Origin of the sequence: Budvicia aquatica DSM 5075 = ATCC 35567, assembly GCF_000427805.1 — a bacterium.
In the GTDB taxonomy this organism is placed as follows: Bacteria; Pseudomonadota; Gammaproteobacteria; order Enterobacterales; family Enterobacteriaceae; genus Budvicia; species Budvicia aquatica.
In genome coordinates, this window is sequence record NZ_ATYS01000005.1 from 57,672 (window position 1) to 173,014 (window position 115,343).

At 47.2% G+C, this 115,343-nt stretch carries 88 protein-coding genes and 1 pseudogene (2 of these 89 cut by a window edge); 39 read left to right on the forward strand and 50 right to left on the reverse strand.

Features of this window, described 5'->3' with window-relative positions; genetic code table 11:
* Positions 1 to 241 carry the 3' end of an HTH-type transcriptional activator RhaR gene (gene rhaR, locus YWE_RS0103560; RefSeq protein ID WP_099044315.1) on the forward strand. The gene continues 593 nt to the left of window position 1, outside the view, so the window shows 241 of its 834 coding nt (coding positions 594-834); its start codon lies beyond the left edge, outside the window; the stop codon is at positions 239 to 241.
* Positions 242 to 392: 151 nt separating this feature from the next.
* Positions 393 to 815, forward strand: a complete 423-nt coding sequence (locus tag YWE_RS0103565) for a hypothetical protein (RefSeq protein ID WP_029093287.1) — start codon at positions 393 to 395, stop codon at positions 813 to 815.
* A 300-nt stretch (positions 816 to 1,115) separates the two neighbouring features.
* Here YWE_RS0103565 and YWE_RS0103570 read toward each other — a convergent pair whose 3' ends face one another.
* From YWE_RS0103570 to pdxR, 6 genes are all read right to left on the reverse strand, one after another.
* Complete coding sequence (locus YWE_RS0103570) at positions 1,116 to 1,586, reverse strand: hypothetical protein (protein WP_029093288.1); 471 nt, start codon at positions 1,584 to 1,586, stop codon at positions 1,116 to 1,118.
* 53 nt (positions 1,587 to 1,639) lie between these two features.
* On the reverse strand, positions 1,640 to 2,002 hold the full coding sequence (locus tag YWE_RS26465) for a copper-binding protein (protein ID WP_051323166.1): 363 nt from the start codon (positions 2,000 to 2,002) through the stop codon (positions 1,640 to 1,642).
* A 248-nt stretch (positions 2,003 to 2,250) separates the two neighbouring features.
* Positions 2,251 to 2,562, reverse strand: a complete 312-nt coding sequence (locus YWE_RS0103580) for an HdeA/HdeB family chaperone (protein ID WP_029093289.1) — start codon at positions 2,560 to 2,562, stop codon at positions 2,251 to 2,253.
* Positions 2,563 to 2,733: 171 nt separating this feature from the next.
* Positions 2,734 to 3,129: a fluoride efflux transporter CrcB gene (crcB, locus tag YWE_RS0103585; RefSeq protein ID WP_029093290.1), complete on the reverse strand. Its 396-nt coding sequence runs from the start codon at positions 3,127 to 3,129 to the stop codon at positions 2,734 to 2,736.
* Positions 3,130 to 3,140: 11 nt separating this feature from the next.
* The gene (locus tag YWE_RS0103590) at positions 3,141 to 3,524 is read right to left on the reverse strand and encodes a fluoride efflux transporter FluC (protein WP_029093291.1); all 384 of its coding nucleotides are present in this window, start codon (positions 3,522 to 3,524) and stop codon (positions 3,141 to 3,143) included.
* A gap of 309 nt (positions 3,525 to 3,833) precedes the next feature.
* A complete protein-coding gene (gene pdxR, locus YWE_RS0103595) occupies positions 3,834 to 5,306 on the reverse strand; it encodes a MocR-like pyridoxine biosynthesis transcription factor PdxR (protein ID WP_029093292.1) in 1,473 nt (490 codons plus the stop codon).
* A gap of 101 nt (positions 5,307 to 5,407) precedes the next feature.
* Between pdxR and YWE_RS0103600 the strand changes: the two genes are divergently transcribed.
* Both YWE_RS0103600 and YWE_RS26470 read left to right on the forward strand, forming a co-directional pair.
* Complete coding sequence (locus YWE_RS0103600) at positions 5,408 to 5,866, forward strand: GNAT family N-acetyltransferase (RefSeq protein WP_029093293.1); 459 nt, start codon at positions 5,408 to 5,410, stop codon at positions 5,864 to 5,866.
* 628 nt (positions 5,867 to 6,494) lie between these two features.
* Positions 6,495 to 12,566 carry an autotransporter outer membrane beta-barrel domain-containing protein gene (locus tag YWE_RS26470; protein WP_036014964.1) on the forward strand — a complete coding sequence of 2,024 codons (6,072 nt, stop codon included), beginning with the start codon at positions 6,495 to 6,497 and terminating at the stop codon, positions 12,564 to 12,566.
* A 195-nt stretch (positions 12,567 to 12,761) separates the two neighbouring features.
* Here YWE_RS26470 and YWE_RS0103610 read toward each other — a convergent pair whose 3' ends face one another.
* Positions 12,762 to 13,625, reverse strand: a complete 864-nt coding sequence (locus YWE_RS0103610) for a helix-turn-helix domain-containing protein (RefSeq protein WP_029093294.1) — start codon at positions 13,623 to 13,625, stop codon at positions 12,762 to 12,764.
* A gap of 257 nt (positions 13,626 to 13,882) precedes the next feature.
* Here YWE_RS0103610 and deoC point away from each other — a divergent pair, with 257 nt between their 5' ends.
* From deoC to YWE_RS0103660, 10 genes are all read left to right on the forward strand, one after another.
* Complete coding sequence (deoC, locus tag YWE_RS0103615) at positions 13,883 to 14,584, forward strand: deoxyribose-phosphate aldolase (RefSeq protein ID WP_029093295.1); 702 nt, start codon at positions 13,883 to 13,885, stop codon at positions 14,582 to 14,584.
* Between the two features lie 73 nt (positions 14,585 to 14,657).
* The gene (locus tag YWE_RS0103620; RefSeq protein WP_029093296.1) at positions 14,658 to 15,587 is read left to right on the forward strand and encodes a ribokinase; all 930 of its coding nucleotides are present in this window, start codon (positions 14,658 to 14,660) and stop codon (positions 15,585 to 15,587) included.
* 5 nt (positions 15,588 to 15,592) lie between these two features.
* Positions 15,593 to 16,093, forward strand: a complete 501-nt coding sequence (locus YWE_RS0103625; protein ID WP_029093297.1) for an RbsD/FucU domain-containing protein — start codon at positions 15,593 to 15,595, stop codon at positions 16,091 to 16,093.
* Positions 16,094 to 16,105: 12 nt separating this feature from the next.
* Positions 16,106 to 17,167, forward strand: coding sequence for an alcohol dehydrogenase AdhP (gene adhP / locus YWE_RS26475; protein ID WP_051323167.1), 1,062 nt, complete (start codon positions 16,106 to 16,108; stop codon positions 17,165 to 17,167).
* Positions 17,164 to 18,318: a mandelate racemase/muconate lactonizing enzyme family protein gene (locus tag YWE_RS0103635; RefSeq protein ID WP_029093298.1), complete on the forward strand. Its 1,155-nt coding sequence runs from the start codon at positions 17,164 to 17,166 to the stop codon at positions 18,316 to 18,318. Before adhP ends, YWE_RS0103635 begins: the two co-directional genes overlap by 4 nt.
* Before the next feature lie 16 nt (positions 18,319 to 18,334).
* On the forward strand, positions 18,335 to 19,285 hold the full coding sequence (locus YWE_RS0103640; protein WP_029093299.1) for an aldo/keto reductase: 951 nt from the start codon (positions 18,335 to 18,337) through the stop codon (positions 19,283 to 19,285).
* Entirely contained in the window at positions 19,282 to 20,145 is an 864-nt protein-coding gene (locus YWE_RS0103645; protein ID WP_029093300.1) for an amidohydrolase family protein, read from the forward strand. The genes YWE_RS0103640 and YWE_RS0103645 overlap by 4 nt, the downstream gene beginning before the upstream one ends.
* A gap of 73 nt (positions 20,146 to 20,218) precedes the next feature.
* Complete coding sequence (locus YWE_RS0103650; RefSeq protein ID WP_051323168.1) at positions 20,219 to 21,523, forward strand: MFS transporter; 1,305 nt, start codon at positions 20,219 to 20,221, stop codon at positions 21,521 to 21,523.
* Between the two features lie 83 nt (positions 21,524 to 21,606).
* A complete protein-coding gene (locus YWE_RS0103655) occupies positions 21,607 to 21,939 on the forward strand; it encodes an L-rhamnose mutarotase (protein WP_174768715.1) in 333 nt (110 codons plus the stop codon).
* Between the two features lie 100 nt (positions 21,940 to 22,039).
* Positions 22,040 to 23,554 carry a carbohydrate porin gene (locus tag YWE_RS0103660; protein WP_407641190.1) on the forward strand — a complete coding sequence of 505 codons (1,515 nt, stop codon included), beginning with the start codon at positions 22,040 to 22,042 and terminating at the stop codon, positions 23,552 to 23,554.
* 217 nt (positions 23,555 to 23,771) lie between these two features.
* On the opposite strand, the gene YWE_RS0103665 is transcribed toward YWE_RS0103660, so the two are convergent.
* Both YWE_RS0103665 and YWE_RS0103670 read right to left on the reverse strand, forming a co-directional pair.
* Positions 23,772 to 24,536: an SGNH/GDSL hydrolase family protein gene (locus YWE_RS0103665; RefSeq protein ID WP_029093304.1), complete on the reverse strand. Its 765-nt coding sequence runs from the start codon at positions 24,534 to 24,536 to the stop codon at positions 23,772 to 23,774.
* Between the two features lie 11 nt (positions 24,537 to 24,547).
* Positions 24,548 to 25,594: a porin gene (locus YWE_RS0103670; RefSeq protein WP_029093305.1), complete on the reverse strand. Its 1,047-nt coding sequence runs from the start codon at positions 25,592 to 25,594 to the stop codon at positions 24,548 to 24,550.
* A gap of 842 nt (positions 25,595 to 26,436) precedes the next feature.
* Here YWE_RS0103670 and YWE_RS0103675 point away from each other — a divergent pair.
* The 11 genes from YWE_RS0103675 (at position 26,437) to YWE_RS0103725 (ending at position 39,719) form a co-directional block, all read left to right on the forward strand.
* Positions 26,437 to 27,978, forward strand: coding sequence for a gluconokinase (locus tag YWE_RS0103675; RefSeq protein ID WP_029093306.1), 1,542 nt, complete (start codon positions 26,437 to 26,439; stop codon positions 27,976 to 27,978).
* 38 nt (positions 27,979 to 28,016) lie between these two features.
* A complete protein-coding gene (locus YWE_RS0103680) occupies positions 28,017 to 28,970 on the forward strand; it encodes a phosphoglycerate dehydrogenase (RefSeq protein WP_029093307.1) in 954 nt (317 codons plus the stop codon).
* Positions 28,971 to 29,010: 40 nt separating this feature from the next.
* Positions 29,011 to 30,012, forward strand: coding sequence for a zinc-dependent alcohol dehydrogenase (locus YWE_RS0103685; RefSeq protein ID WP_029093308.1), 1,002 nt, complete (start codon positions 29,011 to 29,013; stop codon positions 30,010 to 30,012).
* A gap of 38 nt (positions 30,013 to 30,050) precedes the next feature.
* Positions 30,051 to 30,809 carry a 2-dehydro-3-deoxy-D-gluconate 5-dehydrogenase KduD gene (gene kduD, locus YWE_RS0103690; protein WP_029093309.1) on the forward strand — a complete coding sequence of 253 codons (759 nt, stop codon included), beginning with the start codon at positions 30,051 to 30,053 and terminating at the stop codon, positions 30,807 to 30,809.
* 115 nt (positions 30,810 to 30,924) lie between these two features.
* Positions 30,925 to 32,244 carry a gluconate:H+ symporter gene (locus YWE_RS0103695; RefSeq protein WP_029093310.1) on the forward strand — a complete coding sequence of 440 codons (1,320 nt, stop codon included), beginning with the start codon at positions 30,925 to 30,927 and terminating at the stop codon, positions 32,242 to 32,244.
* Positions 32,245 to 32,263: 19 nt separating this feature from the next.
* Complete coding sequence (locus YWE_RS0103700) at positions 32,264 to 32,902, forward strand: bifunctional 4-hydroxy-2-oxoglutarate aldolase/2-dehydro-3-deoxy-phosphogluconate aldolase (protein ID WP_029093311.1); 639 nt, start codon at positions 32,264 to 32,266, stop codon at positions 32,900 to 32,902.
* Between the two features lie 393 nt (positions 32,903 to 33,295).
* Positions 33,296 to 34,033 carry a GntR family transcriptional regulator gene (locus YWE_RS0103705; RefSeq protein ID WP_029093312.1) on the forward strand — a complete coding sequence of 246 codons (738 nt, stop codon included), beginning with the start codon at positions 33,296 to 33,298 and terminating at the stop codon, positions 34,031 to 34,033.
* A 387-nt stretch (positions 34,034 to 34,420) separates the two neighbouring features.
* Positions 34,421 to 35,611 (forward strand): mandelate racemase/muconate lactonizing enzyme family protein, encoded by a 1,191-nt coding sequence (locus YWE_RS0103710; protein ID WP_029093313.1) that lies wholly within the window; start codon positions 34,421 to 34,423, stop codon positions 35,609 to 35,611.
* Between the two features lie 307 nt (positions 35,612 to 35,918).
* On the forward strand, positions 35,919 to 37,310 hold the full coding sequence (gene dcuC / locus YWE_RS0103715; RefSeq protein WP_036014968.1) for a C4-dicarboxylate transporter DcuC: 1,392 nt from the start codon (positions 35,919 to 35,921) through the stop codon (positions 37,308 to 37,310).
* 75 nt (positions 37,311 to 37,385) lie between these two features.
* Entirely contained in the window at positions 37,386 to 38,723 is a 1,338-nt protein-coding gene (locus tag YWE_RS0103720) for an MmgE/PrpD family protein (RefSeq protein ID WP_029093315.1), read from the forward strand.
* A gap of 327 nt (positions 38,724 to 39,050) precedes the next feature.
* Positions 39,051 to 39,719: a GntR family transcriptional regulator gene (locus tag YWE_RS0103725; protein WP_029093316.1), complete on the forward strand. Its 669-nt coding sequence runs from the start codon at positions 39,051 to 39,053 to the stop codon at positions 39,717 to 39,719.
* A gap of 82 nt (positions 39,720 to 39,801) precedes the next feature.
* Here YWE_RS0103725 and YWE_RS0103730 read toward each other — a convergent pair whose 3' ends face one another.
* Complete coding sequence (locus YWE_RS0103730; RefSeq protein ID WP_029093317.1) at positions 39,802 to 40,404, reverse strand: FumA C-terminus/TtdB family hydratase beta subunit; 603 nt, start codon at positions 40,402 to 40,404, stop codon at positions 39,802 to 39,804.
* A 2-nt stretch (positions 40,405 to 40,406) separates the two neighbouring features.
* Positions 40,407 to 41,300, reverse strand: coding sequence for a fumarate hydratase (locus YWE_RS0103735; RefSeq protein ID WP_029093318.1), 894 nt, complete (start codon positions 41,298 to 41,300; stop codon positions 40,407 to 40,409).
* A gap of 510 nt (positions 41,301 to 41,810) precedes the next feature.
* Between YWE_RS0103735 and YWE_RS0103745 the strand changes: the two genes are divergently transcribed.
* Positions 41,811 to 43,181, forward strand: a complete 1,371-nt coding sequence (locus tag YWE_RS0103745) for a class-II fumarase/aspartase family protein (RefSeq protein WP_029093319.1) — start codon at positions 41,811 to 41,813, stop codon at positions 43,179 to 43,181.
* A 71-nt stretch (positions 43,182 to 43,252) separates the two neighbouring features.
* Here the strand turns inward: YWE_RS0103745 and YWE_RS0103750 are convergent, their stop codons facing one another.
* A complete protein-coding gene (locus tag YWE_RS0103750) occupies positions 43,253 to 44,140 on the reverse strand; it encodes a MurR/RpiR family transcriptional regulator (RefSeq protein ID WP_029093320.1) in 888 nt (295 codons plus the stop codon).
* Positions 44,141 to 44,461: 321 nt separating this feature from the next.
* Here YWE_RS0103750 and dcuC (YWE_RS0103755) point away from each other — a divergent pair, with 321 nt between their 5' ends.
* Both dcuC (YWE_RS0103755) and YWE_RS0103760 read left to right on the forward strand, forming a co-directional pair.
* Positions 44,462 to 45,832, forward strand: coding sequence for a C4-dicarboxylate transporter DcuC (gene dcuC / locus YWE_RS0103755; RefSeq protein ID WP_029093321.1), 1,371 nt, complete (start codon positions 44,462 to 44,464; stop codon positions 45,830 to 45,832).
* A gap of 115 nt (positions 45,833 to 45,947) precedes the next feature.
* Positions 45,948 to 47,642, forward strand: a complete 1,695-nt coding sequence (locus YWE_RS0103760) for an NAD-dependent malic enzyme (protein WP_029093322.1) — start codon at positions 45,948 to 45,950, stop codon at positions 47,640 to 47,642.
* A gap of 549 nt (positions 47,643 to 48,191) precedes the next feature.
* Here the strand turns inward: YWE_RS0103760 and YWE_RS26480 are convergent.
* The 5 genes and pseudogenes from YWE_RS26480 to YWE_RS0103780 all read right to left on the reverse strand — a co-directional run bounded on the left by YWE_RS26480 (position 48,192) and on the right by YWE_RS0103780 (position 55,200).
* On the reverse strand, positions 48,192 to 51,365 hold the full coding sequence (locus tag YWE_RS26480) for an autotransporter family protein (protein WP_051323170.1): 3,174 nt from the start codon (positions 51,363 to 51,365) through the stop codon (positions 48,192 to 48,194).
* Positions 51,366 to 52,128: 763 nt separating this feature from the next.
* A pseudogene (locus YWE_RS30310) lies at positions 52,129 to 52,251 on the reverse strand (helix-turn-helix domain-containing protein); the annotation flags it as partial.
* Between the two features lie 311 nt (positions 52,252 to 52,562).
* Positions 52,563 to 53,147 (reverse strand): cytochrome c3 family protein, encoded by a 585-nt coding sequence (locus YWE_RS26485; protein ID WP_051323171.1) that lies wholly within the window; start codon positions 53,145 to 53,147, stop codon positions 52,563 to 52,565.
* A 14-nt stretch (positions 53,148 to 53,161) separates the two neighbouring features.
* The gene (locus tag YWE_RS0103775; protein ID WP_029093323.1) at positions 53,162 to 53,581 is read right to left on the reverse strand and encodes a cytochrome c3 family protein; all 420 of its coding nucleotides are present in this window, start codon (positions 53,579 to 53,581) and stop codon (positions 53,162 to 53,164) included.
* A gap of 23 nt (positions 53,582 to 53,604) precedes the next feature.
* Positions 53,605 to 55,200 carry an FAD-binding protein gene (locus YWE_RS0103780; RefSeq protein WP_029093324.1) on the reverse strand — a complete coding sequence of 532 codons (1,596 nt, stop codon included), beginning with the start codon at positions 55,198 to 55,200 and terminating at the stop codon, positions 53,605 to 53,607.
* 163 nt (positions 55,201 to 55,363) lie between these two features.
* Between YWE_RS0103780 and YWE_RS26490 the strand changes: the two genes are divergently transcribed.
* Positions 55,364 to 57,166 (forward strand): sensor histidine kinase, encoded by a 1,803-nt coding sequence (locus YWE_RS26490; RefSeq protein ID WP_248595840.1) that lies wholly within the window; start codon positions 55,364 to 55,366, stop codon positions 57,164 to 57,166.
* On the forward strand, positions 57,153 to 57,776 hold the full coding sequence (locus YWE_RS0103790; RefSeq protein WP_029093325.1) for a response regulator transcription factor: 624 nt from the start codon (positions 57,153 to 57,155) through the stop codon (positions 57,774 to 57,776). Before YWE_RS26490 ends, YWE_RS0103790 begins: the two co-directional genes overlap by 14 nt.
* A 272-nt stretch (positions 57,777 to 58,048) precedes the next feature.
* Here the strand turns inward: YWE_RS0103790 and YWE_RS31830 are convergent, their stop codons facing one another.
* The 17 genes from YWE_RS31830 to YWE_RS0103875 all read right to left on the reverse strand — a co-directional run bounded on the left by YWE_RS31830 (position 58,049) and on the right by YWE_RS0103875 (position 80,876).
* The gene (locus YWE_RS31830) at positions 58,049 to 58,297 is read right to left on the reverse strand and encodes an IS1/IS1595 family N-terminal zinc-binding domain-containing protein (RefSeq protein ID WP_428829258.1); all 249 of its coding nucleotides are present in this window, start codon (positions 58,295 to 58,297) and stop codon (positions 58,049 to 58,051) included.
* Between the two features lie 62 nt (positions 58,298 to 58,359).
* Positions 58,360 to 60,834 (reverse strand): autotransporter outer membrane beta-barrel domain-containing protein, encoded by a 2,475-nt coding sequence (locus YWE_RS26495; RefSeq protein ID WP_161628760.1) that lies wholly within the window; start codon positions 60,832 to 60,834, stop codon positions 58,360 to 58,362.
* Positions 60,835 to 62,252: 1,418 nt separating this feature from the next.
* Positions 62,253 to 62,447, reverse strand: coding sequence for an IS1/IS1595 family N-terminal zinc-binding domain-containing protein (locus YWE_RS31835; RefSeq protein WP_071605818.1), 195 nt, complete (start codon positions 62,445 to 62,447; stop codon positions 62,253 to 62,255).
* A 119-nt stretch (positions 62,448 to 62,566) separates the two neighbouring features.
* Positions 62,567 to 65,395 (reverse strand): autotransporter outer membrane beta-barrel domain-containing protein, encoded by a 2,829-nt coding sequence (locus tag YWE_RS26500; protein ID WP_084166961.1) that lies wholly within the window; start codon positions 65,393 to 65,395, stop codon positions 62,567 to 62,569.
* A gap of 742 nt (positions 65,396 to 66,137) precedes the next feature.
* Positions 66,138 to 67,688: a TolC family protein gene (locus YWE_RS26505; RefSeq protein ID WP_051323174.1), complete on the reverse strand. Its 1,551-nt coding sequence runs from the start codon at positions 67,686 to 67,688 to the stop codon at positions 66,138 to 66,140.
* A gap of 1 nt (position 67,689) precedes the next feature.
* Entirely contained in the window at positions 67,690 to 69,663 is a 1,974-nt protein-coding gene (locus tag YWE_RS0103815) for an FUSC family protein (RefSeq protein WP_029093326.1), read from the reverse strand.
* Positions 69,647 to 70,696, reverse strand: coding sequence for a multidrug transporter subunit MdtN (gene mdtN / locus YWE_RS0103820; protein ID WP_029093327.1), 1,050 nt, complete (start codon positions 70,694 to 70,696; stop codon positions 69,647 to 69,649). Before mdtN ends, YWE_RS0103815 begins: the two co-directional genes overlap by 17 nt.
* A gap of 12 nt (positions 70,697 to 70,708) precedes the next feature.
* Positions 70,709 to 71,041, reverse strand: coding sequence for a YtcA family lipoprotein (locus tag YWE_RS26510; protein ID WP_029093328.1), 333 nt, complete (start codon positions 71,039 to 71,041; stop codon positions 70,709 to 70,711).
* A gap of 95 nt (positions 71,042 to 71,136) precedes the next feature.
* A complete protein-coding gene (locus tag YWE_RS0103830) occupies positions 71,137 to 72,597 on the reverse strand; it encodes a metal-dependent hydrolase family protein (RefSeq protein WP_029093329.1) in 1,461 nt (486 codons plus the stop codon).
* Between the two features lie 507 nt (positions 72,598 to 73,104).
* Entirely contained in the window at positions 73,105 to 74,229 is a 1,125-nt protein-coding gene (locus YWE_RS0103840; RefSeq protein WP_029093330.1) for a fimbrial protein, read from the reverse strand.
* 35 nt (positions 74,230 to 74,264) lie between these two features.
* Positions 74,265 to 76,877, reverse strand: coding sequence for a fimbria/pilus outer membrane usher protein (locus tag YWE_RS0103845; RefSeq protein ID WP_211230990.1), 2,613 nt, complete (start codon positions 76,875 to 76,877; stop codon positions 74,265 to 74,267).
* 30 nt (positions 76,878 to 76,907) lie between these two features.
* Complete coding sequence (locus tag YWE_RS0103850; protein ID WP_029093332.1) at positions 76,908 to 77,651, reverse strand: fimbrial biogenesis chaperone; 744 nt, start codon at positions 77,649 to 77,651, stop codon at positions 76,908 to 76,910.
* Positions 77,633 to 78,385, reverse strand: coding sequence for a fimbrial biogenesis chaperone (locus YWE_RS26515; protein WP_071605824.1), 753 nt, complete (start codon positions 78,383 to 78,385; stop codon positions 77,633 to 77,635). The genes YWE_RS0103850 and YWE_RS26515 overlap by 19 nt, the downstream gene beginning before the upstream one ends.
* Before the next feature lie 21 nt (positions 78,386 to 78,406).
* Positions 78,407 to 78,958 (reverse strand): fimbrial protein, encoded by a 552-nt coding sequence (locus tag YWE_RS0103860; protein ID WP_051323176.1) that lies wholly within the window; start codon positions 78,956 to 78,958, stop codon positions 78,407 to 78,409.
* A gap of 10 nt (positions 78,959 to 78,968) precedes the next feature.
* A complete protein-coding gene (locus tag YWE_RS26520) occupies positions 78,969 to 79,517 on the reverse strand; it encodes a fimbrial protein (RefSeq protein ID WP_051323177.1) in 549 nt (182 codons plus the stop codon).
* The gene (locus YWE_RS0103870) at positions 79,495 to 80,211 is read right to left on the reverse strand and encodes a fimbrial biogenesis chaperone (protein ID WP_029093334.1); all 717 of its coding nucleotides are present in this window, start codon (positions 80,209 to 80,211) and stop codon (positions 79,495 to 79,497) included. Before YWE_RS0103870 ends, YWE_RS26520 begins: the two co-directional genes overlap by 23 nt.
* 128 nt (positions 80,212 to 80,339) lie before the next feature.
* Positions 80,340 to 80,876 (reverse strand): fimbrial protein, encoded by a 537-nt coding sequence (locus YWE_RS0103875; RefSeq protein WP_029093335.1) that lies wholly within the window; start codon positions 80,874 to 80,876, stop codon positions 80,340 to 80,342.
* A gap of 855 nt (positions 80,877 to 81,731) precedes the next feature.
* Here YWE_RS0103875 and YWE_RS0103880 point away from each other — a divergent pair.
* Complete coding sequence (locus YWE_RS0103880; protein ID WP_036014973.1) at positions 81,732 to 82,172, forward strand: hypothetical protein; 441 nt, start codon at positions 81,732 to 81,734, stop codon at positions 82,170 to 82,172.
* Between the two features lie 185 nt (positions 82,173 to 82,357).
* Here YWE_RS0103880 and YWE_RS31840 read toward each other — a convergent pair whose 3' ends face one another.
* Positions 82,358 to 82,570, reverse strand: coding sequence for an IS1/IS1595 family N-terminal zinc-binding domain-containing protein (locus tag YWE_RS31840; protein WP_428829259.1), 213 nt, complete (start codon positions 82,568 to 82,570; stop codon positions 82,358 to 82,360).
* Positions 82,571 to 82,741: 171 nt separating this feature from the next.
* Positions 82,742 to 86,131 carry an autotransporter outer membrane beta-barrel domain-containing protein gene (locus tag YWE_RS30045; RefSeq protein WP_161628762.1) on the reverse strand — a complete coding sequence of 1,130 codons (3,390 nt, stop codon included), beginning with the start codon at positions 86,129 to 86,131 and terminating at the stop codon, positions 82,742 to 82,744.
* Between the two features lie 1,287 nt (positions 86,132 to 87,418).
* Here YWE_RS30045 and YWE_RS28895 point away from each other — a divergent pair.
* The 4 genes from YWE_RS28895 to YWE_RS26535 all read left to right on the forward strand — a co-directional run bounded on the left by YWE_RS28895 (position 87,419) and on the right by YWE_RS26535 (position 92,525).
* Positions 87,419 to 89,872, forward strand: a complete 2,454-nt coding sequence (locus YWE_RS28895; protein WP_051323178.1) for an autotransporter outer membrane beta-barrel domain-containing protein — start codon at positions 87,419 to 87,421, stop codon at positions 89,870 to 89,872.
* 159 nt (positions 89,873 to 90,031) lie between these two features.
* On the forward strand, positions 90,032 to 90,409 hold the full coding sequence (locus YWE_RS30315) for a hypothetical protein (RefSeq protein WP_154661401.1): 378 nt from the start codon (positions 90,032 to 90,034) through the stop codon (positions 90,407 to 90,409).
* 141 nt (positions 90,410 to 90,550) lie between these two features.
* Positions 90,551 to 91,825, forward strand: coding sequence for a winged helix-turn-helix domain-containing protein (locus YWE_RS26530; protein WP_051323179.1), 1,275 nt, complete (start codon positions 90,551 to 90,553; stop codon positions 91,823 to 91,825).
* 46 nt (positions 91,826 to 91,871) lie between these two features.
* Complete coding sequence (locus YWE_RS26535) at positions 91,872 to 92,525, forward strand: endonuclease III domain-containing protein (RefSeq protein WP_036014976.1); 654 nt, start codon at positions 91,872 to 91,874, stop codon at positions 92,523 to 92,525.
* A gap of 154 nt (positions 92,526 to 92,679) precedes the next feature.
* Here YWE_RS26535 and YWE_RS0103905 read toward each other — a convergent pair whose 3' ends face one another.
* From YWE_RS0103905 to YWE_RS0103965, 12 genes are all read right to left on the reverse strand, one after another.
* Entirely contained in the window at positions 92,680 to 93,477 is a 798-nt protein-coding gene (locus YWE_RS0103905; RefSeq protein ID WP_029093338.1) for a MetQ/NlpA family ABC transporter substrate-binding protein, read from the reverse strand.
* Positions 93,478 to 93,503: 26 nt separating this feature from the next.
* Complete coding sequence (locus YWE_RS26540) at positions 93,504 to 94,346, reverse strand: DUF169 domain-containing protein (RefSeq protein WP_051323180.1); 843 nt, start codon at positions 94,344 to 94,346, stop codon at positions 93,504 to 93,506.
* A 28-nt stretch (positions 94,347 to 94,374) separates the two neighbouring features.
* Positions 94,375 to 95,049 carry a methionine ABC transporter permease gene (locus tag YWE_RS0103915; protein ID WP_036014978.1) on the reverse strand — a complete coding sequence of 225 codons (675 nt, stop codon included), beginning with the start codon at positions 95,047 to 95,049 and terminating at the stop codon, positions 94,375 to 94,377.
* Between the two features lie 20 nt (positions 95,050 to 95,069).
* Complete coding sequence (locus YWE_RS0103920; RefSeq protein ID WP_029093340.1) at positions 95,070 to 96,062, reverse strand: methionine ABC transporter ATP-binding protein; 993 nt, start codon at positions 96,060 to 96,062, stop codon at positions 95,070 to 95,072.
* Positions 96,063 to 96,316: 254 nt separating this feature from the next.
* Positions 96,317 to 96,916 carry a desulfoferrodoxin family protein gene (locus tag YWE_RS29450; RefSeq protein WP_071605819.1) on the reverse strand — a complete coding sequence of 200 codons (600 nt, stop codon included), beginning with the start codon at positions 96,914 to 96,916 and terminating at the stop codon, positions 96,317 to 96,319.
* Between the two features lie 3 nt (positions 96,917 to 96,919).
* Positions 96,920 to 98,623 carry a medium-chain fatty-acid--CoA ligase gene (gene fadK / locus YWE_RS26550; protein ID WP_084166981.1) on the reverse strand — a complete coding sequence of 568 codons (1,704 nt, stop codon included), beginning with the start codon at positions 98,621 to 98,623 and terminating at the stop codon, positions 96,920 to 96,922.
* Between the two features lie 16 nt (positions 98,624 to 98,639).
* Positions 98,640 to 99,986 carry an MFS transporter gene (locus tag YWE_RS0103940; RefSeq protein WP_029093342.1) on the reverse strand — a complete coding sequence of 449 codons (1,347 nt, stop codon included), beginning with the start codon at positions 99,984 to 99,986 and terminating at the stop codon, positions 98,640 to 98,642.
* A gap of 20 nt (positions 99,987 to 100,006) precedes the next feature.
* The gene (locus YWE_RS0103945) at positions 100,007 to 100,291 is read right to left on the reverse strand and encodes a ferredoxin family protein (RefSeq protein ID WP_029093343.1); all 285 of its coding nucleotides are present in this window, start codon (positions 100,289 to 100,291) and stop codon (positions 100,007 to 100,009) included.
* Positions 100,288 to 101,577 carry an FAD-dependent oxidoreductase gene (locus YWE_RS0103950; RefSeq protein WP_029093344.1) on the reverse strand — a complete coding sequence of 430 codons (1,290 nt, stop codon included), beginning with the start codon at positions 101,575 to 101,577 and terminating at the stop codon, positions 100,288 to 100,290. Before YWE_RS0103950 ends, YWE_RS0103945 begins: the two co-directional genes overlap by 4 nt.
* Before the next feature lie 230 nt (positions 101,578 to 101,807).
* Positions 101,808 to 102,752, reverse strand: a complete 945-nt coding sequence (locus YWE_RS0103955) for an FAD-binding protein (RefSeq protein ID WP_029093345.1) — start codon at positions 102,750 to 102,752, stop codon at positions 101,808 to 101,810.
* A gap of 28 nt (positions 102,753 to 102,780) precedes the next feature.
* Positions 102,781 to 103,545 carry an electron transfer flavoprotein gene (locus tag YWE_RS0103960; RefSeq protein ID WP_029093346.1) on the reverse strand — a complete coding sequence of 255 codons (765 nt, stop codon included), beginning with the start codon at positions 103,543 to 103,545 and terminating at the stop codon, positions 102,781 to 102,783.
* An 8-nt stretch (positions 103,546 to 103,553) separates the two neighbouring features.
* Positions 103,554 to 104,702 carry an acyl-CoA dehydrogenase gene (locus YWE_RS0103965; protein WP_029093347.1) on the reverse strand — a complete coding sequence of 383 codons (1,149 nt, stop codon included), beginning with the start codon at positions 104,700 to 104,702 and terminating at the stop codon, positions 103,554 to 103,556.
* A gap of 610 nt (positions 104,703 to 105,312) precedes the next feature.
* Between YWE_RS0103965 and YWE_RS0103970 the strand changes: the two genes are divergently transcribed.
* From YWE_RS0103970 to YWE_RS26560, 4 genes are all read left to right on the forward strand, one after another.
* Positions 105,313 to 106,479, forward strand: a complete 1,167-nt coding sequence (locus tag YWE_RS0103970) for an acyl-CoA dehydrogenase family protein (RefSeq protein ID WP_029093348.1) — start codon at positions 105,313 to 105,315, stop codon at positions 106,477 to 106,479.
* 94 nt (positions 106,480 to 106,573) lie between these two features.
* Complete coding sequence (locus YWE_RS26555) at positions 106,574 to 107,884, forward strand: MFS transporter (RefSeq protein ID WP_036014981.1); 1,311 nt, start codon at positions 106,574 to 106,576, stop codon at positions 107,882 to 107,884.
* Positions 107,885 to 108,086: 202 nt separating this feature from the next.
* The gene (locus tag YWE_RS0103980; RefSeq protein WP_029093349.1) at positions 108,087 to 109,301 is read left to right on the forward strand and encodes a CaiB/BaiF CoA transferase family protein; all 1,215 of its coding nucleotides are present in this window, start codon (positions 108,087 to 108,089) and stop codon (positions 109,299 to 109,301) included.
* Between the two features lie 231 nt (positions 109,302 to 109,532).
* A complete protein-coding gene (locus YWE_RS26560; protein WP_071605820.1) occupies positions 109,533 to 110,480 on the forward strand; it encodes a helix-turn-helix domain-containing protein in 948 nt (315 codons plus the stop codon).
* A gap of 102 nt (positions 110,481 to 110,582) precedes the next feature.
* Here the strand turns inward: YWE_RS26560 and YWE_RS0103990 are convergent, their stop codons facing one another.
* Both YWE_RS0103990 and YWE_RS0103995 read right to left on the reverse strand, forming a co-directional pair.
* The gene (locus YWE_RS0103990) at positions 110,583 to 110,804 is read right to left on the reverse strand and encodes a hypothetical protein (protein ID WP_029093350.1); all 222 of its coding nucleotides are present in this window, start codon (positions 110,802 to 110,804) and stop codon (positions 110,583 to 110,585) included.
* A gap of 211 nt (positions 110,805 to 111,015) precedes the next feature.
* Positions 111,016 to 115,343, reverse strand: partial view of an autotransporter outer membrane beta-barrel domain-containing protein gene (locus tag YWE_RS0103995; RefSeq protein ID WP_029093351.1) — the end only. Its footprint extends 5,395 nt past the window's final position; 4,328 of the gene's 9,723 nt are visible here — the last part of the coding sequence; the start codon falls outside the window, past its right edge; the stop codon is at positions 111,016 to 111,018.

Sequence of the window (115,343 nt, forward strand, 5' to 3'; positions counted from 1 at the left end):
ACAGCATAGCCTTTCGCCAAGAAGCATTCAGGCGCTGTTTAAGCAACATACCGGCGTCAGCGTTAGCCATTATCTTCGCCAACTCCGGCTGTGTAAGGCCATGGCGATGCTCAGGCAAAAAACGTCGCATATCAGTGAAATTTCATCCGAATGTGGCTTTGAAGACAGTAACTACTTTTCTGCGGTATTTAGCCGGGCAACGGGCGTATCACCCAGTGAATACCGCCAGCGGTTCAGGTAAATGCCTTAAGCGTATCGCCCATCACGACGATAGATCTGGGGCAATAAATAATAGGTGTCATTATTCTGATATCTAATAGCATTTATCCTGTGAACCACATAATATCGACGGGCTATTACTCATCTAAGGCTCACTTTTACAGGGATTGAAAATGAAAAGTTTTAACGTCATCTTTATCGCCATATTTACGCTGATAGCCAGCCTGAATGTGGCTGCGGCCGGAAAGAGTCTGACCCTTTCCGGAGAGTACACCTATTACACTGATGAAATGAGTCTGGAGATGATGGGGCAGAATATCTGCATGTTTCCCGATGCCAATACCGCTAAATTAGTGCCGCGCCCAAAAGGCGATGCCCGCGATGTGTGGTTCTGTTTTACTGATTTTGAACAGGCCAGAGTTGCATTAGATATCCCTGAAGCTGCGCCAGAGAAAGGCTGTGGCTTTAAAGCAAATATCACGGCTGAAGTGAAAGACTATAGCGTTAACCAAGCAGAAAATGATGATTTTGACGTGGCAACTCTGGTTAAGGTGATTAGCCATGAAAAGCCGGTTGTTATTGAGTGTCAGCCTTAGGTCGATATTATTAGATAGCTTGGCGGCTTAATGCTTATCAGCTAAGCATGTCTAATACCTTGTGACTCCCCTCAATTATCCCCTCCCCTCATCCCCGTAAAAACGGGGATGAGGGGATAGTAGGCTTATATGATGCAAAAATGCTTAGCTGACAAGCGTTAGCACTGAGGCTGGCTCTTTATCAACCTAACCGGTTAACCCGCAGTAAAATTCAGCCACGAAACCGGAACCCATCTGAAGCGGCAGTTCTGACTTTCTTTATAGTTTGTGCGTTTACTATCCGATCGTTCGGTCAATCATCTATACAGAAAAAAGCGTCAACCCGACCTCTCCATTTCGACTATCAGAGACTGTCTGAAAAGCAGGTGATGTAACAACCTTATCTATAAATACCTCCAGACCGTTCAAATCTGAGCACCAAAGATTATCGCCCGGTATTTCAGTTAATCGTTCTTCAACCGGGAATTTAAACTGGAGCTTAAACTGCCACATTTTTGCCCGCGGATTGGCGGAGGATAATTGGCGGGTGAATGAGAGATAAAAGCTTTCTCCATCGCCCCAGTCATACACCCCATATTCAAATAACAGCATATCTTCATCTTTTTGAATATCGTATGTTTTGACTCTTTTTGTTTGATAAAACTTAAGAAACAGAGTGAAACCATCATTTACGCTTAAATCTGATAAAAGGCATCCTTCATCGACAACAAAGGTTTTAAAGTCAGCGTCTATTGTTTTTAATTTCACTTCGTTGTTATTTCTAAAAAACACGGGTTATCCTTTATTACACTACCCCGCCGTACTATTCGGCAGGGAAGGTTTGATTAATCCTTAACAACCTCAATTTTACTGATGGTCGCAACGTCATCCGGCATCGTCAAATCGAGTTTCACTTTATCGCCGACCTTGATGCCGTTCAACATGGTCTTATCCACAATCGGAAACGGCATAGTCATCTCTTCCCATTCAAGGCTTTCTATCGGTGGGTGGTGGATAATAATTTGGCCACGAGAAGCATCCACCTGAGTCACCGTACCGGTGGTATGGTGCATTTCAGGCACCCCTGAACTGAGCTGACTGGCACCTTTTTCATTATGATGGTGATCGCTGGTATGGGCCTGAAGATTAAAGGAAATAGCTAAAAAAGTGGCAAAGATAATGCTCGTTAACGCCTTTTTGTTATTCATTCTGATGTTCTCAACGCGATAGAAATCAAGGTACCGATATTAAAACCCATACCCACAGTCAGGACAATATTTTATTGAGAAAGATTATCATTTAAATTATGTAACGCGAAGAACCCTTAGCTGACTGGCATCAAACGACGATAAAGATTATTTAAATGGCGAGGTAGATAGGTGCGGATTCTAAATGCAACAACAGGCTACGGTTGGTTAAAAAGAACCCCCACCGGCCTGATGGGGGCTACAATGACTTATTTCTTTTTCGACAGGTTTAAAATGTCTTGCTTCATATCCGTCAGCTTTTTATCCGGATTCTCTTTACACAGCTTAATAAGCTGAGGAGTCAACATGGTATCAACCTCATTCAACGCCACATAATCCCCCCCTTTATATTCGGAATAGCTATTCAGCACCCAAAAAGCCACCGGCGTCGCTGCCTGAGGATCAAGATTAATAAACTGTTTACAGGTCATTCCATCAGGCGTTGTTGCAGCAAAAGAAGTTCCTGCCACAGCAAGTAATATTCCCGCCATCGCCATATTACGAATTGATTTATAAAGCATACCTTCTCCTTATTTACCGATTAAATATGAAAAATTAAAACTTATATCCAATTGACGTACACACATGACTTGTTATGGTTGTTTAAAACAAATCACACCTTTTTGCTTTAGCAATTTTAGTATGGACAGCAAAACTCATTCTGCCAATAATCGAGCATTAGCCTAAAACCATCATGTTTGTTGGGGGCTCGGTTTTACTTTATTTCCCAACATCAAACCTAACTCAACGGCAATAAAACCAACAATCAGGCTAATAACCAAATAGCCGACGGCTACCAATAGCTTAGTCGGATCTTTCATAATCTCTGTTGCTCCAAAAATAAAGCTGGAGAAGGTCGAAAGCCCGCCCATAATGCCGGTACCCACCATCAGGTAGACATATTGATTTATTTTATTTTTCTTGGATAACGAAGTGGCTAACCCTAACAAGAAGGCAGCGACAATATTGGCAATAAAAATATCCATCGGAAAGCCATCGGACAAGCTCGGGGTAGAGGCCATAATGAGCTCTCTGCACATCGCACCAAAAGCCCCGCCGATAAAAACTAAAATAATAAAATTCAGCATAATCTCTATCCTTACAAATAAGCTAGCCAGGCGCCAAATGCTGCCGCGAGCAAGCCGGTTAATACCGAAAGAATAAGGTAACCGCCCGCCATCATGCGTGCTCCGGCGCTAGCCAGTTTTGCGGCGTCGAGTTGCATACTACTGAACGTGGTGTATCCGCCTAAAACGCCGGTAATAACCGCAGAATTGAGAAAGCTCCCATAGCGGTGGTGCCACTCGATATTAAAGAGGGTGCTAAGATAACCAATAAGCAGTGCGCCGCTGATATTGATAAGAAAAGTTCCCAGCGGGAAGTTCCCCTTATAAACCTTGCCAACCGCTAAGCCAATCCACCAACGTAGCAGTGAGCCTAATCCACCACCGAGTCCTACCCACAGCACATCTATTGCCACCATAAGACACCTTCAATATTTGCAGGCCTTTAGACTTATTAGTTTAGTACAAATAGAAAAGTTGCCTTAGAATCAGGCCAAAAAGTAACCGGTTATAGGTATATTCAGAATATCGTCAGCACTAAAACAATGTTCAAACTATATCGTTCGGCCATTTGGCGTGGAATATCGGATTATTTCCATCACGTCGATATCATTAATCGATATGTGCTGGACAGTGAGTGGCTGAGTCACATTGAATTCTATTTTGTCCTGAAATGAGCAACAGCCCGAATTAGCCGCTATTTTGTCGAAAAGCCTTTTTTATAAAGTTTAATCCATTATCACAGCCAGCTTCCGCACGCCTTCAACCAGTTCAGAAGCGGGATGATCTGCAAAACCCAGCAGAACAGCCTGCCCGGTAGATTCTGTCTGACAATAGCGGGACAAAGGCTGTGCACCTAGCCCGACTTCACGGCACTTATCGATAATGTCCTGCTCCTGTAAATGGCCTGCCAACCAGCAAACAAGGTGAATACCGGAATCAGAAGGTTCAACCCGAAAGCTATTCGGCAAGTACAGTCGGATAGCCTCAATAAGTGCCTGCTGGCGCTCATAACAGGCCTTTCTGACTCGCCTGACGTGGCGGGCATAATGACCGTCGGCAATAAAGGCGGCAAGCGTGGCCTGTTCTAAATAGGAAGTGCGCGTGTCTGCGTAGTATTTTGCCAGCTTAAAAGATTCAATCAGATTGTTAGGTACCACCAAAAAGCCTAAACGGAATTCAGGGAACATCATTTTTGAGAAGGTTCCGGCATAAATAACCCGCCGCTGTTGATCTAACCCTTGAAGTGCCTGTATCGGCTGAGCGGTATACCTGAACTCACTGTTGTAATCATCTTCAAAAATCCACGCCTTATTTTCAGCGGCCCAATCAAGTAACGCCATCCGCCTGGATAAGCTTAGGGTTCCGCCGAGCGGAAATTGATGAGAGGGAGCGGTAAAAATCATTTTTGCCTGCGGCCAGCGTTGAATACCGTAGGCGATATCCATGCCCTGCTTATCACTGACAATCGGGCGAACTTTAGCGCCAATCGCGGTAAATGCCCCTAAAGCACCATCATAGCCGGGCTCATCGAGCCAAACTTCGTCGCCGGCTTGCAAAAGAACCTGTGCGGCCAGATTCATCGCCTGCTGAGTGCCGTTCACAATCACAATTTGGTCTTGGGTACAATTTAGCCCGCGCGTTGTCCGAATATAGTCGGATATCGCCAGCCTCAGAGGCTTAAACCCCAAGGGATCGTTTAACTGGCCCATTTGCTTGCGAAATTGCCGCCAGGTTCGCCCCAGCAGGCGTCCCCAAAGTTCATGAGGAAATAAATCGGTACAGCCAACCCCGATATTAAACATTCGGTTTTGCGTCATATAGGGTGCGGTTTTATCCCAGACCTCAAACATAGCCTGCATATGCGGGCTGATATTGAGGCTTGAGCCGTCGTCACCGCGATGCTCAGAATGAGCAACGGCCGGAATATGGATCATTTCATCAGGAATGATCGGGGAAACATAAGTCCCGGAGCCTTTTTTGCTAATCAGGTAACCTTCATCAATCAAACGCTCAAAGCCGGCAATCACCGAGTTTCTGGAAATCGACATCGTTTCGCAAAGCGTTCTGCTGGAAGGAAGCTTAGCGCCGGGTTTTAATTGCCCGTTAAGAATCACCGCCTTCAGAGCATGATGAAACTGCTCTTTAATCTTCCCGTTCTTAAGTAATAGACTGGGGAAATTAGCATCATGCTTTTTCATAAGAAAAGTGGCTCCATTAAAAATAAAAAAAGTGTATCTTATTAAGAACCACTATAAAAACTATCATTCAGCTTCTTAAACATTTAGCTACAGAGGTTGATATGAATAATAACAAACTGGCTGTTTCAGTAAGCCCGGTAAAGGAAGACGACTACGCCCAGTGGCTGCCTCATTGGTTAAGCTACCAGCAGTTCTACAAAGTCCAGCTTTCCGAAGAGATAACCTTAACCACTTGGAAACGCTTCTTTGAAGCTGGTACCCCGGTGTATTGCGCCGTTGCCAGAGAAGGTCAGAAAATAGTAGGTTTCGTTCACTATCTTTTCCATGCCTCAACCTGGGCTATCAATGATTACTGCTATCTGGAAGATCTGTTTGTTACCCCTGAAATCCGGGGCAAAAATATCGGTAAGCAGCTTATTGAATATGTACAACAGCAGGCTCAGCAGCATCAATCAGCCCGACTATACTGGCACACTCAGGAAACCAATTTAACCGCTCAGCGCCTGTATAATTGGATTGGCGAAAAACCGGGCATGATTGAGTACAGAATGCCTCTTTGAGTACTCAGCATGTTGGTAATGACTTAGGGATATTCTATCTGGTAAAAAAGAACCCCCTTACGCTAAAATAAAACCACTTGATCAACAGCCTAATAATGGTCGGTTTTTTCGACCATTTTTTTGCCATTATAAAAATAACCAACCCTTACATGGTCCCGATAGATATAAGTCCACCATGCTAATTCGGCACCTTTTCCGCATTCAGTTTTTCAATAGTATAAATATAGTAATATCAATAACCGGTAATTATTCTATCACCTGATAGGGGAAGTGTTCGCTGGCCTTTTTACTGGCTGAGTGGTTAACGCTTCGGCAGGATAGCCGTTATCAAGATAGGTCATCATATCAAAATCCATTATGTTATAACGATTAAGTTTATCACTAACATATTAATGTAATGTAAAAAGCTATATTTTCAATTAACATTTAAATTTTATTTTTACTTCTACATTAGTTAGCTATATATTACTTAGCTATATTAGTTTTTTATAATGCATTGGTGGACAACAAATTCCATCATTTGTAACACTTAAGTTTTCAATGCAAAATTTCTAACTGTAAATATAGCGTATTATATAATTAATAATCTGTTCTTCAGCTACAGCCTATTATTTCATGGAAGGGAATAATGAATAGAATTTTTAGGACGATATGGAACACGTCACTGGGTGTATGGGTGGCGGTGTCAGAAATAGCCAATGCTTCAAAAAATAACGTTTCTTCGAAGCATACGTTATCTTTATCAAAAAAATCATTCATTAACGCTTTCCCTGTATTACCACGGCAATTTAAGTTACATACTCTGGCTGTTTTATTCGGCGCAAGTTTTATCTTCCCTGCCTATGGGCAAATTACCACTCAACAGCGGGCCAATGCTAACAACATCGTGCTCGATCAGGATGTTAATATCTCGCTGGCGGCCAGCGGCACGCCCGGCTATGGATTATGGGCGCAAAACGGCGGCCAAATTAGCGCAAGTACCAATCAAATATCGGTGGCATCGGCACTGAGTTCGGCCCTTTATGCTGAATCAGGCGGCCAAATTGTACTGAATGGAACCGGTGGTGTCTTAGACCTTTCAAATCAAAACAGCGGCTCATCAGTGCCGATTATTGTGGCAACCGGAAACGGGACTAGCGTGGATTTAACCGGGGCAACCATTCACGGTAACACCAGCTCAGTCAATAATTTCACCCAAAGTGTGGTTGCACTGGCAGGCGCCAGCCTGAACCTGACTGACTCAACCATTTCTGTGGTTGGCGGAACTCAAGATAGTCAGAGTGGACCTGTGGGCATCTATATATCTGGTGTAGGTACCACAGCTAACCTGGACCAGGTAGAGCTTAATTTATCGACGGTATCCACCCGCGGCGGCGGGATGAGTGGCCTGATGGTTAATGGGCAGGCTACGGTAGTGGGCCATGATTTAACCATCAACCTAAGCTCGGGTACTGCCGGGCCGCAGGTAGCTATTGCCAGCTCTGGTAGCGGAACCAATGTGACTTTAAACAATACCACCCTGATTGGTACCGCAACCGCAACGGCTAATCAGATTATTACCGCTATGCAGGCGATATCCGGTGGAGCACTGACCCTTAACGGCGGCAGCATTAGCGGCAACGGGATCACCTCCGGATTAAGCAGCAACGGTAATAATTCCGTTCTGAACGCAAATAATTTTAATGTTTCAACCGCCAAATCTAATGGTAGCCAATTAGTCAGTGCGGCTAATGGCGGGGTGCTTAACTTTACCGGTGGTACAATAAGCAGTACCCCAACGCAAGGAATGACATTGGTATATGCTGCCGTGCTTAATTCCCGAGTCAACCTCAAAGATGCCACCGTTGTTATGCAAAAAGGGGGAGCAACTTCAAACATTAATGGCGTGGGGCTTTATATTCATGGAGCCGCATCAATTATTGCAGATAATACGCTTATTGATATCAACGCATTATCCGGTAATCTTCGAGTAATCGGCGCTACAGCAGCCCAGGGAAACACCGGCTCGCAAATTCAGTTGCTAAACGGCAGTAAAATTAACGTGGTTGGTGGATATTCGGCTAATTACGGGGGTTCTTATGGGGTACTGCTTAGCGGTACCGGCAATAATTTTACCGGTAGCGATAGTTCGGTAACGGTATCGCGCAGTAGTCCGACAGTCGGCCAAGGCGTGACTGGGATTCAGATTCAAAATGGCGCCACAGCCAGCCTAACCAATATGACGATTCAGGCCACCGGCGACGGCTCTCAGGCGGTAGTCGGCTCAGGCAGTGGCACACAGATTAACCTTAATGCCGGAAATACCATTACCACTAACGGTGCGAACGGGCATGGTTTAGCGGTGCTAAACGGCGCCACCCTCAATGGTTTAACTGCCAGCGGCACCACCATTACCACTCAGGGTTCTGGTGCAAACGCGCTTTATTTAGCCGGACCCGCCACCGCCAATAGCGTCAATCTGAATAATGTGTCACTCAGCAGCGCGCAAGCCAGTGCGATTAATATCGCCAGCGGTTCTGCAAATATTGAACTTAGCGGTGGTTCAGTAACTGCCGGAACCCGTCCATGGCTTAACGTTGCTGCCGGAGCTAGTGCTCAGGTTACCCTCAAGGATAGTCAACGGGTCACAGGCTCTACCCAGATGCTTGCCACGGGCACCAGCGATCTGTTACTGAATAGCGGTGCCACATGGGAGCTGACTGCCAATTCCCAGCTCAGCAGCCTGGCCTTTAATGACGGAAAATTGATTTTTTCCGCCAATGCGGCGATTACCACCAATAGCCCGGTAACACTGAGCGGAAACGGCGGCGAATTTGATTCTAACGGGCTGAACGTTAGCTTTGCTAATCAGCTACAGGGTAATGGCCAACTGCTCAAAAGCGGTGCCGGTACATTAACCTTAACCAGTACAGGCAGTTCTATAGGTAGCGTGGATGTTCAAAGCGGCGTGCTGAACTTCGGCCAAAGCGGTACTTTCTCTACTTCCGGCGATTTTATTACCCGTAACGGTGCGACCACCCAACTCGGGTTTATTCCGACTCAGATCAATGTCGGCGGCACCTTCACTCAAGAATCCGGTTCAACCTTAGATGTGACGGTTGGCGCCCGTCCCGATATTGTGGCGGACCATGCCATTCTCGATGGCGAACTGGTGATTAGCGGCTTTCAACGTGACACATATCCGGTTAAGGCCAGCGAGGTTGAAGCTAATCCTTACACCATAATCCACACTACCGGCCCGCTGGGTATTAGCGGTAACTTCACCAACCAGGTTGGATCCGATCTCGGTATTGATTATCTGCTTGAGCAAGGATATATCAGCGCTGATAACCAAGATTATAATATTGGTTTTCGTATGGCCTGGACTGATGGCGGGCAATCCCAAGGTAGCGGCGACTTTACGCTTAATGATGTCAACGACGCTTTTAATGTTGATTTAGCGTTACACAATCAAAGTGTACCATCCGGTGGTTTTGACAGCGGTTGGAGTGGTACCACTTTAACTAAAAAAGGTGCCGGTTTACTGGTCCTTTCTGCATTGAATACCTACAGCGGAAAGACTGATGTGATGGGCGGAAGTCTTTCTTTGGCTGGCAACGGAGATATTGGTGCCAGCAGCCAGCTTTTGTTATCCGGCAGCGATAGTCGGTTTGATATCAGCTATCTGACGGGTTCTTCAACCACCATCAATAATCTTGCCGGCGTTTCCGGTTCCCGAGTGACGCTTTCAGGCGGTAACCCTGCCAATCTTTCGGCCAAAACGTTGGTTATCCATAACGTCGCAAATGCCGACAGCAATGGTAATACCGAGTTTTCCGGCGTGATTGACGATGCGGGTTTGGGCAGTAATCTGACCAAAACCGGAGCCGGTTCGCTGACGCTATCGGGTGATAATACCTATACCGGTATGACTGCGGTTGATGAAGGATCGCTTTTTATTGGCTCGGGCGGGACCAGCGGTAGTTTGATGAGCGCTCAACTGACCATTGCCGATAACAGCACCGTTATTTTTAACCGCGCTGATAACAGTGAGTATGCCGGTTTAATTACCGGAAGTGCTGACAGCACCTTGATAAAACGTGGCAACGGCATACTGACGTTAAGCATGGCTGATTCACTGTTCGGGAGTAGTACGGTAGAAGCCGGTACGCTGCGGTTAAACCAAGTTGGCGTTATAACAAGCATTGGTGACTTTACCCTGATGGGCGGAGCAGCGCTCGATCTTGGCAATCCTGGTAGCTACTTAACCGTTGATAGCAATTTCAATATGCAGGATGGCTCAACGTTGAACGTATTTATCGATCCGAAGGTGGGCGTTCAGTATACCGACATTTATGCTCAGCAAGCACAGATAGGTTCAGATACCACGCTGAATATCGCTGGTTTCTCTGCTACCTATGGTTTACCTAACAGCAGTGATTACCATCTGACCGATATCACGGTACTTCACACCCTTAATGGACTGAACTTTACTCACGGCGCTACTGATTTTGCCACGCTGGGCGTAGGCGGTGCAGGTTCCTCGGTAGATTATTTAGTGGTTGAAGGTAAGCAAATTGGCGGAACCGACTATAACATCGGAGTGGGTTTATCCTGGTATGGCGCTCACTTCAATTTACCGGCCGGGTACCTGCCAACCGGTAACTTCACGTTGACCAATGTCAATGAGGTTTTTCAGGTTGATGCTGCACTGAATAACGAATCGAGCTATGGTCAGTCAGGAGATGCTGATTATTGGGACGGCCAGAGCCTGACTAAAAAAGGGCAAGGTACTCTGCTGCTCTCTGAAGCCAATACTTATACCGGCGATACGGTTATTGAGCAAGGCGGACTCTCACTATTAGGCAACGGTGATATTTCTTATAGTCGTCAGCTCAGCCTGAACGGCGCTGATGCTAATTTTAATATTAGTCAGGTTAATAGCGCCGCCCGCACGATACACAACCTGACCGGCGTAGCCGGCAGTCAGATTATCCTTGGTGACAAAACGTTGACGGTCAATAATGCGACGGATACGTTATTTAGCGGTGATTTTATTACGGCCGAAGGAAGCCTGAGTAAGACCGGAAATGGTGAACTGATTCTGGCTGGCTATACCGGCTGGACCGGTAATACCGAGCTACAGGCAGGTACCCTCACGCTCGACGGCAGTAACGGCGGGGCCCAGCTGGTTAGTGATATTATTGGCAGCAGCGGCAGCACGCTGAACCTTATTCACGGGGCAAGCCTGACCGGGGCTATCGATCCTGCCGATGTGAATATTGATCGCGACAGCCTGTGGAATATGACCGCCAGCTCTCAGGTTAATCATCTTACGTTGGCAGGTACTGTTAATTTTTCCCAGCCGGAAGGCCCGCTAAATGCCGGGCGAACGCTCAATGTGGCGAACTGGGCCGGGGACGGTGGCAGCATCAGTTTGTACAGTGCACTCGGCGGCGATGATGCCATCACGGATAAATTAGTGATTGATGGCGATACCTCCGGTTCAACCTTGGTTAAAGTGACCAATGCCGGCGGCAGCGGAGCCCAAACCTTAAAAGGCATTGAGCTGATTGAAGTAAAAGGCGCGTCGAACGGTGAGTTTGTTCAGAACGGGCGTATTGTGGCCGGTGCCTACGACTACTCGCTGGTACGCGGAACCGAAGACAGAGCCAATAACTGGTACCTGACGTCATTAGCGCCAAAACCCAATCCCAGCCCGGAGCCGCTACCGGAGATTAAACGTCCGGAAGCGGGCAGCTATATTGCCAATCTTGCCGCAGCCAATACGCTGTTTATCACCAGCCTGCACGATCGGCTAGGTGAAACCCAGTATATTGATGCACTGAGCGGCGAGAAAAAAGTCACCAGTATGTGGTTACGCAGTATCGGCGGACATAACCGCTGGCGTGACGGCAGCGACCAGATAAAAACCCAGAGCGACCGCTATGTTATCCAGATGGGCGGTGATATTGCCCAGTGGAGCACTGACGGCCTTGATCGTTGGCATTTAGGACTGATGGCCGGTTACGGTAATAGCCAGAGTAACAGCGGCTCCCGCCTGTCAGGTTATAGTTCTGACGGTTCCGTTGATGGCTATAGCCTAGGCATTTACGGCACATGGTATGCCAACCAGCAGGATAAATCCGGCCTGTACCTTGATAGCTGGGCACAGTACGGTTGGTTTGATAATCAGGTCAACGGCCAGGACATCGGTCAGGAAAATTATCATTCCAGCGGTATCACAGCATCGGTTGAAAGCGGCTATACCTTTAAGATGGGTGAAACGATTAACAGCGATAGCAATCGTGAGAGCTATTTTATTCAGCCCAAATTACAGGTGATTTGGATGGGCGTCAGTGCCGATGATCATCATGAAGCCAACGGAACCCGTGTCAGTGGAAAAGGCGATGGTAATGTTATGACCCGTTTAGGCCTGCGGGCTTATATGCAGGGTCATAGCGCAATTGACGATGGTAAAGATCGTCAGTTCCAGCCGTTTATTGAAGCCAATTGGATCCATAATAGCGACGATTTTGGCACCACCATGAACGGTGTCACCGTGACACAGGCCGGTGCTAAAAACAGAGGCGAACTTAAGTTAGGCGTCGAAGGTCAATGGAGCCCGAGATTAAATCTATGGGGTAACGTAGGCCAGCAGCTAGGTGATAAGGGATACAGTGATACCGCGATAGTCCTAGGGGTAAAATATAACTTCTAATGGCATCAGGTAAAACCTTGCCTCGCGCCGCCGGAAGAAAGTCATATATCGATACTTTTTTGCCGACGAAAGCAACGAGCGGCTTAAATCACGCAGCCGGGTATTCAAATGATTGTTGTAATGCATATATGAATTCCCGTAGAGCGCAACCGTCTTGTTCTTTACTGTATAGGAAACCAAAACCCGAGTTCATCCTCAATCCATTCGTTGTTCCCGGCGGCGAAACTCACTGGGCGATAACCCAACCGCACGATGAAAATCGCGGGAAAAATGGAGCGGATCATTATACCCCACCTGCCCTGAAATTCGGCCTATCGATTCCTGCGTCTCCACCAGCAAGCGGCGAGCCTGCGACAGGCGGTAATTTTTTAACCAGCGTAATGGGCTTTGGTTAAACGTCTTTTGAAATAAACGAAATAGTTGCGACTTACTGACCTGGCAATACTGCATAAACTTATCAATATCCCAGTCATCGCTGTAATGACTATGTATCTGATAAATGAGCCGACCAAGCCCGCGGTGAGTAATGACTGGAGACTTAGTCAGCTCGGAACTGCGATTCTCCAGCAAGGTAAAAATAAGTCTGGAACAAAGTTCGTCACAGTGCGCATCAGTCACTAAAGTGTGGCTTTTCATCAAGCTAAAAATATGGTGATAAATGTCAGTGACCTTTTCAGGATTGTCGAACTGGAAAACCGGGTTTTGCAGAACATCCAATATCTGCATGATATTACTTAGTTTTTCGCTATCAATGCGTAACCACAACATTTCCCATGGCTCATCTTTATGGGGGAAATGCTCATGTGGCCAACGAACGGGTAACCACACCAGACACCCTTCCTTCACTTCATAGAGGCTATGTTCTAACCGGACGAAACCGCTTCCCTTCAGGCAGAAAATCAGCTCATGCCCAACAACCGACTGCCGCCGCACATGAAAATTTTCTGCTGTCCGGATATGACCCGCGCGCAGAATTTGGTAATTCATCAAGGTTGAAAACTTATCTGACTCCCGATACCAGTTCGCCAGGACCTGTGTTTGTTGCGCGAGCTTTCCCATTCCAGATTTCCATTTTAAACAAGAAAATACTGCAGACACCTTAGCTTATCGTGGCATGAACTCGTGTCAAAAACATGTTATGTCGTCAGAGCACTGATAGATTTTTGAACAAGCTCACAACTTTGTTGATATGGAAATTCTGTCCATATTGCAGGGAATTCCAACTATCACGCTTGCTGCCAAAGCTGCCTAAAGTAAACGTCAGATTCACCGCATAACTAGCCGTGCGTTAACTTAGCCAACAGGAGTAGAAGTAAATGATTGATTTTAACGATCCCCGTCAGGTAGCCAAGGCCATCCAGTTCACTAACGTCAACCCAGATTTGACTCGTGAAGGACTCACCCAGCATCTGAATATTTGCCTGGAGTATCAGTTTGACGCTGCGATGATCGCGCCTTGTTGGGTATCCGTGGCAAAAGATGTACTCAAAGGCAGTGGCGTACGTGTTGCAACCACCGTGAACTTCCCGCAAGCCAATGACACCACAGCAATGAAGATTGCTGTGGTGCGTGAACTGGCTAAAGAAGGTGCGGACGAGTTCGACTTCCCACCAAATCCAGGCTTTTTACTCGGTGGTATGGATGATCTTTATTTCAACGAGCTCAAAGAAGTCACCCACGTGGCACATGATTTGGGCATGAAAGTCAAAGCGATGCTGGAATTTGGCTTCATTACCGAAGAAGCAATGAAAATCAAAGCCACGCGTTTTGCCTATGAAGCAGGCATTGATTGGGTGAAACAATCGAGTGGTTGGGGCAAAGGTGGATGTGCTGCAACCGTGGAAGATGTTCAACTTCTCAAAGCGAATATTCAGGCACCTTGCCGCGTAAAAGTTTCCGGTAAAGTCAACACGCTGGAAAAAATGAGAGAGATGTTCATTGCCGGTGCAGAACTGGTAGGTACCAGCTCAGGCCCTGAACTGGTGAAAGGTCTGACCGGGGACATCAACGCTTACTGATCGATGGAAGCCGTCGGCATCTGACCGACGGCATTCTCAATGAAAACAAACAGCACAATTAACGGAGTATGTGATGAGTGTATTTATTCTCGGTAGCTATGCGAAAGCATTGGTTATGACGGCTGACCGTATTCCACTGGCTGGCGAAACGCTAATTGGCCAGGATTTTCGCCAAACTTGGGGAGGCAAAGGTTCTGACATGGCGGTGCAAGCAGCACGCCTGGGGGCTGATGTCTCTTATGCGGGTGTGGTGGGTGATGATGCGTTTGGACATGAATTTGTCAGCCTGATGCAGCAAGAAGGCGTCAATATCCAGGCGCTGACACTGTCTGCCGAATTGCCAACGGGCGCCGGGCTCATCATTAAAGATAACGAAGCACGCAATATCATTGTTGTGGATATGGGTGCCAACAAGCTCTTTACCCCGGCGCTGGTAGATCAGGCGTTGCCACAACTCAAGCAAAGCAACGTTGCCCTAGCGCAGCTTGAAATCCCTCTGGAAACCGCACTCTACGGGCTACGGAAAGCGAAGGATTTAGGCAAAACAACGATCCTCAACCCAGCACCCGCCCGCAATTTGCGCGGCATTGACCTAAGTGCAATTGATTACCTTACACCCAATGAAACCGAAGCGCGCGTCGCGCTGGGGCTTGAACCAGATGATGCCCGCAGCAACCGGGAAATTGCCGATCTTTTGCTGGAAACAGGCTGCAAATATGTCGTGATGACATTGGGTGACGCGGGTTCCGCTGTTTTTAGTCACAACGACACGCAAGAAATCCCACCATGTAAAGTCGACGTTGTGGACAGTAATGGTGCTGGCGACAGCTTTAATGCGGCACTCGCCGTAGCACTTGATGAAGGCCAACCGATAGCCGAAGCCATCTTGCTGGCGAATGCCACTGCGGCCTTATGTTGTACCGACTGGGAGACTGTCCCTTCCTATCGCTACCGCGCAGATGTCGATGCCTTTATGAAAACCATGCTCGTTGCAGAGGAATAACAAAAATGAGACCCGATAGAATCTTACACCCTGAACTCGCCGCTGCATTAGCCACTCTCGGTCACACCGACATTGTATTAGTGACGGATGCCGGCTTCCCGATCCCACCACATGCAAAACGTATTGATTTGGGATTCTGGCCTGGCACTGTTGACGTACTGGAGATCCTGCGCGTGCTGCGTCAGGAGATTTTTGCCGAAGAAGTGCATTTTGCCAGTGAAGTGCGTGATTGCCATCCGCAGCTTTATCGTGATGTGCAAACCATCTATACCGGCTCCGGCGCGGAATTTCACGAAGCCAGCCACGAAACGTTATGCCACGACATTGCCCATCGTGCAAAGGTGGTCATCCGCTCGGGTTCATTCAATCCATGGGCTAATTTTGCGCTAGTTGCCAGCACCGATCCCTTTGCCTGGTTTACTGAACAATCGGGTGTGCAGCCCTTGCCCGCTTACGTAGCAAGACGCCAGCGTATCCGTGACAACGTAGTACCAGAACTTAAATAACAGGGAACGATCATGAAAGCAGCCGTCGTTAGCCAACGCCATCCCGGTAAAGTCGAAATCCAAAAGATAACGCTACGCGCGTTAGAGGCCGGGGAAGCTTTAGTCGAAGTGGAATGCTGTGGCGTATGCCATACCGATTTACATGTGATTCAGGGGAATTTTGGCCCCGTACCGGGCCGTGTTCCTGGGCACGAAGGTATTGGTATCGTGCGTGCTATCGCCAATGACGTCAGCAGTTTGCGTATTGGTGACCGCGTCAGTATTGCCTGGTTCTATGAAGGATGTGGAGTCTGTGAATACTGCGTTAGTGGACGAGAAACCTTCTGTCGTAAGGTTAAAAATGCAGGCTATAGCGTTGATGGTGCTATGGCTGAGCAATGTATTGTCAAAGCTGATTACGCGGTAAAAGTGCCTGCCGGGCTTGACCCATTAATCGCCAGCAGTATTACCTGCGCCGGCGTCACCACTTATAAAGCCATCAAAGTTTCAGGTACTCGTCCTGGTCAGTGGCTGGCTATTTGGGGTGCAGGCGGGCTTGGCAACATGGCGATTCAGTATGCACGCAATGTCTTTAACGCCCGGGTTATCGCCATCGATATTCAGGACGATAAACTTGCTCTGGCTCGTGAATCAGGAGCTGAGATAACGCTAAACGCCATGCGTGATGACGTGCCTGCGCGGATCCATGAAATCACCTCGGGTGGGGCGCACAGCGCCGTTGTCGTTGCCGTGGCTCGCACCGCGTTTAATCAAGCGGTAGACAGTCTCAGAGCCGGTGGCAAAGTCGTTTGCGTCGCCGTCCCTCCTGGTAACCTGGATTTGAATATCGTCAAAACTGTTCTTGATGGTATTGAGATTGTCGGCAGCCTGGTCGGTACTCGCCAAGATTTAGCCGAAGCCTTCGAACATGCGCTTGCCGGGCGCGTTAAGCCGGTGGTTCAGTCTCGTCAACTCGAAGAAATCAATGCCATTTTCTCAGAAATGGAGAACGGCAGTATTCGAGGTCGCATGGTGATTGATTTGCGCCCGCCCCTTTGTAAAAAACCGGACCTGGAACAGGAGTTGACCGCATGAAAATCACCGGCTGGCGCACGCTAAAAACTGTTCATCGCTGGGGTCGCCCGATTGGCGACGTTAACGGCACCGTTGAGTCTGGCGTAACAGAAGTTCCCCTGCTTATCCTGGAAACAGATGAGGGAGTTTCTGGCATCGGCCTCGGTGGGCATGCCGATATTGCACGCATCTTTCCGGCAATTGAGGGCGAAGACCCACGCGCGGTAACCGCACTTTATGACCGTATGCAGTCATGGGTATTTAAAAGTGGCCATGCGGGCAGTGTCTTTGGAGCAATTGGTGTGGTGGACATGGCGCTGTGGGACCTGAAAGCAAAACTGGCGAACCAACCGTTATGGCGGTTACTTGGCGCGCGTCAGCCCTTTGTTCCAGGTTATGCCTCCGGGCTGGATTTCCCTTTATCGCTGGAAGAACTCGTCAACTTGCACAGCCGTTTTGCCGAACGTGGCTTCAGTGCCTTTAAGCTGAAAGGTGGCCTTGATGTTGAACAGGATATTGAGCGCTTACGGGCAGTGCGGGAAGTGTATCTCCGCAACTCGCCGTCTCCCGCAATGATGATTGATGTGAATGAATCGATGAACGCCAAACAAGCGGTGCGTTATGTGCGACGCCTCGAAGAAACGCTTGACCTGACCTGGATTGAAGAACCTGTCAGACGTTGGGATGCAGCAGGCCACGCCCTTATTCGCCAACAAACAAACTGTGCTGTAGCGACCGGGGAAAACCTCACGGGTATCGAACAGTTCCAGCCATTGTTACGCGAACAGGCGGTAGATGTCTTGCAGGCGGGCATGTGTTGGGGAATAAGCCATTTCCTGCGCGTGGCAAACCTTGCTCATGCTTTCAGTTTACCGGTAAGCCCCGTTGGTTATAACGCAAACCCTGTTGCTCACGCTGCGGCGGCTGTTCCCAACCATATGAGTTGTGAAATACAGGATCTCAGTTTCCCTCTGGGCTTGCACGTTGACCAGCGCATCGAAAATGGCGGGATCATGCTGGGCAACACGCCAGGGCTTGGCATCACGTTTGATGAAACCACGCTTGCACAACAATTGAATGAAGGTAGCTGGACGCTTCCACAAGGGCCTCATGTTCGTCCAGAACGTTCCGGGCTGCGCTTGTCTCTCAGGGTTGAGCAAAATAATGAATGAACAAGGAACAGAAAAAATGAAAACAGTAGCTTTAGGGCGCACAGGCATTCAGGTTCCCGTACTGGCAATGGGTGCCGCCTCACTTGGCAGTATTTATCACCCGGTATCACAACAACAAGCTAACGATACGGTCACTACGGCACTTGAACACGGCGTTAACTATTTCGATGTCGCACCTTATTACGGTTTAACCAAAGCAGAAACCGCATTGGGTGGCGCATTGAAGGGTGTCCCACGTGCAAGCTATACCCTCGCAACCAAAGTAGGTCGCTATGGCGACAGCCAATGGGATTTCTCACGCGAAGCCACTTTGCGCAGCATTGATGAAAGCCTCGCTCGCCTGGGTACTGACTACATCGACGTCATTCAGTGTCATGACATCGAATACGGTGATTTGCACCAGTTAGTTGAAGAAGCACTCCCGATGCTTCGTGAACTCCAACAAAGTGGCCTAGTGCGACATGTTGGCATCACTGGCTACGACCTTGCACTGCTGGAAAAACTGGCTGTGGAGCAGAAAGTCGATACCGTCATGGCCTACTGTACCTGGACGTTACAGGACCGTCGGTTAGGCGATGTTGCCAGACGATTAAACCAGGCCGGGATCGGTGTGTTGAATGCCTCCCCACTTTCGATGGGATTACTCACTCGCGGCGGCGCGCCAACCTGGCACCCGGCACACGAAGATGTACAGAACGCCTGCCGCGCCGTCTCTGCATTGTGCGATCGTGAAGGCGTGAATATTTCTCAGGTTGCGTTGCAGTTTGCACTGACCACGGCGGCTGAACAGGGTATTGCCACCACCGTCATCGGCACCGCCAGCAAAGAAAACATGCTCGATAACATACACTGGTGTGAACAACCGCTGGATGCCGCGTTGCTGCAAAAAATTGATGAGTTGATCGCCCCCGTTCTCAATATTGGCTGGGATGTGCTGCCTGGCAACGGGGGCAAGGCCCAAAAATGACGCTAATAGACAGCCACCTGCACCTGTGGGACCCACGTATTCTGCATTACGACTGGCTTAGTGATGTTCCGGCGCTCAACCATCCACATTTGCCGGAAGATTTAGCCGCAGAAGGTACGGCCCCGAATGCCGCCATTGTGGTACAGGCAGACTGCGTAGCGGATCAGGCGCTGGCGGAGGTGAACTGGATTAACGGATTGGCAAAACATTCGCCTTTTCAAATTGCCGGTATCGTGGCCTGGGCACCGCTAGAAAACGGAACAGCGGCAATACCACTGCTACGCCAGTTACGCACCCTGCCGCGCGTAGTCGGTATTCGTCGCTCGCTTCAAAATGAGCCTGATGCATTGTTTTACGATACCCATTACCGCGCAGGTTTGCTGGCAGCCGCTCAGGAAGGTTTTGTTCTCGATTTATGTGTCCGGGCACATCAATTACCGGCAGTGCATCATCTATTGAGTTGGCTGTTTGCACACCAACCCAATGCCAGGGTAGTGCTGGACCATATGGGGAAGCCGGGAATTATCAACAACGCCTGGCAAGAATGGCAAGACGCATTCGCGCAACTGGCTGAGTTCCCTTCCCTGTGTTGCAAGATTTCCGGGCTACCTACCGAGGCGGACTGGCAAACATGGGACGATGAACAACTCGCTCCGTGGATCCATCACGCGATTAACAGCTTTGGACCTCATCGCTGTTTATTTGGGGGGGACTGGCCAGTGGTCAATTTAGCCGGGGGGTATTCTCGCTGGAAACAATGTGTCGAAAAGGCAATCGCCAATCTGCATGCCAGCGACAAACACGCCGTTATGGGCGGGAATGCTCGTAATATTTATTTATCAGATTCAGGAGGGGAATGACAAATAAGGAACAAGGTCTGGATGTCGTTTATTTCGCAGCACCCTACTGAAAAAAATAATTGAGGAAATAAGCATGTCTGATAATAGTAATGCACTGCACCCTACAAATGCAGGCGATAAGTTTAAAGATAAGGCATCAGAAAATACATTGCACGTAACCGGAAGAAGAAAGCGGATACTTCTTGCTTCATTGTTTACTAACTTCTTCGTATTACTGGCTCTCTATTGCGGTGTTATTTCTGTTTTATTACCTAACCATATAGCGCAAATCGATCCGGCAAATAAAGCCAATAACCTGGCGATTGTCATGACATCGGCGTTGTTATTTACCATTTTTGCTCAACCAATTGCGGGCGCATTATCCGACCGTTGCCGTTCAACCTGGGGGCGTCGTTCGCCGTGGATTGTTGGGGGCGCGTTGATTGGCGGTCTGGCAATTTTTGGGATTTCAATGACCACCACCGTTGCCGGTATCGCCGTGTTTTGGCTTATGGCAGCCGTTTCACTTAACTGTATGAACGGGCCACTCGCCACCGTAGTCGCAGACCGCTTCTTACCGGAAAACCGTGGTATTGCTTCTGGGTTTGTGGGGGCTGGCTCAACGGCTGGCGGTACGGTCGGTATTATTGTCGCCGGTTACCTGGCATATAACCTGCAACTCGGTTACCTGGTGTTTGGTCTTGCGATCATCGCTTGTTGTGTAGCGTTTGTCCTGATAAACCGCGAGCCCTCTACCCGCGCACTTGAAGTTGAACCATTCAAATGGGGCACCTTCTTCAAGAGCTTCTGGGTAAGCCCGCGCCAATATCCTGATTTTGGATGGGCGTTCTTTGGCCGCTTCGCCATGTTCCTGGGGTATCAAGGGGTTGTAACCTATCAGCTGTATATTCTTCAGGACTACATTGGTTTAAGTGTTAAAGACTCTAACTATGCCATCGGGACTATTTCGGCTATCACTCTGGTGACATTGTTGTTCTCCGGCCTGGTGTCGGGCTATCTTTCCGATAAGTATCAGCGCCGTAAAATCTTTGTTTTTGCCTCAAGTATTATGATGGCAATTGGCCTGATGATCCCGTTATTCGTGCCGACGCTCAACGGTATGTATTATTATGCGGCGATTATGGGTCTTGGTTACGGTGCTTATACCTCCATTGATATGGCACTGATGACACAGGTATTACCCGGTGGTGGAAAACAAGCCGGCAAAGACATGGGGATTTTGACCATTGCCACCGTGTTACCACAATCTTTCAGCCCAATATTATCCGCATGGTTATTATCAACATTTAACAATGACTATTCGACTCTATTTATTGCCGCAATCATCTTTGTTTTTGCATCATCATTTTTTGTATTACCGATAAAATCAGTTAAATAAAAAAACGTTTTAATTGCAGGCAAGGTCGCACTTATTAATAGGTGCGAGCGCCCTCGCCTGCGCTTAACGACAAGGAGTAGCACATGAGTAATATACGCCGTTTCGGCTGTGTTGTTCAGGTCAGGCCTGAGAAGCTGGAATATTATAAAACGTTACATGCCAACCCGTGGCCTGAAGTGAATGCCATGATTAAAGAGTGTCACTTACGTAATTTCTCTATTTATTATAAAAATGGATTGCTGTTCAGTTATCTTGAATATATCGGTGACGATTACGAAGCCGATCAGAAAAAGATGGCGGCGCACCTGAAAACTCAAGAGTGGTGGCAAGAAACTGGCCCGTGCCAGAAACCACTAGATGGAGAGCCAGAAGGAACGCTATGGGTTGAGATGGAAGAAATATATCACCTCGATTAACTGAAAAATAAATAGACCCTGCTCTTGCGCCATTTAACTGGCGTAGGGCTTTTCATTATCGTTTTATATCTGACAACCTATTAACGAGAATAATATGAAAATGATTTCTGCTGCATTTATAGGCTGCGGGCTTATAAATATATTATCGATTCCTCATGTCATTGCTGCCCCTAAATTAACCATCGAAGAACGCCTTAACCAATTAGAATTACGACTACAAAAAGCAGAATCCCGAGCCACTATTGCCGAGCAAAAAAATGAGCGATTACAGGCTCAAATACAACACAGCGAACAACAAGCTCAGCAGGCGCAAAAGATGACTCAGGATTTAGAAAAACGCACCAAACATATTGAGAAAGTCACCCCAGATGACAATGGTTATTTCGAACTGCATGGCTATGCACGTTCCGGAATGATGACAACGCAAAATGCACGTCACGCTCAGGGTGGCCCTTATTTGACTCCTGCCGGGCAAACGGGGGGCGCGGTTGGGCGTCTTGGCAATGAACCAGATACGTACGTCGAAGTTTATCTGGAGAAAAAGCAACGCCTTGATAACGGTGCAACAACACGCTTTATGACGATGATCGCCGATCAGCAAAAAAGTTATAACGACTGGACGGCAGACTCCAGTACCTTAAACGTCAGTCAGGTGTTCGCTGAAATAGCCTCATTGCCAAGTTTTACCAGTATTTTTAAAGACACCACGTTATGGGCCGGCAAACGAGTGGATCGTGACAACTTTGAAATCCCGTGGCTTGATTCAAAATTTATCGCGCTTAATGGTACAGGTGGCGGTATTTACGACATCAAGTGGAGCGACGACATCCACAGTAATTTTTCATTTATTGGTCGTAGTTTTGGTGATGTGGACATCGTAAATAATGACGTTCAAAACTATATCCTGACGGCAAATAACTACGTTGGCCCGGTGCAGTTATATATCAGTGGCATGAAGGCTAAAGATAATGATGAACGACAAATCCCGAATGGGATAAAAGTCTTTAATGCTGCAGACCAGGGTTACACTACATTACTGGGCTACAAAACCGATAGCTTCTATGGCCTGACTAAAGGTGAATCACGCAGTGCTATTTCCTGGGGGCAAGGCCTGGGTGCTGAAGTTAAAAATATCGGTACAGACCCTGCATTACTGTCGGATGCGAAAACGCTGCGTCTGGCCAGCTACGGTATCGTGAATCTCGCCAAAGACTGGGATTTTGCCCCTTCGGTGCTGGCCCAACATAGTAGCGACCGTTACGTAAAAAATGACGACTACAGCTGGGTCACCCTCAATGGCCGCTTAATGCAAAATATCACCGAAAACTTTGTATTAGGTTACGAAGCCTCCTGGCAATATATGGACTTAGACCCGAATGGTTATCTTGACTACCAAAAAGTCCACGGCAACTTTTACAAGTTGACCTTTGCCCCAACCTTCCGTGCTGACAATATTTCGCCATTCTTTAGTCGTCCTGAATTACGCGTCTTCGCAACCTGGATGAACTGGGATAAATCGCTGGATAATTACAGCCCACACGATACGCTCGGCGAGAAAAACTTTACTGCCGGTGGCGAGTGGAGTTTCGGTATTCAAATGGAAACCTTCTTTTGACAGAAACCTTGCCTCGCGCCGCCGGAAGAAAGTCATATATCGACACTTTTTTGCCGACGAAAGCGATGCTGAAGCCCGACTAAATTACGTTATCATCAATCCGGCGTGCAGGGTTAAAACTGCACGCCTTTTTATCAATCTCATCGCTGAAGCATCCGAAAGCTATGCTTCCAAACTCACGGCTATCCCGCCGCCATCAACAGTAGACCTATTTCTCCTACTTACGGAACTGGGTCACCGTATCCCATGCAACCTGCTGTAAAGCCCGAGCCGTCTGCTCAGTCATATCACTATCGACCGGCAGCGCTCCGCCAACCGGAGATTGGTCGTAAATAGTGGCAAACAGCACACAGGCAGCCAGATAGGTACCGGCTAACGAAGGATGATTACCGTCACTGTGATACAAATCGATCTCTGGATGGGTCGCAATGGCCCGGCTAAATGCCAGACCGACCGGAGCAACATATCCGCCGGTTTGGGTAGCAATATCCATATAGGCTTTCGCCAGTTTATCGGTCTGTTCTGGCTTGTCTTTATTGGCCCAGGTCATAAAGTACAGCACTTTAGACCCGGCCTGATGAGCGGTATCTGCCATTAATCGGGCCGAGTCGGTAAAGTACTTACGCGTCTCTTCTTTAGCTGAAATAGACTCGGTAGAGTTCCCCTGAAGCACAACAATATCCCACTTTTGCAGTGAATTCTGAAAGCTCAGGTTCGGAACATGCCAACCTAATCGCCCGCTGGAAATAGTTATTCCACGATACATATTGTCTTTAGCCCGATCGGCCAGCAACGAACGGCTTAAATCACGCAGCCGGGTATTCAAATGGTTGTTGTAATGCATATATGAATTCCCGTAGAGCGCAACCGTCTTGTTCTCTCCGTCTATTTTCGCCTGCGGCTGTGGAGCAATAATCGTATTCGCTTGGGCACTGACCATAGAAAGTACGCCACATACCAGTAATAACATGACTTTTTTCATAATAATTATCCTTAGAAGTCGAAACGCAACCCGACAATGACAGCATCATCATTAGTTTTTACATTTTTATCCGCCAGCTGTTTAATATAGCTCACCGACAAATAGGTATTTTTCGCCATGGTTAGCTGGGCTTCGGCTCTCCAGCCCTCTTTTTCATAGATATCTTGACCGTCTTCATCCAGAAAGCTATATCCACCCAAGATCTTAACTTTTTCAAACTGATATGAAGCCACCGAATCGAAGCTAACGTAATCATTGTCAGACTTATTATCACGTTCGATAGCGAGTTTTCCGGCCGTTACTGCCAACGACATCGCATCATAATCAAACTGTAATCCGCCCATCACCTGCTGATGTTTCTTACGGTCATCGGTGACCTTTTTCTGAATATTATCCTTACGATTAAATTCACTGGCAGCAATAGCCGGCGTTATTTTCAGATCCCCCACCTTTAGCATTTTACGATAGCTAAGCATCATGGCGTTATCCAGTACTTCATTATCACTATTACCATTACCGGCAACGTATGCGGCCCGAATCTGATGGCCGTCGAAATCACCATTCCACTGAAGAGTACCGTCCTGGCGATTAAACTGGTATGAAGTATCAATGGTACTAATACCGTAGTTATAAACGTTTGGCGTAAAGTTTTTATATTTATCCGTCATTCTCATTACCTGATATAACGGGTTCTGAGTACGCCCGCCAATTAATTCACCGTAACGGGCGTGAGATAATCCAAGCCAGGCATAACGTGCATCAAGATCTTTATCCTTTGTTTTATTATCATTTTTTTCAGTACGGACCTGCCATTCAAGGCGGCCAATCACTTTAGTCTCTTCTAATAATGAAAGATCGCGGGTGACATAAATACCCAGACGGCCACCCAATTGATTTCTCGAATCATTTCCTGCAAAAGAAGCATCTCCATGGGCAAACTGATATTCTAATCGCCCATAAATATCTAACGTAGTGTCTTTATCTTTATAGACATTTACGGCTAATGCAGATGAACTTATTCCCGCAAATAACATCATCATTATTATTTTATTTTTCATATTTAATCCATAAACAAAAGAGTGTAAAAAACCCCAACCACAAGGCTGTTATTTAATAAAAAATAATAATCTATTTTTATCGCCATTATTATTATCAACGAATAAAAATGCGGGGTACGGGAATATTTATTTCTCAGCTTGAAATGTGACAACCCGCCCATAAAACGAATTAAACCGGATTTAAATCACAATTTATCAGTTTACATTCATTATTAAACATTAAATACAGGGAGATATTTCTTACCATAAATTATATAAATAACAATAAGTAAACATATTATGTTAAGTTCGTCACGCTTTCAGTCATAAAATAGAATATTACGGGGGAAAACTATATTCTCATTTTTATCAATAAATATTTAGATCAAACTTCCCGCGAGTGATTATATATTAATAAAACCTATCTTATTATCGCGTAAATAAATCCCTTAATTGCCGAGCTTTTTATTTATATATTACGAATTCTGACACCCTTTCTGCCCATCCCCTGCCCGACTCCTACCTGTTACTTTTAGCCGCTAAAACGGCTTTTCTTCCCTTTCTCGTCATTCCATACAAATTATTGGTCGACCAATTAAATTGATCGATAATTAATCTACCCACCATTCATCAAATAGAGACAACATCAAAAAATCATTTTAATTATAATTTTCAGTCAATTACATCATTAACATTTAATCTAAAGAGCTTATTAGTTTAACCAATTATTACTTTTTCGTAACAAAGATCAAAAAATCATCTTTGTGATCCATATAACAGTAATATAAAAACTTGTTTGTATCATACCAACAATATTAATTGGCATGCCAATAATTGATTGTTAGTCGATCAATGGAGCTTAAATGAATACCAATATTGTTATAGGGGTCGATATCGGCACCACCGGGGTAAGGGCTGTCGCTTACCGGAACGGCAGCACCAAGGCATATGCGACGGCAACGGACGAATATCCGCTGTTTACCGACCAATCCGGAGCAGCAGAGCAAGATGCTAACTCTATTTTGGCATCAACTATCGCGGTCATTACTCGAACAATTTCGCTACTGGGAGATGAGGCTAATAACGTCAAAGGCATCGCACTCAGCGCCGTTTTTCATAGCTTTTTAGCCATTGCTGAAGACGGCCATCCGCTAACCAGACTGATGACATGGGCCGATAGTCGCAGCCAAATTTACCTCGATGAGATGAAAAGTAAGACCGATAGCGAACGGCTCTATCATCGAACCGGCTGCCCGCTACACCCGATGTATCCGCTGCTTAAAATTTTTTGGATGAAAAACAATCAGCCGGAAATATTCGCTCGCACCAAGTGGTTTGGCTCCATCAAAGACTATGTTTTTCAAAGCCTGACGGGAAAGCGCGTTGTTGACCGCTCAATTGCCAGCGGCAGCGGCTGTTACAACATCAAAAATTTGGAGTGGGACAAAGAAGTACTCAGCCTGCTATCGATTGATGAAAAGCAGATGCCAATAGTGGTTGCGACTACCCACTTCGAATCACTAACTGAGGCAATGGCAAAACGGCTGGGTTTGCAGGGACCGGTTCCCGTCATTATCGGAGCCGGAGACGGCATGATGGCGAACGTCGGCGTCGGCGCCATTCGCCCGGGGCAGATCAATATTACTATCGGCACCAGTGGCGCAATCCGTATGGCCGCCAAACAGCCTGAAACCGATATTAAACGCCGTACCTGGTGCTACAACATCACCGAAGATCGCTGGATGCTGGGCGGCGCAATTAATAACGGTGGTATTTCGTTTCGCTGGGCCAGAGATAAATTTGCTGAAACAGAACAACGAGTATCTGAAAAACTCGGGCTTGACTCTTACTCTCTGCTCGCCAGCTATGCCGACAAAGTATCAGCAGGATCCAACGGGCTGGTAGTACTGCCATTCTTTACCGGTGAGCGCGCCCCTTACTGGAATGCTGATGCCAGAGGCATCATGTTCGGCCTGACCCTAAATCATGACAAACGTCATATTATCCGCGCAACGCTTGAAGGCATTTGCTATCGCATGCGTAGCGTTCTGGAGTCATTGGAAGAGCTGACCGGAACCGCCGAGCAAATTCGCGTAAGCGGCAGTTTTACCCGCTCCCCCGTCTGGCTACAAATTCTCTCCGACATTCTTGGTCGTGAAATCTGCATTCCTGATGTTGATGAAGGTGCCGCCTACGGTGCTGCAATCTTCGGCTTCTACGCCTTAGGGCAACTGACCTCTATCGATGAAGCCAGCGACCTTATAGGTATTCATCAGGTTTACAAACCTAATCCAAAGCATCACCAAACTTACTGCGAACTCTACCAAATCTACGCTCAGGTTTATTGGAATTTACAGGATCAATTTAAGGCAATTTCATCATTTCAGCGCAATGAAATGCAGTAAGTCTCAATGAATATTTAATATTATCGGAGCTTTTTACTATGGCCAGAATCCTTACCACGGCAAGATCCTTTGCCGTTTGCCCAGCGGCACAACAAATTCTAACCGCTGCCGGGCATCAGTTAGAAATTATGACACCGTCCAGGCCCTATACCGCGCAGGAACTTTTGCCTCTGGTGGCCGATTTTGACGCCATGATCGTTGGGTTAGACCAAATTGATGAGCAGGTCATCAATGCGGGAGCCCCTTCATTAAAGGTGATTGCCCGTAACGGCGTCGGCTATGACAAAGTCGATCTGATCGCCGCCGGAAAAAATAACGTGATAGTCACAATTACTCCCGGTGCTAACAGCATTTCGGTGTGTGAACTGGCATTTTCATTTATCACCGGCCTCTCACGAAAAATCCATCTGATGGACCATAACGTCCGCACCGGTTCCTGGAGCCGAGTCCCGGGAGTAGAGATTGATGGAAAAACCATTGGCGTGCTCGGAACCGGCGCTATTGGCTACGAATTAATTAAGCGCTGTAGGGCATTTGGCATGCGGGTATTAGCCTATGATTTAAAACCAAATCAAGAGCTTATTGATAACTATCAAGTTGAGTACACCGATGATTTAGACCGAATTTATCGTGAATCAAACTACATCTCGTTGCACCTGCCGGCCACCGACTCCACCCGAAATATGATTAACCGCGAAGCGATTGAGAAAATGCAAAAAGGCACTTTTATTATCAATACGGCCCGCGGCGAACTGATTGATGAAGATGCACTTTATGATGCGCTCGATCGCGGCCATTTAGGGGGCGCGGGGTTAGACGCGTTCAAAGATGAGCCCATGACTGACCAACGTTTCTTCAAGCTAAATAACGTTATTCTCACTCCACACACCGGCGCATTCACCTCAGAAGCGTCAGAAAATTCGCTGATTATTGCGGCTCAGGAAGTGCTACGGGTACTGTCTGAAGAGCTCCCGCACTATGCGGTGAAATAGTGACTTTTATATCCGTAAATGCAATTAGGAGTAATAAAAAATGAAAGCGATTGTTTATCACGGCCCGAAAGAGATCTCGTTAGACGACGTCCCTGTTCCGGAAATTAATCAGGATGAAGTACTCATCAAAGTTCATTACGCCGGTATCTGCGGTTCTGATTTAAATATTTATGTCGGAGCCCATCCCAGAGCGAAAAGCCCGCTAATCACTGGTCATGAATTTTCCGGCGTGATCGCTAAAGGCAACGGGCACTTTAAAGAAGGAACGCCGGTTACCGTCCGGCCGCTGATCTCTTGTCAGCACTGTGCACCCTGTGAAAATGGCGTGAGCCATGTCTGTAGTAGCCTGAAACTTTACGGTATCGATACTGCCGGCGGCATGGCTGAGTATGTCAAGGTTCCGGCCAATGTTGTTCATCAATTACCTGCAGATATGCCGATGACTATTGGTGCATTTGTTGAGCCTTTAGCCGTTGCCGTTCACGCGGTGAGCCGGACTAATTTTAACGTTGGTGACTCAGTGGTGGTATTTGGTGCCGGTACTATCGGCCTTTGTATGGCCAGTGTTCTGCAGGCCGGGGGAGCGAAACAGATTATTGTCGTTGAAACTAACCCTTATCGTTTACAGCTGGCAAGTGAACTTGGGTTTATTGCGCTTAACCCGGCAGAAATTGATATCACAGCCCGCGTATCAGAACTGACTAAAGGCATCGGCGCTGATGTCGTGTATGACTGTGCCGCCCATCCGGTTGTTGCCGCATTGCTGACCAAGGTCGTGAAAGTACAGGGCATGATTGAAATCGTCGGTTCTTATAAGAAACCGGCCGAGTTCCAGCTGCTTGATATTGAATTTAAAGAGCTCACCGTCATTGGCACTCGTGTCTATACCAAGCGTGATTTCAATACCGCTATCAACCTGATTTCAAAAGGTTTCCCTTATGAGCGGTTGATTACTGTTTATTCCCCTGAGCAGGCCAAAGACGGCTTCGATATGTGCTTGAATGGCGGCGATGTCATTAAAGTCATGTATGAGTTTGTATAGCCAATCTATATGAAAAATAATATCAATGAGGCATAAGAATGAAAAGTAATCCATTTGATTTATCAGGTAAAAATGCAATCGTCACCGGCGGTTCAAGAGGCTTAGGTAAAGCATTCGCTGAAAGTCTGGCTAATGCCGGAGCCAATATCATTATTGTTGATGTCGATCGCAATGAACAAACCGAAAAAGAGATTAAGGCTTACGGCGTTTCTTGCGAAAGCATTACCTTTGATTTAGCTAACTTTGAACAATATGACGATCTGGTAAATAGCATCGTTAATAAGTATCAGCATATTGATATTTTGGTCAACAATGCCGGCGTTCAGCGTCGTCACCCTTCCGTCGACTTCCCTAAATCTGACTGGGACTTAGTGCTTAACGTTAATCTAAACGCGGTCTTCTTTATGTGTCAGGCATTCGGTCGCCACATGATTAAACAGGGTCAGGGCAAAATTATTAATATCGCCTCATTGCTGGCATTCCAGGGCGGATTTACCATTCCGGCCTATACCGCGGCAAAATCAGCCGTAATGGGTTTCTCTAAATCATTATCAAATGAATGGGCCTCCAAGGGTATTAACGTTAACTGTATTGCCCCCGGCTATATTGCAACCGAAATGAATATTCCATTAATGAATGATGAAACGCGTAATCGTCAAATTATGGAAAGAATACCTGCCGGTCGCTGGGGTCAGCCGTCTGATTTAGGTGGTGCTGCGGTATTCTTAGCCTCGCCGGCATCTGATTATATTGACGGACATACCATTGTGGTCGACGGCGGCTGGATGGGCCGCTAACCGGGGCTTCGCCTTAAAAATTTAAAACAATAAACATAACCTTAAATGTTGTTATTCATCCTACATAAGGTGAATAACAACAGATTTTAATAAGTCCTATTTAAAGGGAAATAACATGCCTATATTAATTGTTATTGCAGGCGTTGCATTATTACTTATCCTTATGATGCGGTTCAAAATCCATTGTTTTATTGCGTTGATCCTCGTCGCATTATTTGTTGGTTTATTACAGGGAATGTCGATTGTTGGCGTTCTGAACTCGGTTAAAAGCGGTGTTGGCGGCACCTTAAGTAATTTAGCCCTGATTATGGGATTTGGTGCCATGCTGGGTAAATTACTCGGCGACTGCGGCGGAGCCCAACGCATAGCGATGACGTTGGTCAATAAGTTCGGTGAGAAAAATATTCAGTGGGCCGTTGCCATTACCGGCTTTATTGTTGGTTTCGCACTGTTCTTTGAAGTCGGTATTATTTTATTAATGCCGTTGGTGATCACCTTAGCACTGACATTACGCGTTTCTATCCTGTATGTCGGTATTCCTATGGCGGCCGCAATATCGGTTACCCACTGCTTCTTACCGCCCCATCCCGGCCCGACTGCTATTGCCAACCTGTTCTACGCCGATATGGGTTTAACCCTTATTTATGGCGTGATGATTGCTATTCCAACGGTGATTATTTCCGGCCCGCTGTTTGCTCGCCTGCCTTATCTTAAAAAGATTAACCCAGAAATCCATATGGGCTTTGCTAACCGAGAGTTTAGTGAACAAGAGATGCCCGGCTTTGGTATCAGCGTATTCACCGCGCTCATCCCAGTGATCCTAATGGCACTGCGCGCCGTGTTTGAAATGGTACTGCCTAAGGGTAACGCCATTCTCCCGTACGCTGAGTTTTTTGGCGATCCGGTTATCGCAACCCTAATTGCAGCACTGGTTGCTTTATACACCTTCGGCTTTAACCGCGGCAAAACGGTGGCTGAAATTACCGCAAGTATAGAGTCTTCAGCCAAGCTGATTGCCATGATGCTACTGATCATTGGTGCCGGCGGTGCCTTTAAGCAGGTCCTTATTGATAGCGGAGTTAAAGATTATATTGCCAGCATAATGCATGCGTTCAGCTTCTCACCTTTGCTGCTGGCATGGTTGATTGCTGTGTCATTACGTTTAGCATTAGGTTCAGCAACGGTAACAGCATTAACCACCGGCGGTATCGTATTTCCTCTTATCGAAGCAACGGGCGTCAGCCCTGAACTGATGGTTCTTGCCGTTGGTTCCGGCAGCGTATTCTTCTCACACGTGAACGATCCGGGCTTCTGGATGATTAAAGAGTATTTCAATTTAACGGTTGGCGAAACGCTAAAGTCCTGGTCAGTACTGGAAACCGTTATCTCTGTCTGCGGCCTGCTGGGTTGCCTGGCCATTAATATGTTTATTTAATTCAACCTAAGGTATTGATATGAAAAACTGGAAAAGAAGTGCGGAAGAGATCTTAAGCAGCAGTCCGGTTGTTCCGGTCATTGTGATTGAGAACATTGAAGATGCGGTGCCTCTGGCTAAAGCATTGGTTGCCGGCGGCGTGAAAGTCCTTGAGGTCACGTTAAGAACCGCCTGCGCAATGGAAGCGATGGCGAAGATCATTAAAGAAGTTCCTCAGGCCATTGTCGGGGCAGGAACCGTAACATCCGTTGAACAGCTGCGTGAAGTCACCGCCATTGGCGCTCAATTTATTATTACTCCCGGTATTACACCGGCTATTTTAAGCGCGGCGGTCGCAGGAACGGTACCGGTTATTCCCGGTGTTGCCACGCTTTCTGAGCTACTCATGGCGAAAGAAGCCGGCTTAACCGCGCTGAAGTTTTTCCCGGCGGAAATTAATGGCGGCGTTGCCGCGCTGAAAGCCTTTGCCGGCCCCTGCCCGGAAATGAAATTCTGCCCGACCGGCGGGATTAATTTGGCGAACTACCGTAGCTATCTGGCGCTGAATAACGTGATTTGTGTCGGTGGTTCTTGGTTTGTTCCGACCGATGTTATCGCTCAGGGCGACTTCGAAAAAATCACTCAGTTAGCTGCACAGGCCGTACAGGGCGCGAAGTAACGCGCTCTTACATAAGGCACGTACGATAAATTCGTACGTGCCTTGGTTATATCTAACCCCAGTCCTATTCTCATTTCATTATTTCTCACTGTGCCTGCATTCTTGGCTATTCCTCCCTCTATATATAGATCCAGAACGCTTTTTATCTTTTCGCGTATAAGAATTGGCAATCGCCGGGCGGAAGTTTAGACTTAGCATAGATCTACGTGGTATTTGTTGGTAGGGTAGCAAGCCGAATAGGCTTGATACTTGAAGGGGCTTTTCGTATTAGTCGTACTAGTTCGCCCGAATGACTTACTTATGTAATCTTATCGGGGCTCTTTTACGTTCCCCTAGCAACGCTGATTATTCCGAGTATTGATAATAGTGCCGAATTTAAAGGACTCAGGTTTTATGGGTAGTAACGATCGGTTGTATAAAGAAGTTGGCGCTAAAATAAAGAAGCAGCTTTTATCGGGTATTTACAAGATTGGCGACAAACTGCCAACCGAAAGAGAGTTGACTGAAACGTTTGGTGTCGGGCGTACGGTTATCCGAGAAGCCCTGATCTTGCTGGAAGTTGAGGGCTTTATCGAAATCCGAAAAAGCTCGGGCATTTATGTGATCAAAAATGAGATCGGCATGGACTCTTTTCTTACCGGAAAGGTCGGGCCGTTTGAGCTTCTCCAGGCAAGACAACTGATTGAAAGTACCATTGCTGCATTTGCCGCTACGCAAATAGTGAAAAGCGATCTTGAAAAGCTCAGTGACGTTCTGGAGCAGGAAAAAGAGTATCTCGACTTGCCCCCCAACGAAGAACTCGACCGCTATTTCCACTGCTTGGTTGCCGGCGCGACGCAAAACGCCCTGTTAACCGATCTTGTCCGCTATATCTGGGACGTCCGTAAACGCGACCCGATATGGCAAGAGTTAAAGCAACAGGACGAACAGCGCGAATATAGCCAAAGAGGGTATGAAGAGCACAAGGCCATTTTACAGGCACTACAGCGTAAAGATCCTATGGCGGCAAAATTAGCCATGTGGCAGCATCTGGAAAATATTAATGACCGAGTGACTAAGCAGCTTGAGTCAAAAGAACCCTCCTTCGACCGCTTTTTATTTGAATCTGTTCCCCTGGATATCAAAGCCTAAATTTTTACTCCAGCCCTAACAGCTCATAACGGCTAAATCAGAAAACGTCCTCTTCTGATATCCGTTTGGGGCTGGGTATATACTTTCATTGATTACGGCTTCGCTGTTAAAAATTCACCCATAATAAGTAGCACCATACTTCCAGCTAACTCTTTTTCCTCCAATTAACACAGTTCCCTCGACTTTTAGCCATTCATTCTGGGGTTCCACCCGCTAAACCTAGAAAACAGACATGCGTCACAGTTATGCCGCATGTCTGTTTTCTGTGCAATTTTCTACTATCATTCCCAAAAAATATATTATATATAATATATGATTTCAGCAAAAAGGCCTATATCTCAGTTGCCATAGCGTCTTAATACATTTTTGTCATAAAGGGGAAACAGAATGAAAATTGTCAGCGTCGATATTATTGATGTGAAAAATCCGTTGCAGTCAGCGGTCTCTAAATGGCGCCCTATCGTTGTGCGTATTAATACCGATGAAGGTATTTCTGGCTTCGGTGAAGTCGGCATGGCTTACGGTATTGGTGCTTCAGCCGGCTTTGGTATGGCTAAAGATTTAGCCAGCATTATTATCGGTATGGACCCAATGGAGAGTGAAAAAATCTGGGACAAGATGCAGAAAAAAACCTTTTGGGGACAAGGGGGAGGAACGGTTGTATCTGCCGGGATGAGTGCTATCGATATTGCACTTTGGGATATCAAAGGAAAAGCCTTAAATGTACCCTGTTATCAACTGCTGGGCGGGAAGTGTCGGGATACGCTGCGGACTTATGCCAGTCAGCTACAGTTTGGCTGGGGTGATGCGGCTAAAAAAGAGATACTTACCACGCCACAACAGTATGCTGCAGCGGCAGAGAAGGCCCTGGCCGACGGCTATGATGCAATAAAAGTAGACGTAAATGAAATTGATGAACAGGGCGTAGCTAAGAAACGTAACCTATATGGTGTGTTTGCTGACCGTGAGCTGATGGTCGGATATAAACGTTTAAAAGCCATCCGCGACGCGGTTGGCGATGAAGTGGATATTATCGTTGAAGCTCATGCGTTAACCGATACCGCTTCAGCGATCCGTTTTGGCCGAATGATCGAAGACCTGCGTATTTCTGCCTATGAAGAACCGGTCATGGCGTTAAATCACGGCCAGCTCAAAGAAGTTAAAAACAATATTAATATACCGATCGCTGCCGGTGAGCGCATCTATACCCGCTGGGGATTCCGTCCATTCTTTGAAGAGCACATTATCGATTTAATTCAACCTGACCTTGGTACCTGCGGCGGTATCACCGAAGCGAAGAAAATATGCGATATGGGCCATATCTATGACACAACCTGCCAGATCCACGTATGCGGTGGGCCGATTATGACTGCGGCCTCGCTGCAGTTGGAATGCGCTATTCCAAACTTCGGTATTCATGAATTACACCGCTATGCGTTACTTGAAGGCAACCGCGATACCTGTAAATACGATTATCTACCTAAAAATGGGAAATACGAGATCCCGGATTTGCCGGGCATCGGTCAGGAGTTGACGGATAAATCTATTGCTGAGTCGCCAAAAGTGACGGTTCAGTAAGGTTTAGCTAAACGACAAAAAAGACGTTGTTTGTGGCAAAGTCGGGGAAAAAATCAAGCGCAGCTAAATAGAACAATCAAGCCGGTTAATTAACGGAGAAAAATCAATATATCCAAAATTATTATCCGTTATTTTTAACGCTTAAGATGCAACCGATTTTTATCCGGCTTTGCCCTTTCTGTAAGGATACATAGGCAAGGACGACGTCCATGGTTACGTGAGTAGGTTATTACTACTCATTAATAGACTGTTGTTTTGAGCGAAGTTGCTGACACCAATATGTTGCTTCTTCGTGGGGGATAAAGCTATGGGATTAACAATTTCGCTCGTTGTCATCGCCTGGGTTGCGTGGATGATTGCGAGAAAAGGCTATGCTACCGCAGTATTACTGGTCGCTGGCGTTATTTTACTCGGTACCTCTGTTTTACTCGATTTGGGACCAGGCCTAGCAGTTAAGAAGTCAACAGGTAGCAGTTTTTTTGATATATTTCAGGTAGTTCAGAACATTATGTCTTCCAATCTAGGGGGACTTGGTTTATCCATTATGGCGATGGGGGGCTTCTCACGCTATATGGATACTCTCAACGCCGGACAGGCTCTCTACTCTGTTGTTGGTGGACCACTAAAATACATTAAATCACCTTATATGCTGGCCTGCATGGGCTTCATTATTTCTCAGATTATCGGCATGGCTATTCCCAGTGCGTCCGGGCTGGCGTTGATGCTAATGGTGACGCTCTACCCGGTGATGATTCGAGCCGGAGTTTCGCGGCTTACCGCCGTTGCAATTATCGGTTCTAGCCGGTTCTTTGATTTAGGGCCCGGCTCGGCTAACTGTCTGTTGGCGGCTAAAACTTCCGGCATTGAATGGGCTGAATACTTTTTCAGTTGGCAGATGAAAATTTACTTTCCACTGCTGCTGGTGATGTTGATCTCCCACTATTTTGTTCAGCGTTTTTGGGAGCGGCGTGAAGGTCCCGATCCGGAAGACATTCTTTTGCAGGAAAAATTTCACAGGGAGCAGGCTGAAGCTGGCATTTCGGTACCTAAGATTTATGCATTGTTGCCGATTATTCCATTAATTATTCTCTTGTCATTTAACCCGGTAGTTCTGGGGCAATTTGGTATTGATATAAACGTTGGCGTTCCTTCCGCAATTATTTTGAGCACCTTAATTGCGATGGCTTTTGATTTTCTGCGTCGTCGCGACACCTTAGAAGTGCTAAATGGTATGAAGTCTTTCTTTGAGGGGCTGGGCAAGCAATTAACCATCGTTGTTGCCTTGATCATCGCCGGTCAGGTTTTCGGCGAAGGTCTTATTGCGATAGGTGCCGTTAATTCGCTGATCTCCGGCGTTGAAAGTGCCGGAATGGGGGCTGGCTTTATGATTATTGTAATGAGCCTGATTATTGGCGTCGTTGCTTTTCTCATGGGGTCCGGTAATGCACCATTCTTCTCGTTTGCTGCTTTAATCCCGGCGATTGCCGCTAAGCTTGGCGTCCCTTCCGCCGCGATGCTATTACCACTACAAACCATGACCGGCTTTGGCCGTACATTATCACCGGTTACCGGCGCAATTGTTGCCGTCGCCGGTATCGCTGGAGTTTCACCTTTCCAGATTGTGAAACGCAACGCAATTCAGCTGATTCTGTGTGCCATCGTCAATTTTATTCTGACGTTTACCATTGTACTTCCGTGATAACGCATGCATAAAAAGATAGAAGCATACTTGGGAAAATAGCTCTCTCAGGTATGCTTTTTTGAGGAGTCAATGATGGAAGATAAGATTCAACAAAATCTGGCCAACTTTATTGTCAATTGTCGTTATGAAAGTATAGAACCGCGGTTGATTACTGATATGAAATACCGGGTTATCGACTGGTTAGGCTGTGCCATTGCCGGAGCTGACTATCCCCAGGCTATTATCGGGCGCCAGCTTTTTGCAGACATCGGTGGTAAACAAGACGCCGTTATCATCGGGGCGAGCGGAAAATACCCCGCGGCCTGTGCAGCTATGGTTAATGGTATAATTGGTCACGTTTCTGAGCTGGATGATGGTCATCGTAAAGCGATCGGACACCCGGGCTCGGTGACGTTACCAGTGGCTTTAGCGTTAGGTGAGAAACTCAATATCACCGGTAAGGAGTTTCTACAGGCGCTGGCTATTGGTTACGACCTGTTTATCCGCCTTGGACAAACGGTAAACCCTTCCCATTATGCTTATTGGCATACCACCGGAACCTGTGGCGCTTTTGCTGCAACGGCGACGGCAGCTTCAATAATGAAGTTGACCGCGGAGCAGACCAATAATGCATTAGGTATTGTCGCAACCTTGAGCGGTGGCCTTACCGTCTCTTTTGGATCGCATGCAAAAGCACTAAATATAGGCCATGCCTGTCAGAACGGTATTTATGCCGCCTGTTTAGCTGAAGGTGGATTTACCGGCGCACCGGATGCGATTACCGGTAAAAAAGGGTTTATTGCGGCAACAAGTACACAAGATAACCATGATAGCTTAATCCATTGTGGTGAAACAGGACTGCTATCAGATACCGCGTTTTACAAGGTTTATGCCTCATGCGGGCATACAAACTCTCCGTTGGATGCCACGTTCAATCTATTAAACAGCCATCGACCAGATCCAAATAATATTGTAAAGATCGAAGTAGAAACCTACCGGATAGCAGTCTCGCTGACCGGTGAATTTAAGGCTGATAATGAAGATCAGGCTAAGTTCTCTTTGCCTTATTGCATGGCCGTTGCCATCCTGTTCGGCAAAGTGTCATTACAGCAGTTTAAGCCGGATGTTTTAAGCGATCCGGCGGTTAGGGCGTTAGCTAAAAAGATCGTTGTTACAGAGTCTTCACAGGCAACACAACGTTTTCCTAAACGACAGGCCAGTGTGACTATTACGTTGAATAATGGACAGAAATATACTGATTCAGTTTCAGACTCTTGCGATATAGCTGATTATGATTTGATTGAGAAGAAATTTTTCGATGCTGCACAGGCCATTGATCTCAACGCATCTGAAAGTGTTATTTATTATATTAAAACGATGGACCAATATGCAGGTATAACGCCATTAATCAATTACCTTCGGCTAATGTGAGTAAATCAGGCCTATTACTGCGGGAACCTTTAGGTAAAGGTTCCCGCACAGGTTTACGCTTCAGGGCCTGAAGTCGCGTTATTTCTCACCGTTACTACGGCACAAATCGTATCTTGCTCAAATGGATTACCGCAAACTATGGGGTGATTGCTAACTATTGGTTTCCCTTCTTAAGACTATTCTTCTTATCGTTAACAATATGCGTTTGATTTTTCTTATATTGAGCCCGTGCGATAAAAGTATAGTTCTACTAATTAGCGCTCTTATTTAGTAGAATTGGCGAATAAATCCGCTGATTGCTGTTCCGTAATTTGAAGTTGGTTCTCTATGACAATGATAACAAAAACAAAAGCAAAGATGATTTACGACGATTTGAAGCGCAGGATACTGTCCGGAGAATTAAAAGCGGATGTGCGTTTAGTTATTCATCAGTTAGCCGTCTCTTATGACAGTAGTGATATTCCGGTTCGGGAAGCTCTAAAAGAGCTGGCGGCGGAAGATTTGATTGAAATGAGCCCGCATAAAGGCTCGCGGGTTAAGAAACTTTCAGTCAAAGAAATGCAAGATATGCTAGAGATAAGAAAGAACCTTGAGCCTTTAGCGGCACGTTTGGCTGCTGAAAATTCAACGCCGGAACTTATAGCGGCGCTAGAAGGGGTCTTTCACCGAAGCGAAAAATTGGCTGAAGAGAAAAATTACTCGGAATACTCTAACGTTAACCGGGAGTTCCACCAGCTTATTGTCGAAGCCAGTGACAATACCTACCTAAAAAAAATTCTCAGTGAACTGCTCAGTAATGAGCGCCGTACCAAGACTATTTTTGACTTATTCCCGGATATTGTGACCGTTTCATTAAAAGAGCACAGGCAGATGATACGCCTGATAGAGGCTAAAAAAGGGCAAGAAATTGCAGAACTGATGCTAATGCACAAATCCCGTTCCTATGGAAAACTGCAGGATTACTTTTCCAAGTTAAGTCATGAAGCTAACGAATAGCTGCCAGAAATTATATCTACATGATGTAAGCCATTTATGTCGTCACTCCATTGAGAAACGGAGTGACGGAGAAGAGATTTTTCTATCCGCTGTTTTTTTCAGCCATCACTTTTTCTGCTATTTCACGCGCCTGCTTTTTAACAAGGTCATACCTGCTATTGCCATGACAATCCATAGTAACGATAAACGGACCAAAGCGTTGTGCCTCTAATACCCACATGGCTTCCGGCATACCATTCTCCAACCAGTGAACGGCTTTAACCTTTTTGATTCCCGTGGCTAAAACTACTGCACAGCCCGGAGCAGCTTGAAGATAAGCCTGTTTATATTGGCGAAAAGCTTGCAGGCTATCGGAACTCATACCACCTTTGCCTATAATAAGCTTAACGCCCAGACTACCGACAAATTCAGCATGAGGCTCCATACGAATAGAGGTTGTCGGCCCTATTACGTGTAGTTGCCAGTTATTCTCGGCGTCTTTTATCATTACCGGACCGGCATGAAAAATGGCACCACCTTTCATCTGCTCCGGGAGTTGTTTACCGCTTTCAACCCGTTCTCGCATTTGCAAATGCGCCATATCACGTGCCGTACATAAGGTACCGTATAGATAAACTGCATCACCAACGGCCAGCTTTTCGACATCGGCATCCTGTAAAGGCAGGGTCAGTTCATAAATTGCCATTCTTATTCCTCCACCTGAAATAGTGATTCACGGCGGCCGTCAGGGTATATCCGCACGCCAAAACGACGAGCCACCCAGCAATGGAAATTAATCGTTACCGGGCATATAGCGGTATGAGTGGCCGCATAAGCTATTTTGACCGCTAGCGTCGTGGTTTTCCCACCGATACCTCCGGGGCCAATACCCAGCTTATTGATGTCCTCCAGTAGCTCTTGTTCTAGTTCATCCAGCAACGCATCCGGATTATGATCGAGCCAACTTCGCGTACTGATCGCCTCACGACTAAGCTTCGCGCTGATATCCATTTGCCCACCAAGACCAATTCCTATTGCTGAAGGCGGACAAGGGAAACCACCGGCATTAATTACGGTATCCAGTACCAGTTGTTTCAGACCACTATAGTTTTTACCTAACGTCGCCGGCGTCAAAATTTTAGAGATATTTCCCAGTTCAGCGCCGCAGCCTTTTGCACTCATGATAATTTCGACAAATGGCTGGTCCGGAACATAACGAAGTTCGATATTAGGAACACCCAGACCGGTACTGTCTCCCGGGTTGTGGCGGGTTAGAGGGTGAACAATACTCGGGCGAATTAACCCTTCTTGCGTGGCCTGAGTCAGCGCCTTTGGTAAATAACTTAACAGTGGTCCCATATCAAAATATTCACCAAAACGGATCCAAACAGTCGGAAAGCCGGGTGACTGGCATACCGGTTTATCCTGTAACGTAGCTTGTGCAACATTGTCGATCATCGTTTCTAAAAATACCTTCGCTTCCGGATGACTCTCCTGTACGACGGCGTTTCGCATCAGATAAAGAACATCCGGCGAGATTGTTGTACAGGCCCGGTGGAGCAGGTCATATACATCTTGGTAGGTTATTCCCAAATCTTTCATTCTCTGATCCTTCTTATTATCTTGGGATTTCATATATTATATATAATATATGAAATTGCAATTCCTTATTCAAACCACCCCAAAAATGGGGGATATCCACTGAAAAATAAAAAAAGATAAGAAAAATAAGGTGATAGGCTGATTTGAATCATCAAAAATAGCGTTGAAAAACCGATTTGGGATACCGCCACCTGATGTCAATTTCGAGATAAATCTAATATTCTGCTGAAAATTCATGCCTCCAAACCGCATGCCCAACCGCCCAATAGATTAGTGTTAAGCACATCACGTTTTTGGCAATAAAATCGGGGAGGCTCAGGGGAAATTCATATTCTCATTTTTATAAGCCGGTAATTAGACCAGACTTTGCGTTATCGACCGCAATAGATATATGCCCAAAATGGTTGAAGTCGCAGGTAAGCGAGCGCCGTCCCCCTCCCCTACAATTGACGTATGGCGGGCATAAACCATGCACTAATATCGTTCATCTACTTATATTTGGAGTCAATAATGCGAGGTAGTCATAGTTCAGTATTTGATTCAGAGCTGTATTCATCCCTGTTTACTCAGCCGGAGATGAAGCAGATTTGGTCTGATGAAAACTTAATTCGCTGCTGGCTGGAATTTGAAGTGACGATAGCCCGCGTACAGGCAGAGTTAGATATTATTCCGGCTCAGGCCGCCGAAGAAATAGCTTCAACCTGTCGGTCTTTAGACATTGACTGGGAACGACTGGCGAAAGAAACACGCATCGTCGGAATGGCGATCAAGCCGCTGGTAGATCAAATCACCGATGCCGGTACCCCGCTGGTGAAGAAATACCTGCACTGGGGCTGCACTACTCAGGATCTATTAGATACCGCACTGGCGATGAGAATGAAACAGACGCTGCTTTTGCTGCGCCGCCAGCTGATGGAACTTGGTGAAAACCTAAAAACTATGGCGCTGGAACACAAAGCGACCGTGATGGTGGCCAGAACGAACTCCGTCGACGCGTCTGCAACCACCTGGGGGCTGCAGGTCAGTAGCTATCTGAGCGAGTTAACCCGGCATATTCATCGTCTTGATAATCTCTACCCTACGGCAACGACCGGTTTATTCGGCGGCGCGGTAGGAAACCTTGCATCGGTAGGTCATGATGGCATCGCTACCCGCAATAATCTGATGAAATCACTAGGCTTATCTAAGCCAATCGGCATGATGAACGCCAGTCAGGATAACATCGTGCAGGTTATTCAATTTTTTGCGCTGGTGCACGGCACCCTGTGCCGGATAGCTAACGACGTGGAAACCATGGGTCGCCCGTCCTTTGCAGAGCTCAGAGAGGGTGAAGGCGGTGGCGGTTCCAGTACCATGCCGCACAAAACGAACCCGCGGGCCAGTAATATGATCCAAACCCTGTCCCGTATGGGCTGGATGTATGCATCAGGCGCAACAAACCTGCTCGATCAGCAAGATGTGCGGGCCGCTTCGATGCGCGTGCTGAACTGGTCTTTGGTTCCGGAGTCGGCACTAAGCCTTTCCACCAGCCTGGAGCGAGCTTGCCGCCTGATCGCCCACCTAGTGGTAGATAAGCAGAAGATGAGAGATAACTTTAGCGCGTCGAAAAACTTCATTATGTCGGAATCTGTATCCATGAGGCTGGCAGATAAGATCGGCCGGGATCAGGGCTACCACATTATGAAAACGTTAGTTAAAGAGGCGGACGGAACTCAGGATCTACAGCAGTTGGTGCTCGGCAATGCCCAAATTCGCGAAACCTTAACCGAAGAAGAGATCGTTGCTGCCTGCGATCCATTATCTTACTTAGGATGTAATGACGCGCTGATCGACGAAACGCTGGCGTTCTTTGATGCTACTGATAAAAACATAACGAAATAAAAACAACCGATTGATATTGCTAAGATTCCTCAAGCGGGCTACCGCTTGGGGATCTTTACTCACATAGTTATTTACTTAGGCAATGGTGAAAAGAGTTCAAAAAATACAAACAGCTCTTCCAACTGTTCAAAATTCCCTTCTCCTTCTCCCTTCTCATAGGCTAAATGCAGTACCAGCTCGACAAAAAAGAACCCGATAATTCGACTTTTAAATACCGACTGAACATCGCTGGGCAGCACAAACTGTAGATTACAGAATTTACCGTACGGATTAGATTCTGAGTTAGTGACTACCACCACCACCGCATCCTTCTTGCGAAACCATTCGGTCACCCGAATAACCACCCGGTTAAACCGATAGTAGGAAAAGGCAATCAGCACATCCTTACTGGATAAATTCAGTAAGGCTTTCGGCAAATCACCAACGTCTACCGAAAGCAGCGTTACCCGATCCCTAAAATAGTTAATCAGGGTGGTAAAATGTTTGGCCATGGCGTGAGACGAAGAAGGACCTATTACATAGAGATGCCGGTCTGTATCGAGAATAAGATCGATAAACTCATCCAGACTGTCAATATCGATATTATCTTTGAAGCTATCAAACAGCATGGTGACATTCTTATTAAACTCAGAGACGATCTCCGCCGTAGTCACTTTGGCTTTTCCCTGAGCCCGGGAGGCCAGCTCGAACGGCGGCACCAGTTTCTGCTGCGACAGTGCTTCTTCCAGTTCACGCCTAAAGGCCGAATAACCGGTAAATCCCAACTTATTTAAAAAACGGCCAACCGTGGCTTTGCTTACCGAGGCATTACGGGCGAGATCGACAATGCCATGAAATGGCAGCTCATTGAAATGAGCCTGAATGTAAGCATCCAATCGACACTCTGATTCAGTTAATGAATGTAATTGCGTAGTCTGTGAAATATATTTTTCTAGCGTCAATAAATCATTATTTTTCATTCGTCTCTGTCTCTTGGTATTCCAGTTGACCCGCTAATATTAAATATATGCTAAATAAAAAAGTCTTGTTAACGATCGCTAAAGCTGAAAATAAAAAAGAGTTGGTTAAACGTTGTCACTCATGCTTTGGCGTTATGAGATCCTGCGCACAAATTATTGTGAGAAAACTATTTTCTCATTCTGCCCGCCGCGCCTTACTCCTACTATGACCGCATAACTAACCGGCATATAGATTATATCGTGCCACCAGCTCCAGCTAAGTACAAAAGTTATTTAACAGCAGTTTTTTCTACTCGGAAAAACAAATAAAAGGGCACCCTCATGACTGCATTTATAATCGCAATAGTGATTACTATCATTGCTGCATGGTTAATCATCAAGAACTACCAACCCCAGACGGTATTATTACTGGCCGGTCTTTCTTTACTGACTATCACCGCCATTTTCTACCCCGACAACAGTATCTTATACGAAAAAGCAAAGTCGACGGGCTCAGTTTGGATTGATATTTTTGCCTTCGCAAAAGGTTCACTCTCAACTCAGGTGGCCGGTATCGGTTTGATCATCATGGCGGCGGGCGGCTTCGCAAGCTACATGGACCATATCAAAGCGTCAAACGCCATGGTTAACGTCTGTATTCGTCCTCTGCAAATTATTAAAGCACCGTACCTGATTCTGGCACTGGGCTATATTTGCGCGCAGATGCTGCACGTAGCGATTTCAAGCGCCGCCGGATTAGCCATGTTGTTATTGGTTACCTTCTTCCCGGTGCTGGTTCGTTTAGGCGTGAGTAAAGCCGCTGCGGCTTCGATGATTGGTCTGTGTGCCTTTATGGACCTCGGCCCGGCCGTAGGAACAGCCAACCTGGCGGCAAAGCATGCCGGAATGGAAACGGCTATCTACTTCGCCCATTACCAGATGCCGGTAGCCGTTGCCGTTATGTTGGTTGTGTCGATATTAGTGTTCTTTACCGCTAAATATTACGATAAAAAAGATGGTCACGTTGTCGTGGTTCAAGACGTTACCAAGGTTGAAAATGCAGAGGAAGAGCGAGTGCCAACGTTCTATGCATTATTGCCTATCTTCCCGGTAGCGCTGGTGCTGATATTCAGCCCGCTGATCATTGATACCATCAAAATAGACGTGGTTACCGCCATGATCCTTGGCACCATGACGGCATTTCTCTGCGAACTGCTGGTGAAGCGTGATTTCCGCGCCTGCTGTAAAGGGGTTCAGGTGTTCTTCAAGGGCATGGGCAGCATGTTTACCAGTATTGTTTCGTTACTGGTTTGTGCCGATATCTACGCTCAGGGTATGCAAAAAATCGGGGCCATCGACTATCTGCTGGTATCGGTGCAAAACGCCGGCTTTGGCTTCGTCAGCATGACTATTCTGATGACGCTGCTGGTTGGTGTGACTGCGGTACTAACCGGTTCCGGTGTTGCCGCCTTCTTCTCCTTCTCAGGCATGGCCCCGTCTATCGCCAGCAAGTTTGGTCAGGAAGCGGTTCATATGATTCTGCCGATGCAGCTGATGGCCGGTATGGGACGCTCCATTTCTCCGGTCGCGGGTATCATTATTGCCGTCAGTAAGGCCGGTGAATGCTCTCCGTTTATGATAGTCAGGCGAACGCTGATTCCGGCGATAGGCGGCATCATAACCATGCTACTGGTTAACTTTATGTTGTTCTAACCCAAGACATTTATAGCAATCCCTTCTAACTCTTAATTCAAGTTGCAGGCACCTTGGCTGCAGCTTGAATTATTTCGACTGAACATCTTCATCGTTAGGTATTTGGATATTTAATATGTTTCATGAAGCAAGCGAGAATGCACTGTATATCCCCTATACGGGCTCAGTATTGATGGAATCCCCACTGCTAAATAAAGGCAGTGGATTTACCAGTAATGAACGGGAAACCTTTAATTTACACGGGCTGCTACCGGCGGCGGTAGAAACCATTGAAGAGCAGTCGCAGCGGGCCTACCAACAGTTTCTCGATATCAAATCTGATATTGCACGCCATATCTACCTGCGCAACATTCAGGATACCAACGAGACGCTGTTTTATCATTTGGTCGGTACCCATATTTCAGAAATGATGCCCATCATTTACACCCCGGTTGTCGGCCATGCCTGTGAGCACTTCTCTGATATTTACCGCCGGGCCCGGGGGCTTTTTATCTCCTGGCCCGACCGGCATATGATTGACGACATTTTGCATAATGCCACCAAACAGAATATTAAAGTGATTGTGGTGACTGACGGTGAACGCATACTCGGTCTTGGCGATCAGGGTATTGGCGGTATGGGGATCCCGATTGGTAAACTCTCGCTATATACCGTGTGCGGCGGTATCAGCCCGACTCAGACATTGCCTATTTTGCTCGATGTGGGAACTAACAATTCTCAGTTACTTAATGACCCGCTCTATATGGGCTGGCGCCATCCGCGCATCACCGGCGATGAGTACTTTGAATTCGTCGATATGTTTATCAGCGCCGTTAAGCGCCGCTGGCCTGACGTACTGCTACAGTTTGAAGACTTTGCCCAGCATACCGCCATGCCTCTGCTAAACCGCTATCAGGATCAAATCTGCTGCTTTAACGATGATATTCAGGGTACGGCCTCTGTCGCATTGGGTACCTTAATGGCCGCCTGCCGCGCCGCGAATAATCCGCTGCGCGATCATCGAGTGGTATTCTTGGGTGCCGGCTCTGCCGGGTGCGGTATTGCCGAGCATATCGTGGCGCAAATGGTGTCTGAAGGTTTAACCGATGCACAGGCCCGCGCCAATATCTATATGGTCGACCGTTTTGGCCTGCTAACCGACGACCAGACTAATCTGGCGCCTTTCCAAGGTAATCTGGCGCAGCCGCGCTCAGCGTTAGCCAATTGGGAAAACCAAAGCGATGCGTTCTCGTTTATCGATGTTATCCGCAATGCTAAACCGACGGTGCTGATTGGCGTAACCGGTCAACCGGGGCTATTCAGCGAAGACGTTATCAGGGAAATGCATAGCCACTGCCAGAAACCGATTGTGATGCCGCTTTCCAACCCGACTTCTCGGGTAGAAGCCCGCCCGGAAGATATTCTGCGCTGGACCGATGGCAATGCCATTATCGCGACCGGCAGCCCGTTTGAGCCGGTGACCTATAAAGATAAGGTCTATCCGATTGTTCAGTGTAATAACGTGTATATCTTCCCCGGCATAGGACTTGGCGTCATAGCCAGTCAGGCCCGGCGCGTAACCGAAAGTATGCTGATGGCGGCAAGCCGAACGCTGGCCGACTTCTCACCGCTGGCCCGTGACGGCTATGGCCCGCTGCTGCCGGATATTAACGATATTCAGCAGGTAACTCAGGCTATCGCCTATAACGTCGCGAAAGAGGCGCAGGCGGCCGGTGTTGCGGCCAATATTTCGGACGATACGCTCAGGGAAAATATCACCAAGAGCTTCTGGCAACCTCAGTACCGCCGCTATAAGCGAACCTCATTTTAATCATGCCTGCATAAAATAGCTCCCCGTTTTCGCGGGGATGACGAGGGAGGGAACTTCGTCGCCACCCCGTTGGGCAACGGGAATAACGAGGGTGCAAATTTCTTCGTCACCCCGTTGAAAAACCACTGCTGTCCGGGATAAATAGAGTCCACTTCAACCAATTGATGACAAAATGATTCAATTTAGTTTTATCGTAAATTTCGTCCGCAAAAAGAATGTCGAAATATAATCTTTTTCTAGCGGCCGAGGGGTGATGTTTTTAAGCTCAATAGGCTCCGGGCCTACCTTTCCTACGGGCGCTCCGGCGGCTTTCGCCGCTACGACCCCAACGGAAAGCTCTCCCTGCGTTTGACCCTTTTAAAACCAACATATTGTGGTGTTTATCCCGGACAGTAGTGGTTGAAAAACGGGGTCCAGCCCTTAAGCCAAGCGCTAACGGATTAGCCAAAACCTGGGTCCCCGCTTTCGCGGGGATGACGGAGGAGGGAACTTCGTCGCCACTCCATTGGGCAACGGGATGACGAGGGGAGTATTAATAATTAAACTCACCTAGAAGCTATATTTAATACCAAAATTAACTGAAGTATCGCTATAGCCTTTATCGCCGAGCTGTTGCCCGACGTTAGTCCATAGGTTCAGGTTCTGATTCAGCTTACCTTCCGTACCCAGCTTTAGTTCACCGATATTCCGGCTACCCGCCTGTTTGACTTCGACACCGTCCATAATGGCACCGGCCTGTTGACTGTTGTTCAACCAGTTAGCTTCGGCATACACGGTAAACTGCTTATCGCGACCAATGTCTTTATCACTCACCCCGTCACGGGAGATTTTTACACCCAGGCGGGTTTGAACATTATCGCTGCCGCTGGAACTCACCTTGGTGCCGTTAGCTTCACGATGGTCATCGGCCTGAATACCACTCCAGACAACCTGAGCCTGTGGAGTAATAAATACTTCACTGTTCAGCCCCTGATAGACCGGTAGGCGATAACCCGCTTCAATCGAAGCGCTAAAGCCGTCCATATCGTAGGACTCTTTCGCTACGCTCTGACCGTTAACTTCTGCATCTAACCAGCTGTACTGAACCCAACTGTCAACATAAGCCCCGTTCAGCGTCTTGGCATCCTGATACCAAGTACCATAGATGCCGGTACTGTAACCATCAATGCGACTGTCAGCCCGATAACCGGTTAGTTTAGAACCCGACTTGCTGTCAGCCTGACCATAGGCCGCCATCACACCTAAGCCAAAACGGTCGCTGTCTATAAATTGAGTCCCAAATACTTCTCCGCCGCCCTGAATTACGTAGCTGTTAGTGGCAGTGTGTAGCTGGCCAGTGCTGTCGCGGTGTTTGGTACGCGATCCGACCTGACGTAGCCACAGGCTGGAGTTTTCTGCCCGGCCTTCACGATCTTCTAACCGCAGGCTGAACAGATTACCTGCCGCTGCCATATTAGCCATATAGCCGCCGGCTTCCGGGCGATAAATAGACGGCGTTGCCGTTGGTGAATCAAACGTTGAACGAAGATACCAGTCGCCATCGGTTGGCGTGGTCATTCCGCCCTGATACAAGAAGTATTCATAGGCTCCGGCTACTGCACGCCCTTCCAGATTGAAGCGACCGCTCGAGTCTCCTCTCACATCAACCAACTTAATGCCGTCTTGCGTTTCCGCTCCGGTTCCGCCGGCGTTAACCACTTTTACATGAGTCGTTCCCGAGGTATTGCCCGTGACCACTAAAAGGTCGGTAGGAGCATCGTTAGAAGCCAATGCGGTATTGTAGACAATTGTTCCGTTGTCGCCGTGATAGTCACCGTTCACTGTCAGCAGGTTATGACCACTACCGTTAGCGTTAGCATCGGTATGGAAGGTAATTAAGCCTGCGTTTGTCGTATTGCCCAACGTTTGGTTATGGCTGGCCATATCCAGCCAACCACCGGCGTCAATCTGGTAGTCAGCGTTGCTGCTAAAGGTATTTTCACCGCCTGCACGAGCGATACCTTGGCTATGAATTTCGGTTATTCCCGCGTAGGTATTCTGCCCGTTAAATCGAGTGGTACCACTTTGTACTATTACGGAACCATCACCTGAGGTATTAGCATTAAAGTTGTAGCCGCTATGAGTATGGTTAAAGACAATAGTGCCATCGCCGCCGGTATTAACCCCCGAGCTATCAACGTTACCTAATACGATACTGCTTAGATTTAATGTACCAGCGTCGGTTGCCGCATAGCCCAGAGCGGAGCCGACGTTAAGCGTACCCTCACCTCCGACCTGAGCACCGATATTCAATACTCCGCCAACGGTAAGCTCTGCATTACGATTTAGCGTAAGAATACCGCTCCCCGCATCGCCGAGAGTCATATCACCTAAATTATTCCAGCTTGCGCCTCCGGTCAGCAGAACTTCACCTTTAGCATCGGCGAATACGCCAACAGAAGATGAGCCGGACTCAACATAGCCCTGATGCTGAACAACCATCGTTGCCTGACCTCTGCGCCCCAACAGCATCTGTTTATCATTAATCCAGCGGGAGCCTGCATCAGAGACCAATATTTCACCAGCACCGGTGGCGTTTGTACCCACCATAACGTTGACGGAGTTTACTTCGCCTTGGTTGGTTATTTGCATGGTGCCTTTACTACCACTACCGATATACATTCCGCCGCCAGAAACCGGATCGTCAGTAACGTTCAAGACAGAGCCTCTGTCTGCTACGGTAAGAATGCCTTCGCTCTCAGTGGTAAACACACTGATCTCAAACACACCCTTAGAATTTATTGTCCCACCGTTACGAATATCTAACCGGTGTTGAACATCCGGTCTGGCGGCAGTGTTGAGCACAAATCCACCGTTAGCGTTCCAGACCGAACCCGGACCGGTTACCAATGCCCAAGAATCGATGCTACCGTTAACCTGACTACTACCACCAATGTTCATTACGCCGCCGTTTTCAAGAACCAGCGTTCCTGTACCACCATGACCAACCACAATCTCTTTAACCGTATTCAGGGTACTTCCCTGACCGGAAATAACGACGCTTCCTTGGCTGCCCGCATAGTGGCCAACATGTACAATCCCGATATTAGCAAGTGCACCATTGAGGATCTGGAGCGACCCGTTACCCCATTGCCCGACTCGCATCAGCGCATTAATATCAATGGCGGCAATCTTATTACCAAGCACATCAAGAGCAGCCCCATTGGCAATAATGGTACCGCTAGCTCCGGCATTCTCTCCCAATTGAAGAATAGGGGGAGAAGCGGCACCATTGCTTGTCAGTTGCCCGCCATTTTCCAGAGTAATAACCGCCTCTCCGCTATTGCCAATACGCCAAACGGCAAAATCAGCACCGGAGTTAATGGCTGAACCAATACCGCTGACTAAAACCGTTGTTTTAGTATTGGCTTCATGACCTAAATTAAGTTGTTCAAGGGCCAGAACGCCACCGGCATTGATATTTAAAGTGGCATCATTAGCGTAAAAATATTTAACCAGATCTGTTGGCTGAGTGACATTAACGGAGGGCCCGCCGCTAATAGTGGCGGTACTATCTGCATTTGGTACGCCATTATCCCAGTTAACAGCGTCGTGCCAATGTCCTGTTGCGCTGCCCTGCCAGGTAAAGGAAGCCGCCTGTGCATAAGCACCACAGCACAAAGCACCGATTAAAATGACTAAAGGCTTTTTTAAAAATCCGAAGGGTTGGTTTTTTCTTTGCATACAATTATATCCTTATTAATGCCTACATAAAGAAACGTTTATCGACGTCGCTTTATGAGAAAATATCCTTTCAATTCAATAATAAATCTCTTACTTCTTGATTATCCCGTTGCTAAATAATTACCTAATCATTTATTAAGAAAAAATAAATTCTGACCAATATAAAATTTAGCCCCTACCTATTAATCGGAGTTAAACAGCTATTTAATCGATTTGTAACACTAACAATAACGAGTTGTTATTGCTTTAAGGTAGATTAATTAAAGCATGACTTAAAAAGATATTTTTAATATTTACAACGAGTTAAAATCGGCAAGCAAAGACATTAAAACCTAAAAACCCCAATGTGTTTTTATTGTCTATTCTTAATATTATAAATATTAGCCAATGCGTTAGTTAGACAAGTGTATTCGATCTAAATTATCGTGTAAACCGCATTAATTAAGAATAAAACACAAAATTCCCGATTAACCTAGATATAACATCTCATTAAAGTAATTTATGTATTTCACTAACCAATGTTAATCAATAATGTTTTTTATCGCTGTTTTCAGCATTTAGCCACTCAACCAAATATAATTACACCTGTTATTTAATTCCAAGGTAAAAAAGTTGCAATAAATAGAAATTATTTTATCTGGATATTATCTATAAAGACTTAAACGTCTCGTCCGCCAATAGAACATTAGGATATGATCGCTATTTAGCCGACTAAGAACGGAGTTTATTCGGTTTGTCAGGTTTTCGACCCACAGTCCTTTTATTATTTATCGCTATTTCGCTGCTTAAGCTTTGTGCTCGCTGAATCATAATACCGGCTTGGCCATATTGCACTTGGTTGAACATTAAGAGCCTCAGCGATCAACGTTTCGCCTTTGGGCCAAGGGCTAACCGGTTAGCCAAAACCTGGGTCCCCGCTTTCGCGGGGATGACGAGGGAGGGAACTTCGTCGCCACCCCATTGGGCAACGGGAATAACGAGGGGGCAAATTTCTTCGTCACCCCGTTGAAAAACGAGGTCCAGCCCTTAAGCCAAGCGCTAACCGGTTAGCCAAAACCTGGGTCCCCGCTTTCGCGGGGATGACGGAGGAGGGAACTTCGTCGCCACCCCGTTGGACAACGGGAATAACGAGGGGGCTAATTTCGTCGTCACTCCGTTGAAAAACAGGGTCCAGCCCTTAGACCAAGCACTCATTGGTTACTTTTTATTCTTAATCAAATCCTGAGAAAACTTATATTCAGGCTGAGTTTGGTTAAGTTCACTGCGCAGTTCCCCGTTATGGCCCACGGTAACATGGCAAGAAACGCAGTTAACCGGCGTGGTGGTTTGCTGCATATCTTTATAGTGCTGATGCATCTCAAGGGATTTCGAATTATCTGCCGTCGTTTTGTCTAACAGCTTGTTATGGCAAGTCAGGCAGCCGGAATCAAAAACAAACTCTTCTCGCTGCTTGCGGCGGCTTATCCAGTCTATTTTAGAGGTATCAGTAAACATCACTTTAACCACGTCATTGGTGCCCTGCACTCCCTTAGAAACCAAATAGCTGAAGGTGCTGGTATGCGGTAAATGACAGTCCACGCACTCCGCACTGAACCCGTGCGGGTTATTTCCCCCGTGAATATCCTGCTGAAAGGTTTTCACCATCGGTTGCATCTCATGGCAAGAACCGCAAAAGTTCTCGCCGCCGGTCTGTTTTACCGCTTCAGCCCCGAGCAGGCTGATACCAACGCTAACCAGACCGATAACGCAAGCAAGTAAAATGATAAAACGTGTTCTACTCATGCTCTTTTCCTTCCTTAAGGTGTCGGTCCGAACCAGTCCCGGGTATTGTCATGACAAGTCTCACAGAGATTGGTTGAAGGTTTATGTTCGGCATGACATTCGTAGCAGTCTAAGTCGAGCCCGTCATGGAGCGAGCGGTGCGGGTTAGTCTGATTCGCATCCATAAATCCGGTACGCTTAGCGACTTTTTCAGCACTGCCGTGGCAGGTCAGGCACTCTTTGGTTGCCAGAGGTTTATATTGCGCAGGGTCTTGCTCCTTATGGCAGGCAGTACAGGGCAACTGTAGTTTTTGATGATGCGCTTTTAGCGCAAATTCACTTTGTACATTGGCTGAACTGACTTGCTCATCCGGCGATGTTTTACCGGTGTCAGATAACAGCGGCGGCGAGAAAAGCGCGCACAGTAAGGCAAATATCAGTGATATTTTTTTCATGACGATCTCCTGTTATTCACCGGTTATTCCCACGGCGTTTCTTTACCGGCATTTTCTCCGGCAATCATGCCAAAAACGCCACAGTCAAGGCTGCCGCAGGCGGTTAAACGGATATAGCCATAGCTCCCCGCAGAGGCCTCACCGCAGACAAATACGCCGGGAATGGGTTGTTCAGTGACGACATCAATCGGCTGTGCCTGAGGGGTTATCATCGCCCCGCCCTGACTGTAGTTATAACGCGGGTTAAGCCACATGGCGTAGTAAGGTGCTTTACCGATAGAGGTGGAGGTTTTCATCATGGCTTTTGGCTTACCAAACTGGTCTTTATTGTCAGCCATATTCTGATTGTATTCAGCAATGGTCTTTTGCAGTTGATTGATATCCATATTGAAGTTCTGGGCCAGCTCTTCAAGGGTCTCAAATTTCCACATAGTTCCTTCGGTGCCGTTTTTCCCCTCAAGGGATAAATGGAGCCGCTGTTTATCGTGATAATTCTCAATACCGATTTGGTCATAAATCAGCACAATCTGCTCACCGTTAATCCGGCGGCGTTCAGAGAGAATTGCCAAGCCTAACCCCTGACGGTCATTATTATTGAACTCATCAATAAAACGTTTACAGGTTCTCGGGTTAACCAGGATTCCCCATAGAATATCTTCAGTCGGAATAGGGAAAGCAAAGCGGAACAGCGTCATATGAATCGGCTTAAAGCCGGCTTTGATCATCGCTTTTAAAGCGCCGGCCGTGGCCCCCGGATTGGCGGTAGAAACCGAGTTATACAGCACGCCGACTTCATCACCGCGGAATTTACGATCCTGATTATAACCGCCGGTGGCCATGATCAGACCGCGTTTGATTTTGTAATAACGGGTGTTTCCGGTGGCGTTAAACGACGGATTATCGTTTTCCCCAAAGTCTTTCACTTCGCGGTTAAAAACGTAATTTTCCCGCACTTTGGCACCAATCACCCGGCCTTCAGGATTACGGATAATCTCTTCCAGCAGGATCTGTTTACGAATTTCAATTTCCGCAATATTTTCTTTCATGTGCTTTTGCAGGCTTTTTACAATGCCGCTGCCGCCGTTGACCGGCCATACGCAACGGGCACGAGAGTGCCCTCCCAACGGCTTTATTCCCGTACCGTTGCCGATTGATTTATCAAACTCAACGCCGTGGTCGCAGAGAAAGTTAAACAGGGGCAAGGTGTTCTGCGCGATGGTTTTGGTGATCTCAATATGGTTGTAGCCTTTAGATTCTTTTTCTATATCGGCCAGTAACAGCTCCCATGAATCATCAAGTACCCCGATCTCTTTTTGCCACGGTGAACCGACAACCGCCATATTCAGACCGGATATTAGGGAAGAACCGCCTAAGCGCGACATCTTGTCGGCCAGAATAATTTTCATTCCCGGCGTAGTTTCTGCCGCTTTAATGGCCGCAATTGAGCCCGCCATTCCGGTTCCCATAACCAGAATATCCATCTCTTCGTCCCAGTGAATCTCAGGGGGCGTTTGATTAGCGTTAGCGTTTAACGGGAGCATAGCGGCCAGCGGTGCAACGGCAGCAGAGGTAATGCCTAAGCGAATAAACTGGCGTCTGGATTTGTTGTTATTTTCCATATCGGTGCCTTTTCATTGTGATGACAATGACGACACTCTGCGGTAGAGACTTTCTCTTCTCTATAGTGGTTTACCGCATATACCGTAGCCAGTTGACCTATATCAATATTGCCGCTGGCATAACAGGTCATGTTTTCTACAACAAATAACGAGGAATCACATGGTGTATAGGTTATTCAGAGGACTGTTGCTCATCGGTATGTTGATTAGCCCGATGGCTATTGCGGATGTATATCAGCAACGCCCGGCCATTCGCATTGGGGTATTGTCATTTGATGATATCAATAAGGATATATACCGCTGGCAGCCAACCATTGACTACTTAAATCAACGCTTCCCTCAATATCAATTCACGCTGGTTATTGGCGACATTAAAAGTATCGATCAATTAGTTTCCAGCGAAACCATTGATTTCGCGATTACTAACGGCGTGAAGTTTTTGATGTATCAGAATCAGCATGAAGCCGTGCGGATGCTGAACTTAAAGCCTTTGCATGCCGACCCTCAGTTTGCGATCGGTTCAACCGTTATCGCCCGCAGCGATATCCCTGATATTGCTAACTGGAATGAGATCAGAGACAAAAATATTATTGCTACTACGCCGCAGGCATTTGGCGGCTTTCAGATAATTAAGCGAGAGTGGCTGAAAAGCGGCATTGATCCCGTACGTGATTTTCCTTATTTGCGCTTTGTCGGATTACCGCAGGAGAGCCTGCTATCCCAGTTAGCCAACCGAGAAGCCGACATTGCTATTTTACCAACCTGCGTGCTGGAACAGGCAATAAAGTCCGGCCATTTTAGTCCGGAACAGTTTAAAGTTTTAGATATTTATCCGCAGACGACGCTGCCCTGCCAGAGCTCTACTCCGCTTTACCCTTACTGGACATTATCCCGCATGAAGCATGTCCATGAACAGCTAGCCAGTGAAATAGCTCAAGCCTTATTATCCATAAAATCAGACGACGCTCCTGCCGTTCAAGGAAACTATCAGGGCTGGACGGTACCGATTAACGACAGCAGTATTATTGGCTTAATGACCGACCTTGGCCTAGCCGGCAATAACGACCATCTTAACGTTCTATGGCAAAAATACCGTGGCTGGCTGTTTATTGCGTTGGGCTACGGGCTCTTGCTGATTGGTTACCATCTGCGCGTTAGCTACTTGGTTCGCACCCGAACCAAGCAGTTACAGCAGATGATGGAGCTCAACCAAGAGTCCGCAGAGTGGATTCGCAAGCAGCAGGAACAGTTCTATTCCGCCCAACGAATCCTGCTTTCAGGGGAAATGGCGGCGGGTATGGCCCACGAGCTTAACCAACCACTGATGGCAATCAATAACTATGTTGTCGGCTGTCGCATGCGTTTGCAGCAACAGCCACTGGATATTGCGGCGTTGGATAAGGCATTGGAATCTGCAATTAATCAGACCAACAATGCCAAAGAAGTTATCCGGCATATGAGACACTTTATTAAGAAGCACCCGGAGCAGCAGCAGAATATTGTGCTGAATAACGTGATCGCCAATGCCTTAGCATTGTTTACTAACGATCTGAAGCGTGACGGAATTACCGTTATCGGGCCGTCACAGGCTTCGGTAACGGTTTTTGCCGATGAAATCTTAATTCAGCAGGTTTTGGTTAATCTTATTCGCAATGCGCTGGATGCTATCAAGCAGTGCGTGCCGCCGGTCGCTAAGCCTCAGATTATTTTTGATATGCAGATAACCGAATCAGACGTTATTTTAAAGATCGCAGATAACGGCATTGGCATGACCGGCGAGCAGTTGGGTAAGCTATTTGTCCCTTTTGTCACCAGTAAAGACAACGGGCTTGGCTTAGGGATGACGATTTGCAAACGCATTATTGAGGCACACCACGGGCGTATCTGGGCACAAAGCCAACCAGCCGGTAGCGGTATTTTTATCTCACTCCCCTTAGCCGAAGGAGCACAGCATGATAACCAGTAACGTATATTTGGTTGATGACGACCCGGCGATCAGGGACTCGCTGACCTGGCTACTGGAGGCAGCGGGAGTAAACTTAATCAGCTTTTCTGGTGCCGATCATTTTCTCAAGCAGGTCGATATTACTCAACCGGGCTGCGTGCTGTTAGATATCTGTATGCCGCAAATGACCGGCGTAGAGCTCCAGGAGCAGTTACTGCGCAACGATAATGTCTTAAGCATTATCTTTTTATCCGGTCATGCCGATGTACCGACCGCCAGTAAGATATTTAAGAACGGCGCTTTTGATCTGTTAGAAAAGCCGGTTGATGTGGGTGAGCTGCTGCGAGTTTTACAGTCTGCCCGACAGGCCAGCGTGGAAAAATTTAGTTGGCTTGAGAAATATCACCAGTTAAAGGAGGCTTTAGACAGCCTGACCGGCAGAGAAAAGCAGATCTTAATGCTGGTATTAGAAGGCCACCCCAATAAAGTGATCGCCGACCGTCTGTATTTGGCATTACGTACGGTAGAAATTCATCGCCATAAAATGATGAAAAAAATGGGCAGCGACTCACCGGTTCAATTAGCCCATATGCTGTCGAAATACGTAGATTTAAAAGAGATTAGGCTGTAGGTACCACATCATAAGATATGGGATTGCAGACAACGTAGTTTAATTTGATTTTAGCCTAAATTTCGTCCGTATAAGCAGTATCGGAATATTCGTTTTTTCTGGCGATAAAAGGGGCGATATTTTGAGTTCAATGGGCTCCGGGCCTGATCCGATAGCCTATTTTCAACACCCCATGATGAACCATCAAGGTTTGTCACCAATCGAAATACCACATCATAAGACGTGGTATTGTGAAAATAATTGACGGCATGCTTCACTGACCCGATGTGTCGTTATGAACATCCTTTCTCCGCACCATCACTCTGCGTATACACGTTATAAATATACTTATCCTGAAAGGTTTTTCGGCATTCCAGACACCGGTACCGCGGATAACCCGATCGACCTTTACCGTGTCTTTTGACGTATTCCGTTTTATGACAATATCGGCATTTTACTTTTGGTTGAAATAACGTTCGCATTAGCATACCCCACCCTGTCCGTAACCCATTGTCCTTCAATAAAAAACCCATTACAGCCATCGAAATTATCGCATCACCGTAACGGGCCTTTTTTATACTTTATCGGCTTAAATCAGACGCGATTAAAAGCTGAAGCGATAGCCGCCGTTGATCTGGCGTTGGTCAAATTTATTCCCCGTTGAACTGTCCAGATCCAGATATAGCGTATGCTGTTTTCCTACCTGAGCGCTGACACCAATACCGTTGTTCCACCAGTTCCCTTTAAAGGTATGGCTCTCGGTTGACCCGTTCAGTTGATAATCCACGTCGCCTTCAAACTCACGCACCAGGCCGGTTTTTAGGTAGACGTTCACTTTGTTATCACCCTGATTGAGCTCGTAGCCCAGTAACGCACTCGCTCTGCCCATCAGTGACTCATAACTGCCTAAGTCCACCTTCAACCCGTTTGATGCCTTAATCTGGGCTGCATCCTGATGGCCGTAGGTCAGTTGGAGCTGTGGCTCAACATAGAAGCCGCGGTTTTGCTCGGTCAGGTTAAATTTTTGGCCGGCTTCCAGCGAAAGACTGACGCCGTCAGAATTACCATTACCCCTGACGCGATTGTCCTGGCTATCCCGGACGCTGAAGTTATTTTTCACATGGGAATACTTAGCCACCGCATCCGTATAGAAACCGTTAGCGGCCATATATGAACCATAAATACCGGCGTTGCTGGACTTGGTTGTACCGTCGCCGGAGCGGTAATCCGGGCTACCCTGGGTCTGCCCCATAAATACGCCGACAAACAGCGGCACTTCCGGTGAAATACGCTTATCAGCACCAATCTGCATACCGCTATAGGACATATCAAACTGGCTGAGCTTTCCGCCGGAGAAGGAGTCAAACTTACCGGCAAAGCCGCGCAGCCACATATCTCCGCGTTCACCGTTCTGACGTAAATCCCCCATACGCTGTAACAGAGTCTGGGTTTCGGCATAGTTCATCAGGTAACCGATATTCAGGAAGTTAGCGCTGGCATCAGCAGTTGAAGTGATTCTTGGTTCCGGTGGTGGCTGTGGCATCTCTATCTGACTAGTCGCTGGCGCACCGAACAACTGCCAATGAGTTTCGATCTTTCTTAAATCGTACTCATATCCGCCCAGCTCAACTTTACTGTTCAGTGAGAACTGACCATTGCCATCGGCGGTTTCGACCACGGTTAAGGTTTCAGTACCGTCGGTTGCAGCAGAACCATTATTCATCACGGTTAATGTATGGCTGCCTTCAGTGGTTCCGGTTACCCGCAGCAGGTCTCCGCTATTATTACCGCTGCCATCGCCGACAATATCGGTGCGCAGTTTAAAACTACCCTGCCCGCTTAAGTTCTCAACGGTTAATACGTTACGCTGCGGATGCGAATTCTGAGCATTAAACAGCGTTACTTCGCCATTATTCAGCAATGACAAAGAATCAATGGAAGAGTCGCTATTCATTGTCCAACTGGCATTATCAATCGCAATATTGATTACACCATTTTTAATATCATTAGTCGTATTAACGGAGGCACCCTGCCAGTGTGCCCCTTGCGACAGATTGAGATTTAACGTTGCCACATAGTCATCAACCTGTGATGTAGACATATCACCAACCATTGAAGCACTATCGGATAAGTTCATCTCAAAACCAGTATCCATATTTCTGGCAACGACTTTTAATGCACCGTTTTTGCCTTCAATCAGCGTTTGGCTGCCGGAGGCATTAACAATGGCCTGGCCGTTAATAGAGTCGATGGCTATTCCATTAGCGTTAATTTGGCTATCTTTTAGATTAACCTGCCCCGACCTGAATACTCTGATGGAGGTCTGGGTATCTTTTTCATTATTAATAACGCTATTGGTTAAATCGACCAGGCTGGTCTCATCACTAATCTGGATAGCTTGCACATTATCTTTGGCATTAATAGTCAGGTTATTACCCAGCAGAGTTGCGCCGCCGTAGACATGCGCCCCCAAATAAGCATGATCGCCTGATACGTTTAGCGTAGAGTTACTCAGCTTTAAAACGCTGTCATAGGTGACTGTGGTCGCGTAGCGGCCTTTGGCTCCGTCTGCGGTATTACTGACATAATTCAATATCAAATTATCACCGGTAACATTATCAGAAAATATGGTCTGGCCTTTATTACTTTGGATCAGACTGTTGGTTAACTGGATATTCCCGTTACCTAAAAATATGACTCCGTTATTCAGATCTGCATTCACATCTGAAATCACCGTCAATCTGTCACCAATAATGCGGCCATCGGGATGAGTCTGAATCGAGTAGTAAACGTCTTCCCCATCGCTGCGGTTACCCAAAAGGTGCAATCGGCTGTTGCTGATATTAATAACGCCATCGCCGGTGGCTTGCATCATATAAGATTCATTAACGGTGAAATTTGAGTTGGTAATCTTAGCGATTCCCCCCTCATCTACCGATAACATGTAGTCTCCATCATCAACTGCTTTATGAGTTATCGTCAGATTATCAACAATCAACTCTCCTCCGGCCTGTGCTCGCAGAGCCGGAGATGAGTTAGAAGCCGCAGAATGGTTATAAGTACCACCGTTAATTGTCAACTTTCCGTTGTTATTAACGAATAGGCCATACCCGCCATTTCGAGTGTTTAAAATTTCGGTAGATACTTCATTTAGCGTTAATTTACCCCCGTTAATAAAAATCCCATTAGAGTTATTAATTGTAATAGGATCGCCAGCACCCCACACTTCTTCAGCGTCATTAGATGTTATTGTCCTTGGAGCCGTTACGGGTGAGGCACTTGACGTTAAAGGGAAGGAAACAATACTCGTACACATTAATAATGACAGGGCTATCTTATTAAACACAAACACATTTAAATTCAAATTCTTTACAGCTAACCCATTACCATATGATTTACATTCAAATTCCATGAAAAACCTCTACTATCCATATATTACACTTATATCGACATATTGATTATTAATAAATTCATCAACATACATAACATTTACTACACAGCACTCATCGAGAAATAAAATTTCTGGCATAGGTTAATTACTTAATTTCAACCATATAGATGGCAAATCAAATAAAATCATTGCGTTATAAAATAAGATACTACAAACAACTATCAATACAACACATCTTACCATTCACATACGTAAAGATAATACATAAGATCGAATTAGTTTGTAAAAATGACATTTAATTTAAAATTAACTCTATTTTAAAGACCAAAAAACCAGCCGGGAACTGATTGACGATCTAAAAACAACAAATATTTAGTACATTCGAAATAAAAAACTTTAAATAACAAAAAACAACAATTTCAAATGAAATTAATTTCATTAAAAACACATACAAAAATATAAAAATAAACCAATAACAATCCATTCACCAACAATCAACCTTCAAGAAACACGCCTAAATAAATTGGCAATGATTAAGTATTACCGTCATCAATCTTATATAATTATGCTGTATCACCTTATACACAGTATTAGTGCCATACCAACAATGATACTTAACGCAAAATTGTGTGCATCCGCATGGTTCACGAAGCCATAGATAAGGACTAACCGCCCTTTTGCTGGCCTTAGAAAGCGATCGCTGACCGTCTGTATTTGGCATTACGCACGCTAGAAATCCATTATCATAAAATGATAAAAAATGGGCAGCGACTCACCGGTTCAATTAGCCCATATGCTGCCGGAGTATGTAGATTTAAAAGAGATTAGGCTGTAGGTGCTACATCATAAGATGTGGGATTGCAGACAAATGGTTTAACTTGATTTCAGTATAGATTTCGCCCGCATAATCAGTATCAAAATATTGGTTTTTTCTGGCGGGCGAGGGGGCGATATTTTTGAGTTCAATGAGCTCCGGGCCTGATCCGATTGCCTATTTTCAACACCCCATAATGAACTATCAGGGGTTGTCATCAGTCGAAATACCACATCATAAGACGTGGTATGTAAAAATAATTAACGGCATGCTTCACTGACCCGATGTGTCGTTATAAACACCCTTTTTCCGCACCATCACTTTGCGTATACACGTTATAAATATACTTATCCTGAAAGGTTTTTCGACATTCCAGACACCGATACCGTTGATAACCCGACCGGCCTTTACCGTGTCTTTTGACGTATTCCGTTTTATGACAATATCGGCATTTTACTTTCGGTTGAAATAACGTTTGCATTAGCATAGATCACACTCCTGTCCGTAACGCATTGTCCTTAAACAAAAAACCCATTACAGCTATCGAAATTATCGCATCACCGTAACGGGCCTTTTTTATACTTTATCGGCTTAAATCAGACGCGATTAAAAGCTGAAGCGATAGCCGCCGTTGATCTGGCGCTGGTCAAATTTATTCCCCGTTGAACTATCCAGGTCCAGATATAAGGTATGCTGCTTTCCTACCTGAGCGCTGACACCAATACCGTTGTTCCACCAATTCCCTTTAAAGGTATGGCTCTCGGTTGATCCGTTCAACTGATAATCCACATCGCCTTCAAACTCACGCACCAGGCCGGTTTTTAGGTAGACGTTCACTTTGTTATCACCCTGATTGAGCTCGTAGCCCAGTAACGCACTCGCTCTGCCCATCAGTGACTCATAGCTGCCTAAGTCCACCTTCAGTCCGTTTGATGCCGTAATATGGGTTGCATCCTGATGGCCGTAGGTCAGTTGGAGCTGTGGCTCAACATAGAAGCCGCTATTTTGCTCGGTCAGGTTAAATTTTTGGCCGGCTTCCAGCGAAAGACTGACACCGTCAGAATTACCATTACCCCTGACGCGATTGTCCTGACTGTCTCTGACGTTAAAGTTATTTTTGATATGGGAATACTTAGCCACCGCATCCGTATAGAAACCGTTAGCGGCCATATATGAACCATAAATACCGGCGTTGCTGGACTTGGTTGTGCCGTCGCCGGAGCGGTAATCCGGGCTACCCTGGGTCTGCCCCATAAATACCCCGACAAACAGCGGTACTTCCGGTGAAATACGCTTATCAGCACCAATCTGCATACCGCTATAGGACATATCAAACTGGCTGAGCTTTCCGCCGGAGAAGGAGTCAAACTTACCGGCAAAGCCGCGCAGCCACATATCTCCGCGTTCNCCGTTCTGACGTAAATCCCCCATACGCTGTAACAGAGTCTGGGTTTCGGCATAGTTCATCAGGTAACCGATATTCAGGAAGTTAGCACCCGCATCGGCGGTGGTAGTGATTTCTGGCTCTGTTGGCGGTAACCCTGTATCAGTAGACGCACCGAACAACTCCCAGCCAGTCCCGGCCTTTCTTAAGTCGTATTGGTATCCGCCCAACTCAACTTTACTGTTCATTGAGAACTGGCCATTACCATCGGCAGTTTCCACCACGGTTAAGGTTTCAGCGCCGTTGGTTGCAGCAGAACCATTGTTAATTACGGTTAGTGTATGGCTACCTTCGGTGGTTCCGGTTACCCGCAGCAGGTCTGAGCTATTATTACCGCTGCCATCACCGACAATATCGGTGCGCAGTTTAAAACTACCCTGCCCGCTTAAGTTTTCAACGGTTAATACGTTGCGCTGCGAATCCGAATTCTGAGCATTAAACAGCGTCACTTCGCCATTATTCAGTAATGACAAAGAATCAATCGAAGAGTCGCTATTCATGACCCAATTAGCGTTATCAATCGCAATATTGACTACGCCATTTTTAACATCATTATCAATATTAGCAGCAGAACCCTGCCAGTTAGCGCCCTGCGACAAATTGAGATTTAACGTTGCCAGATAATCATCGACTTGGAATGTCGATATATTGCCGACCATCGAGGCGCTATCAGACAGGTTCATTTCAAGGCCGGTATCCGCTCTTTTAGCCTGTACCTTTAATGCACCGTTTTTACCTTCAATCAATGTCTGACTGCCGGAGGCATTAACAATGGCCTGACCGTCAATGGAGTCGATGGCTAATCCATTGGCGTTAATTTGGCTATCTTTTAAATCAACCGTCCCCGATCTGAATACTCTGATGGAGGTCTGGGTATCTTTTTGGTTATTAATAACGCTATTGGTTAAATCGACCAGGCTGGTCTCACCGGTAATCTGAATCGCCTGTACATTTTCGTTGGCATTAATAACCAGATTGTTGCCCAGCAGAGTACCGCCGGAGGCGACATGGGTACCTAAAAAGGCATGATCGCCTGACACGTTTAGCGTAGTGTTATCCAGCTTTAAAATGCTGCCACCGCTAACTGTAGTGGCGTAGCGGCCTTTGGCTCCGTCTGCGGTATTACTGACATAATCCAATGTTAAATTATCACCGGTAATATTACCTTCGAATATGGTCTGGCCTTTATTGCTTTGGATCTGACTATTGGTTAACTGAATATGCCCGCTGCCCAAAAATAGGATTCCGTTATTCAGATCTGCATTCACATCTGAAACTACCGTCAATCTGTCACCAATAATGGTGCCACTGGAATGAGTCTGAATAGAGTAGTAAACGGCTTCCTGATCGCTGCCGTTACCTAAAAGGTGCAACCGGCTGTTGCTGATATCAATAACGCCATCACCGACGGCTTCCATCATATAGGAATTATTGCTGGTGAAATTTGAATTAGTAATCTTAGCGATTCCGCCCTTTTTAACATCTCCGGCCCCGCCTACCGATAACATATAGTCTCCCACGTTAGGCCCGGAGTCCGTTACCGTCAGATTATCAACAACCAGTTCTCCCCCGCCCTGTACTCTTAGAGCCGGTGATGCACCAGAAATCGCAGAATGATTATAAGTACCACCGTTAATTGTCAGCTTCCCATTATTATTAACGAATAGGCCATATCCGCCATTTTTTGTGTTTAATATCTCAGCAGAGACTTCATTTAGCGTTAATTTACCCCCATTAATAAATATGCCGTTGGCGTTATTAATTGTAATCGGATCGCTAGCCCCCCACACTTCTTCAGCATCATCAGCCGTTATTGTTTTAGGTGCAGTTATTGGCGCAGCGCTTAACATTAAAGGGAAACTGATAATGCTGCTACAGATTAATAAAGACAGAATATTTCTATTCCACTTAGGCATATTTAAACTTAGATTATTTATCGCTGGCTTCTTGCCAAGTGACTTATATTCAAATTCCATGAAAGCTCCAAACATCAATATATAACTGACATATCAACATGGAAGAAACAAATAAAATCAATAACTTCCATGTCACTCATTACAAAAAACTTATCAGATCACACTCATTGTGATATAAATATTCATTCTGCTGCTCTTTTAGAGACGATAGATTAGTTGCAACTCTCGCCACATAAAAACAAGATACTGCTCACAGATGATTTAACAACATATGTTACCAGTGAGTAGTGATATATCAACAGATTAGATCGAGTTGAGTTTGCATGATGGAATTTAATATAAAATAAAATCATTTTTAAAGGTCAAAAGCCTAGCCAAGATCGGATTAACGATCAAAAAGATCTAAAAAATCATAAATATTTAAATTATTTGAAACAAAAAACTTAAAATAAACCATAGCAACCATTTCAAATGAAACAACCATTATTTGAAGGCATATCAAACCACCTAAAACTTAATAACTAGAATTTCATTCGATAATTATTAATTCTCGAGAAATTTATCTAAATAAAGTGTTTTTTTTACCACCAAAAATAAACCAGCCAACGCTGGTTTATTTATTATTTGAGATATTCGAATTTCATTGCCCCATATCTATAGCCATCTTTTGGCGTCTAGATACGTAGCGGTATGTTGCTGGAGAAAAAGTGATAGCTAATAAAAATAGGCTACAGGCGATCGTTCTGTCGCTCTGCTTTAATTCAAATCAGGCTTGCTGTAATCTGCCTGATTAATCATTTATATGGCCTTCACTCTCTCAATAAAGAGAGCCTGCTGTCGTTGATTTGACGCTTACCAAATCCTCCGGGGAACGGGTCATCTGCCCCATAACAAAAGCCAGATTAGCCGCAGCAACCAAAGACGCCGCATAGGCATCAGTACTCATTTGCTTCGCGCTCAACAAGCCATTCGCCGTCTCGTTTGCCATGGTAATCGTTCCGACGCCGCTACGGTAAGATTCGAGAGCCGCATCATAAGTAATAGCCGACATTTTCACTAAGCTTAAGGCGGCCTGATAAGACTCAAGGGCCGAGCTCAGCATATTGGCGGCTAGTACAATTTCACGCGCCGCCAGTTCCTGGGTTTTCTTAAAATCTTCAGCCGCTACCGCGGCCCGGGATTCAGCCTCTTTAACCCGGGCGGCACGAATTCCGCCGTCGTAAATAGGCATGCTGACACCCAGCAAAATACTGGATGAAGACATCTGTGGCCCAACCGCCGGTAGCCCCTGAATATCGAAGCGCCCATTGCCACCGGCAACTGCACCGCCAAGATAAACCTTAGGTAAAAAATCGGCTTCCGTCGCCTTGATACCTGCCATGGCCGCTTCTGTTGCCGCATAGCTGGCTAAAACATCTGGTCGTTGTGAAAGAGCCAGCTTTATCATTTTTTCGGTAGGCGCACTGGTTGCCTTAGGCAGAGCACGATCTTCACTATAACCGACCTTAATCGCCAATGACGGAGAGACCCCCATCGCACCAAGCAGCGCTTGATAAGCATCTCGCTCCATATTCTTGGTTACCACTCGACGCAGTTCAGACTGGGCAACCTGCTGCTGTGCCATCGCCACCTCTACCGTTGTGGCAATGCCATTTTTTCTACGCTGTTCGGCCGCATCCTGAATCTGGCGGCTATTGCGTAGTGCCTGCTCTGCCAGCTTAGTTTGAGTTAATGCCGCTCCGTACTGAAAATAGGTGCGGGTAACATCATAGATGAGCTTCTGATGCATCCCATTAAACATCACGTTGGCCGCGTAAGAATTTTTCCGGGCAGCCTCAAGCAGCGCGCTGCGCTGCCCGAAATCAAAGATCAACCACTGCAATGCCAATGCAGGCACCACCGCACTCTCAGTGGTATCAATATCCTGTTGATCGCCGATAGCATAAGGCAAAGGGGAACGGGTTTTCTGGTAGCCACCAATAACGCTGGCAGTGATCATCGGCAGAAAAACCGCCTCCCCCATTCCGACGCCCAATGCAGCCTGCCGGGCCTGTTGCCAGGCAATCCGGGTATCAGAATTTTGGTTCTGGGCAATATCAATCAGTTCATCCAACCGATATACATGCCCTTTATCTGTCGCCGGCAGTGGCGGAAGTTCAGCCACTTTGGGGTTGGCGGGGACAGAAAAACCGCCGGCTCCCGTCGACATTCCGCTGTCCAAACTGGGCGCCCAGGGTTCAGTATAAGAGGCCGGGGCCAGATCGAGCTGTTGCGTAGCACAGCCTGAAATCAACGCACACAGGCCCGCGACCTTGAAAACAAAGCCGATATTCGTTAACCGTGCCGTGAATACACCACGCATCATCATGTCATCCCGTTCTCAAAAGTTTCTCAAGCCGATTTATATGCCGTTGAATCGTTAGCTCGATTGTCGATAAATGTGACCTTGCCGATTCGCCATCTGGTTGTTTAGCCTCAGGTGATGGGCTCACCGCGTCACTGTCGACAGAAAGATGCCGCAGCCGTCGGACATCACCGTGTTTTTTTTCAGTCGGCAGAAACAGAACCGGGCACAGAACGCTCATTTCGGTAAGTATTGCCTTCAGGCGAGCACGTTCTTCATGCGCAGGCCGTAGCTGTGCAGGTTCAAAGGGAATCAGTACCAGTTCCTCTTGTGCACTGGCCAGCTCAGCCTCAACCTCTGTCGCCTCTCTTAAAGCACTGGCTCGGGCATCGGGCGGCAACGCCGCCAAATTGGTCAGGCCGACCAATGCCCGGCTGATGCGTTGGCGCACAGAGTCAACAATCGCCACCGGCCACAGTAAGGTAAAGGTCACATACACCACCAGATTCCCCAACAAAATGCCAAGCACCCTGTCGAGCGCAACGCCCATATCAATGCTCGGCCCGAAGCCCTGTAATACCGTCAGCAGAAAGGCCAGGCCGATTTGTACGCCGGCATACGCGATTCGCTCATTACCGCTCGAGACCCAGGCAGCGAGCAGGATACCGGCAAACACCAGCGCCATAAGTTCACCAACATCATTCAGGTGCGGAATAATAAAAATAATCGCCAATACGCCCATCGCCGCCCCAATCAGGCAGCCAATAATGCGCAATATCAGTTTATGTATGGTTTCACCGGTGGTCCCCAACGCGGCGACATAACAGGTAATCATTGCCGTATGAATATCCTGCCAGTCCAGGGCGGTATAGGTGAGATAACAGATAAATGCCGCAATCGTTGTCTTTAATGCGAAGCGCTGATGGACAGGGTTAGTTACCGCATCAGCGGCAAAGAATGTTGCTTTCGGCGCGGTGGGGTCTTTCATATTCACAGGGTGCGTCAGCGCTATCAAACAGTCCCTGATTTCACGCATATCACTACCGGTACTTTCCTCTTGGCTAAATTCGGCAGCGGGAATAGGGTTGCCGGCGGCTATCGCTTGCGCAGTTGCAGCGCAATATGCGGAAAACGCCAGGCGTTCGGCCTCAACGATATTGTTGTTTTCATCATTGTTTTCATTGTTGTTTTCATTGTTGTTTTCATCGTTGTTTTCTATGCTTGTCGGCAAGGCTGATACCGCCAGCAGCAGGCGATAGCTATTGATGACTGCATTATCAAGCTCAGCCGCTTCAGCCGCAGGACGAAGATGAAAAATTCGCACAAAAAGGGCCCGCTGCTGATGTTCAGTCTGCCCTTCTTTTAACAGAGAATGAATGCGGGCCCTGTTGGCGGAATCAGGACGTTGCAGCATATCCCCGGCGGCCAGCAAGCGTTCAGATAAGCTCACCCGCAGCACCCGTTGCGGAGTACGGCCAAGAAAAAGATTAAAGCCAACGATCAGCATCATCGGGGCGACGGCCATCAACCAGGCATACAGCAGCGCCCTTGTCGCCACTTCACCGAGAGGAATATCACTGAGCAGCGTCATCACAAAAGCAATCACCAGCGCAATAATATTACCTACCGGGCCAAGCTTGCTGGCCGAGCCCAAATAGACAAACAGAAACGAGCTCAGAAGCAGGGCCGCCATGCGTAAAGGCGGAGCCTCCAGGGTAAAATGAATCAGCAAGAATACCAGCCCGACCACCAGCGACACTAAGAGGGTTACCGCAATGGCCATAACCATGCTTTCGACGGCGTCAGGCTTCATAACGAAAATAATCAGATAGCAGCTGATAGCTGATTCAGGAATGCCGTACACCATCGCAACAGCAGACATCAGCGCACACAGCGCAGCAACGCGCCAGGTCATCGCCAACCGCCCGGGGAAATAGGCCAGATCGGCCCTGACCTGACGCAGCATGCCACCTAAGGCACTATCAGCAATCCGTGTCATGTCGTACGACCACTACGGCAGTAGCACCAATACGCATCAGCTCTTCCGGTGGGTTATCTAAACTAATTCGCACCGGAAAACGTTGAACAACGCGCACCCAATTTAGTGATTTCGGAACATAGGGCAAAATACGCGGAATATTGACCAGATCTTCAGAACTTATCCCCCAGCCAATACCCTCAACTTTTCCTTGAATGGCACGCTGGCGATCGGCCATGACATACACCGTTGCACAGTCACCGACTTTGATATTTTTCAGCTCAGTCTCGCGAAAGAATGCCGAGGCGTGCCAATGCTCGGTATTGATTAGCGTAAAAATAGCCTGATCCGGGGCCACGAACTCGCCGGTTGAGACGTTAAGCCCGACAACGCGTCCATCATGAGGAGCCCGCACTTCAGTATTAGCCAGTTCCCGTTCAGCAATGGCCAGGGCAGTACGGCGTGCCGCGACTAATGCTTCAGTCGCGGCGGTGCTGCTCACCAGCGCCTGCGCGGCCACCGACTGTTTCAGTGCCTGATTAAGGCTTACCTCTGCATCGTGCTTTGCGGTAGCGGCATCATCAACCTGTTGAGCGGTTACATAGCCTTTGGGTAATAAAGGCTGCAGCCTTGCCAGCGTCTGGCTGGCGAGCTTGAGGTTAGCCTGCGCCCGAACGACCTGTTGATTAGTAATTTCGGCATTAGTCTGTTCGGCAACCACCGTTCTTTGCTGGGTGTCGCGCGTCGCCTCCGCCATTTTTAGCTCTGCCTGAGCCTGTTCAACCCGCAGGCGATAAACCTCAGGGTCAAGAGTAAATAACAGATCGCCACGCCGAACTTTACCGTTCTCTCGCACGTTTAAAGAGGCAATTCGACCGGGAACCGATGCAGCAACGTGCACTACGCTGGCCCCCAGCTCCGCATCCTCAGACAACGGATTCAGGGTAGTCTGGCGTAATGATATCCAGCCTGATATTGCCGCCGCGACAATAATCAAACCGCTGACAATCATCGCCAGTTTCCGCTTACGTCCGCTATTTTGTAGTTTATTCATCATCATCATTCATCATGCAAACAACAAAAGGGAAGAGGTAAATGCCACGGCAAGTGCCAGGCAAACATAGACCAGCAACCGCCAAGGCAATAGGTCATCAATACCAATACGAATAAACAGGATTCTGGCTATCACCGCCGCAATAATGCCGATAAAGGCACAGGCCAACCATGAGGGAAAATAGGAACCTAATAGCGAGAATGACGGTGCCTCCGTGCGACTACAGCCACAAAGGCCAATAACCAGTAATACAGGCAGAACCCGCCTCACTAAAAGCCGGGCAGCAGTAGCGGCCAGCCGGAAAAAAGCCCACTGCCATTGGTTTATAGAGGTTATCTTATTCATTACGCCCGCCCCGATTAACGCCAAATACCGCGCCAAAAAATCAGAATGTCCATTCATTATTATTCTCAACATGCAAGCTAAGCGCCCACTGGCCGCTATTCTCCAAGCGTATTCTTAAAGATTTTTCCATCTTTCATAATGACTTTAAATGCGCTGTCGGGTTGAGCAACCAGTTGAATATCACTGAGCGGATTACCCGCCACTAAGATTAAATCCGCCAGCGCATTATTCTCTACAACCCCCAGCTTGCCCGGGTAAGGGTTTCTCGGCCCGGAGAAACCACAAAGCTCGGCGTTAACGCTGGTGGCCATTTTTAAGACTTCAACCGGGGTATACCAGCGAACTAGCTTGGCTAACTGGGCCCCCTGCCGGGTTGCCAGATGCTCGTTGAACAGCGTATCGGTCCCCCATGCGGTTTTAATCTTGTACTTTTTCGCCAGCCTATAAGCCGTGTCTGTGCCGGCCACCATTTGCAGCTGCTTGGCCCGTGACGCCGGCGTTGCCGTTGGTACCGCATCTTCATCATCAAGAAAAGGCTGCAGGCTCCACCAAATATCTTTTTCGGCTATCAGCCGGGCCGTTTCTTCATCAATCAGTTGGCCATGTTCGATACATTTCACGCCCCCTGTAATCGCCATAGTCACGGCTCTGGCGGTATAGGCATGAACGGTCACGTAGGTGCCCCAGTTCTCTGCGGCAGTCACCGCGGCACGAATTTCCTCAACCGAGCCTTCGGTAACATCAATCGAGTCATACATCGAAACGACGCCACCGCCGGCCATATACTTAAGCTGCGATGCGCCTCTCATCAGCTGTTCTCTGGCGCGCAACAATACCTTATCGGCACCGTCGGCAATCGCCGTCATGCCTACCCGTTCTGCATAGCTAAGGGGATCGGCGGGGGCATGAGGCAACTCGCCGAGCAAACGGAAATCGCCGTGCCCTCCGGTTTGGGTAATAAAGGCCCCTGAGGGAAAAATACGCGGGCCGCGGGCAATATGTTCGTCAATCGCCCGCTTTAGTCCAAAAACGGGCCCGCCCATATCACGCACCGTAGTGAAACCACGCATTATCGTGGCATCGGCCTCTGCAATTGCCAGAGCCTGAATATAGTTAAAATCTGCCGTCATCGCCGTCATCATTGACGGGCGGGCCATAATGGCATGCCAGTGAGCGTCGATCAGACCCGGCATCAAAACGCCGCCGCCGCCATCAATGCATGTCACTTCCGGCGGTAACTTAGTACCGGCGGGCTCTACCGATTTGATTTTGTTACCTTCTACCAAGACCTGTAGACCATCTATTAAATCATCAGAAACACCGTCAAAAATACGAATATTAATAAAGGCAGTCACCGCAGCCACCTGCGCTGAGGCATCTTTATTATTTTGTGATTTAGCTGTGGGTATGGCTGCCGCCACGGTATCGGCAGTGATCGGCGCTGCATGAGCCGCTTTTTGAGAGAATACCGTATTAATACGTTTGAACGCTGGACTATGACAGAGGCAACCGCCTGAATGGGCCTCCGGGGCCTTAACCAACCGCATATGTGACATAGAATGCTCCTTTATTAGTCACTTATTGTCAGGAGTAATTGAAAAATCATTACTTTCAGCATAGAACAACTTTTTCATTTCAAGTAATTTAGGCAGCAAAAGTAGAGCAAAATGGCATTAATTCTTTTTTGTTGTTTGATTGATGATAAATATATTCACTGGATGAATTTTAAAAAGCTAAAACATACCGGCCTAATACTGATTCAACCTGTTATATTTGATAATAACAACCCTCACAATCACAGTATGATTAGTTAACCTCAATCAACAAGAACATATTATTACCATGATTTAATTGATATTTATTTAAATTGCCTGACGTAAAAAGAACTAAACTGGCTGAGCTAACAGCCATAAACAGGTAACGTTTCTTAATGTACTCTTAATATGGCGTTTTTATTTTCTTAATTTATGGTAGGCATATTAATTGCCGGGCTATTTTTTAGGCCGGATACTGAATTAAAGTGTTGAACCGTTATGCCGTACACATAACGGCATCAGTTAATATCAACGCATAACTATCGAGAGTTCAGCGCTACCGCTGACTTTTCCGGTCATTCCCGTCCCTCTGGAATAGAGGGTATAAGTAACCGGATGATTAAAGCTAACGGCGTTTTGCGCTGAAGTGATACTGCCAATATCAATAAACTTTCGGTTAAAGGCTACCGGTGTCACCGCACCATTAACGTCAATACTCATTTTAACGTAAGCCCCGGCGGCACCTGAGCCATTTTTTAGCAGGTTGACCTCATATTCATTACTAGAATAATAAGCCAGATTGGTGCCGGTCACTAAGGTTAACGTCGCGCCGATGGGGTTCTTGGTCTGCGTGCAGCTAATTGACAGATTATTGGTTCTGGATGCCAGCTCTTCATTGGCGACTGAACTTGCCGGCTGTGGGCCAAAATCAATCCGAGTTGGCGTGGATATTGTGCACCCTAAATCGCTGACAACGATCGGATAAGAGCCCGCGGCTACCAGCGTAGAGTATTTATAATTTGCCGGGGTACCGATGGGATCGGCGATCCCTAACCTTATAGGCTGAGCTAACGATGCCGTACCAGAGACCTGTTGGCCGGTACCATAAATCAACATCCGCCCTGTTGCCGTGACCTGATGCGTAATATATCGGTCGACGGACGTTGCCGGCGTCGACTGATAAGGTTTCCAATAGCAGCTACTGGATGCACCTCTATTCTCACTGGTATTTGAACCGTTACCATTAAAAAAACCGGTGATGGTATCAGAATAATTTGTCGTGCTAACGCTCCAAGAACGGTTATCGACAAAGGTGACTTCAGGAACCAACATTAAGGTGCCGGCAGTATTAAACTTAATGCCTTGAACGCCGTCAATCTCCATCATTAGTGAAGGGTTACAGCTGGCGGTGTTGATATACCAGGATAAAAATACATAATCTTGGTTACCTTCCGCCCAGTAACGAGACGGGCCGGTGAGGCTAGTTGAATAATTGTTATTGATAACCCCGACTAAACCGCGCCCGTTCTGGATCAGGGTAGCAGCCAGTGCGCCGGGAGCATCTGCCAGCAATAGCAGAGTCAGTGCCACCTTCCATCGTGGCAACCGGCTAACTAACGCTGTTATTTTGTCTATCAATGTTAAAAAAATCATAGTCTGTCTTCTTTGTGCTATCGCGATTAAATGGATTAGTTACAGGCTGCGGCGAACTGACGTACCGCCGAGAACGGGTTTTCAGCCACGTCGGCAAAGTCGAAATTAGCAATACAAGACTGATTAGCCGCCGTTCCCCATGTTACTGAGATCTGGCCCTGTTCAGGCATACCGCTGAAATAGACCTGACCATTCTCACCAACAATACTGCTATTAATATCGTCCGGATTCTGTTTATCGATAATGGATGCCATCGCGCCTAGCGGTAATAGCTGGCTGGCTTTTAAATCAATCAACGCCTGATACCCCTTACGGGTGGCAAACTTAGCTTTCACCACCGCCCCTTTGGTCGGATATAAATTGACCGAGGTATTTTCCGGCATCACATTTTCCGGCAGGGTGTTGACATTCAGGCTAACGGTATTCTTACTGTAATCGGTCATATAAGGGCTAATGGCATAGCCAAAATAGTCGATTGCTGCATCGCCGTTGCTTAATGTGGTACCGGCAGCATCGGGGGCTTCAATCAGCGCCATGCTACTGCCCAGCGAGCGGCCTAAGGTTACGCCGCCAGAATGGACAATCATGCCGCCATTGGCATTCATATTGACGCTTTGTGAATTGCGGCTATAGCTGTAGCCACCGCTAATATCGCCATAGTTACCGTGATAACCAAGGTTAGCCGTTCCGTTATTACCCTGATCCTGATTATCATGCCCTTGGGTCAGGCTATAGTTGACTTTGTTATCCAGAAAATGGCCATTAACCCCCAACTGCTGAGTGGTTCTGCCCTGATTATCTTTGCTAATTTGGTAGTTGCTGCTGATATTACTCAACTCATGCCGCGGGCTAAATATGTTCAAAGGCATATTGATATTAAAGGTAATTTGGCGGTTTTCCGGCCAGTCGCCGTCCCCTTTAGTGCGGGAGATGCCGTAGTTAACCCCATAGTTAACGCCTTTATAGCTGTTGTTATAGCCTACCGACAGGTTGGTGACCTTTTGGTTTTTTTCCCAATAGTCACTGCGCGAACCCTGTACATAAATCGATCCCCAATCCCCCATTGACTGGTTAATAAAGGTTTGGAAACTGTTACGCTCACGCTCGTTTAACCAAGGAGAGACATCGTCCTTTAGGCTATGGCCGCTATTATTAAAGTCAGCAAAGCTGTAATAGTGTTTGGTAGAAAAACGCAGCGCCGTCAGGTCAACCGAGGTGCCGGTGGTCAACAGGCTTTTGGAATAGCGCAGGCGATAAGACTGACCGACCTGTTTTTCATCATCGATAATGGCCGAAGCATGGGTAATATCCGCGGATAAAGCACCGAATGAACCTAATGAAATACCGGTTCCGAAAGCGCCAGACCAGTAGTCTTGTGCAGCAATAGCACCACCATACAGGGTTAGCGACTGCGGCAAGCCATAAACCAAGGTACCCTGCACAAAGTCTGACTCTTTAGAGCCAATGGTGATGCCGCCGTCATAGCGCCCGGCGGTCAGTTCATACTTAACCCCGCCCGGCCGTAACATAACCGGCAGCGTTGAGAACGCTTGGGTAAAGGTACGCTCTACGCCGTCAGTTTCGGTCACGGTGACGTCAAGGTCGCCGGCGGTACCGGTCGGGTAAAGATCTCTAATACTAAAAGGACCGGGCGCCACAAAGGTTTGATAAACCACGTTGCCGTTTTGGCGGATGGTCACTCTGGCATTGGTTTGTGCAATACCGTTAATCTCAGGGGCAAACCCACGCATGCTGCTTGGCAACATCTGTTCATTGGAGCCAAGCCGTACACCTTTAAATGGAATACTGTCCAGAACGTCATTTCGGGTACTGCTTTCACCGATGACCATTTCTGAATTCCAGCGCTGAATATCCCGCATGATATAGGTATTGGTAAAACGGGTATTATTGGTACGCTGGGTAGTTCCCTGCATATCAGAAGAGGTTTGGTTATAGGTCATGGTGCTGCGTAAACGCCAGGCATCAAGGTTGATTCCACCGCGTACGCTGGCAAACACGTTATCATTGGTAGAATTCTGCGAGGAGTCGTCACCTTGAATCCATTGCCGGCCACCGCTTACCTGATAGTTAAGCAATATTGCCGGGATCCCCTGGTCGAGCAGTTTTGGGTCAACATAGCCGCGACTGTCGGGCTTCATTGCAACCTGGGGTATGCTCAGGTTTAGCCGCAGCTTAGCCAGATCAAAAGTCACTTTGGCATCAGGAATATAGACGTTCAGATCGTTAATTTTAGCCTCTGGCGGCAGGGCTTTTAAGCCAGCGATAGCGGCAATATTCACACCCAGCTCGTTAAGTAGCTCAGGCGTTAGCTCGGCAATCACCTTGCCCTGTTCATCAGGGGAGAAATTGATCTCTCGGTTACCGACGTCCTGCTGATTGATCAGCAATGTCACCATATAGCGCCCGGTCGGCGTAGATCCGGCGGCAGAGAAAGACGATAGGTCAATCTGACTTGGGTCGCTACCCGCAGGCAGGTTCAACAGGCTGGGATCAAAATAGTCTTCGGCACAGGCCAGCGGCGCTGTAGCCATGAATAACGCTAACAGCGACAGACGATATGGCATCCTATAGGCCTGAGATTGTCCCTGTGTATCGATCTCGAATCGTTGTGTTTTTAACGTCTTCATCATGATTATCTTTTTAATGTCCATATCGGCTTAAAGTGGCTTTAACTCTGCTTTGGTGGCAATGCCATATTCGTTGAGTAACCGCCACATCACATTGCCTTTGGCGCTGGCCGGCAGCGGATAACGCTGTTCAGCAAAAGGGGGGACCATTTTATAAAGCTCACTTTCAGGCATCTGATAATCACCCACCTGCAGGGTGGCAAAGGTCATATACAGCGGTGAATCATTACGTACAACTAACTGGTTGCCTTCACGCCGAAAGGTGGCTTTATCCGCCAGCATATCGGTGCGTAATTCCTCCAATGCTGCCGGCCGATACAACAATTTTTGATAAATCACCGGGCTTAACACAAACTCACCCTTATCCTGAGCCTGTTTATCCGTAGTCGGGATCGCTTTTAGGGCGACATAAAATATCGACTCCCGATCTGATGCCAGTCCTTGATTACCCACCCGCTGGATCCGCCAGCGATAGCGTTCCCCGACTTCCAGCCGATGCAACGGTGGCGTTATCACAAAAGGAACCGCGCTTTGCTGGGTATTTTTATCCATGGGTAAGCCGGTTTGCTCATCTGCCGCAACAATCCAGCTTTGGATCAGGTAAGGGTCTTTGTTAGCGTTCTCCAGCTCGACAAACGCCCCGCCGTTAACCTTTTCTAAAAACACAATGCGCATATTTGAAAAGCGAAAACCTACCGGCGTTTCTGCATAGGCCGGTAAGGTCTGGCTTAAAATCAGCAGCAAAATAAATGTGATTAATCGACGAATTGACATGATTTCGCTCCAGCGGCAGTGATCGTGGTCTGGTGTTTTTCCGTCAGGCCACCGTAGTCATTAATCGCCTGCCAGCTCATCTGTTTCCCTTTGCCGGCTTGCTTGACGCTGATTGCGCTTTTAGGTGCAATCATTAACCCGGCGCTATCAGCAACCGCTACGCCGTCAGCCCACAGCCGATCGAGCGTGATGTAATAAGGGGTGGGATTAATAAAACAAACGCCCTGAGCCAGCGAGGTAAACTGCAGGCGGCCGGCCGCCTGTTCATAAGATTCAGGTAGTCCGTCCGGGCGATAAAACAGCTTGATCATCACGCGTGTCGCAATAGAGAGTTTGGCGACATTCTCTGGCTGTTCAGCAGGTTTCTTACCTGCCGGAATCGCCGTGGCGCTGAAATAGAACAGCGACTCACGGTCTTTAGCCAATGACTGTGTCTCTTTTGGCATCAGCAACATCACATGTTGGCTATTCGCCTCAAGACGGAACAGCGGCGGAACCACTAAAAAATGCTCAGAGGTTGGCCCCTCGATAGCGCCATCCTGCACTCTTGCCTGAATTAAATAGGTCTTTTCGCCGCTATTTTGAATAGTGACGTTTTGGTTTTTTTGTGACGACCTGAAAATAATCCGGCTTTGATCCAAACCAATGCCTGCCTGTGCTATAGCGGGTAACACTAATGACAGCATCAGCACTGAATATGTTAATGTGCGATTAAAACAGCGAGTTATCCGCATAGCGTTGTTAAATTCCATAAATTAGTTAGTGATGACGGTGAAGGTCATTGATGCCTGAAAGTCGCCCGTGGTAATGCTATCGGTATTACTACAGCCACCGCAGGATAGGGCGAGCTCGACGGGCTGCCGATCGCTCTCGGCAGAGCTGCTGGTCAGATCCCAAACGCTGTCCCTGTTAGTTTTAGTCGCGCCATTCGATGTCAGTTTGACACCTACGCCCTGTGCGCTTCCGCCGTCTTTAAACAGGCTTTGACCATTTACCACCACCGTATTACCGGAAACAATCACCGAACTGCCGCCTAAGCTGCCGGTGCCGGTACATTCACTTAAGGTCAAAATAATCTCGCGCGTTAAGGCACTAAACTTTCCGTTATCACTACCAACAATGTTCTGTGCATGAACCTTGTCATATTCGATCAGGGGTTCTGAGACATCAATTTTGCAGGTACGGGCATAAAAACTGGCTTCAAACGTCACGGTGACAGAGTTGGTGGCGGCCAGACCGGTAGCAGGGGTCAGACTGGCAAAAAGCAGAAGTAAAACGGTCTTATAATGTTGAATAATAAAGAACATATTAATACCCTCAAGGCATCACAAACATAAACATTATCGACGCTTTAACATCACCCGATGTCACCGCGGTGGATGTATTTTGCTTAACAAAGCCAACGGTAAGGGGATATTCACCCTCAGTGACCATATCAACCAAGAACTTAACACCGCTCTTCATCGTGGTACCGGCGCTATAAAATCCGACCTTATCGGTCACTACGCCATTTTTCAGCATAAAACCAACGCCGGCTGCCGTGGAAGCACTGGACAAAAACAGCCCATCATCTGGCGATACAACACCAATGGCGACAATGCCGATCTTGGCATTAGCTTCGTACCCTTCGCAGTGATATTGCAGTGTTAAAGGCGTCACGGCGGCAGCATTGCCAGAACTAAAGCTACTGACAGTTTGCGGGGCAAACTCAACGGAATCAGTGCTGGTCGAAAACTCGCAGCTGCCTTTTGTTATTTCAGCGGTTACCCTGACGGTATTATTGTCTGCGGCAAGTAACGTTGCCGGCAGCAGCAGTAAGGCGACTGCGAGTATCGCCGCGGATTTAGAGTTTCTGACTATGGGCATCGAACCCTCCCAAATCATTAATCGTGCTCCATGACACATTGCCTTTATTGACCGGCGTGGCATAAAACAGCTCGCTAAACGGCGCCAGCATGGCATTGTTCTTTTCCAGACTGAGCGGGATCGCCTTATTACCTACGCTGAGTTTTGATAGGCTAATGTAGTAAGGCGACGGGTTTTTGACCTTTAATCCACCGGCCGCCGATTCAAAGATCAGTCCGCTTTGTGCCTGCTGAGCCGATGACGACAAGCCTTTAGGGCGATAAAAAACTTTAATCGCACTCTCTAAGGCAATTTTAATTACCCCGCTATTAGCCTTTGATTCGGTGCTGGCGCTGCTGGCCGGAATCGCTCTGACGTGCAGATAAAAAACAGATTCCCGATCCTTAGGTAATCCATTTACCTTTTCAACTATCCGCACTTCACTACGGCTATCTGGCTGTAGCCGAAACATGGGTGGTAATACTTCAAAAGGCACTGAATTATTTTGTTGCCGATCGTTAGTCATATAAGATTGGATTAAGTAAGAATCATCCGAGCTGCTATTTCTAATAACGACGGGCGCTGATGTGCTCCCTTCGTTAAAAATAACCCGAGTTGCATTTATACCTACGCCTGCCGCAAATGATTGAGATATAGAAATTACCCCAACAAATAGGAAGAGTATTATTTGGGATAATTTATTCTTAAATAACATAGGGGTCTCCAAAATATAAAGAATTAAGCAACCCGAATATAAGAGAGTTGCCTAATTCTGAATTATTATCAGTTATAAGCTAGGCAGTTATAATTAACTTAGCGATAAGCAACTTAGCTATAAACAACTTAGTTATAAGCTACAGAGAATGTAATTGGCGCTTCAATTTGTTGTGTAGCTGGTTTAGCAACGGTTGAGTTCAATTGAGCATTCATTAATACTTGAGCTGAACCGCCTGCTGTTAATACTTCGCCAGCCAGCGCAGTCAGTGGAGTACTTGCGTTAGGTTTTACCGCCTGACCATTTGCAGTTAATTGAACACCAACGGTTCCGCCATCAACGTTGTTGAAGTAGTTAGTGTTAGCCGCTAATGCAGTACCTTTAGACAGCATGCTGACTACGGTGCCAGTTTCGCCATCCTGAGTACAGTTAGACAGGTTCAACGTGAAGTCTTTGCTGGTGGTAGCGATTGGGCCGGCAACGGTAACATCACTTGAAACCACTGTACCTAAGTCAATATTGCTGTTGGTTACGTTTAGATCACAAGTTGCAGCCGCGATTTGACCAGTAATGGTAACTTGCGCGTTAGTTGCCGCCTGAGCAGTACCTACAGACATGATAAATGCAGCAACCGGAGCTAAAAGTAAAGTTTTGTTAAAAGTCATAATATCCTCGGGGATAATTCATATTAAAAATAATGAGATATAAACCTACCTTGGTTTATAGTTATTTATTCCTTACGTTTATTTAAATCGTAGAAATAAATAAGCATAATTAGGTATTAAATTATGCTTATTTATTCATACGTACATGCACTATCTATAAAACACCATTTTATTAGATGGATTTTCATCAGTGTTTTAAATAGTATTTACTTAATGGTAGATATGCTTATTAGGCATTAGTTATATAATAGCAACCCACCAAACATAGCACCAAATCCTGAAATATTACTTCAGGATTTGGGTAATTTAGGTGAGATTATAGTTTTAATTTTCACACACCTTCCTTGTGGCTTTTTATTACTCCATTAAAATCGCGTTAATAATATCGATACTTATAGCGATAGATCAATAGCCAGACATCTAAAAAAAATATAAGCCTGAATATAATTTTTAGGCACATCTTTATGTTTATTCAGTTTTGCGAAGTTTGATATTGGAAACAGCAAGAATGATTTGATTTCACAACATAAAATCAAACATAACCAATTGTTATGTAATAACTTTTATTAAATTAATTCGTTTTTATAAAATAAATACCATGGTTAAGCTTAAAAATAATAGGCCTTAAATATAAAAACAGATTTAATAAGTTAAATCCAGTTTAATTTCTATTATTAAGCGCTTTGTTCTCCGCCTATCACTCATCATGATGCTGAAAACACTCAGATAATCAGGTTATCCCTACAGGTAAACTATCCGGCACCATGATATCCTCCCCTTATTGTTTTCTTGTTTTCTTGTTTTCTTGTTTTCTTGTTACGGTACCATTACCTTCTGGCGATTAAGGGAGTCTATATGACACCATTGCAGCACAAACGAAGCTTATGGGTAGGGACGCTTGTTACCCCCTGGATAGTTCCTCTGGGCATTTTCGTCGTCATACTCACTGACACATTTAAAGAGATGCCATCCATAAATGTTGCTATTGAGCTGTTTTTTATGATCGTGTTATTTGGCGTTTCCTTTACCTATATTGTCACTCTGGCACTTGTCGCCCCAATGGCTTTCTGGCTAAAGGGAAAAAATGCGCTCTCTGCGATTCGGCTCTGCATTTGGTGCACCGCTTTAGGGCCAATAACCATGTTTATTTATAGTCTATTGCTAAACGGGCTATCAACGACATTCAACCGAACGCATCTTACTGAGATTTTATTCACCATGGCATTTGGCTTGGCCTCCGGGGTTGTTTTTTGTCTGGTTTCGGGCGTGAGGTTATGCGTACGTCAGAAGTGCTGAATCAGCAGAAAGTCTAAAAGTAGATGTATATATTAATGGCCAGGATTTCAGCCCGTATTGACATAAATAAGAATAGAGACACGCCAGCCTGATGGGCCGGAGTGTCTCTAAAAGAAAAGATTAGAAAATAATATATAACGCATAGCAGCCGTCGTTCACACGCATTCAGGCATGCAAACCTTTTATCAGCTAAGTTTTAACGCGGGCACTGTGCCTGTAGCCTGAATCATCTTGTTCTCATTGCCTTTATAGATATATCGGATCTGAAAAGTCTTATTGCAAGACTTACAAAAGTAACGAGATAAACCAGCACGGCTTTTACCATGTCTTTTGGTATATTCAGTTTTATTACAATATCGACATTTTACCTGCGGTTGGAGAAACGATTGCAATAGCATAAAGCACCTTCCTGTCCGTAATATATTGCCCTTAAATTAACCCTGAGATAACTTCATCGCTGTGATGAGTCTTTTGATGCTTTAGATAACTAAAAACGCTGTCTTATATTTGTTACAAGGCCCACTGAATTTTTTAGTGGGCCTGTATTCATCACGCCATTTATCTATTAACTAGAAGTTATACTTCACGCCAAAAATCACGGCCGTATCGCTGTAGCCTTTATCACCCATTTGTTGACCAACATTACCCCAGAGATTTAGCTGTTTATTAATTTGACCTTCTACCCCCAGTTTTAGCTCACCAATGTTGGCGGCACCGTCTTGCTTCACCGTTATACCGTCCATCTTGGTACCAAACTCTTGAGTATTGTGAATCCAGTTGGCTTCAATAAACGGCTGGAACACCCGATCTTTACCTTTATCTTGATCGCTGTAGCCGTTCATAAAGGCTCTCACGCCTAAGCGGGTCTGAATATTGCCATCCCCTTCGCCAGACACGTTAGTGCCGTTGGCTTCTTTATGATCGTCAGCCTTCACGCCCATCCAGGTAACCTGCGCTTTAGGTTGGATAAAGTAGCTCGTGTTTTTCTCCTTATTTTCGCCAATTTTAAAGGTATAGCCACTCTCCACTGACGCAGTTACACCGCTGGATTTGTACTCTTCGGTATGCAAATACTGACCATCAACCCGATTGTTGAACCAGTTATATAGCGCCCAGGTATCCACATATAAACCCGTCTTATCGACCTCATTGGCATACCAGGTTCCATACAATCCAGCGCTGTAACCGTCGATGGCAGCGCGAGCGCTATAGCCCGACACATGGGATTCAGTCCGGCTCTTACTGTTAGCATAGCCCGCCATCACACCCAGGTGCAGGCGGTTTTGGTCATTACTACTCCACTGAGCAATATCACCGCCCAGCTGCATGACATAACGGTTAGCCTGAGTCTTCAGTTGATCCTGACTATCACGAAAGCGAGTATGACCGCCTTCATTACGCAGCCACAGGCTGGTCACCTTCTGCTCGCCGGTCAGTGCATCGATATATTGAGTTTCACCCAAACGATCGTGCAAACGCGTCACAAACAGATTGTTTGCCGCAGCCAGATTAGCGGCATAGCCACTAGCCTCAGGCCTTTCAACCATGGTCGATTCAGTCGGTGATATTGAAGGGTCTGCGCCTCGGATCGGTTTTGAACCCGGATCTGGCGTTGGGTCAGGCTCCAGACCTGGATCGGGTGTTGGTGTTGGTTCAGGTGTTGGTTCAGGTGTTGGTTCAGGTATTGGTATCACCGGTGAAATTGCACTGGTCAGATACCAGTTACTGGCATTCACATCTGCCCCCCGAGCCAAGGTATAATCATAGGCACCGGCAACGATACGACCATGCTGAATAAATTCGCCGTCAGACGTTCCGTTTACCTGCACCAGTTCAATACCGTTCAGAGTCGCGGCACCGCTGCCACCGGCATTGGCTACGCTAACCCGCGTGGTACCAAAAGTATTGCCTTCGACAATCAGTTTATCGGTTACTGAGGTATCGTCATTCAGTGCAGTGTTGAAATTGAGTAAACCGTTATTGCCGGTGTAGTCACCGGTTACCGTCAGCACGGTACCCGGTGCACCGTTAAAACTGACCACGCCGGCATTATTCAGGCTGGTCAGAGTCTGGTCATAACTAGCCAAATCCAACTGGCCCCCAGTCCCTACCGCGAAGTTAGACACGGAGCTAAACGTATTCAGTGCCCCTGCCTGCAAGGTTCCCGCGCTGATGGTGGTCGCGCCGGTATAGTTGTTTGCCGCTAACAGGCGAGTGGTGCCGCCGGTGAGATGATTAACCGCCAGCTTTCCGGTCATTCGCGGTGAGAAATCGATATCATCGGTGTGGTTAAAGTTGACGGTTGCCGATCCCGCCCCACCCGTGATGCTGGCCGCTGTGAGGGTACCGGCCAAATTACCGTCGCCGATATTCAAGCTACCCGTGGAGCCGTTATACATGGCAAGATTGATGGCACTGGTAGACACCTGCGCCCGATCGGCAAGCGTCAGTGTGCCATTACCAAAGTGGCCAACATAGAGAGTGCTGCTGTTATTCCACAGCGAACCGCTACCGGATATCTCGACAACGCCGGTCGAACCGGTATTGGAGGCGACAAAGGCCGTGGTATTACTCACCGCACCGCCCTGGTCAATGGTGAGCTTGCCAGTACCGGAGTGACCAACAACCAGGCTGCCGCTGTTATTCCACTGCGACCCAGCGCCGGACACCGAGACAAGGCCCGACGTGCCGTTTTGGGCAATATAGCCCGTCGTATTGTTCACCACCCCGCCCCGGTCAATGGTGAGCGTGCCAGTACCATAATTGCCAACAATAAGAGCGTCGCTGTTCCACTGCGAACCAGCATCAGACACCCAGACAATGCCTGTCGAACCGGCATTGTAACCGATATAGGCTCTTATATTGCTCACCACGCCGCCATGGTCAATGTTAAGTTCACCATTAGCGGAGTTGCCAACATAGAGGTTTTTGGTGCTATTCAACTGCGATCCGCTATCGGACACCTCAACAAGGCCCGAACCTGCAGCGTAGCGGCCGATATAGATATCCTTGGCATTGTTCACCACACCGCCCTCGCTAATGGTGAGCCGGCCATTACCGGAACTGCCAACCACGAGGTCGCCGTAGTTATTCCATTGCGAGCCAACATCGGACACTTTGACTATGCCCGTTGTGCCTGTCTCCATGCCGATTTCGCCGGTGGCAGTGTTCCTTGTTGCACTGTTCACCACGCCACCCTCGCTAATGGTGAGCGTGCCGGTGCCGTAGCGGCCAACAAACAGGCTCTGGGTTATATCCCACAAACCGCCAGTCGACACTATGGCGGCACCCGACGAACCAGCCCGGTCACCGATAATGCCAAGTCCAGTGTTGGTCACCTTGCCGCCGTCGTTAATGGTGAGCGAGCCCTCACCGTAGAAGCCAAGATTGATGGTCACGGTATTCCACTGGGTTCCGATACCGGACACCTCGACCACGCCACTCGAACCGGCACTGTAGCCGAGATAAGAAGAGTTGGTAACGTTAACCACGCTGCCACCGGTCATTGTCAGCCGGCCATCCCCCAAGTAACCAACCGAGAGGAGATCGCCAATAGTCCACACTGAACCAAGACCGGACATCTCGACAACACCCGTCGCCCCCTCAAGCCTACCGATATCCGCGGACAGCTCGCTTGTTACATTCCCCCCATCTTGAATCAGCAACGTGCCATGGGTGGTGTTACCAACCACCAGATTATTCATCGTCCAAGCTGGGTTTTGTGTTGCTGTAACGGTGACGATCTGGTCGTCATTAATGATATCCATATAGGCCGCGTAGGCCGAAGAGGTGCCGATAAGCGAACTAGAAATGGCCGCAAATAAACAGCTATGCCGGAATACATTCTTCATTTTGCTTGAGTGTATAAAATTGCCGGCATCTGTAGAAAAATGAGAAGAACGACGTCCGTCAACTCTTCTGGCGGGTTTTGAATTAGTCATACAATAGATTTCGTCCATGTTTAATATTCCATATTTAATTGATGTTATGGAAAACACCATCTTATTTAATTAAATAAGATGGATTTCTTCCATGAAGAAAAATCCAAAACCAATGTGTGTGATTTAAAATACCAAATAAAATTAAATTGCACAAACAATCACCAAGAGCATACTAAGCGTGATGAATAAACCTATTTCACTTATTTATATCACTAAATAGCCGCTTAACAGCCCTTAAAGAATCTCAATCAAAGCAATAATTTACTCACTTTTACACATACCGACAATAAAATAAGAAAGCACACTGAATGAATTGCATTAATCAATAATTTCATTAAGTTAAATATAAAATTACAAAAGAGTTGAAAAACGGAAGCGATGTTTATATTGAGCCAGATAATCTGGTAAAACTAAAAAAATAGATTAGAAATCATCTTAAATTCACATAAAAAAATCATTTTAAACTGGGAAGATCCTTCGATAGCCCTTGGCTACTGCAGGTTTAGAACAGACTATATCTCTGGTATTACCTACGGATTCCAACTATTTATCAAGTGAAGTCAACCTAGACTTTTTTGGCAAATGTAGACAACGTTCTGCGTGCCCTGGCTTAACTTATAAATGGTAAAGGCAAGACTCCCCTCAAGCTCAATGATTAAAAAACCTAGTCGCGTCACTCTATACAAACCAAAATACAACTTATTGTATTTTAATGAAAAATAGTAAATTCAATATTAAAGCATGAAGAAAGACATTGAAAAAATCAGGGGGTTTAATCCATTATTCAAATAAAATCATATGTATGAATTGATAATTACTAACCAAATCAATGAGTTTAAACTTAAATAAAAAACACATTATTCATGTTAATAATTTACTTTAAGAAGTTATTTATAATAAAAAAGCCGTAAAACACCAAAAAAGCCCAACAATCGACCTATAAACCCATAAAAAATCAATAATGCAGAATTTAATTTCATTAAATATTGATATTTGAAGCAATAGATCGGATATTGACGACATCATAGTGATTTGCATTGACGACAGCTAAACGGCTGTTAATATATAAAAATAAGGATAACAAATAAGTTTTTCACTTATACACCTAAGACAACAAAACAACAATAACAATCATTACTTATTGGGTTGTTAAATTAATTTAGCAGAGTTATTAAATCTAAAGTTGTATTTAAATTGTTAATAAAAAAATTGCATGCAATATATTAATAACAAGTGTTCATCTATTGTTAGCCAATTGCATAGCATAGAACTACAAACTTAAAGCCACAAGGAAAGTTAATTATAATGAAATATATGTATAAAGCTGCATTGATTACAGCATTCTTAAGCATGGTATTTTCTGGCTATGCAGCAGCGGGTGAGCCGGAAGATTATTGTGATTCCGATGGCTGTATTCTGGAGGATGGACAAGCAGGTACTACGCTTGACTTTGGCGGATCGGGTATCAATCTAGGTTCCCATTTCCATATAGATAATTCTTCAGTTGATGATTTGGTCATTAAAAATTTAAGTATTAGTGATAATAATATTGAATTTGATAGGGATGACGACACCGATGATTACAACGACTCCCTGTTGCACGGTGGCAGCAGTCCCGGGGGTTTACGATTTGAATCATGGAATATTGATACAACAGAAAGAGTTACCTCACTGTTTTACATGAATAACTATTACATGAATAGTGAAATGACCAGCGATTTACTCTCATTAAACAATTCGTCCATCCGCGCTAATGCGGATACCATTTTTCATACCATTACCTATTTTCCAGAGTTGTTAGATGCAGGCACCGTTAATGCTTTATCTGTGAATAACTCTATCATTATTAATGATAAACAGCATATTTCAGACAATAACGGCGAGATCGAACAGGCGATTCTGAATACCCGCTTAGGCAGTATATTAAACGTTTATCCGATTTCTGACTGGGCAGATTGGGAACAACGGGATTTAACCGTTGGGTATAATTTCAATCAGAGTTTCTTAAGTTCAGAAGCGCTGGCGGGCATCAATCAAGGAGGGGGCTGCTGCAGCCATAGCGGGGCGGAAGATAGCGGTAATACTATTGCGATTAATCTGACGGATAGTGAGGGCCAGTTTGACAACCTGTTGATTAACGGCAGTACTGATAGATATGATGTCAAAGCTATCAACGATGCGGTTCAGGTCAATCTGGATAATTCCACGGTTTCTTCCGGCATATACAGCGAATACTACGGTAGTTTTCGCTTAACCAATACTTCACTCAACCTGAGTAATAGCTCGGTGTTTAATTACCAAGGAGATTGTTCCGCTTCCGGCAATTGTAATAGCTACCTAATCGAGGACGACTGCTATTCATGCGGTAGTAACGTAAATCCACTGTCTGAGAACCCGCATTATTATGATTCCTATATTCATGAGATCAATATCAGCGGAAACTCTAACTTTGTGTTTTCGCCTCAGGGCGAATTTAAGCGGTTATACGTTGATCGGATGACCTCCGATGGCAGTGCCATTATTACCATGAATACTGATGTTTCCGCGCTAACCGGCGATCAGCTGGATATTAAACAGGCGATCGGGAAATTCAATGTGGCAATTCAGGACAGCGGCAAAGAGCCCACCAGCAAAAAAGGCCTCTCGCTGATTTATGTTGATAAAGGTGAAAGTGAACAGTTCCAGTTGAACGAAAGCCGAGGCGTGGATATTGGTGCCTATACCTATTCTCTGGATTCTGTCAGCAATGGCGAACGCTATACTTGGTTCCTGACTCCGTCGGCGCCTGCCACGACAACTGATCCAAAAGGTTCACCACCAAAGAGGCCTAAGACCAGCCCGTCTACCGATGGTGTATTAAGCATGGCTTCCGCCACTCAGTTCATCATGAATGATGAGTTGGAAAACTTACGTATGCGCCGAGGTGATGTGATGAGAAACATCAGCGAGGGCTCTAACGTTTGGGGGCGGATTTTAACCCGTACTTTACGAGTAAGTGGCCCTGAAAATTCTGCCTATGAGATGGACCGTAGCGGTATGGAACTGGGTGGCGATAAAGCCTTTGATATCGGCAACGATAAGTTAATGGTCGGGGTTAGTACATCGCTGTCAGACGATAAAGTGAAGCATAACCGCGGCGGTAGCAGCAATATTAATACCTATACCGGGGGTATCTACGGAACGTATGTGACAGCAAACAATGTCTATCTTGATGCTGTCATAAAGTATGCCCATTTTGATAATAGGCTGAGTGCAAAAACCACTAACAATAGCCTGGCGCAGGCCAAATATAAGCAAAATGGTCTCGGTGCATCATTGGAGCTGGGATATAAACACCAGTTTGAAAACAACAGCGCCGGTCTGTTTGCAGAACCCTATGGACGTATGAGCTACTTGACCGTTGAAGGCAAAGAGTTCCGCCTGAATAACGGTATGCAGGCAAAAATCGACGATCAGAAATCCCTGTTGGGGGAAGTCGGCTTCTCGCTGGGTGCTGAGTTCTTGGTAGCAGAAACAGCCATTCTGAGCCCATATATCAAGATTGCGGCTGAGCATGAGTTTATCTCTGATAACTCTGTCTATATCAATGAGACGAGTAAATTTACCAACGATTTTTCCGGTACTGCGGGTAAATACGGTGTGGGTATCAATCTGTCGTTGAATAAGCATACGTCAATGTTTGCGGAAGTCGATTATGTCAACGGCCGGAATATTGAGTCGCCGATCAAAGCCAATATCGGTTTCAGAATCAATTTTTAACCCTTGATTTAATCGCTTAAACAATCCGCCTTCTATAAGGCGGATTTTTCAGACTGCTGACAAACGCTCGGACATCAGCGTTTTGCTCTTAAAAAAGCTTAAACGTAGGGAAAGAATTACAGGCTACTTCCTGTAGCCTGCCCTTTGGGCCAACACTCTGTGTTGTTCAAAGCCGTTCCCTACGGCTTTATCCGTTGGGGTCGTAGCTGGCTTGCCAGCCGGAGTGCCCCTAGGGATTCTAAGCCCGGAGCCCACAGTACTCAAAAACATCGCCCTTCGGCCGCTAGGAAAAACCAATATTCCGATGCTAACTATGCGGACGAAATTCGCGCTGAAATCAAATTAAACCACTTTATCATCACTCTGAATCCGACTTCTATAAAGGCGGATTTTTACTATTATGCTATTTGGCGTTTCCTTTACCTCCCCTCTGGCGCCTGTAACCCAATGGCTTTCTGGCTGAAGGGGAAAAATGCGCTCTCTGCGATGCGGCTCTGCCTTTGGTGCACTATCTTAGCGCCAATACCCCATATTTAGGCTGAAGCACTAAAACCCACGCCCCTGAAATGACAATTTAATACCACGCTCACACTCTGATTTATCATACTTTTGCCTCAAGTTTTGATACGTTACAACTAGATTTTCTGCCTGTCACTATTGATAAAGGGGAGTTGCCTAATGGCTTTACCTATGTTGTCTTTACGCGCAGCCAGAGCGTTGCACCTTTCTGCTCAGGGCATGATTAAAGCCAACCGTAGTCAGGTAACCGTTAATGATGTGGTTGATGCCATTCGCCGGATGGGTTTATTGCAAATTGACACTATTCATGTGGTGGCCAGAAGCCCGTATTTTGTGCTGTTTAGCCGGCTGGGCAACTATCCGACAGGCTTGCTGGAGCAAGCCTTAGCCCAAGGTGATTTGTTTGAGTATTGGGCACATGAAGCCTGCTTTATCCCGATTGAGGACTATGCGTTACTGCGCCATCGCATGCAGCGACTGGATAACCTCGGCTGGAAATACTCGTCTGAATGGCAGGAAAAACATCAGCACGATATTGACCAGTTATTGCTGCATATTCGGCAAAATGGCCCGGTCAGATCGGCTGATTTTACCCGCACCAAAGGTAAAGGCGGCGGGTGGTGGGATTGGAAGCCGGAAAAACGCCATCTGGAAACCCTATTTACCGCCGGTCATCTTATGGTACGCGAACGTCGTAATTTTCAGCGGGTATATGATTTAACCGAGCGGGTACTACCACACTGGCAGGATGAGCGAGCGCTATCATTAGCGGATGCCGAACGGGAAATGTTACGCCGCAGCTGTCAGTATCTGGGGTTGGTTAAGGCTGAATGGATGGCCGACTATTATCGTCTTAAACGGGTACAGGCTAAACCACTACTTGCTCAATTAACAGACGCCGGGGAGTTGATAGCGGTTAGCGTTGAAGGGCTGAGGGGGGATTTTTATGTATCGGCTTCACAGGCAGACAATTTAGCCTTAGCCCTTGATGATCGTCTTAGCCCAACAAAAACGGCGCTGTTATCGCCGTTTGATCCGATAGTCTGGCATCGCAAACGCGCCAGTGAACTGTTTGGCTTTGACTATCGAATTGAGTGTTATACGCCGGAGGCTAAGCGGCAATTCGGCTACTTTGTTTTACCCATATTACAACGAGGTGAACTGGTCGGGCGGCTGGATGCTAAAATGCACCGCAGTCAGGCAGTGTTTGAAGTCAAAGGCCTATGGTTTGAAAAAGGGGTTCGAACCGGTAAGCAACGGTTAGAGGATATTTGGCAGGCAATTAATAGCTGTGCTCACTGGCATGGGGCTAAACGAGTAACGCTGGTCAACGTTCCTGATGTGCTGAAATCAGCGTGGCAAACCGGCTGGTGGGTAAAACCCTCAACGGTTCGCGGCGAACAAATACAGTTTATCGCGGCCACCGATAGCTAAGAGGTTATCCGGTCAAATCCGTTAATCACCGTGAATAAGGAATACCATGTTATCCGTGCCGGAGATCTATCAGCGATTATTTGAACGCTATGGTCAACAACATTGGTGGCCGGCAGAGTCAGCTTATGAAATGTTGGTCGGGGCTGTTCTGACGCAAAATACCCACTGGCGAAACGTTGAGAAAGCGCTGGGCAATCTTGGTAACCAACTGAAACCTCAGGTGATTAGCGCAATGCCCCATGACCAGCTAGCAAACCTATTGCGCCCCAGCGGTTACTATAACCAAAAAGCCGAGCGGCTCAGGCTGTTGAGCCAATGGTTTATCAGCTATGACTGTGATGTGAATGCTATCCGCAGGATCGACGGAGCATTGTTACGGCATACACTGTTAAGCCTGAAAGGCGTTGGTCGGGAAACGGCCGACTGCATGCTGGTGTATGCCTTCGATAAGCCATTTTTTATCATTGATACTTATACCCGCCGGCTGTTTAGCCGTATCGGTTATGATGTGCCGGAGAGTTATGAACATTTTCGGCTATTGATTGAGCAACAGCTGCCGCCAAGCGTTGAGCTATATAATGAATACCATGCGTTAATTGTGGCGCTGGGTAAAGAGCACTGTGCGGCTAAGCCCTGCTGTAGCGGATGTCCTCTGGAAAGGGATTGTCATAAAACTCACCTTAACACCCTAAACGGCTAGTTTCTGATTAGCCAATCGGGCTAAAGCGTATTTGCACTGGAAGCCACAGGAATGGACGCTATCATCATGCTAAGCCAACAAAGCGTTAGCCATAAAAAATGGTGCTGAACAATCAATGACTCAGCACCATCCTCAAGATAATTTGATGATATCTTTAATCTAAATATTCAAATACACCGTCGAAGTTTTTTGTAATCCCTTGTCGTACGCTCTCCGATCTCAATGCTTCAGCCAGCGTATTAGCCCATGGCTGTTCGGTATTATCCTGACGGACAACTAATCCCATTGGAAACTCGTTGGCACTCTTATCGCGAACAATATAAGAGCGGAAGTCTTTATTGGCATTACGCATATGAGTAAAGAAAACGACAGCGCCGTCAACGTCTTGCAACGAGCGCACGGTTTGCGTTTGATCCATATCGATAAACTCGAGCTGCTTCGGATTTTTAGTGATATCTAGCAGGCTATAGCTATCGTTCTTGGTTTTATCCAGCTCGATCAATCCGGCGCTTTGTAACATGCGTAAACCACGGTCCATATTCATGGCGTCATTCATAATCGCAATTTTAGCGTGTTCAGGGAGGGCATCTAAGGATGTATAGCGCTCAGAATAGAAGCCGATGCCGGTGGTAAAGGGATAAGGTTTCACCATGACTAACTTGCCATTATTTTGTTGATTAAAGCTTTCCATAAACTTGCTGTGAACACCGACACCGGCATCGACGCTGCCGTCATTAACTGATTTGATAATGTTGACATTATTGTCCATCATCACCAGCTCAACGTTCAGCCCGTGCTGCTTAATCCAGCTCAAGCCCGGTTCAATAATTGCGCAAGACACTTCATTACAGGCTATTTTGAGTTTAGCCTCCGATGGCTTATCGGCGCTATCGCACGCGGTTAAGCCCAATATAATCAGAAAACAAGACAGACCTGCCAATAGTTTTTTCATGCTACTTCCTTAATAGAATATAAACGTTATGTATTTGACTGCGCTTTTTTGCGTTTATGGTACTCAATCGTGCCATAACCGCCGGTATAGTAATTACTGCTCATCTCAATTCCAGCCTGCTCTTCAACACCCATCGCTTTGGCCTTTTCTAAAATGCTTTTTTTGGTTTTATTGCTATCCATCGGGTTGGATGTTTTTCGAATACCATCAACAATCTTATCTAACTGATTAAATGGAATCCCGATCCCCATTTCATCCCCTTCCCATTTAGCCACCTGGCGAGTACCGGAGCAAAGCAGGGATAAATTAACCTGGTTCATCTCAAACGGGTAGGAGGTACACTCTTGGCAAATCGCCTGATTGCCCGCCACTTTGACATTTTTCAGCTGGCCGAAGTGATATGAGTACCCTTGAATAATCCGCATTGCGTTTGTTGCATCGGTGGTAATAATCACTAAGTCGGGGTTGTAGTCGGTATATAAGGCCAGTTCGGCAATTTCAATGCCATATACCTGATGGGTGCAGTAAACCATATCTTTTGCAATTTGGCGGCTAATAGAGTAATCGGCATATAACCCCATTTTATGATGGCGTTGACCTGAAATGATTTCATTCGGGTCAACAATATCATCCTCAGGTTTCAGCAACCCTAAAGCACGGGCACCGGAAAGGCAGGCGGTATTTTTTAGATTTAACTTACACGGCGTACCGGTAGAAGCGTTTTTGACTGCCGCACAATAGGGTAAAGGCGCCTTTATTTCAGGTGTCGAACAGGCGTCATAGTCCTGCTGACTGAATAAAAATCGGATACCAACCGGTGAACGCTTTAAGTCCAGCATGACGTTTAACCATAAATTATCATTTCTCAATTTCTTGCCCCTGCTGACAGTATGTTAGCTACTTAAGAATTCGATAAATGGCTCGCCCTAAGAACTGTAGGGAAAGAACCATCACTGATAGGATAAATACGATTGCATACATCATGACATCGTCAAATCTTTGATAGCCATAGGTTAATGCAACGGCACCCAACCCTCCTGCACCAACCGCACCAGCCAGCGTTGTATTGGCTAACAGTTGAATTGATGCGAAAGTCATGTTGGAAACGATCGAAGGGGTCGCTTCAACAAACATAACCTTAAAAATAATTTGCCCGTTGCTCGCGCCAAACGACTTTGCCGCCAGAATGACGTTTTTATCCACTTCTAACAGTGAATGCTCAATAAGTCGGGCAATCGCAGGAAATGCGGCAATGGTGAGCGGAACAACGGCGGCCATCCAACCAACTGAAGTACCGATAATCAAACGCGTTAGCGGAGTGAGAGCGACAATCAGAATAATCGCCGGAAATGAGCGAATGGCATCGACAATGGCGTTTAAAACACGGTAGATAAATCTATTCGGCGATAGGCCGGATGGATTGGTTAATACCAAAATAATGGCAACAATCAAGCCGAGCAGAGCACCAATAACTAAAGATGCCGATAGCATTTTGATCGTGGCGATAATAGCGGGCCAGATAATTTTAGGCAGATACTCAAATAGGCGTGTCATGGTCAGATCGAAAAACATACGTACCCTTTGCTGATTTTTTAGTTATGCGTCATTCCGATTATCGGCGATGTTAATTCCTGAAAGGCCACGGCATTACTCTTCAGATAGGCGATAACCTGCCGGTGGTATTGGTTCTCAGTGGTGATGTAGTAATGAACGATAGACGCCGTTTTACAGTAATCAGTTTGAGTAAAGAAAATAGTAAATGCCTGATTAACCACCGCGGATAATCCCAACAGGATTGATGTACTTAGCTCTGTAGAGGGTAGCGTGATTTTAAAACCCACCTGTCCCGGCATAAAGCGCATAGCAATATCACCGGTAATTCGTTGTAGGGCCGGCGGATTTTCAATAAAAATTTGTTCAACGCTATTGGTGGCAATCAGCTCGCCTTGCTCAATAATTGACAGCCTATCGCAGGCGGCTTTAACCACATCCATTTGATGGGTAACCATCACAATCGTGATATTTAACCGCTGGTTAATTTCTTTTAATAAATCCAGTATTGATTTAGTTGTTATTGGATCAAGCGCTGAAGTTGCTTCATCACACAGCAGAATTTGTGGTTCTAGTGCCAGCGCTCTGGCGATGGCTACCCGCTGCTTTTGCCCGCCGGATATCTGCTGGGGCCGAAAATGAGCTTTATCTTCAATGCCTACCAATTTTAATAGTGCCCAAGCCCGCTGTGGTATATCGCCAATATCCTGTTGCCAGCACTGCATTGGCAACATAACGTTTTCAATCACGGTTTTTCTTTGCAACAGGGCAAAATCCTGAAAAATCATGCCGATTTTTTTTCTAAATTCACGCAGTCTTTTAACCGGTAAACGGTTTATTTCTACGCCATCGACAGTTAAGCTGCCATTGTCATCAAATGACTCAAGGCCATTGATACAGCGCAACAGCGTTGACTTACCTGCTCCGCTGATGCCTAAAAGCCCATGAATTTCGCCCCGACAAATCTCCAGGTTAATATCACGCAATATTTGTCGATCGGCGTAATGCTTACTCAGGTTACGTATTTTAATCAAAGATAGGCTGCCGTTATCAACATGAAGGGTGGGGTCTTTGGCGATTTTAACGTATCCGGCGATTTCAAGCGAGTGATGATAGGAACATAAAGCGGTGACGGTTTATGCTGTTGCCCGCTGAAGCACTGGCGGTTAGCTGCGAATGACAGACATGCGCAACATCCCGCATGGCGAAAGGAAATGAGGTTTATTTGTTTTAAAATTACACTGCTGATGACCTAAATATTGGCGTGAAAACAAGAATACGTAACCCGCTACATCGTCGTTTTCCACAGGCCATGCAGATTACAATAGGCGTATGCGGTGAAGCCCCGCTTGCAGTTAAACTTACATTGATTCCCTTTGCATACCCGGCGGTCGCAATAGACATAGGCATCACTATCCGATAACGCAAAGATTGCTACGGTCTTATTCTCAACCTTGGATTGGTCTGTGGCAGGCGTTTTACTTGGTGGAATAAACTTGATTTGTCCGCCCTGAAAGGTATGTAAATAAATCCACTGTAGGGCATGATCTGCCTGCATCGGATGAGCGGGTTCCCCGACCTGAATAGTGATGACATTGGCATCAAAACCTCCGGAAATCACCATACTGACCTGATGTTCAATGGCTTGATCGTCTGACGTTGCGTGAGCAATCAATTTCGTCATCCAAGCATGACAGCAGCGAATGCCTATTTCATCTGACGACTGATTTTCACCAATATAATTTTCATTTATTAGCAGCCGGTGGCAGTGTTCACAACGATAGAACTGCGGCTCACTGGTAACAAACCCAGGCTTAGTGCTGTTCTTAATTCGCGTATTGACCCGGGGAACTTTCTGACGCGGTGCAATCGTTATGCGCTCACTCATATGTTACCTCAACGACGAACTTGCTCGGTTAATCTGCGGTTGTGACTGGGCTCCGCATGCCGGGGAACTGCTTTTTTCAGCCTCAAGCTTGAACAAAATATCTTCACGCAGCAGAAATTTTTTGATCTTGCCGGAGGCTGTACGAGGCAGGCAAATCACCCGTTCCAAACGCTCAGGACACTTATATTTCGCCACCCGCTTACTGCGAAAAAACGCCGTCATATCATCAAAGGTCAGCGGATGTTGGTTATCTTTTGACACCACATAGGCACATACCCGTTCGCCGAGGCGTTCATCAGGCATCGCAACCACTCCGGCATCCCGTACTTTCGGGTGCTGTAATAAAATATCTTCTAACTCGCGGCTGCTGATATTTTCTCCGCCACGGATGATCATATCCTTTTTGCGTCCGGTTATTTTAATGTAGCCGTCAGCATCTTTACGACACAGGTCACCGCTGTAATACCAACCGTCATCATCCAATACCAGCGCCGTTAGTTCCGGTTCATGCAAATAACCGACAAAGACGTTAGGCCCGCGCGAAGCCTCTTCACCAATGACCCCGTCTGCTACGATCTTTCTTGCCCTGTCGACCACTTTAACCTCAATGCCCGGTGCTGCCGTACCGTCGGTGTTCATCACCCGCGAAAACGGGTCATCAAGCTTCACCAACGTATGGGGCGCACTTTCTGTCGCACCGTAAACGCTCAACACTTTAAAACCGGCTTTCAGGCAATCTTTCATCATATGTTTAGGTACCGTAGTTCCGCCGCACAGAAAAAAACGCAGCGCTGACAGATCGTATTGCTGCTTTTGTACCGCACACAGTAGGTCATAAACAAAAGGCGTAGCCCCCATGATGCAGGTACATTTCTCCTGAACCAATAACGCCAAGCAGTCCTGCGGGGTAAAAATATCCAGTAAAACGCTACGAGCCCCAATCAGAAAAGGGGCGGTGACGCCATGTAAAAAGCCAGTAGCGTGGGCCAACGGCGCGGGCATCATAATGGTATCAAGGTAAGAGAGATTTAACGTCGCGCAATAGGCCCGTTCGCTGGCAATAATATTATTATGGGTCAGCATCACACCTTTAGGTGACCCTTCGGTACCGGAGGTAAACAGCACCGCTGCAATGTCATCACCATGAGTCGCTACGTTGGTTTCGAGCGGCGGATAATTCTCCAGCAGTTGACTCAGCGTCGAAAATTCACAGCCCGGTTGGATTTTATCGACGGCAATAATTTGCTGCACAAAAGGTAACTGTGGCCTTAAGGCTCTGAGCATCGAGGGCGGATCATATTTTTTAAACGCCGTGGAAATAAACAGGACCCGCGCCTCACATTTATTCAGAATGTAAGTCAGTTCGGTTTCGAGATAGCTTGGTAGCAGTGGAACGGCAATCGCGCCGACTTTAAGGCAGGCAAGATAAATCTGCGTAAACTCAGACCAGCCCGGTAGCTGAAAAGCCACGCACTCTCCGGGTTTAACGCCAAAATCTAACAGGGCGGAGGCAATACGCGACGCGGCCCGATCCATTTCAGCATAGGTATAAGCAGCGCCCTGGCGGTCGGTCACGGCCATTTTATCCGGCGACATACGCACCGCCATCTGCCAATACTCAGCCAGAGTAGCATCGCCCCAGTGCCCGTCGCACCGGTACTTGGCTCTGCGCTCCGCAGACGGTTTTCTGTGCGCATATTGCGGCATCGCTACAGGCATGTCTTTAGCCCCCTGATGATTGTTCGGCATTAACCCGCAGGCCATGGCGGCGTTTGGCACACACCGCCCATACCCCGACCAGCAGCGGAATGGGAAGGAACATAAATACTTGGTTAAACGACCAGTTCGCCGAGAGCATCATGGCACCAATACCGGCGCCGGTAATCGCGCCAAATCGGCCAATCCCCGTAGCCCAGCTGACGCCGGTTGCCCGCATGCGCGTTGGGTAAAATTGTGCTGCCAATGCATAACAACCGGGGTTAATGCCGTTTATCGTAAAGCCCAGCACCAACACTAAAGGACACAAAACCGCCATGCTTGGCTCATTGAGCGCGAGCACCCCGGCCCCGATTGCTCCCCCCAGAATGGTCATGGCAATAGCACGGTGTTGCCCCCATTTATCCATTGCCAGTCCCATACAAAAGTTACCGACCATACCGCCCATCTGGAACATGGCACCAATCACCACCGCCTGTGAAATCGTCAGGCCAGAATCTCGGACTAACAATGGCAGCCAGCTGGCCAGTAAATACACGCTGAATAAACCGATAAACAGCGTCAGCCAGATCATCAGCGTGCCAAAGCCATAAGCCGGTAAAAATAGCGACTTCACGGCGCTTTTTTCATTTATTTGCTGCTCGGAATTAAAAAATACGGTACGGCTGTCCGCCAGCCCGGCAACGAAGCCATTCACCATAGTGCGTAGCCGTTCCTGATATCGCTGATGCTGTGCCAGAAAACGGGCCGACTCAGGCAACAATAAAATCAGGATAAACGTCAGGCAGATAGGCAGAATGCCCCCGGCGACCAACACCGCCCGCCAGCCGAAAAAATTGATCAGATAATCACTGGCTAGCCCGCCCAGTGCTGCTCCGGTATTAAAACCGCAGTGTATGGCCGTCGACATATGTGAACGACAGCGCTTTGGGGCAAATTCGGCAATCAGCGTCGTAATATTCGGCATAGCAGCGCCAAGGCCGATACCGGTAATAAAGCGCAGCACGGTCAGGCTATGTAAATCCCAAGCCCAGGCCGATATCAGGCTGGCTAAGCCAAAGAAGGCCACCGACCCGACAATGACAATTTTTCGCCCGAAGCGATCGGCCAAAGGCCCGGATATCATAGATCCTGCCGCCAGCCCGAATAAACCGCTCATCATCAGTGGCCCGAGGTCATGGCGGGCAACCTGCCAGTCGTCAATCAACGCAGGGGCAATAAATCCCATAGCGGTGACATCAAACCCGTCAACTGACAAGGTAATAAACCCCAGAAAAATAATCAGCCATTGCCGCAGGCTGACGGGCCTGTCATCGAGAAAGGTACATACATCAACACGTTGTTGACTGGACATAGACATGCTCCATGGATAATTTATCCAAAGCGGAACTCAATGCCGAATGTTCCCTGAGGATATTCCCATTTTTGTAAAATAGTATCCCCACACAATACCCGACAAGTTCCGCACTCAAGGCATCCGGCATAATCAAAACGCACTGAACCGTCGTCTGCCAACTTATACAGGTTGGCCGGACAAGCTTTGATCAATTTGTTTAATTCATCCCGGTCGGGATTATCCACCAGAACGATATGAGGATTCTCTTCGTCTACGCGAAATTTATTGACGCCTAATTTCACGTCTACATTCAATATGCTCATAGCGAACGCACCCCTTTAATACTATCTTTTAATAAGTTAAGGATACCCACTTGTTTACCATGGCCGATTAATTTACTGAGTATTGGTCGGCTGGGCTGACCATCAATCACAAACAAATCGGACATAACGCCTGCGGCCATCTGCGGATATTGATTGAACATGCGAGGGTTTTCTAAAAAGGCGGGCAATTTTTTATACAGTTTGAGATCTTTCAGAACAAAATTGCTTTCTAAACGGCGCTGATACCCCGCCAGACCGGAGGTGGTAAAATCCTGGGTTTCTTTGGCTTCGATAGCCGTCAGTGCGGCAGCCTGTGCCGAGGCAATGGCTAAATCCATTCCACGAATAGTGTAACCAAGGTTGAGACACATTCCCGCGGCATCCCCAACAATCATAACCCCGTCAGCACTCAGAGCCGGTAGCATATTCATTCCGGCTTCCGGGACCATATGGGCAGAATACTCAACCATTTTTCCACCCTGAATCAACGGGCGAATAGCCGGATGTTGTTTAAAATCCTCCAGCATTTGCGGCACGCTTTTACTGGATGTTTCAATACCGGCCAGCCCGCAAACTACGCCCAGTGAAATCGAATCCCGATTGGTATACAAAAATCCTCCGCCGAGCAACCCGTTAGACGGAGAGCCGGCAAACATCCATGCAGTACCTTCACCATTGGCCAGATTAAAGCGATCCTCTAGCTGCCCCTGAGGTAACTCAATCAGCTCTTTAACGCCGACGGCCACATGATGTGGCGAAAGCGTCGCCGTTAGCCCGGCGGCTTGACCTAATAGTGAATTCACACCGTCGGCCAGAATCACGATATTTGCTTCCAGAACTTCATCGCCGGCCCGCACACCGAATACCTGCCCGTTCTCCATCAGTAACGAATCAACCCTGACACCGGGAATAAACTGTGCGCCGACCGCTTCTGCTTCTTCCATCAGCCACGTATCAAACTGACCGCGCAATACGGTATATGAAGCCTGTAACGGGATATCAGGCCGTTCGGCGTGATAATCCAACGTCACGGCACTGTCTTGCGTCAGAAAAGAAATTTTCTCGTGGGTGACCTTACGTTCAACCGGGGCCCGGGCAGCAAACCCCGGTATGATTTTTTCCAGACTGTGGGCATAAAGCCGGCCGCCGGTCATATTCTTACTGCCGGCGGTGGAGCCCCGTTCAATGACTAAAACTTCAAGCCCGGCTTGTGCCATTACATACCCGGCAATACAACCCGCTACGCCGGCACCGACCACAATGGCATCGAATCTATCATCTGACATGTGAGCTCCTGTTGCTGCTGATGTTCTTATCGTTATGGAATATTGCTATGGAATATCGTTATAGACGTTAGGCCAAAGGCCGGGGCACCCGCTTATCTTTAATTCCTTGTCGCTGATTGTCTTAGCGCCGGCCCCGCCTTATGTCGTCGCCCCGTTGAAAAACAGGGCAACGGCATAGACGACATAAGAGAAAAGGCCTGACTCAAAACGCCAAACGACTGCGTTATTCCTTAGCGCTTTAACTGGTCTATCAACGCCGGAACAACCTTGTAGATATCCCCCACCAGCCCGTAATCGGCATATTGGAAAACCGGGGCATTTTTATCTTTATTGACGGCCACAATGGTGCGGGCGCCGTTGCCACCGACCATGTGCTGTATCTGACCGGAAATGCCCAGCGCCAGATAAAGATCGGACTTCAGCAACACGCCGGATACCCCGATATACCGTTCGCGCTCCATCCAGTGTTCACCCTCGGCAATCGGGCGTGAGCAGCCGAGCTCCGCATCCAGAACCTTAGCCAGCTCTTGCACCATCTTGAGATCGTCCTGCGCAGCCAGACCCCGGCCAATGCCAATAACTCGTTTAGCTTTACTCAGGTCAACGCTGCTGCCCTGCTTAGGCCGACGCTCAATACAGGCCAATGTGACCGCAGGCTGAACATAATTCACCTGAATCACCTGCCCCTGACGCTGTAGGTCTTCAGCAAGAGGTTCGAAAACGCCCGCAAGCACGCTGATAATCGCCGCTGGCGTTACTATTTTTTCGGCGCCAAAGGCCAGGCCGCCATAGAATCGGTGCTCGACCACCACATGACCATCATCAATATTTAGCGTAACCGCGTCATTAACCAGCCCGGCATCCATCAATATGCTTAACCGGGCGGCCAGTGATTTGCAGCGTTTGGTCGCACTCAGCAACAACGGGGCACTTGCCGATTTACCCCCCATTACCGCAGCAATAGTGTCGGCGTAATCTTCTGTGCGCCGCTGAGCATCTTGTTCACCCAGGTCGTACACCACGTCAGCGCCCATGGATATAGCCTGAGCCACGTCATCTTTGGTACCTAATACCAGCGCCGTGACGTTATCGCCTAACTGACGGGCGGCGGCCAAAAGTTCGGCATAGCGATCGTTGATATCACTGAAAACCCATACGTTTGCTAATTTACTCATTATTCTTTCCCCTATGGCTTATTCAGGATTAGTTCATCGCTTTACGCAGATGATCGGCCAGCTCACTGATGGCTTGCGGAGAATCGCCTTCGATAACCACGCGCTTACGCTCAGCCTGTTGAGGAGCAGAAAGAGAAACGAACTTTACCTGCTCAGGGACCGGTACCCAGTTGATATCTGCCGCACTCCATTGAGTCACCGGCTTTTTACCGGCACCCAGAATCGCCTTCATCGCCGGGATCTTGGGCGTATTGATATCCGACGTCACGCACAGCACTGCCGGCAGTGGCACATTCAGCACTTCAACTTCATCCTCAAGCGTTCGCTCGACGATGACATAGCCGTCCGCTGCCGTTATTTTGCTGACGGCATTTACCGTTGGCAGCTGTAACAACTCCCCTAACAGCAGCCCGACCTGTTGGGCATAGAGGTCCCCCGACCCTTCACCGCATAACACTAAATCAAATTCGAGTTTGCCGACGGCTGCGGCCAACGCGCTGGCAGTTTGATGTGGTAAAGCCCGATCGAGCTGTGGATCTTGCACCAGATAAAGCGCCTGTGGTCCGCGCGACAAAATATCTTTTCGCGCTTTGGAATTATCCAGCACTTTCCCGCCCACGCTGAGCGCAAATACCTGACCACTTTCTCCGGCGAGCTGCATGCCCGCTTCAACCGCATTCAGATCAAACGGGCTGATTTTAGATTCAGCCCGATCAAAATTCAGGCTACGATCGGCCGCGACCACGATGTCTTGCTCTTCAGGCACCAGCTTGTAACAAGTAATGATATTCATCGCGCCCCCTATTTATTTTCGTATTGTTTAAGGATTTGCCGGCCGGCAATATAGACCATGATTTCGTCAGTACCGCCGCCAATACGGTTAACCCGCGTATCGCGCCAGAATCGGGAAATACGGCTATCGTCGGTATAACCTAGCCCACCGAGAATTTGCATGGCATCGTCAATCACTTCACAGGCGGACTGAGCACAATAAATTTTGCACATCGGGGCAGAAAGACGCATCGGCAACTTGTTATCACACTCCCAGGCCACCCGATAAACGAAGTTCTTCATATTCTGAATTTTGATGGCCATCTGCGTCAGTTTGAGCTGAATCAGCTGAAATTGGCCGATAGCTTTGCCGAACTGAACGCGCTGATTGGCATAACGGGCGGCGTCTTCAAAGGCACATTCCGCCACCCCGAGGGAATGAGCCGCGATAACCAAACGCTCAATATCAAAGTTTTCCATCATATGGATAAAGCCATAGCCCTCTTTACCCACCATGGCGCTCTCTTCCACTTCAACATTGTCGAGGAAAACCTCACAGTTGCTGACCATATGCCAGCCAATTTTGTGCAGGCTGTTAAGCTTAACCCCCGGCGCGGTTGGCTCGATCCACCACAATGTAAAACAGCGTTTAGGATCTTCAGGCTCAGGGTTGCGCGCCAGCACCAGCATATAGGGGTAATCTTTAGCTCCGGTGATAAAGGTTTTCTGACCGTTGAGATACACTTTGCCATTCTTGCGGGTATAGGTAGTGGCGATACGATTGTTATCGGAACCGGCCTGCGGCTCAGTGAACGCCAGCGAGAAAGCCGGAATGCCGGTAAGGCCCGCTTCCGCCGTTTTGGCCAACTGCTCTTTATTACCAAAACGTTCCATATTATGGATACATTGCCCTTCCGTCATAATATAGGCAGGGGCACCCATGCGGGCGATCTCTTCCAGCACCAGAACCTGAGTCATCATGTCTGCGCTAACGCCGCCTAGTTCATCGGGAATACCGAGCAACCCTACGCCGCTTTCAGCTAAAGCGTTAAAAAACTCAGTGGGGAATTTGCGATTTTCATCACAGGTTCTGAAATATTCATCGGGAAAGTCACGCGTTATTAATTCACGAATGCTTGCCAATAAAAGCTCTTGCTCTTCAGTTAAACTAAAGTCCATGTTACCCCCTGTGTATTACCTATTGGGAAATGCATAACGTCTCCTGATAATAAATGGCAACGATAATGTTGATTGGCGAGATTTTTAATAATAAATACCGGTAATCAGCGCCATTAATTAAATACACCCACTATTGCTCATAAAATTAATGACGAATTTTTATATAAGGCGAGTATAAGTTCTGATTAAAACAGCCGACACTGACAATTCCAGCCATTAACAGGATAAATCGTACACGCGATCCTGCAGCAGCCACGCCAACCTGCGCCACAGCAGGCGCTGACTGGTACAAATCGTACTTGGCACCTAACCAAATGATTAAATTTAATTACGTTTAACCTATTTAATGCTTCAAAATTTAAAAAGCCGATCAAGATCTCATTTTATTTAAATAGCAGTTACCACCGGCAATCTAAATAAATAATTTATTTCAGATGAATATGTTATGACATCTCTTTATTCGGACATTGCACAATTTGTCCATTCAATTGCTTAATATGTCAATTCTTTATCCTGAAGTTACGTGATTATACTGAATGCGATAAGCATATTTATAAATTCATAATTAAGTAAATCTAAAACCGATATCAATATATATAGAGGTTATCCCATGGCTATATTATCAGCACAAGAACTTGCTGCGTTAAAAATGAAAGTCCGTAACGTCACCGAAACTGAACTGGAAGAACTACAGCTCGAAGTTGAAAGAACCAACGTCTTTCCCGATGCCTATTACGACGTCTGCCGGAAAAGTGATTTATTCCGTTTAGCCATTCCGGAGGAGTACGGCGGCTTAGGGCTAAACTGTGAACAATTCTTCTCAGTAATGGAAGAGTTCTGTCGAGGCCCCGGCGGCATGCGTATGAACTTACACCACGCCAACGGACTTAACTGGCGAATTTTACGCGATCACGGTGCTGAAGATTTAAAAGCCAAATGGTTGCCGTTACTGGCCAACAAAGATTTCTATATCAACTTTGCCCTGACCGAAGCTGACTGTGGTTCCGGCGCGGATATCCGCACCACCGCGGTGAAAAAGGGTGACTCTTACGTACTGAACGGCACTAAAACGCTAATCTCCCATACTGATATCTCTGACGCCAGCTACGTTATTGCCGTCACCGATGAAACCAAACGTAAGAAAGGCGGCTTAACCGCGTTCTTAATTGAGACTAACTCCCCGGGTTATTACATTGACCCGATGCCGCACATGATGGGCTGTCGCGGTGCCGGCCATGCCTATTTACGCTTTGAAAACTGCGAAGTTCCTGCCCATAACATTATGGGGAAAGAGGGTGATGGTCTGGATATCTTCATGGACGCATTGGCCCACTCCCGCGCCATGATCGCCGTAACCTGTCTGGGCATGTCCCAGCGCTTTCTTGAGTTGGCCATTGCCAGAGCGAAAGATCGCGTCACCTTCGGTAAAGCCTTAGTTCATCGCCAGGCCATTCAGCAAACTATTGCTGATATGGGCACCCAGGTTCATGCCCTGCGTACCATGTTACAAGACTGCGCCCGTAAATTTGACCGTGGTGAAGATATCGAAATGGTTTCGGCCATGTGTAAATTGCACGGTATCGATACGGTACGCACCGTTTCTGACAGCTGTCTGGAAATCTTCGGCGGTATTGGCTATTTCGAAGATAACCCTTATGGCCCGGTAGAAAGAATGTACCGCGACGCCCGTGCCCTGTGGTTTGAAGAAGGCCCGCGCACAGTACAGCGCCTGACCATCGCCCGGCCGTTGATTGCAAGCTCCGGTGAGATTAACTAATCCCTGATTATTAATTTCATCCTAAATATAACAATGGCTGCATCTATTTCACTGAGGTGTAGCCATTTTCCGTTTTAATCAACGGGGAGTCACCATGAATACATCAGTTGGTAATAGACGCTGGGGCATTGCAGTTCTGCTGATTTTAGACTATTTCGTGATGTTTATTGCCCGGACCAGCATGTCAATGAGTGGCCCGGCCTTAATGGCCGAATATGGATGGACCGCCACCGAATTTGGTTGGGTATCCACCGCCTTCTTTATCGGCTATGCCGTCACCATGCTTCCGGCCGGCGCGCTGGCGGACCGCTTTGGCGGCGGGGTAATCTTAGTTACCGGAACGCTGTGGTGGGCTATTTTTACCTTCCTTACGCCGTTTGGTACTACCCTTGGCTTAATGATGTTGGTACGTATTTTAATGGGCATTGGTCAGGGATTACTGGTTCCCGCCAACTTTTCACTATTGGCAAACTGGGTGCCTAAAAGTGAATCAGGCAAGGCAACCGGCCTTTTGCAAATAGGCTGTCCGGCGGGAATAGCAACGTCAATGATGCTTGCCGCATGGATTATTCAAATGTGGGGCTGGCGCACGGTATTTTACTCATTCTCACTGCTCGGCCCGCTATGGTGCCTGCTATGGTGGCGACTAGGTAAAAATAAACCAGAGCTCGATCCTAAAATCAGCCCGGCAGAATTAGCCTATATTAAAGCCGGCCAGGTGGTTAAGGGAAATCAATCCCAAGGCTCGGCTTCGTCAACCACATTATCCAAGAAGGATATTTTCTCTACCCCTTCAGTCTGGGGTTGTGCCATGTGCTATTTCTGCACTAACTATCTGTTCTTCCTGTTTATGACCTGGCTACCGACTTATTTTGCTATGGGCCGGGGGATTGACCTTAAACAAAGCGCAATTTATTCGATGCTGCCTTATCTGGTAGCCATACTGGCTTATCCGCTCGGCGGATTAGTGGCTGATGCGGCGGCCAAACGCTTTGGTGAAAATAAGGGCCGTAAACTGTGCCCAATTTTTGGCCTATTGTTAGCCGGAACCTTCCTGATTCTGGGTACCCGGGCAACCAGCCTTGGCACGGCAGCGGCGCTGATCTCGGCCTCAAACTTTTTCCTGTGTTTAACCATGGCATCCCACTTCTCCATTTCTATGGTGTTCTCACAGAAAAATACCGGAATTATCGTCGGTCTGAATGGCCTGTTCGGCACGACTGCCGGCATCCTTTCGCCGGTCTGTTCAGGGTTGATTATCGATCTGTCAGGAAAATATGAGTATGCGCTGTATCTGGGGGCTACGGTCGCCATTATCGGTGCGGCCTTCATGTTACTGACCCATATTCGACCAATCGAAAAAAGGCAGCCATTGCATTCGGCAAGTGTGAGGGTAAATACGTGACGCAGGCAGAAATGTAGCCGGCGATCTCAATACCCAACGCAGGCCCAATTTATCCAATTAATGGCAGGATCTGTCGGTATTTTAATTGAAACTGACAATCCTATACTGACTTAACGCATTGTCGCTGGCCGGATTCTCGGGTGCTTTAACTTCCCGCATCACCCAGATCCGGCAGGCGCAATTATTGTACGGAGTAAATCCAATGCGACCATTAGAAGGTGTCAAAATTATAGATCTGACATCATTCCTTGCAGCGCCTACCGTGCCCCGAATTTTGGGCGACTGGGGTGCCGATGTGATTAAAATTGAGCCACCGGCTGGTGACCCCGGCCGTACTCAGGCATCGGTATTCAATATGCCACACAGCGATGAAGAGAACCCGGCCTTTGATATGGCCAACGCCAATAAACGCTTTATGTGCCTTAACCTGAAAAATGAACAGGCTAAACAAATAGCCTATAAATTACTGGCTAGCGCAGATGTGATCGTCACCAACTACCGGACTAACGCGCTAAAAAGGCTGGGTTTCTCTTACGAAGAGCTCAGCACGCGCTTCCCCCGACTGATTTTCGCTCAAATACTGGGTTATGGTGAAAATGGCCCGGAGAAAGATACTGCGGGCTTTGATGCCACGGCCTATGTCTGCCGGGGCGGCATTCTGGGCTCCACCAATGAACGGGGCGAAACGCCGATTAACTCAGTCAATGGGTTTGGCGACTTTCAGGCATCGATGTGCTTATCCGCCGGTATTTGTGCCGCTCTGGTAGCCCGTCATAAAACCGGTAAAGGCGATAAAGTCACGGTAAGTTTGCACCACACCGCACTGTTTATGATGAGCGTGGCGGTGGTCTCCGCCCAGTATGGCAATAGTTATCCGAAATCGCGCAAAGAGGTCGCAAATCCGTTCAATAATACCTATCAGACCAAAGACGGCCGCTGGATGGTAATTTGTATTCCCGAATACGACCGCTACTTTAATAAATTTATGATGCTATTAGGCCGTGAAGATCTTACCGATCATCCGGATTTTTGCCGCATCAGCGACGTTAATCTGCACGGCAAAAACAGCGACATTATTGAAATTATTAGCCAGCAGGTTGCCAAGCATAACCTGGCCGAAATCACTGCCCTGCTGAAAGAAAACGACTTCGCCCATGAGAAAGGCTATACCCCGGATGAAATCATTGATGATCAACAGGCCTGGGCTAACGACTGCCTACGCTGGGTAGAATATCCCACCGGCAGTAAGCGAATATTAACTACACCACCGGTAAATATTAAAAGCATGGGGGAGTCGCGGATTATTCCGTCACGGGCGCTGGGGTACCATTCACAACAAATACTCAGCGAATACGGTTATTCACCGCAGGACATTGCCCGGTTCCATGAAGAAGGTGCGGTTGTCAGCGCCAAATAGTGTCACCATCGCCCGGTGAACGCCGGGCGATGGTCAGCTTATTTTCAAAGAAAAATTGAGTAATCAGTGACCGCCGAAACAAAAACTACCGCATAAATATTATAGGATGAAGTTTGAATAGTTGGCGGTGTTAACAACACCTTTGGAGACCAATAAATCGCTCCATAATCCCCTGCCTGTATTCCATGATGATTAACCGAACGCTCGGACAGATGATAAGGGAGAAGTACCATGGCTACCGTAATCCCCAACTATTCATTATATGGGGAACCCTCTGAATTAAGCTGGGACAACTTTTTTAACCTTGAGTGGATTTCTCAGCGCTCCAAGAAGCATAACTGGAAAATACACCCTCACGTTCATGAGAACCTTATTCAGGTGCTCTTTATACAGCGTGGTAACGTCGACGTATTACTCAACTACTCTAAACAGAGCGCGCGTTCTCCGTGCTTGATATTAGTCCCGGCACAAACGGTTCATAGCCTTCACTACACCTCAGATACCGAAGGCCTGACGGTAACCATTTCGCAAAAAGCCCTGGAATCAATGATTCACTTGCTGATACCCAACCTGTTGCCGCTAATGCGTGAACCCCGAATTATCCCGCTCAACGGCGATGAACGAGTGCTACAGCTTTATATGGCCATAGAACAAGAATTATCCGCCCCTGCGCTGGGCCAACAGGCAATGTGCCTGTCATTGGTGACCGCCCTGTTTATTCAAATTCTGCGAATTAGCAATATACTGCCGAAGAATAGCCAGCAGGCGCTGTTTTCGCGTAAGGCTGAGCAAATCGATAAGTTTCTTAAGATCGTCGAACAGAAGTTCAGAATGCGCCTCACCATTGATGACTATGCCAATAAAATGGGCATGACTCCCGGCCACCTGTCGCGGCTATGCCGCCTGGCACTGGGGATGTCCAGCCTGGATGTGATCAATATGCGGGTTATACAAGAAGCACAGCGGGAATTGGTTTATACCTCTAAAACGATTAAACAGCTGGCTGCCTCGCTGGGTTTTACCGATGAAGCCTACTTCACTCGCTTTTTCCGTAAGCACGTTGGCGTCAGCCCGAAAAAGTTCCGATCGCTGGCGATTGAACAAATATTTCAGGCAGAAGAAGCCGGGCCGGTAGGTTGCCCGATACCAAGCCCTCAGGTACCAGAACCGATATCATAAGGCTGTAAAATATAAAGGGCGATTGGGAGAGTAATGTGTTGAATGACGACCTCCCTTTCCTCCCCTATCTGGCTTTCAGGCTACACATTGATTTTAAATGATTTATAGCGACTCAAAATAATCGAATGCCCGCATTAGGTCGCTTTCGTTTTCCGGATAATTCAGATCAACACCGGTATCAGCCAATACCTTTTCAATAAGTTCAGCTCTTTTCATGCCCAGTCGATTGGCGACATGGTTTAAGCACGATCGTACGTGAGAGGCTCGCTGAGCCAGAGGATAAGCCTCATTTCTTGCGCCTTTCCTTGATGAAGAATGGGACATTGATTCGCTCCGATTTAAAAATCTGACGTCAGGGATAGAACCCGAGAGATAGGCGTTGATTGAAGTTGGTTGACGTCGGAGGAACTAAATTAGCAGAGATTCCATTAGGAATATATCGGGCTTTGTAGCTTTATTGCTACGCACCCTATTTTCGTAAAAAAGCGTACAGCCCGGCATTTCTGCCGTGACTGCACGCCCATTTATTGTGTTATCAGAAGCGATATTTAACGCCCAATGTCACCGTTGTATCGCTATAACCATTGTCACCCAACTGCTGAGCCACGTTAGTCCACAGGTTGAGGTTGGTATTGACTTGGCCTTCGGTACCCAGCTTCAGTTCACCAACGTTGCGGTTTCCTGCCAGCTTAACTTCTGTACCATCTAACACTGCACCAGCCTGTTGGCTATTGTGTAACCAGTTAGCTTCGGCATAGACGGTAAACAGCTTGTTGGTGCCCTTGTCTTGGTCGCTCACACCGTCGCGGGAGACTTTGACACCTAAACGGGTGGTCACGTTGTCATGGCCGCTGGAAGAGATTTTCGTTCTATCGACCTGATGGTCATCAGCGGTGATGCCGCTCCAGGTAATCTGGCCCTGCGGGGTGATAAACACATCACCGTTTAAGCCCTGATAAACCGGTAGGCGATATCCCGCCTCAACCGAGGCACTGAAGCCGTCCATATTATAGGACTCTGTCGCCTTACCCTGACCGTTCACTTCCGCATCCAGCCAGCTGTACTGAACCCAGCTGTCAACATAAGCCCCGTTCAGCGTCTTGGCATCCTGATACCAGGTCCCGTATACGCCGGCGCTGTAACCATCAATGCTGCTGTTGGCTTTAGACCTCAGAGAACCCACTTTGCTGTCAGCTTTACCGTAGGCGGCCATCAGGCCTAAACCAAAGCGGTCGGTATCGGTAAAGTGAGTATCGAAGACTTCGCCACCACCCTGAATCACATAGCTGTTAGTTGCGGTACGCAGTTGGCCGCTGCTGTCACGGTGCTTAGTGCGAGAGCCTTCCTGGCGTAGCCACATGCTGGAGTTCTCTGCCCGGCCTTCGCGATCTTCTAAGCGGAGATTAAACAGTTTGCCGGCCGCCGCCATATTGGCCATGTAGCCACCGGCATCTGGGCTAAACACCGATGGATTCGGGTTCAGTCCGTTTAATGAAGAGCGCAGGTACCAGTCACCGTCATCCGGTGTGCTAATCGCGCCCTGATACAGGAAGTATTCATAAGCCCCGGCAATAGCACGACCACTTAGGGTAAATTTACCGTCAGAAGAACCCTGTACATCAATCAGCTTAATACCCTCAGACGTTTGAGCACCGTCCCCCCGAAGGCTCATGACAACGACATTACTGTTGCCAGTGGTATTGCCGGTAATCACCAGTTTATCGGTGGATGAGCGGTCATCTTCAAGATAGGTATTAAAAATCACCTTACTCTTATCACCGCCGTTATAGTTACCGTCAATGGTAAATATGCCGTGACCGGCGCCGGTTAAGGCATGGCCCATAATCAGATTACCGCTGTTATCCACGCTGCCTGTCACTTTACCGTAACCGCCCAGCGCGCCGTTCTGACGAATAACAACATTACCGGTCAAATTGGCCGGTGTAGAGGCAGCCCGGGAGCGGGCGCTTTCCGGTAGTCCGCCGATTAAGACCAGACCGTTCTCAATATCGGTCAGACCGACAGAGACATTATCGCCGTCTAACTGCAGTGTACCGGTGCCGCGTTTTACCAGCGTTCCGCTACCACTAATCGCGTTAGTCAGAGACCAAAGGTTAGCGGTATCCAGCACCAGCTTACCGGCGTTATTCACATTCGCCGAGCCTAACTGATTTTCTGCCGTGGCGGTTAACGTTGTGCCGGTTTTAGTGGTAAAGCTGCCGTTGAAACCGCTGTTATTGCCGCCCAAATACATATCTGCGGCATTGGTTAACATCACATCACCCTGCCCCGTCAGGCTATTGAGCAGGGTTCCGCGGGCGGTATCGAGATTCAGAGTACCATCATTGTGAATTGCGCCTTGGCCTAAACCTTGTGGCATTGTCAGCCTGGCCGTTGCGTTGGTTTCAATCACAGTGGTGCCGGTAAACTGACCGTTGTTTTGGGTCAGGTTTAAGCTGCTACCGGTCAGGTTAAGCTGCCCGGCCCCGGCCAGATTGCCGTCAACCTGTCCGCCATTAGTGACGGTAAGTTCACCGTTATGCAGGTTAAACAGGCTGTTGGCCGCCATGTTGAGCTGCCCGACAGTTTGGCTGTTACCGTTCAGATCAACCTGGGTATTATTCAGCATATTCAATGCCGAAGTGTGACCAAAACCGTTATCGGTTATCAGTACCACGTTACCTGAGTTCAGGTCGGTTGCTCCGGTGTAATTGCTGGTGGCATTGCCAATATGTACCGTACCGATAGCATTAACCGTAAAGCCGCCGTCGCCTGTCAGTTTAGCGCCCAGTTTATTATCCGTTGCATTGCTATTGGTCAGCATTATCGACTGGCCGGAAAAGGCATCTAATTGGGTTAAACCGTAACCTAAGTACAGGCCGTCAGACTTGACTGCACCAAAATAATTGTAATGAGCATTACCGGCAGTAGCTCCGCCCTGAGTCAGGGCGACAATGGTGTCCGGTGCCACCGGCGTACCGTCAACCTGAGTCACGGCTAACTGCGTACCGTCACCGTTAACCGTTGCTGCTGCTACGATCTGGTCGTAGATATTGTCATCTTGATCAAACAGCGATTCGCCGGTCACTGGCATTGGGTTTGGCAGGTTGCTTGGTGTCGTGATGGCTAAGTTGCCACCACCGGTAGTATCCAGCTTGTCAACGGTCAGGAAGCCTTTAGGGCGATGGTCGATAGTGCTGTAATCGACCTCTAGCTGACCTCCGTTCATGGTCAAGCCGCCTAACGTGTGCGTTCCTTCCAGCTTACTGCTGCCCAGCTTGCCGGCACTACCGTTAAGCTGCAGGGTAGCAAGCCCCATGGCGTTATCAGCGTCGTTGTTTAAGATAAAACGCCCGTCGTCCATGGTGACTCGGCCAGTAAAATCACCGCCCGCAGCGCTACTGTTAAAGGTGAATTCTTGGTTTCTGTTACCCAAATTAACCTTTAGCTCACCGCTCCCGGTTAATGTGCGGGTAAAGTCTACATCGCCCGCCAACGCAGAGGTTTTGAGGATAGAAAGCGTACCGTTGGCGCCTAAGCTGACTTCACCGGCCGCACTGGCCAGATTGAGCAGAGAGTCTACCTGCAGGGTACCGCCAGTCACGTTAACGTTCGCTATATTGCTGCTGTTGTCGCTAATTTCGCCGGTCCAGATCAAGGTACCATCACCGGCTTTGGTAAAGGCATTCGCCAACTGGCCGCTATCGTCCCAGCCGTTCATGCTGGCAGTTACGCCGGCATTCACCATAATACTGCCAGCCTGTTGCAGGGTGACATCGCGTTCAGATTCCAGATTGGCTGTAATCTGTAGGTTACCGCCGTTCAGTACGGTTTTATTGGTCGCGGAGCCATTCCCCAGATTCTCATCTGCCGATATTGCCACAATACCGTTTTGAATCTGCGTTTGGCCTGAATAGCTACTGCTGCCGCTTAAGGTTAGCGTACCCGTATTTTTCTTAATCAGATCGCCGGTACCGCTGACGATTGCCGCCAGCGTCATTGCTGCGCTGTTGTCGACAATAAACTCTCCGGCGTTCTTAATCCCGGTTGTTTGGCCAATATGTTTGTTTTCACTGACCGTTAACGTCGAGGTTGAATCGATATCCATCATGCCGGTGAAGTTAGCGTTGTTGCCGCTAAGGCGAACATCACTCCCCCTGTAGCTGTTCAACTGTCCGCTGCCGGACACGGCGTTAGCAAAGGTGCCACTGGCGTTATCTAACGTGACCTGGCCGTTTGCCACTACGCTGCCGGTACCGAGCGCCTTTACGTCTTGTAATAAGGCGCTGGCAGAGATGCCGACCGTGGTCGTTGCACTTAATGTATTGTTAGCGTTAGCGACTGTCAGAGTGCCGCCGGTCAAGGCCAGGTTACCGCTACCGGTTAAGCTACCGGATGACGTTCCGCCATTGGTTAAGGTTAAGGCACCATTGTTTAGGTTCAGCGTAGAGGTTGCTGCACCGTTCAGTTCACCGATAGTCTGGGAGTGACTATTCATATCTGCGATGGTGTTTATCGCTAAGTTTAATTTTGAAGTCTGACCAAAGGCGTTATCGTTGCCTAAAATCAGCGTACCTTCTTTCAGATCGGTTTCTCCGCTATAGCTGTTATCCTGATTGCTCAGGGTAAGCGCATCAGATCCGTGACCTGCCAGAATGCCTAAATCTCCGGTTCCGGTCACTTTAGCGGATAACACTTTATTCAAGCTGTGGTCAGTATTGATCACCAGCTTGGTTGAGCCATTGGTCAATAAATCTAACTGGGTCAGACCATAACTGGCATATAAACCGTTAGCGATGGCGTTATCATCTTTGGTGGTTAAACGGTAATCATAATGGGCATTGGCAGCATGAGTACCGTTCT

Coding starts and splice junctions, on each gene's coding strand:
- YWE_RS0103565 (WP_029093287.1), top strand. CDS start 393: ATGAAAAGTTTTAACGTCATCTTTATCGCCATATTTACGCTGATAGCC.
- YWE_RS26465 (WP_051323166.1), bottom strand. CDS start 2,002: ATGAATAACAAAAAGGCGTTAACGAGCATTATCTTTGCCACTTTTTTA.
- YWE_RS0103580 (WP_029093289.1), bottom strand. CDS start 2,562: ATGCTTTATAAATCAATTCGTAATATGGCGATGGCGGGAATATTACTT.
- crcB (WP_029093290.1), bottom strand. CDS start 3,129: ATGCTGAATTTTATTATTTTAGTTTTTATCGGCGGGGCTTTTGGTGCG.
- YWE_RS0103590 (WP_029093291.1), bottom strand. CDS start 3,524: ATGGTGGCAATAGATGTGCTGTGGGTAGGACTCGGTGGTGGATTAGGC.
- pdxR (WP_029093292.1), bottom strand. CDS start 5,306: ATGAAAAAGCATGATGCTAATTTCCCCAGTCTATTACTTAAGAACGGG.
- YWE_RS0103600 (WP_029093293.1), top strand. CDS start 5,408: ATGAATAATAACAAACTGGCTGTTTCAGTAAGCCCGGTAAAGGAAGAC.
- YWE_RS26470 (WP_036014964.1), top strand. CDS start 6,495: ATGAATAGAATTTTTAGGACGATATGGAACACGTCACTGGGTGTATGG.
- YWE_RS0103610 (WP_029093294.1), bottom strand. CDS start 13,625: ATGGGAAAGCTCGCGCAACAAACACAGGTCCTGGCGAACTGGTATCGG.
- deoC (WP_029093295.1), top strand. CDS start 13,883: ATGATTGATTTTAACGATCCCCGTCAGGTAGCCAAGGCCATCCAGTTC.
- YWE_RS0103620 (WP_029093296.1), top strand. CDS start 14,658: ATGAGTGTATTTATTCTCGGTAGCTATGCGAAAGCATTGGTTATGACG.
- YWE_RS0103625 (WP_029093297.1), top strand. CDS start 15,593: ATGAGACCCGATAGAATCTTACACCCTGAACTCGCCGCTGCATTAGCC.
- adhP (WP_051323167.1), top strand. CDS start 16,106: ATGAAAGCAGCCGTCGTTAGCCAACGCCATCCCGGTAAAGTCGAAATC.
- YWE_RS0103635 (WP_029093298.1), top strand. CDS start 17,164: ATGAAAATCACCGGCTGGCGCACGCTAAAAACTGTTCATCGCTGGGGT.
- YWE_RS0103640 (WP_029093299.1), top strand. CDS start 18,335: ATGAAAACAGTAGCTTTAGGGCGCACAGGCATTCAGGTTCCCGTACTG.
- YWE_RS0103645 (WP_029093300.1), top strand. CDS start 19,282: ATGACGCTAATAGACAGCCACCTGCACCTGTGGGACCCACGTATTCTG.
- YWE_RS0103650 (WP_051323168.1), top strand. CDS start 20,219: ATGTCTGATAATAGTAATGCACTGCACCCTACAAATGCAGGCGATAAG.
- YWE_RS0103655 (WP_174768715.1), top strand. CDS start 21,607: ATGAGTAATATACGCCGTTTCGGCTGTGTTGTTCAGGTCAGGCCTGAG.
- YWE_RS0103660 (WP_407641190.1), top strand. CDS start 22,040: ATGATTTCTGCTGCATTTATAGGCTGCGGGCTTATAAATATATTATCG.
- YWE_RS0103665 (WP_029093304.1), bottom strand. CDS start 24,536: ATGAAAAAAGTCATGTTATTACTGGTATGTGGCGTACTTTCTATGGTC.
- YWE_RS0103670 (WP_029093305.1), bottom strand. CDS start 25,594: ATGAAAAATAAAATAATAATGATGATGTTATTTGCGGGAATAAGTTCA.
- YWE_RS0103675 (WP_029093306.1), top strand. CDS start 26,437: ATGAATACCAATATTGTTATAGGGGTCGATATCGGCACCACCGGGGTA.
- YWE_RS0103680 (WP_029093307.1), top strand. CDS start 28,017: ATGGCCAGAATCCTTACCACGGCAAGATCCTTTGCCGTTTGCCCAGCG.
- YWE_RS0103685 (WP_029093308.1), top strand. CDS start 29,011: ATGAAAGCGATTGTTTATCACGGCCCGAAAGAGATCTCGTTAGACGAC.
- kduD (WP_029093309.1), top strand. CDS start 30,051: ATGAAAAGTAATCCATTTGATTTATCAGGTAAAAATGCAATCGTCACC.
- YWE_RS0103695 (WP_029093310.1), top strand. CDS start 30,925: ATGCCTATATTAATTGTTATTGCAGGCGTTGCATTATTACTTATCCTT.
- YWE_RS0103700 (WP_029093311.1), top strand. CDS start 32,264: ATGAAAAACTGGAAAAGAAGTGCGGAAGAGATCTTAAGCAGCAGTCCG.
- YWE_RS0103705 (WP_029093312.1), top strand. CDS start 33,296: ATGGGTAGTAACGATCGGTTGTATAAAGAAGTTGGCGCTAAAATAAAG.
- YWE_RS0103710 (WP_029093313.1), top strand. CDS start 34,421: ATGAAAATTGTCAGCGTCGATATTATTGATGTGAAAAATCCGTTGCAG.
- dcuC (WP_036014968.1), top strand. CDS start 35,919: ATGGGATTAACAATTTCGCTCGTTGTCATCGCCTGGGTTGCGTGGATG.
- YWE_RS0103720 (WP_029093315.1), top strand. CDS start 37,386: ATGGAAGATAAGATTCAACAAAATCTGGCCAACTTTATTGTCAATTGT.
- YWE_RS0103725 (WP_029093316.1), top strand. CDS start 39,051: ATGACAATGATAACAAAAACAAAAGCAAAGATGATTTACGACGATTTG.
- YWE_RS0103730 (WP_029093317.1), bottom strand. CDS start 40,404: ATGGCAATTTATGAACTGACCCTGCCTTTACAGGATGCCGATGTCGAA.
- YWE_RS0103735 (WP_029093318.1), bottom strand. CDS start 41,300: ATGAAAGATTTGGGAATAACCTACCAAGATGTATATGACCTGCTCCAC.
- YWE_RS0103745 (WP_029093319.1), top strand. CDS start 41,811: ATGCGAGGTAGTCATAGTTCAGTATTTGATTCAGAGCTGTATTCATCC.
- YWE_RS0103750 (WP_029093320.1), bottom strand. CDS start 44,140: ATGAAAAATAATGATTTATTGACGCTAGAAAAATATATTTCACAGACT.
- dcuC (WP_029093321.1), top strand. CDS start 44,462: ATGACTGCATTTATAATCGCAATAGTGATTACTATCATTGCTGCATGG.
- YWE_RS0103760 (WP_029093322.1), top strand. CDS start 45,948: ATGTTTCATGAAGCAAGCGAGAATGCACTGTATATCCCCTATACGGGC.
- YWE_RS26480 (WP_051323170.1), bottom strand. CDS start 51,365: ATGCAAAGAAAAAACCAACCCTTCGGATTTTTAAAAAAGCCTTTAGTC.
- YWE_RS26485 (WP_051323171.1), bottom strand. CDS start 53,147: ATGAGTAGAACACGTTTTATCATTTTACTTGCTTGCGTTATCGGTCTG.
- YWE_RS0103775 (WP_029093323.1), bottom strand. CDS start 53,581: ATGAAAAAAATATCACTGATATTTGCCTTACTGTGCGCGCTTTTCTCG.
- YWE_RS0103780 (WP_029093324.1), bottom strand. CDS start 55,200: ATGGAAAATAACAACAAATCCAGACGCCAGTTTATTCGCTTAGGCATT.
- YWE_RS0103790 (WP_029093325.1), top strand. CDS start 57,153: ATGATAACCAGTAACGTATATTTGGTTGATGACGACCCGGCGATCAGG.
- YWE_RS31830 (WP_428829258.1), bottom strand. CDS start 58,297: ATGGCTGTAATGGGTTTTTTATTGAAGGACAATGGGTTACGGACAGGG.
- YWE_RS31835 (WP_071605818.1), bottom strand. CDS start 62,447: ATGCTAATGCAAACGTTATTTCAACCGAAAGTAAAATGCCGATATTGT.
- YWE_RS26505 (WP_051323174.1), bottom strand. CDS start 67,688: ATGATGATGCGTGGTGTATTCACGGCACGGTTAACGAATATCGGCTTT.
- YWE_RS0103815 (WP_029093326.1), bottom strand. CDS start 69,663: ATGACACGGATTGCTGATAGTGCCTTAGGTGGCATGCTGCGTCAGGTC.
- mdtN (WP_029093327.1), bottom strand. CDS start 70,696: ATGAATAAACTACAAAATAGCGGACGTAAGCGGAAACTGGCGATGATT.
- YWE_RS26510 (WP_029093328.1), bottom strand. CDS start 71,041: ATGAATAAGATAACCTCTATAAACCAATGGCAGTGGGCTTTTTTCCGG.
- YWE_RS0103830 (WP_029093329.1), bottom strand. CDS start 72,597: ATGTCACATATGCGGTTGGTTAAGGCCCCGGAGGCCCATTCAGGCGGT.
- YWE_RS0103840 (WP_029093330.1), bottom strand. CDS start 74,229: ATGATTTTTTTAACATTGATAGACAAAATAACAGCGTTAGTTAGCCGG.
- YWE_RS0103845 (WP_211230990.1), bottom strand. CDS start 76,877: ATGAAGACGTTAAAAACACAACGATTCGAGATCGATACACAGGGACAA.
- YWE_RS0103850 (WP_029093332.1), bottom strand. CDS start 77,651: ATGTCAATTCGTCGATTAATCACATTTATTTTGCTGCTGATTTTAAGC.
- YWE_RS26515 (WP_071605824.1), bottom strand. CDS start 78,385: ATGCGGATAACTCGCTGTTTTAATCGCACATTAACATATTCAGTGCTG.
- YWE_RS0103860 (WP_051323176.1), bottom strand. CDS start 78,958: ATGTTCTTTATTATTCAACATTATAAGACCGTTTTACTTCTGCTTTTT.
- YWE_RS26520 (WP_051323177.1), bottom strand. CDS start 79,517: ATGCCCATAGTCAGAAACTCTAAATCCGCGGCGATACTCGCAGTCGCC.
- YWE_RS0103870 (WP_029093334.1), bottom strand. CDS start 80,211: ATGTTATTTAAGAATAAATTATCCCAAATAATACTCTTCCTATTTGTT.
- YWE_RS0103875 (WP_029093335.1), bottom strand. CDS start 80,876: ATGACTTTTAACAAAACTTTACTTTTAGCTCCGGTTGCTGCATTTATC.
- YWE_RS0103880 (WP_036014973.1), top strand. CDS start 81,732: ATGACACCATTGCAGCACAAACGAAGCTTATGGGTAGGGACGCTTGTT.
- YWE_RS31840 (WP_428829259.1), bottom strand. CDS start 82,570: ATGCTATTGCAATCGTTTCTCCAACCGCAGGTAAAATGTCGATATTGT.
- YWE_RS30045 (WP_161628762.1), bottom strand. CDS start 86,131: ATGGACGAAATCTATTGTATGACTAATTCAAAACCCGCCAGAAGAGTT.
- YWE_RS28895 (WP_051323178.1), top strand. CDS start 87,419: ATGAAATATATGTATAAAGCTGCATTGATTACAGCATTCTTAAGCATG.
- YWE_RS26530 (WP_051323179.1), top strand. CDS start 90,551: ATGGCTTTACCTATGTTGTCTTTACGCGCAGCCAGAGCGTTGCACCTT.
- YWE_RS26535 (WP_036014976.1), top strand. CDS start 91,872: ATGTTATCCGTGCCGGAGATCTATCAGCGATTATTTGAACGCTATGGT.
- YWE_RS0103905 (WP_029093338.1), bottom strand. CDS start 93,477: ATGAAAAAACTATTGGCAGGTCTGTCTTGTTTTCTGATTATATTGGGC.
- YWE_RS0103915 (WP_036014978.1), bottom strand. CDS start 95,049: ATGTTTTTCGATCTGACCATGACACGCCTATTTGAGTATCTGCCTAAA.
- YWE_RS29450 (WP_071605819.1), bottom strand. CDS start 96,916: ATGAGTGAGCGCATAACGATTGCACCGCGTCAGAAAGTTCCCCGGGTC.
- fadK (WP_084166981.1), bottom strand. CDS start 98,623: ATGCCGCAATATGCGCACAGAAAACCGTCTGCGGAGCGCAGAGCCAAG.
- YWE_RS0103940 (WP_029093342.1), bottom strand. CDS start 99,986: ATGTCCAGTCAACAACGTGTTGATGTATGTACCTTTCTCGATGACAGG.
- YWE_RS0103945 (WP_029093343.1), bottom strand. CDS start 100,291: ATGAGCATATTGAATGTAGACGTGAAATTAGGCGTCAATAAATTTCGC.
- YWE_RS0103950 (WP_029093344.1), bottom strand. CDS start 101,577: ATGTCAGATGATAGATTCGATGCCATTGTGGTCGGTGCCGGCGTAGCG.
- YWE_RS0103955 (WP_029093345.1), bottom strand. CDS start 102,752: ATGAGTAAATTAGCAAACGTATGGGTTTTCAGTGATATCAACGATCGC.
- YWE_RS0103960 (WP_029093346.1), bottom strand. CDS start 103,545: ATGAATATCATTACTTGTTACAAGCTGGTGCCTGAAGAGCAAGACATC.
- YWE_RS0103965 (WP_029093347.1), bottom strand. CDS start 104,702: ATGGACTTTAGTTTAACTGAAGAGCAAGAGCTTTTATTGGCAAGCATT.
- YWE_RS0103970 (WP_029093348.1), top strand. CDS start 105,313: ATGGCTATATTATCAGCACAAGAACTTGCTGCGTTAAAAATGAAAGTC.
- YWE_RS26555 (WP_036014981.1), top strand. CDS start 106,574: ATGAATACATCAGTTGGTAATAGACGCTGGGGCATTGCAGTTCTGCTG.
- YWE_RS0103980 (WP_029093349.1), top strand. CDS start 108,087: ATGCGACCATTAGAAGGTGTCAAAATTATAGATCTGACATCATTCCTT.
- YWE_RS26560 (WP_071605820.1), top strand. CDS start 109,533: ATGGCTACCGTAATCCCCAACTATTCATTATATGGGGAACCCTCTGAA.
- YWE_RS0103990 (WP_029093350.1), bottom strand. CDS start 110,804: ATGTCCCATTCTTCATCAAGGAAAGGCGCAAGAAATGAGGCTTATCCT.